The sequence below is a fragment of the Streptomyces sp. NBC_00076 genome (assembly GCF_045041235.1).
GTDB lineage: Bacteria > Actinomycetota > Actinomycetes > Streptomycetales > Streptomycetaceae > Streptomyces.
In genome coordinates, this window is record NZ_CP108242.1 from 4,690,812 (window position 1) to 4,806,154 (window position 115,343).

The window sequence follows — 115,343 nt, forward strand, 5'->3', positions numbered from 1 at the left end:
CACCGGCTACGTCCGGGCCCTGGAGGACATCGTCGGCCACCTCGACGTCCTCGGCGCGGACGGCAACCCGGTCGTCAACGGCGCCCACACCCCGCGGAACGCGCCCGGCCTCTACTTCACCGGCTTCGTCACCCCCATCAGCGGCACGTTCCGCGAGCTGGCCATCGACGCCGAGAAGATCGCGAAGAGCATCGCCAAGGACACCGCGCGACAGGTCTCCCGACTGCCCGCCTGAGGCGCGTCCGACGTAGACACCTCTCAACTCTCCTACGTACACCTCTTGTTACTTGTGGGTCAGATGTGACGGAAGAGCTGTACGTCGCCACCGCACGGGGCCAGAATGTGAGCACTGTTCACCTTTCCGGCTCCACCCCCACCTCTCGCTACGACGGAGGACGCACGTGGCACGCGAAAGTCAGCACCCCCCGCGCCCCCAACTCACCCCGCGCCCCCAGCTCTCCCGACGCCTCCTGCTCGGCGGTGCCGCAGCGGCGGCGGGCGCCGCGACCCTCACCACCACCGCCGCCGGTACGGCCGCCGCGGCCACCCGCAGGGTGGACGTCGCCGTCGTCGGCGGCGGCCTCGCCGGGCTCACCGCGGCCCGGGACCTGGTCGCGGCCGGCAAGACCGTGGTCGTCCTGGAGGCCCGCGACCGGGTCGGCGGCCGGGTGGTGAACCTGCCGCTGGGCAACGGCCAGGTCACCGAGGGCGGCGGCGAGTTCATCGGCCCCACCCAGGACCGCATCAAGGCGCTCGCCGACTCCCTGGGCGTGGCGACCTTCCCCACCTACAACACCGGCAAGAACCTCCTCAACAAGGACGGCAAGAAGACCGCCTACGCCACCGACGGACTGCTCGGCTCGGTCCCGCCGATCGACGCGGCCGGCCTCGCGAACGCGGCGATCGTGCAGGCCTCGCTCGACGACATGGCCAAGCAGGTCCCGGTGGACGCGCCCTGGACCGCCGCGAAGGCCGAGGAGTGGGACCGCCAGACCTTCGAGAGCTGGCTGCGCGCCAACGCCGTCATCCCGTCCGCCAAGTTCCTTCTGGACGTGGCCTGTACGTCGATCTTCTCGGCCGAACCCCGGGAGCTCTCGCTCCTGTTCGTCCTCTTCTACATCGCCGCCGCCGGCAACGAGTCGAACGTCGGCACCCTGGAACGCCTCACCGAGACCGCGAACGGCGCCCAGGAACTGCGCTTCGTCGGCGGCTCCCAACTGGTGCCGATCAAGCTCGCCGCCACGCTCGGCGAGCGGGTGGTGCTGAACGCCCCGGTGCGCACGATCGCCCGGTCCGGCGGCGACCACGTCGTGACGGCAGACGGCATCACCGTCACCGCCAAGAAGGTCGTCGTCGCCCTGCCCCCGCCCCTCGCGGCGCGCATCTCGTACAGCCCCCTCCTTCCTGCCGCCCGGGACCAGCTCACCCAGCGCCTGCCGATGGCCTCGGTCGGCAAGGCGATCGCGATCTACGACACCCCCTTCTGGCGTGCCGACGGGCTCAACGGCCAGGTCGTCAGCGACACCGGCGTGGTCAGCTCCACCTTCGACAACTCCCCGCCCGACGCCTCGTACGGCGCGTTGATGGGCTTCATCGAGGCCGACGAGGCCCGAAAGCTGGACGCGGCGAGCGAGGCGGAGGTCCGGGCGGCCGTGCTGAAGGACTACGTGACGTACTTCGGCGAGAAAGCGGCCTCCCCCAAGTCCTTCGTCCTGCAACGCTGGAACAACGAGGCCTACACCCGCGGCGGCCCCGTCTCCATCGCCGCGCCGGGCGTCCTGACCCAGTACGGTCCCGCCCTGCGCGCGCCCGTGGGCGGTATCCACTGGGCCGGGACGGAGACCTCCACCCACTGGATGGGCTTCATGGACGGTGCGGTGCGGTCGGGCGAGCGGGTGGCGAAGGAGGTGGTGGCGGCGCTGTAGGCGCCGCGGGAGTCCTTCGCCGGTCCGCCGGGCGTCCCGCGCCGAGGAGTCCTCGGCGGGCAAGCCGGTCATCCTTTGCGTGCAGGCCCATTCCTGACAACCCGTCAGGTCTGTAATCTGACAGTGCGTCAGTTACTTGCCAGTCACTCAGGAGCGGGCGGAGACCGATGCTTGGATCAACCCACGGCACCTTCACCACCGACTCCCGTCGTGCCCGGGTCATCGCTTGCGGCGAGCAACCCGGGCCCGCCGTACACGGCCGGCCCGCGGAGGTGGACGACCTCGACGTCAGCGGGCGGCCGTTGTACGCCGCCGTCCCCGATCTGGACCGCTTCTTCCGACCGGAGTCCGTCGCCGTGATCGGCGCCTCGGACACCGAGGGCAGGCCGAACACCGGGGTCACCCGGCAACTGCTCACCTGGGCCGAGCGGGTCGGGGCGCGACTGCACCCGGTGCACCCCACCCGTCCGTCCGTCTTCGGCATCCCCTGTTGCCCCTCCGTCGCCGACCTGCCCGAACAGGTCGATCTCGCCGTACTGCTGGTCTCCGACCCCCTTCCCGTGATCGATGAACTGGCCGAGACCAAGGTGAAGTTCGCGGTCGTCTTCGCGTCCGGGTTCGCCGAGACGGGCGAGGCGGGAGCGGCCGCCCAGGCCCGACTCGCCACCGCCGTCGAACGGTCCGGGATACGACTGCTCGGCCCCAACACCAACCTCAACGCCTTCGAGGAGTTCCGGGACGACCTGGACGGGCCGGCCATCGCCCTGATCACCCAGTCCGGCCACCAGGGCCGCCCGGTCTTCGCCCTCCAGGAACTCGGCATCCGTCTCTCCCACTGGGCGCCCACCGGCAACGAGGCCGACCTGGAGACCGCGGACTTCCTCTCCTACTTCGCCGAACGGCCCGAGGTCGGCGCCATCGCCTGCTACGTCGAGGGGCTCAAGGACGGCCGTTCCTTCCTGCTCGCCGCCGACCGGGCCGCCCGGCGCGGGGTGCCCGTGGTGGCGGTGAAGGTGGGCCGCACCGAGACGGGCGCCCGCACGGCCGCCTCGCACACCGGCAAACTGACCGGCGCCGACGCGGTGGTGGACGCGGCGATGCGGCAGTACGGGGTGATCCGTGTCGACGGCCTGGACGAACTCCAGGACACCGCGGCCCTGTTGGCCCGCGCCCGGCCGCCGGTCGCCGACGGGGTCGTCGTCTATTCGATCTCGGGCGGCACCGGCGCGCACTTCGCCGACCTGGCCACCGAGGCGGGCCTCAGGCTGCCGGAGCTGTCGCAGGGCAAGCAGGCCGAGCTGCACCAGTGGATACCCGAGTACCTCAGCGTGGCCAACCCGGTCGACAACGGCGGCCACCCGGTCGGGGACTGGCGCGGCCGGAAGATCATCGACGCGATCCTCGACGACCCGGAGGTGGGCGTCCTGATCTGCCCGGTCACCGGACCCTTCCCGCCGCTCAGCGACCGGCTGGTGCGGGACCTGGTGGACGCGGCCGAGCGGACGGACAAGCTGGTGTGCGTGGTGTGGGGCTCCCCGGTCGGCACCGAGCCGGCGTACCGGGAGGTCCTGCTCGGCTCCTCCCGGGTGGCCACCTTCCGCACGGTCGCCAACTGCATCACGGCCGTCCGCGCCCATCTCGACCACCACCGCTTCGCCACCCGCTACCGCTCCCCGTTCGACTCCGCGGCCCGCACCCTCTCGCCCTCCTTCCGCAAGGCGCGGGCGCTGATGCGGCCGGGACAGCAGCTGAGCGAACACGCGGCGAAGCAGCTGCTGCGGGCGTACGGCATTCGCGTACCGCGCGAGCAGCTGGTGACCAGCGCGGCGGCGGCCGTGCGCGCGGCGGGGCTGGTGGGCTACCCGGTGGTGATGAAGGCGTCCGGTGCGCGGATCGCCCACAAGACCGAGCTCGGGCTGGTGAAGATCGGGCTGACCTCGGCCAGCCAGGTCCGGGACGCCTACCGGGAGTTGACCGACATCGCGCGCTACGAGGACGTGCCGCTGGACGGTGTCCTCGTGTGCCAGATGGTCGAACGGGGCGTCGAGATGGTCGTCGGCGTCACGCACGACGAGCTGTTCGGCCCGACCGTGACCGTGGGGCTCGGCGGAGTGCTGGTGGAGGTGCTGCGGGACACCGCCGTACGCGTGCCGCCGTTCGGCGAGGAGCAGGCCCGGGACATGTGCGCCGAACTGCGCGGGCGGGCCCTCCTCGACGGGGTCCGCGGGCGCCCGCCGGCGGATGTCGACGCGTTGGTCGAGGTCGTGCTGCGGGTGGAGCGCATGGCCCTGGAGCTCGGGGACGACCTCGCGGAGCTCGACATCAATCCGCTGATGGTGCTGCCCAGGGGGCAGGGAGCGGTGGCACTGGACGCGCTGGCGGTGTGCCGGTGACGGGGGAGAGGGAGGAGACGGGGAAGGCGGAGGAAACGGGGCTGCGGCATGAGACCGAGGGCCAGGTCTCGTACCTCACGCTCGACCGGCCCGAAGCCCTCAACGCCCTTACGCCGCAGCTGCGGGACCGTGTCATCGGACTGCTGTCGGACGCCTCGGCCGATCCTGATGTACGGGCTGTGGTGATCACCGGCGCGGGCCGCGGGTTCTGCGCGGGCGCGGACCTTCGTAAGGCCCCCTCGGCCGGGGAACCGGTCGCCGGGGACGTCGCCCGCACGATCCGGCTCGGCGCGCAGCGTCTGATCGCGGCCGTCCTCGACTGCGAGAAGCCGGTGATCGCGGCGGTGAACGGCACGGCGGCGGGCCTCGGCGCGCATCTCGCGTTCGCCTGCGACCTCGTACTCGCCGCCGAATCGGCCAGGTTCATCGAGGTGTTCGTACGACGGGGCCTCGTCCCCGACGGCGGCGGTGCGTACCTCCTCCCCCGCCTCATCGGCCCGCAGCGCGCCAAGGAGCTGATGTTCTTCGGCGACGCGCTCTCCGCGAGCGGCGCCGAACGTCTGGGTCTGGTCAACCGTGTCGTACCGGATGCGGAGTTGGACAAGACGGCACGCGAGTGGGCGGCCCGTCTCGCCACCGGCCCGACCCGCGCCCTCGCCCTCACCAAGCAGCTGGTCAACGCCTCCCTCGACACCGACCGCGCCACCGCGTTCGCCGCGGAGGCCGCCGCGCAGGAGATCAACATGACGACGGCGGACGCGCGGGAGGGCGTGCGGAGCTTCGTGGAGCGCAGGAGCCCGGAGTACGGGGGGCGTTAGACCCTCCTGGCCCTTCCTGGCCCTTCCTGGCCCTTCCTATCTGACACTCCGTCAGCTTCAATGAGGGACATGATGGGACAAGCAGGGATGGCCGAAGCCGCCGTCCGCTACCTCAGGTCGGCCGGGACCGCGCCGCTCGCGCGACCCGTCGAGGCGCTCCCGCGACCGGAGTTGCGGTGCGTCCGGGAGAACGAACGAGCGCCCGTCGACCAGACCGAGTTCCGTCGCGTACTGGGCACCTTCGCCACGGGAGTCACCGTCGTCACAGCACCCCCCGCCGGCCCCGGCACCTCCCCTGACGCCTCTCCCGCCGGCTTCGCCTGCCAGTCCTTCTCCTCCCTCTCCCTCGACCCGCCCCTGATCGCCTTCATGGTCGGCCGCACATCGACGACGTGGCCGCGCATCGCCCGTGCCGGGGCCTTCTGCGTGAACGTCCTCAGTGCCGGACAGGCCGAGCTGTGCCGCGCGTTCGCGGTGCGCGGCGCGGACAAGTTCGCGGGCGTCGAGCACACCCCGGCCCCCGTCTCCGGATCCCCCCGGCTCACCGACGCCCTCGCGTGGATCGACTGCACGATCCACGCGGTGCACACCGGGGGCGACCACCTCATCGTGGTGGGCCGGGTCGACGCGCTGGGCACGGGCGACGACGAGGACGCGGCCCCTCTGCTGTTCCACAAGGGGCGATTTCTCTGACGGGGACATCGATGAAGCCGGACGGATGGGTCCTCACCTGCCTCAAGCGGCCGCATTGCCGACGCACACCCGCTTGAGGGTTCATCGCCCAGACCGGACTAAACACGACGTCGCCACGACGCCGACCCGAACCGAATCTTCAGCAGTGAGTCTCTCCTGGCTTCCGAACCAATGTTACCGAAGAGTAATGCTCACGGCCCTCAGGCCTCGCGGGTTCACCTGCAGACACAAATGCGCAGGTCGGCCACCCTGCCTGAGTCAATACCCGGGAGTCAACGACGCAAATACTCCTACGGGAGATCACCCAAACGCATGAATGCCCAAATCTCGACGTGTAGTATCGCCCGCGACTGGTTACAGTTTTAGTTACAGGTCCGGGTTGGATGCCCACGAGGCGAGCATGGGTCGGGAGCTGCCATCACGCTTCCCGGTGCCGTTTGGGGGTTCGCCGACCGAGGGACGATCACACGGAGGAGCGAGTGCATGTACCCAAGACGCGAGGTGTTCCCACGCTCCCCGCTGGTCTACGTCACTGCAGAGGTCGCCCTCGCCTACGAGCCATTCATCAACAAGGTTGAGACCAGGGATCGCTTCGCGGATGCGATCCGGGACCGGCTGCCAATCCTGTCCCAGGAAATGTCCGTGTCGCTTCCTCTGCTTCAAACCAGCGACGACATGCCCGCTCAAACCCTGCCGGCCCTGAGAGCCTTCAATCAGGACCGGACCTCATCAGCTCTCCTCAAGGCTACGTCCTTGACCTTCGACACGGTCGCGTACACGGACTTCCCTGCATTCCTGGACTGTGCGTCGGCGGCGCTGACAGCCCTCGCCGAATGCGCGCCGCAGGCTCTGGTGCAGCGTGCGGGAATCCGGTTCGTCAACGAGCTGCGCCAGCCTCACGCGCAAGCCGATGATGGCTTCAACTGGGAAAAATGGGTGGCTCCTGAGCTGCTGGCCAGTGCCGGCTTGCTTTCGGTCGGCCATCCTGCGGGATCCATGGGGCACACGCTCTACCACTTGGATTCAGACGAATGGATCGGGTTCCGCTGGGGCGACGTGGTCGGCACCTCAATCATTGACCGAGATGTTCCTTTGCAACGTAAAGAATCGATCAGCGGTCCGTTCTTCGCACTGGACATCGACAGCTTTTGGGAACCTGCAACGCCAGGGCCCCTGGATCCGGATGCGCTACTGACGCACTTCCGACGACTACGGCCCCTTGCTGGGGAGTTGTTCCAGTCCGCGATCACAGATGACGCAAGAGAGTATTTCCGGGGGGAAAAGACATGAGGCCTATCGGTAGACATGAGCTCGATGAGTTGTTACGCGAGACGATCAAGCCACGAGCTGAGTGGGCAGTTGAACTGAAACCGTCCACCAACTATCGAGCCATGGACGCCCAGTGGCGTGAAGACGCCGCTCTGGCTCGCGGGCGTCACCGCCAGGTGGAACGCAGCAGGCATCGCAATCGCCACGACTGGCTGACGGACAAGCACCAGGAGTTGCTTCGCACCAAGACGGTGAAAGAGCTGCTTCACGATCTCTCCGATGATCAGGGGATGACGTGGGTCGACATGTCGCGCATGCTAGGGGTGAGTGTCCCTGCACTGCGTAAATGGCGTAAGGCCGGCGGCGTCTCCCCGGAGAACCGAAGCCGTCTTGCTCAGCTCGCCGCCTTCCTGCAGGTGCTTGCCGACGCGGGTGTCAGTGATCCGGCGCAATGGATCACTCAGCCGATGGTTGACGGTTTCACGGTGACCGTCATGGATCTTTACTCGCCTGAAATCGCTGCAGAGTTCATCGACTTGGGTGCCGGTGACGTCACGTCAGTTATGCTGTTGGATCGGATCGTGCCCCAGTGGCGTGAGACGTACAAGAGTGAGTATGAGGTCGTCATCGCGGAGGATGGTTTGCCCTCCCTGCGGCCTCGCGGCTGACGCTGACGGAGGGCCCGTATGGGTGCGCAGCTCGACCCCGTACCTGATATCGCAAGGCTATACGCCTACAGGGGCGCCCTCGGGAGCGAGGACGCCCCTCCGCGCTATCACCCGTATCACCAGGGAGACGTCTTTTCGAACGTAGAGTTACCTGGCCTCTCTGAACACTATGACCACGCCATGCTCTTTCTGCACCCGTGCACGATGAGGCAGGGGGCCGGGCTCGCACCCGAAGTCACAGTGATCGGCGTAAAGGTCAAGTCAGCCAAGAAGGTGATGACCGGCCCCGAGGCATGGGAAAGACATTGGTCAAATTCGTTCAGCGTCATGCCCCTTCCCGACATGTACAACCAAGGGAAGGGTACGCATGTGGCGGAGTTCATGAAGATGGCCACCGTATCGTCTTCGGCACTGGTCCGCGACAACCGGATATCGACCCTCAGCCCGGAAGGCAGACTCCACCTTCTGCAGCGCGCTTTCCATCATTTCTCACGCACCATTGTGCCCCTGCGTGACATTCGCCCCAGCATGCGCCCGGTCGAGCGCGAGATCGAACTGCAGACGGACTGGGTGGAGGCGTGCTGCGAACAGCAGGCCAGCGAGTCGGATGAAGTCATAGCCGAGGCCGAACGCGCGTTCAACGACTTCGTGAGCGCCGATGGACGCAGGGAGCAACTGCGGGACGGCATAAGCGAGTTCGAGGTGTCACGTGCGGTGAAAAAGGAGATCGAGATGCGCTATGGCGGTCGCGACTGAGGGAGTGCCGTAGCCGGCGTGGTGGTTGGTGGGTTCGCCGGCTACGAACGGGCGGGGTTCGGTCAGTGACCCGAAGCGGATCGAGCCGTTCTCCGGATTGACCGAGGTGCAACTCGTCAGCGGGCGGCGTGGGCGTGCTGCCCTGGAGGTGACGTTCAAACGAGGCCGGTCGTGGCGGCCACCCCTGCACGACCCGGGGGTGACGGAAGGAACCGGGCGCCGAGTTCCCGCCTCACGCCACCGCCACTGTCTCCACGCCACTAGTCGTCGGCCTCCGCCGGATCACCAGCGCCATCAGCGCCGCCACCGCGCACAGCGCGCCCGACGCGTACCAGACCATGTCGTACTCCCCGAAGACGTCCCGCACGACGCCGCCGAGGAAGGCCACCAGAGCGGCGCCGACCTGGTGGGAGGCCAGTACCCAGCCGAAGACGATCGCACTGTCGTCGCCGTACTGCTCCCGGCACAGCGCCACGGTGGGCGGGACGGTGGCGACCCAGTCGAGGCCGTAGAAGACGATGAAGAAGATCATCGGCGGGTGGACGCCCGGCGCGAGCGCGAGCAGCATGGGGAGGAACAGCAGGGAGACGCCGCGCAGCGCGTAGTACACCGCCAGCAGTCGGCGCGGGTCGAAACGGTCCGTGAACCAGCCGGACGCCACCGTGCCGACCACGTCGAACACGCCGATGACCGCGAGCAGTGAGGCCGCCGCCTGGACGGGCATGCCGTCGTCGTGGGCCGCGGGCACGAAGTGGGTCTGGATCAGGCCGTTGGTGGAGGCACCGCAGATCGCGAAGGTACCGGCGAGCAGCCAGAAGGGGCCGATGGGGGTCCCCCCGCTCGAGCGAAGCCGAGAGTGGGGGAGGGCGGCCGAGAAGAGGACCCTCAGGGTGCGGCGCGCGGCGCCCTGCACCGGCGGCGGCTTCGGTACGAACTCCCTTGCCCCGTAAGGCTTCAGGCCCACGTCGGCCGGGTGGTCGCGCAGCAGCAGCCAGACGAAGGGGACGACCGCGAGGGCGGCCAGCGCCACCGTCACGGCCGCCGGGCGCCACTCGTGGGTCTCCACGATCCAGGACAGCACCGGCAGGAAGATCAGCTGGCCGGAGGCGGAGGCTGCGGTGAGGATGCCGGTGACCAGTCCGCGTCGCTCGGTGAACCAGCGGTTGGTGACCGTCGCGGCGAAGGCCAGCGCCATCGAGCCGGAGCCCAGGCCGACCAACAGGCCCCAGCACAACATCAGTTGCCAGGCCGCCGTCATCCACACCGTCAGGCCCGAGCCGATCGCGATCACGGTCAGCGCGACCGCGACCACCCGCCGGATACCGAAGCGGTCCATGAGCGCGGCGGCGAAGGGGGCGGTCAGCCCGTACAGCGCGAGGTTCACCGAGACCGCGGCGCCGATCGTGCCGCGCGACCAGCCGTACTCCGCGTTCAGCGGGTCGATGAGCAGACCGGGGAGCGAACGGAAGGCCGCCGCGCCGATGATCGTCACGAAGGTGACGGCGGCGACGAACCACGCGCGGTGGATGCGGGGCTTCTTGACCGGCGGGGTTCTCTCTGCGGCGGCTGCGGCCTCGGTTGTCTGGGTCACGAGATAGAGCTTCCGTTCCCGAGCGGCCACGAACGAGTGGCCCGAAGGACAGCATTCGTTACGATCGGGCCATGCCCCCACGTCGTGAGCCGGAGTTCCGCCCCCACCGCGTCGTCGTCCTCGCCCTCGACGGCCTGCTCCCCTTCGAACTGGGCATCCCGCACCGCATCTTCGGCCGCACCAAGAACGCCGAGCGCCGACGCCTCTACGAGATCGTCACCTGCTCGATCCGACCGCCGGGCCCCGTCGAGACCGACGCCGACTTCGCCATCCAGGTCGCCCACGGCCCGGAGATCCTCGCCACCGCCGACACGGTCGTCATCCCGGCGTCGTACGAACTCGGCCCGGTCTTCGACGAGGGCGTACTGACCGACGAACTGGCCGCCGCCCTCGACCACATCCGGCCCGGCACCCGGCTCGCCGCCATCTGCACCGGCGGATACGTCCTGGCCGCCGCCGGGCACCTGGACGGCCGCCGGGCCGCCACGCACTGGTCCACCGCGGACCACTTCCAGCGGTTGTTCCCGCGGATCGAGGTCGACGCGGACGTCCTGTTCGTCGACGACGGCGACGTCCTGACGTCGGCGGGCGTCGCGGCCGGGATCGACCTGTGCCTGCACATGGTGCGCCGCGACCACGGCACGGCGGTCGCCAACGAGGTGGCCCGCCGTACGGTCGTACCGCCGCACCGCGACGGCGGACAGGCACAGTACATCCATCGGCCCGTGCCCGATCCGCAGCTGGCGTCCACGACCGCCGCCCGCGCCTGGGCGCTGGGCCGCCTCCACGAGCCGATCCAGCTGCGGGACATGGCCGAGCAGGAGGCCATGTCCGTACGCACGTTCACGCGCCGTTTCCGCGAGGAGGTCGGCGTCAGTCCCGGCCAGTGGCTCACCCAGCAGCGGGTGGAACGGGCCCGGCACCTGCTGGAGTCCACCGACCTGTCCGTCGACCTGGTGGCCCGCGACGCCGGCTTCGGCACGGCCCAGTCGATGCGGCAGCACCTACAGACGGCTCTCGGGGTCACGCCGACCGCTTACCGCCGCACCTTCCGGGCCGGCGTCGACGGGCCCTGCGCCGACGGGTCCCGCGGTGGCCTGGCCGACGTCGACGGATCCGACGGCGGCGTGGCCGACGCCCTGCGCTGAACGGCTCTCGTACCGCGCCTCGCCCCACCACCCGACCGCCGTCAGCACCAGCGTCAGGCCCACGCCCGCCAGGATGGCCGTGGACGGCGCCGTCACCCGCAGCAGGGCGCCCGCGAACGAACCCGCCGCCGCGTACCCCGCGCCTGCCGCCGCGTACATCACCGAGTAGCCCGCGGCCAGGACGTTCGCCGGAAGCGCCGCACGCAGGGACAGGTTGCGGGTGATCAGCGCGCCCGACTGGAGCAGACCGCCCACCGCAAGACCGGCGGCGATCGCGGCCCGGCCCGGTATCAGCGCGACGAGGGTCACGCAGACGGACATCCCGCACATCAGCAGCACACTGCGGGTGCGCAGCCGCCCGGGCCAGGCCCTCAGGCCGTACAGGAAGGCGCCCAGTCCCGCGGCCACCGCCATCGCGGCCAGCAGCGGGCCGGACCAGCCGACCCCGATGCCGCGCTGTTCGAGGAGGGCGGGCAGGAGGAGTTCGGCCAGCCCGAGCAGGGTGAGGCTCGCCGCGCCCGTGACATACACCGGCCAGGCACCCGCCAGGACGCGCAGCCGCGCGCCGCCCGTCCGCTCCGTGCCCTGCGTGTCGTCCGTCTTCCAGCCGGCCGGGAGCAGCCACAGACCCGCGACCGAGGACGCCATCAGGGCGGCCGCGAGGAGCAGCGGAGCCCGCGGGGCGACGCCGAGGGCGAGGGAGGCGACGGCGACCGGGGAGACGGCCCAGACACCCGACATCAGTATGGACTCGACGGACAACGCCTGTGCCGCGGCCCGCTCCGGGACCAGGTCCGTGAGCAGCGCGCGCAACCCGCCGGTGGCCGCGCCCGGGGCCGCGCCGGCGAGGAACGCGAACACCGCGAGCAGCGGCACGGGGGCATCCGGGAGTACCCCGAGACCCACGAATCCGGCCGCCCCGGCGGCGAGGCCGACGGCCAGGTGCGGACGGGCCCGCTCGGGACGCAGCCGCATGCCGAGGACCGGGGCGCCGACGATCTCACCGATCACATAGGCCGCCGCGAGAACCGCGCCCAGGGCATAGCCACCGGGGCGCTCCCGCACCAGGAAGACCAGGGCCAACGGCGCCATGGCCACCGGCATGCGGGCGCCCACAGCGGTGCAGGCCCAGATCAGGACCTGCTTCGAGGCGACGTCGCGGTAACTCATGGAACGACGCTAACGGCCCGCACTGACAAGGCCCCAGGAGATTTCCAGCACCTGTGGAAAACCTCGCGGTCAGAACGTCAGCACCCCGCGTGCCACCCGCCCCGCCTCCGCGTCCGCCACCGCCTTCTCGAAGTCCTCGACCGGATACGTCCTGGTCACCAGCTCGTCGAGGAGCAGCCGGCCCTCCCGGTACAGCTCGGCGTACAGGGCGATGTCCCGCTGCGGACGGGAGGATCCGTAGCGGCAGCCCAGGATCGACTTGTCCAGGAACATCGACGAGACGAGGAAGGACGCCTGAGCCGTGGCCGGCGGGACGCCGAGCAGGATCGCCTGCCCGTGCCGGTCCAGCGAGTCGATCGCCGCCCGGATCAACTCGACCCGGCCGACGCACTCGAAGGCGTGGTCCGCGCCCGTCGGCAGCACGTCCCCCACGCTGTCCATGGAGGTCAGGAAGTGTGTCGCGCCGAACCGCCGGGCCACCTCCTCCTTCGCCGGGTTCGCGTCCACGGCGACGATCCGCAGCGCGCCCGCGATCCGCGCCCCCTGCAGGACGTTCAGCCCGATCCCGCCCGTGCCGATCACCAGCACACTGTCCCCGCGGTCCACCTTCGCCCGGTTGAGCACGGCGCCGACGCCGGTCAGCACCCCGCACCCGATGAGCGCGGCGGACGGCAACGGAATCTCCTCGGGGATCCGGACCGCCTGCACGGCCTTCACGACGGTCCGTTCCGCGAAGGCCGAGTTGGCCGCGAACTGGAACACCGGCCGCCCGTCCCGCGCGAACGGCTGCCCCGGCCGCCCGATCGACTGCCGGCACATCGTCGGCCGTCCCCGGTCGCACTGCGCGCACGTACCGCAGTTGGCGAGCGTGGACAGGGCCACGTGATCGCCGGGGCGCACATGCGTGACACCGGCGCCCACCGCCGCCACCACGCCCGCCCCCTCATGGCCGAGCACCACAGGAACGGGGAACGGTATGGTCCCGTCCACCACGGACAGGTCGCTGTGACACAGCCCCGCCGCCGAGACGGCCACCTGCACCTCGCCCGGCCCCGGCTCCCGTACGACGAGATCGTCGACGACCTCGATCCGCTTGCCGTCGAACACCACGCCTCGCATCACTTGGCCCCCTGTCGGCCCTTGGGTTCCCTCGGCAGGCCGAGCACCCGCTCGGCGATGATCGTGCGCTGGATCTGGTCCGAGCCGCCGTAGATCGTGTCGGCCCGGGAGAAGAGGAACAGGTGCTGCGCCACGTCGAGTTCGTACGGCGCCGCGGCCGACCACTCCACCGGGCCCACGGCCGCCGCCGCGCCCCGCACCCGCATCGCCAGCTCCCCCAGCCGCTGATGCCAGCCGGCCCACAGCAGTTTGGCCACGCTCGACGCACCCGCGTCGGCCGAACCCCCCAGGGTGCGCAGGGCGTTCCAGCGCATCACGCGCAACTCGGCCCACTGACGCACCAACCGGTCCCGTACGACGGGATCGTGCACCGCGCCGGTGGCCACCGCCGTCTCCACAACCTTGCCCAACTCCTGGGCGAAACCGATCTGTTGGGCGAGCGTGGACACTCCGCGTTCGAAGCCGAGCAGACCCATCGCGACCCGCCAGCCGCCGCCCTCCGCGCCGACGACATGCTCCACGCGCGCGCGTGCCCCGTCGAAGAAAACCTCGTTGAACTCGCTCGTGCCGGTCAGCTGACGGATCGGGCGGACCTCGACGCGGCCCGGCTGGTCCATGGGTACGAGCAGGAACGTCAGCCCGTGGTGGCGCCGGGAGCCGGGCTCGGTACGGGCGAGCACGAAGCACCAGTCCGCCTCGTGGGCGAGCGAGGTCCAGATCTTCTGGCCGGTGATCCGGTAGTGCGTCCCGTCCGGTTCGCGTACGGCCGCGGTGCGCACGCCGGCCAGGTCCGAGCCGGCGCCGGGTTCGCTGTATCCCTGGCACCAGAGTTCCTCGCCGGCGGCGATCGGGGGCAGGAAGCGGGCCTTCTGTTCCTCGGTGCCGTGGGCGAGGAGGGTGGGGGCGAGGAGGTTCTCGCCGATGTGTCCGGAGCGTGGCGGCGCGGGCGACCGGGCGTACTCCTCGGCCCAGGCGACCTGTTGGGTGAGGGTGGCGGCGCGGTTGCCGTACCCCTCCTGGGACCAGCCGAGGCCGATCCAGCCGGCTTTGCCGAGGGTGCGTTCCCAGGTTCGGCGGTCCTGCGTGCCGTCGGCGTGGGCGGCGAGCCATCCCCTCGCCTCGGCGCGGAAGGCATCGTCCTGCGAGGTGAATGCGAAGTCCATGGGTGCGCCTTCCTGGAGGGTGGCCGGAGCCGGTGGGGTGCCGGGTGCGGTGGGGTGGCGGTGGGGTGCCGGGTGGCGGTGGGTTCGGGTCACCCCGCGGCACAGGGCGGCCAACCGCAATGGCTGTAGCCCTACGCGTTCGGCCGGCCCCCCTCCCGCGCCGCCCGTTCCATCCCCGCCACCCGCTCCAGCAGCGGCATCGGGTCCATGCCCACCGTCCCCGGCAGGAAGTCCGCGATCTTCTCCGGTGTCCAGGAGCCGTCCGCGTACGCCGCCCGCAGCTCTCTCGGCTGGGCCCAGACCGCGATCTTGGGGCCGGCGATCGTGTACACCTGGCCCGTGATCCCCTGCTCCCACGCCTTCGCCGACAGCAGGTAGACCACCATCGCGGCCACGTCCTCCGGCTCGCCGATCTCGGTGAGTTCCATCGGGACGTTCGCCGACATCCGGGTTCGGGCCACCGGGGCCACCGCGTTGGCGGTCACCCCGTACTTGTGCAGCCCGAGGGCCGCGCTGCGGACGAGCGAGATGATCCCGCCCTTCGCCGCGCTGTAGTTGGCCTGGGACACCGAGCCCTGGTGGTTTCCGCTGGTGAAGCCGATCAGTGTGCCGGACCTCTGCTGCCGCATCACCGCCGATGCCGCCCGGAACACGGTGAACGTGCCCTTGAGGTGGGTCGCCAGGACGGGGTCCCACTCCTCCTCGGCCATGTTGAACAGCATCCGCTCGCGCAGGATCCCGGCGACACACACGACCCCGTCGAGCCGTCCGTACGAGGCCAGCGCCACGTCGACCACCCGCTGACCGCCGGCCATCGTGGAGATGTCGTCGGCCACGGCGACCGCTTCGCCGCCCGCCGCCTCGATCTCCTTGACCACGGACTGGGCGACCTCGCTCGTCGGCGAGGCGCCGTCCATGGCGACGCCGTGATCGTTGACGACGACCCGGGCGCCCTCGGCCGCCGCGGCCAGCGCCACCGCCCGCCCGATCCCCCGTCCGGCGCCTGTCACGGCGACCACCTTGCCTGCCAAGAAGTTCCCCACGCCGGCCCCTTCCCGCGGTTTCTGACGGTCCGTTAGATTTTTCCCCCGTAGGACAGCCGGAGACAAGCCCCGGGGAGGACGGATGTCACAGCCCGCGCTCCATCCCGCGTTCCACGACATCGCCAAGCGCGTGAACAACTGGGGCCGTTGGGGGGCGGACGACGAGATCGGCACCCTCAACCTGATCACCGACGAGGTGGTACGCCAGGCGGCGACCGAGGTCCGCACGGGCCGCCGCGTCCCTCTCGCGCTCCCCCTGCGACAGGACGGGGTACAGACCGGACTGATCCCCGGGCGGGTCAATCCCCTGCACGCCATGGTGCAGATCAACCAGGAGATCTTCGGCCCGGGCACGGTGGCGTGCAGCGACGACGCCGTGACCATGGGACTCCAGGCGGCCACCCACTGGGACGCGCTCACCCATGTCTCACACTCGGGCCGGCTCTACAACGGCCGCCCGGCCGACACCATCACCCCGCACGGCGGCGCCGAGTTCAGCGGCATCGACAAGGCACGGCACATCGTCTCGCGCGGGGTGCTGCTCGACGTGGCCCGGGCGCACGGCAGGGACCGTCTCGACGGCTCGTACGCCGTCACCCCCGAGGACCTCGACGCCGCCGAGGAACTCGCCGGTACGCGAGTGCGGGCCGGTGACATCGTGCTCGTACGGACCGGGCAGGTGCAGGTGTACCTGGCGGGCGACAGGGAGGCGTACGGCTATCCGTCACCGGGCCTGTCGATCCGTACACCGGAGTGGTTCCACGCACGTGATGTCGCCGCGGTCGCGAACGACACCCTCACCTTCGAGGTGTTTCCGCCCGAGATCGAGGATCTGTGGCTGCCCGTACACGCGCTCGACCTGGTGGAGATGGGGATGCTTCAGGGGCAGAACTGGAATCTCGAAGAGTTGTCCACAGCCTGTGGACAAGCGGGCCGGTACGCATTCCTGCTGTCGGCGATGCCCGAACCCTTCGTCGGCGCGACGGGAACGCCGGTCGCGCCGGTCGCCATCCTCTGAGGACCGTCGGATGGCGGTGCGCCATACCCGCCCCGAGCACGGCATCGCGCACCGCCATCCGCCTCCGGCGTACCCGCCCCGGTTCTCCCGGCCCTGAGGGAACCGACGCCGAATCGCGACCCACACTCGTCGAGGGCCCCCGTCACCGGAGCCCTCGGCGTCCCCTCGCGGCGAATCGCTGACCACAATCGTGATCAAACGGTCACGTGGCGTCAACACCCGTTCGGGGATTTATTACGTATGTACTGTTTGCCGTGGGCGCGCACAGAAGCACGTCCCGGCGCACGGATGCAGCGCCGATCAAGGGCGACAGCGCTTTCTGCGACCGTGCACCGCCGCACTCCCCGATCGCGTACCCGCACATTCCGCGACCGCGCGCCTCACACCGCCTCGTACGCCAGCCCCTCGTACGCCGACACATCGCTGCCGCAGGCCGTCACGGCGGACCGGGACTTGGCGCACCGGTCCAGTTCGCACCAGATGCGCTTGCCGGCCCCCTCAGGGATCCAGCCCCAGCGGTCGGCGAGCCCGTCCACGAGGGCGAGACCCCGGCCACCCGTCTCGTCGCCGTCCGCACAGCGCGGCGCCGGGGCGCGGTCGCTGCGGTCGGCCACCTCCAGGCGGACCGTGGCCCTCTCGGCCGCCGCGGGCGGCAGGGAGAGCCGCAGCACCGCCGGGCAGCCGGTGTGCACCACGGCGTTGGTCACCAGCTCGGAAACGAGCAGGATCAGGGTCTCGGCGAGCGACTCGTCGGCCGCTATCCCGGACCCGGCCAGGCGCGAGCGGGCCCAGCTGCGGGCACGCCCCACCTCTGCGGGGTCGGGCCGAATCTCCAGCTGCACTTGAAGCACCTGCACCGCTCACACCATCCGAACCGGCGGACACATCACCGCGCGCCTCACAAGGGCCACGATCGTAGCCATTTTTTGCATGACCAGAACAACGGCAAGAGTCAGAGTCACCGAACGTGACTCCCTTGTGAGACAGCATGGTTGACCTACAGTCACGCCAACAAGCGCTTCGGGCATATTCCAGTGGGAAGGAGTACCCATGCGGCATACTGTGCGACGCTCGTCTCCAAGGGTCGAACAAACAGGGGTAACACCGGCATGGTTCGTGCTCGGGGCCACTCGCATTTCACCCAAGGTACCGGAGTGGGTGATCGACTCCGGGACCCACGAGTCACACGTAGGACACAACCCGATATCAACGCTCCGTGATTCCGGTATGCCACGATCCGTGACATCCGCCCCGGGCGCTCCGGTGATGTCCCAGCCCAGCGGCGTTCACGGCCTCTGGTCCACGAGTTCCGCGGCGAGGATTTCCTCACTCTCCGTGACGCCTCCGCCACGTTGTGCCCGCACCCAGGCCCGCTTGAGATGCAGGTGCACCTCGCTCTCCCAGGTGAACCCCATGCCGCCGTGCACCTGAAGACAGTCCCGCGTGCTACGCAGCGCGGCCTCGTCGGCCAGCAGCCGGGCCGCCGCGATGTCGAGGGCGTCGGCGGTGACGGCGGCGGCGTACACGGCCGCGCGGGCCGTCTCCGCCCGCACCAGCATGTCGGCGCAGAGATGCTTGATCGCCTGGAAGGCGCCGATCGGCTGCCCGAACTGCTCACGGGTCCGCGCGTGTTGTACGGCCAGCTCGCACGCGCGGGTGGCCGTACCGAGCTGCTCGGCGGCCGTGAGGAGGACGCCGACGGGGTCACAGGGCCAGGTCTCCGCGCCGGTCCAGCGGTGCAGCGGCGTCAACGGGTCCACCGACCGCAGCGGCACGGCCTCTTCCGGTCGCGGCAGCGGGGTCCCTCCCCCGCGTACGACGTCCGCCTCCGCCAGCCACTCCACCAGGCCGCCGTCGACGTCCGCCACGACCGCCTCGCCGGCCGCCGCCCCCGGCACGGTGCCCGCCGCGAGGTGCGTGGCGATCAGCGGCCCGGGCAGCAGGACGCGCCCCGCCTCCTCGAACACCAACACCGCCTCGGGAAGCCCGAGTCCCACCCCGCCGTCCGCCTCCGGCAGCCGCAGCGCGAAGAACCCGGCCTCCCCCAACTCCCGCCACAGCGCACGGTCGAGCCCCGGACGCTCCACGGCGGCGCGCAGGGCCTCGGCGTCGAAGCGCCGCGCCAGCAGCTCCCGTACGCCGGCCCGTAAGGCGCGCTGGTCCTCGGACAGGTGAAAACGCACGTCAGCGCCCCTTCGGCAGGCCCAGGATCCGCTCGGCCACGATGTTGTGCTGGATCTGCGAGGTACCGGCCGCGATGGTGTACGACAGCGAGGAGAGGCGGTCGAGCACCCAGGGCCGGTCGAGATCGAGTGCCGCGTCGCCCAGGACGTCGGCGGCGGCGTCGTACAGCTCCTGACGCGCGTGTGAGTACCTCAGCTTGAAAACCGAACCCCCAACGCCGGGCACCCGGCCCGACGCCTGAGCCTCGCTCACGTTCCACTGGGTCAGCCGCCACAGCGCGCGGAACTCGGCGTTCAGCCGCCCGAGGCGCCGCCGCAGCACCGGATCGTCCCAGCGACCGTTCCGCCGCGCCTCCCGGGCGAGTTCGCCGAGGACGCGCCGGCAGGCCACCACCTCGCCGACGAACGCCGTGCCGCGCTCGAAGGCCAGGGTCACCATGGTCACGCGCCAGCCGTCGTTCTCGTCGCCGACCCGGTTGGCGACCGGGACGCGCACCTCGTCGAGGAACACCTCGGCGAACTCGGCCGACCCGGCGAGGGTCCGCAGGGGCCGTACGGTGACTCCTGGCGCGTCCATGGGCAGGGCGAGCCAGGTGATGCCCCGGTGTTTCGCGGCGGCCGGATCGGTCCGCACCAACAGCTCGCACCAGTCGGCCACTTCGGCGTGCGAGGTCCAGATCTTGGACCCGTTCACCACGTAGTCGTCGCCGTCCCGCCGTGCGCGCGTGCGCAGTGCCGCGAGGTCGGACCCGGCGTCCGGTTCGCTGAAGCCCTGGCACCACACCTCCTCGCCGCGCAGGATCGGCGGCAGCCAGCGCGCCCGCTGCCCGGCCGTCCCCTCGGCGGCGATGGTGGGCCCCGCGTGCAGCAGTCCGACGAAGCCCGCCCCCACGTAGGGCGCGCCCGCCCTCTCCGTCTCCTCCAGGAAGATCAGGTGCTGGGTGGGGGTGGCGCCCCGCCCGCCCGCGTCGGCGGGCCAGTGCAGCCCCGCGTACCCGGCGTCGTACAGCATCCGCTGCCAGCCGAGGTCATGAGCGCGGCGGCCCGGCCAGTCGTCCGGGGACGGCTTCGGCGGCAGCGTGGGCAGCACTTTCGCCAGCCACTCCCGCAGGCGCGCCCGGAACTCCTGCTCCTCGGGTGTGTCGGTGAGGTCCACTAGCGGTCCAGGTCGAGGCCCAGCATGCGGATGGCGTTGCCCCGCATCAGCTTGTACACCGTCTCGTCGTCGAGGCCCTTCACATGGTCGAGAGCGACCTCCTTGGTGTGCGGGAAGGTCGAGTCGACGTGCGGGTAGTCGGTCTCGAAGGTCGCGTTGTCCCGGCCGACGACGTCCAGGGACGCGACCCCGTGCTTGTCGCGGAAGAAGCAGCAGAACATCTGCCGGTAGTAGTACGTCGACGGCGGCTCCGGGATCGTGCCGCGGACGCCGCCCCACGCGCGGTGCTCCTCCCAGACGTCGTCGGCGCGTTCCAGGGCGTACGGGATCCAGCCCATCTGCCCCTCGGAGTAGGCGAGTTTGAGCCGGGGGAACCGCACCAGGACGCCGCTGAAGAGGAAGTCCATCATCGAGGCCATGGCGTTGTTGAAGCTGAGCGCGGCCTGCACGGCGGGCGGCGCGTCGGGGGAGGCGGCCGGCATCTGGGAGCTGCTGCCGATGTGCATGTTGACGACCGTCCCGGTGTCCTGGCAGACCGCGAAGAACGGGTCCCAGTAGCCGGAGTGGATGGACGGCAGGCCCAGGTGGGTGGGGATCTCGGAGAAGGTCACCGCCCGTACCCCGCGGGCCGCGTTGCGCCGGATCTCCTCGACCGCGAGCTCGATGTCCCACAGCGGGATCAGGCACAGCGGGATCAGCCGGCCCCCGCTGTCCCCGCACCACTCCTCGACCATCCAGTCGTTGTAGGCGCGCACACAGGCCAGCGCGACCTCCTTGTCGTGCGCCTCGGCGAAGGTCTGCCCGCAGAAGCGGGGGAAGGAGGGGAAGCAGAGGGACGCCTCGACATGGTTGAGGTCCATGTCCGCGAGCCGCGCGACGGGATCCCAGCAGCCCCGCCGCATCTCCTGGCGGGTGATCCCCTCCAGGGTCATCTCGTCCCGGTCGAAGCCGACGGCGGCGATGTTGCGCTTGTACGGGAACTTCAGGTCCTCGTAGATCCACCAGTCGGTCGGCTGACCGCCCGGGTCCATCGTGATCTGGTACTTGCCGCCGACGTAGGCGAGTTCCCCGATGCCGGCGGTGAGGGCCTTGGGGCCGCGGTCCCGGTACTTCTGCGGCAGCCAGGTCTCGAAGAGGTGCGCGGGCTCGATGACATGGTCGTCGACGCTGATGATGCGGGGCAGTTCGGTCATGGGGGTCCCCTCCGCCTGACACACACAGGTACCTGACACACAGTTAACTGACGGATCGTCAGATTCGTGATGTGCCCAGCAGGCTAGTCGCGCACCCCTGGACCGACAAGGCGCCGAGCCCTACGCTCTGCCCACCATCTGACTATCCGTCAGCTACACAGGGGGCCGCCGTGACCGACACCGCCCACGCGCTCAGCACCTCCCGCACCCTCTGGGACCTTCTCGCGCGCCGCGCCGAACTCACCCCCGACCGCCCGGTTCTCCTCCAGGACGACCGTTCCCTGAGCTTCGGGGAGCTGCGCGACCGGGCCGAGCGGGTCGCGGCGGGGCTGTACGACATGGGCGTACGGCCCGGCACGGTCGTCGCCTGGCAGCTGCCCACCCGGCTCGAGACGGCCCTGCTGTCCTTCGCACTGGTCCGCCTGGGCGCCGTACAGAGCCCGGTGATCCCGTTCTACCGGGACCGCGAGGTCGGGTTCGCGCTGCGCGAGTCGAAGGCGGAGTACTTCGCGGTGCCGGGCGAGTGGCGCGGCTTCGACCACACGGCGATGGCCCGGCGGCTGGGCGCGAAGGGCGTCTTCGAGGCGTACGACGTGCTGCCCGACGGCGACCCGTCGGTCCTGCCCTCCCCGCCCTCGGAGGGCACCTCGGTGCGCTGGATCTACTGGACCTCCGGGACCACCTCGGCCCCCAAGGGCGTGCTGCACACGGACCGTTCACTGATCGCGGGCGGGTCGTGTCTCGCCCACGCGCTGTGTCTGTCGGCGGACGACGTGGGCTCGATGGCCTTCCCGTACGCGCACATCGCCGGCCCCGACTACACGGTGATGCTGCTGCTGTACGGCTTTCCCGCGGTGATGTTCGAGCAGTTCGCGCTGCCGGACGCGCTGGAGGGGTACCGCCGGCACGGGGTGACGGTGGCGGGCGGGTCCACGGCGTTCTACTCGATGTTCCTCGCCGAGCAGCGCAAGCAGCCGGGGGTACCGGTCATTCCCTCGCTACGGCTGCTCGCGGGCGGCGGGGCGCCCAAGCCGCCGGAGGTCTACCACGCCGTCGTACGGGAGATGGGCGTGCAGTTGACGCACGGGTACGGCATGACCGAGGTGCCGATGATCACGATGGGGGCGCCCGACGACACCCCGGAGAACCTGGCCACGACGGAGGGGCGTCCGCCACAGGGCATGGAGATACGGATCGTGGACGGGGAGGTGCGGCTGCGGGGCGAGGCCGTCTGCCGGGGATATCTGGATCCGGCGCAGACGGCGGAGGCTTTCGACGCGGACGGGTTCCTGCGCACCGGGGACCTCGGGCACGTCACCGACAGCGGGCATCTGGTGCTGACCGGCCGGCTGAAGGACGTGATCATCCGCAAGGGCGAGAACATCTCGGCGAAGGAGATCGAGGACCTGCTGCACGCGCACCCGGCCGTCGGGGACGTGGCCGTGATCGGGCTGCCGGACGCGGAACGCGGGGAGCGGGTGTGCGCGGTGGTGGAGCGGACGCCGGGAGGTGAGGGGCCGACCCTGGAGGCGGTGACGTCGTACCTCCGCGCGGAAGGGCTGTCGACGCACAAGCTGCCGGAGCAGGTGGAGGTGGTGGACGCCCTTCCGCGGGGCGAGACGCTGCGGAAGGTGCTCAAGTACAAGCTGCGGGAGCGGTACTCGGGGGCGTAGGGGTGGTTCTGGTGCGGGGGCGGGTTCAGTCGGGGACGGTGAAGTAGCGGGCGAAGGCCGTCACGATCTCCGTCTCGCCGACCTTGCCGTCCGCGTCCGTGTCGAGGACGGCGGCGGCCGTGCGGGCGGCCTCCTCGCTCGCGCCGAGGGCCGTCAGTACCCGTACGGTGTCCTCGACCGTGGCCCGGCCGTCCCCGTCGGCGTCCGCAACGGCGAGGGCCGCGTGCAGGAAGGGGCGGGCGATCTCGGCGAACCGCTCCGGGTTGTCGCGCAGGCGCTTGACCGCGCCGTTCACGAACTCCTCCCGGGTGATCCGCTGGTCGCCGTCCCGGTCCGCGATGCCGGCCATGCCCTGCCAGAACGCCTCGGCGCCGATGTACAGGTCCTGCCCCTTGTCGGAACGGGCGGCGGTGCCGAACTCCGCGAGCAGCGCCTTGGCCGCCACGCTGAAGTCCGCACGGTCGATATAGCCGTTGCCGTCCTGGTCGAAGGTGGCGAACCGGGCGGCGATCCTGCGCTCGTACTCGCTGCTGACCATGTCTGTTCGGACCGCCTCACGTCACGTCGGGTGCATCTGCCAGGGAGCGTACGACGGGAAGGCCTCTCCGGGCGGGCGAAAGCGACGCTTGTGCCAAGACCGAGGGAGTTTCGGGACAACGGTGTGGCACTCACCTCGCCCGGAACCGAGCGGACCGGGTGCCACTCACGCTCCCGTACCGCTCACGCCGACAGCGGGTCCGCGTCCTCCCGCACCGCCGACGCCACATCCGGGTGGACGTCGAACAGCCGGCGAACCCCCAGCGCGCCCAGTACCCGGTTGACGTGGGAGCCGTCCTCGGCGCCCTGGGCCGGGAGGATCAGGCGCAGTCGGCCCTGGCAGGAACTCATGAGGCGGCGGGAGGCGATGAGCACACCGACGCCGCTGGAATCACAGAAGAACACATCGGAGAGGTCGAGTACGAGACTGTGGCGACCCTCGGCCACCTCGTCGTGCACCCGCTGACGCAGGACCGGCGACGTCACCAGGTCCAGCTCGCCCGACACCTCGAGCACGGCCCAATCGCCCTGCCCGTTGCCGGTCACATTGAACGCCACCACCATTCCCTTCGTTCGCCGGAAAGCAAGCGGAAGCCTTCCCTACGCTTCCTTGCAGCGCGGCTGCCCAGCGGCCGTTCCCTGAAACACGAGCCGAAAAACGGATAGCTATCAGAGAAGGCTTGTTTTAGTCGCATTCGATCCTGTTCGATCGTGTCTGGCGGGCAAGTGGACGGGTAGGCGACGTCCACTACCACCCTCGGCTCCGCGGGGGGCGCACATTGCGACAAAGGGGCGTGCGCTGCCGGAGGTGCCGACTACATTCGAGGAGCAGGTGGGCGAAGGCTTGACAAAGACACTGGCCGGGACAAGGGCAGGCTGAGAGGGCCGCATGGCGAAGAAGGACGCACCGCCCCGCTGGGACCGCAAGATGCAGCAGCGACTCGCACGCGGTGAGGCGGCCGCCCTTGGTGAGTTCTACGACCGTTTCGCTTCACTCGTGCACGGTCTCGCCCACCGCGTGCTCGGCGACGAAGGCGCCGCCGACCGCCTCACCCGCGAGGTCTTCGCCCATGTCTGGGAGCACCCGGACGCCTACGACCCCAAGCAGGGCCCGCTGCGTTCCTGGGTCGCCACCCTGACCCACCGCCTCGCCGTGCAGCGGCTGCGCGTCACCGAGACCGCCGCGCTCGCCGAGGAGGGCCACGGCACCACCGAGGAACTGGAGAGCAGGGTCCGCCACGCCTCGGTCGCCGCCCGCGCCGACTACATCGTCCAGTCCATGCCGGCACCGCTGCGTGCGGCCCTGGAGCTGGCCTACTTCCAGCGCCGCGACTACCGCCAGACCGCCGTCGACCTCGGCGTCACCGAGGACGAGGCCCGCCGCCGTCTCCGTCTGGGTCTGCAACTGCTGTCCACGGCCCACGACGCCGCCGCACCCGGGACGCCGCCCGGATACGGGGGTGCGGCGTGAACGACGCCGGCCGCTTCGAGGCACACGACGACGGAGACGACGGGGACGACGGGCACGACGGGCACGAGACGTACGGCGACACGGGTGGCGCGAGCCCCGGCTCGGACGGCGGCCCGGACGGCGGCCCGGACAGAGACTCGACCGGCGACCGCCGCCCCAGCGGCAATGGCGAACCCGCCACGCCCCGCATCCCCCTGCCCCGCGCCTCCATCGAGGACAGCGGGCGCCCCCTGCCCACGTTGGAGGAGCTGGGTGACCTGATATCCGCGCCCGCACCACTGGTCCTGGAGCACCACGTCCTGAAGTCGATGCTCGGGGCGTGGGCGCTGGCCGCCTGCTCGCCGGCGGAGACGGCGGCCGTCGAGGAACACCTGGGCGACTGCGGAGACTGCGCGGACGAGGCACTGCGCCTGCGCGGGGCGGTCGGCCTGCTGCACCGCCCGGAGAGCCTCGACCTGGATCCCGGTCTGCGTACCCGCGTCCTGGAGAGCTGCCTCGACCGGCGGCCGCCGCGCATCCCGGTGCCCAGGTGGGCGACGCCGTACGACGCTGAGACCGCCCGGCTCGACGCCCTGCTCCAGGACATAGGCGACGCCGAGTGGCACGCGCCCGTGCGGCTGCGCTGGTTCGACGGCGAGGGCGCGACAAGTCGTCGTACGACGGTCGCCGGGGTCATCGCGCACCTGCTCACGGTCGACGGCCTGGTCGCGGTCGCGCTCGGCCTCGACGACCCGCTGGGCGAGGTGAACACCAAGGCGCCGACGCCGGCCGCGCGCACCGAGGCGTACTGGCGGGGCTCGCACTTCCCGCCCACCCGCGGGGTGCGCACCCCCTGGCGGGAGCAGAGCCACGACCTGGTGCGCACGGTCTCCTTCACCGGCGGGGGTACCGGCGGGCCGGCGGTGCCCTACGGCGACTTCGAGCTGCCGCTGCACGACGCGATGCTGGACCGCGCCTTCGAGTGCTGGGTACACGCGGAGGACATCGCCGAGGCGGTGGACTACCCGTACGACCCGCCCTCGCCGCGCCACCTCAACCGCATGATCGACCTCGCGGCCCGGATGCTGCCCGGTGTGCTGGCGGTACGCCGGCGGTCGGGGCTGGCGTCACCGGCCCCGGGCCGTCACCTGGTGCCGGCCGGTGAGCCCGGCCGCAGCCTGCGGCTGGAGATCGAGGGGCTGGGCGGCGGCGACTGGCTGATCCCCCTGGACTCCCCCGGCTCGGTGGGCTCCGCCGAGCACGAGGTGGCCCATGTCGCCCTGGACGGCGTGGAGTTCTGCCGGCTGGCGGCGGGTCATGTGTCCCCGGAGGAGGCGGCCGCCGGTCAGGTGGGCGACCGGGAGGCGATCAGGGACGTGCTGTTCGCGGCCGCGTCGATGAGCCGGATGTAGGCGCGGGTCGCGGGTTCGCGGGCGGGTGCGGGTTCGTGGGGGCCGTTCGCGTACGCCCGCGAACCCGAACCCCCGAGCTCCTAGGCGAACACGACCGTCCGCCGCCCGTTCAGCAGAATCCGCCGCTCCGCATGCCACTTCACGGCGCGGGCCAACGCCTGGCACTCCACGTCACGCCCGATCGCGACCAGCTGGTTCGGCGTGACATCGTGCCCCACCCGCTCGACCTCCTGCTCGATGATCGGCCCCTCGTCGAGGTCGGCGGTGACGTAGTGCGCGGTGGCCCCGATCAGCTTCACGCCCCGCGCGTGCGCCTGGTGGTACGGCTTCGCGCCCTTGAAGCTCGGCAGGAAGGAGTGGTGGATGTTGATGATCCGCCCGCTGAGCTGCTTGCACAGGTCGTCCGAGATGACCTGCATGTAGCGGGCGAGCACGACCAGCTCGACGTCCAGCTCCCGCACCAGCTCCAGCAGCCGCGCCTCGGCCTCCGGCTTGGTGTCCCTCGTCACGGGGATGTGGTGGAAGGGAATGTCGTACGACCCCACGAGCTCGGCGAACTCCGTGTGGTTGGACACTACGGCCGCGATCTCCACCGGCAGCGCGCCGATCCGCGACCGGAACAGCAGGTCGTTCAGGCAGTGGCCGAACTTGCTGACCATCAGGACGATGCGCATCTTCTCGTCGGCCCGGTGGATCTGCCAGTCCATGTGGAAGGCGTCACCGATCGCCGTGAAGCTGGCCCGCAGCTTGTCCACGGACACCGGCGCCTCCGCCGAGAAGTGGACGCGCATGAAGAACAGTCCCGTGTCGTGGTCGCCGAACTGCTGACTGTCCTCGATGTTGCAGCCCGTCATGAACAGGTAGCTCGACACGGCGTGCACGATGCCCTGCTTGTCGGGGCAGGAGAGGGTGAGGACGTACTGGTCAGCGGGGGCGGTGGCGCCGGTGGACTGCTCGTTCATGCCGGACAGGGTCCCATATCAGGGACCGGGGCCGTCCGGCCGTCTCGCTACGCAGACCGCGTCAGGATCCGCAGCACCTCCAGCGTGCGCGGCGGCGCGTCCGGGTCCTCCCCGTCGGCCACCGCCAGCCGTACGTGCGCGTCGCGCGCCGCCCGTACCGCGTCCGGCCACCCCTGGTGGTCGACGTACGCGGAGACCGGGGCGTCCGGCCCGACCTGGTGCATGATCCGCAGCACCCGCAGGACGGCGGTGTCGACGAGCGCGGCCTCCTGGGAGTCCCGGAAGATCGTGCCGACGTACTTCTCGGCGGACCAGTTGTCGAGCCAGGTGTCCTCGACGAGGCGGTACACGGCGTCGGTGACGTCTCCGTACCCCTCCACACCCGCCAGCCAGACATCCCTCTGGAACACCGGGTCGGAGAGCATGTGCAGCGCGGAGCGCACGTTGCTGCGCCAGCGCCACCACGGCATGTCGTTCTGTGGCATGTCACCCATGGTGGATGAGCGACGGCCGCGACGGGAAGAGTTCTCCGAACCTTGCACGGTCATCGATCGTACGTTCCCTTCCTCGGGCGCCCCACCGGCCCCCCGCTGTTCACCCTCACGTCACCCTCCGCTCACCGCGGGTCACACCCCGGTTAGCGGTGTGGCGGAAGCGTGTCCGTACATGACCGGCAGGCGACGCTTCCGCAGCACCCTCCTCCCCACGTGCACCCGGCCCGTCAGAGCGGCCGCCGTTTCGGCGGCGGCCCTGGTGGCGTGTGTGTCGCTCACCGCCGGCTGCGGGGTCGTCCCCGGGGTCACGGGGGGCTCCGGGGACGACCCGATCAAGGTCATGACCTGGGCCCCGGAGAACACCAACGCCACCAACAAACCGGGCATGCCCGCCTTCGCGAAGGCCTACGCCCGCTGGATCAACGCCCACGGCGGCCTCAACGGTCGCAAGGTCACCGTCCTGACCTGCAACGACCGTAACGACAGCGTGGCCGCGGCGAGGTGCGCCCAGCGCGCGGTCAGCGAGGGCGTCGTCGCGGTCGTCGGCTCCTACAGCCAGTACTCCGGCTCCTTCCTCCCACCGCTGGAGGGCGCCGGCATCCCCTACATCGGCGGCTACGGCGTCACCTCCGACGAGTTCACCAGCCCGCTCTCCTACCCCGTCAACGGCGGGCAGCCCACCCTCCTGGCCGGCCTCGGCAGGGCGCTCTCCGACTGCGGGCCCGTCGCACTGGTCCGACCCGACACCGTCGCGGGCGACGAACTCTCCAGCCTGCTCGACTCCGGCCTGACCGCCGGCGGACACGCGGCCACCAAGGACCTGCTGGCACCGGAGGACGCGACCGAGTACTCCGAGCCCTCCGATCGGGCGCTCCGGCAGACGACCACCGAAGCGGCCAGGAAGGGCTGCGTGGTGCCCGCGCTCGGAGACCGCACCGGCACCTTCATGGACTCCTTCCGGCGCGACCGCGAGAAGTACCCCGCGGTCCGCACCGCCATGGTGCTCGGCAACGTCGACCAGACGGAGATCAACGCCTCCGGCGGGCAGTCCGGGCCCTACGAGGGGTCGTACATCACCGGCTGGTACCCGGTGGAGACCGACTCGCGCTGGGACCCGATGAAGAAGGTCATCAGCGAGCAGGCCTTCGGCGACAACCGCATCGACGCCGCGGACACCGGGGTGCAGACCACCTGGATCGCGTACACCGCCTTCAAGGAGATCGCCGAGTCACTGACCGGCGAGGTGACCTCCGCCGCCGTACGCAAAGCCCTGGACGACGGGATCAAGGTCGGCACGGGCGGGCTGACCCCGACGCTCCAGTGGAAGTTCCAGGGCCCGCTCGCGGCCGTCGGCTTCCCGCGCCTGGCCAACACCGACGTGTCCCTCCAGGTCGTCAGGCAGGGCCGGCTGGTGCTGGGCAGGAAGGGCTTCACCGACGTCACCGACGCGCTGAAGAACGCCGACCTGGACTGAGGGACCCGGCCGGGCCGGGTCCCGGACCTGGTTACAGCTGGGTCGGCTGGCGCTGGGTCAGGCCGTACGACTTCGCGATCGCGTTCCACAGCTTGGCCGCCCTGACCTTCTCGGTGCTGGCGGTGCCGCTCGCGCGGTTGGCGGCCTGGGTCTGGCCGGTGACGCGTGCCTGGCCCTTCTTGCAGCCCTTCTTGCCGGCCGTCTGGTCCGCCCAGGCCGCGTAGTGGTTGTCGGCCGACGCGGACGCCTGCCACGCCTTGGTGAGGGCGTCGGTCAGCGCGGCGTGGTCGGGCAGCTTGTCGACCGCGAGCTTGGACAACTGGGTCACCAGACCGGTGCGCTGCTGGGCGGCGCCCCGCAGGTCCTTGGCCGCCTGGCCCAGGTTGTCGCAGGACTTCACGTCCTCCACGGCGTTGATCACCGTCGTCCGGCTGCCGCCGCTGTCCGCGAGCAGCTTGTCCAGGGCGACGGCCTGCTGCTCGGCCGGATCGGCGGACGGCGAGGCGGAACCGTCGGACGCGGGCGCCGTCGCGGAGACGGTCTGGTTCTTGTCGGCCCCCTTCTTGCTGTCGTCCCCGCCACCGGCGAGCAGCGCGCCCGCCCCGATACCGAGGACGGCGATACCGACACCGACGGCGGCGATCACCGGCACCCGCGATCCGCGCCGGCCGCCGCGGCCACCACGACCGTCGTCCCCGTCGTCGTACGTGCCGCTGCGTCCACCGCCGCCGGGCGGGGCGTGCGACGGCTGCGCGGACTGTCCGTACGGCGGCTGGGCGCCGGAGGTGGCCCCGGGCTGCTGGAAGCGGGGCATCTGCTGGGTCGCGCCGGCCGTCTCGTCGGCCGGGCCGCCGCGGAACAGGTTGTCGAACTCGGCGGGCGGCTGCCGGTCCCCGCCCTGTGGTCCGCCGTAGGGCGCACCTTGGGGCTGCTGTCCGGGCACGGGAGCGATGTACTGCGTCGCCTCGGCGTCGGGTCCGCCGGCGGGCGGCAGCGGTCCGGCTCCGGCGGCGGGCGGCAGCGGTCCGGCGCCCGGCCGGGAGGTGCCGCCCTGGGGTGCGCGTCCGAGGAACTGGGTCGCCTCGGCGGGCGACTCGGATCCCGCCTCGGGCGGCAGCGCGCCGGGCCCGACCGACGGCATGTACTGGGTCGCACCCTCACTCGCGGCCGCGGGGTTCTGGCCGGGATACCCCGTTCCGACCTCTCCGGCCCCGGTGGGGACCGGCGGGATGTACTGGGTGGCGCCCTCGTCGGCCGGCGGAAGGGGAGCGGCGCCGGGGGCGGAGTGGCGGACGGCCGGCTGGGCGGAGCGGGGGGTGTCCTGTGCCGCGGACGGCAGGGGCGCGCCGGCGGCGGCTGATCCGTAGGCGTCGGCGGGGGGCGGTGGGGTGCCCTGGCCGACGGGGGGCAGGTAGTAGGAGGTGGGCGGGTCCTGGGCGGATCCCGCTGCGGGGGAGCCGTAGGCCGAGGACGGCCCGCCCTCCGGAGGAAGGGCCTGGGACGCCGCCCCTGCGGGCGATTCCGGCGCTCCCCAGCCGGCGGACGGTGCCTGGTGGCCGGAGTCGGAGGTATTCCAGGACTGGGCGGGCGGAGCCGACCAGCCCTGTTCCGGCTGCGCGGCCGGGGCCTGAGCCTGCTGCTGGTCCGGGCCCCACGGCGTGCCCCAGGCCTGACCACCGGCCGGCGTCGAGACCGGGCCGGAACCCTGACCCGGCGTCTGGCCCGACGTCTGCCCCGGTATCTGACCGTGCGCCTGGTCGTGCGGCTGACCGTACGTCTGGCCGTAGGTCTCGCCGTACGTCTGATCGTTCGGCTGCCCGTACGCCGACCCGGGCCTCATGCCGTACGTCGATCCCGGCTCCTGCCCATAGGCCTGTCCAGATGCCTGCCCATAGGCCTGTCCAGATGCCTGCCCGTACGCCGCCCCGGGCGCCTGGCCCGGCGCCGAGCCCGATGCCTGGTCGTACGGTTCACCGGACTGGCGGCCGTACGCCGCGTCGGGTGCCGGAGCGGCGGGGTTCGGCCGCCCGCCGCCGTATCCGCCTGTCGTGCCCGGCAGCAGGGGTTCCCCACCGTCGGAGGGCAGCACGATGCCTTCGCGCGCTTCGCGCGCCGAGGGCTCCTCGCCCTGTCCACTCTGCGTCACCGGGACTCCTACGAATGGGGGACTTGCGGAATCGTCGGCTCACGCTACCGGGTCCCCAGAGCACGGTGCTACGCAGCTCAGGCCGTGACCTGGGTCCCTGTGACCGCCGTAACAGATCCACGCACACGACCCGATGTCCGTGGTGCCGTAAACCTGCCCCCATCCGCTGTATTCAGCCCCCTTTCCCCACCCGCGCCTTCGTTTCCCGTTCGTTCACACTCTCGTACCGCCGTGTTTCACGCCGCCACCTGCAGATCCAGGCGCTCCCCGAACTCCATCACCACCGGCTCGTCCCGGAACGGCTCCAGGCGCTGCTGGAAGTCGTCCAGGTACTCGGCGCCCCGGTTGGAGCGGAGGGTCTCCAGCAACTCAACCGCCTTCAGGCCGGTATTGCACGCCTGTTCCACCTCCCGCTGCTGCACCTGCGCGGTGGCGAGCAGCACATAGCCGATCGCCCTGCGGCGGGCCCGCGACTCGGGGTGCCCGTCCAGGGACTCCTGCGCACACCGCGCCGCCGCCTCGGCCTGCCCCAGGTCCCGGTGGCAGTGCGCCAACTCGTCGGCCAGATAGGCCTCGTCGAAGTGCGCGATCCACACCGGGTCGTCCCCGGCGGACGGGTCCGCCTGCTCCAGCGCGTCCACCGCGCGCCCGGACGCCGACTGGGCCGACCGCGCGTCACCCAGTAACGCGTGCCCGCGCGCCTCGGCCGCGTGGAACATCGCCTCCGCACGCGGGGTCACGCGTCCACGCGCCCCCTCCTGCGCCGCCCGCGCCAACTGCGCGATCTCCCGCGGGTTTCCGAGCTGCGCGGCGAGGTGACTCATCGACGCGGCAAGGATGTACCCGCCGTAGCCACGGTCGCCGGCCGCCTGCGCGAGGCGCAGCGCCTGGATGTAGTACCGCTGCGCGAGGCCCGGTTGACCGGTGTCGACGGCCATGTAGCCGGCGAGTTCGGTGAGTCGGGCCACCGCGGCGAACAGGTCCCGGCCGACCGCCTCACGGTACGAGCCCGCCAGCAGCCCGGAGACCACGCTGTTGAGGTAGTGCACCACCACCGGGCGCACATGCCCGCTGCCGTACTGGTGGTCCAGGTCGACCAGCGCCTGGGTCATCGCCCGCACCGCCGCGACGTCGGACGGCCCCACCCGGGGCCCGGCCGCGCGCGAGACCTGCGAGTCCGGCGCGGAGATCAGCCAGTCACGGCTGGGCTCGACGAGCGCCGACGCGGCGACGGACGAGCCGGACAGGAAGTCCCGGCGGCCCACGTCGCTGCGCCACAGCTCACACACCTGCTCGATGGCCCCCAGCACCGTCGGCGAGAACTGCAGGCCGACGCCCGAGGCGAGGTTCTTGCCGTTGGCCATGCCGATCTCGTCGATCGTGACCGTACGGCCGAGTTTGCGGCCGAGTGCCTCCGCGATGATCGCCGGAGCGCGTCCGCGCGGCTGCTGTCCACGCAGCCAGCGCGCCACGGACGTCTTGTCGTAACGCAGGTCGAGACCGTGCTCCGCACCGCACATGTTGACCCGGCGGGCGAGCCCGGCGTTCGAGCAGCCCGCTTCCTGGATGAGCGCCTGCAACCGCTCGTTCGGTTGCCGCGCGACGAGAGGCCTTGCGGCCATGGCGTACCCCCTGTGGCTGCGGTGCCTGCCCACGCACCGAGTTGACGTGTCTTCCACGGACGGACTTCTGAACTCGCTGCCTCGTCAGGAACGAAAAGATCCGGCCGTGAAGATCAATGCCCCACAAACGCTGCTAAAATGCGAGGCATGTGAGGATTGCCGGGGTAAAGGCAGTTGCCGCCCCCGTACCTGGCTACCCACGTCACGCCTCGGTTCCTCCTGCGCGCCCCCGCACATGCCCCCATGCGCCCCGGCTGCGGAATCGATGCTCCTCCCCCGCGCACGGTCCCTGGCTTCGAACCGGCCGTAACTCCAGGTGGGCGCGGGAGTTGAGTGGAACGTGGAAGAGACGATCGTGAGTACCGAAGCCGCTCAGATTCCGAAGCAGCGCGGGGAATCGCTGCTGGAGACAGCCGTCCGCTACGCCGAGGAGCGCCACTGGGACGTCTTTCCCGGGACCTGGCTGGAAGCCGTCGAGGGGGAGCAGCGCTGCTCGTGCGAGGACACCGCGTGCGCCGCCCCCGGCGCGCATCCGGCGCGTGCGGACTGGTCGTCGCAGGCCACGGGCAGTGCGACCGTCGCGCGCCGGATGTGGCAGAAGCAGCCGACGGCGTCGATCCTGCTGCCGACGGGGCGGACGTTCGACGCCATCTCCGTGCCGGAGACGGCGGGGTTCCTCGCGCTGGCCCGGATGGAGCGGATGCAGCTGACGCTGGGGCCGGTGACGCTGACGCCGGACCGGCGGATGCAGTTCTTCGTGCTGCCGGGGGCGTCGGTGAAGGTGCCGGAACTAGTACGCAAGCTGGGCTGGGCTCCGTCCTCACTCGACCTCGTCACGCTGGGCGAGGGGGCGTACGTCGCCGGGCCGCCCACGCGGTTCGGGTCCTCGGGTGCCGTGCAGTGGGCCTGCCGGCCCACGGCCGCGAACCGGTGGCTGCCGGACGCCGAGGAGTTGATCTCACCGCTGGCGTACGCGTGCGGGCGGGATCGGTAGGACTCGAGCGGTAGGGCGGGAGGTAGGACCGAACCGGTAGGACCGAACCGGTAGGGCCGAACTGCCAGGACGGGAACGGTAGGACGGGAACGGTAGGACGGGAACGGTAGAGCTGCCTCGCCGTCCGGGCCCCGCCGTCAGGCCAGGCTTTCCCCGCGCTCCGCAGGCGCAGTGCCGGACCGTAGGGTTCAGGCATGACGTCGGGAGCAGTGGTGGGATCAGCCGCCGTACGTGTGCAGGGGCTCTGGAAGCGGTTCGGGCAGCAGGTCGCCGTCGCCGGGATCGATCTGGCGTTGCCCGCCGGGAAGTTCATCGGGCTCGTCGGGCCGAACGGCGCCGGCAAGACCACCACCCTGTCGATGGTGACCGGGCTGCTCAGGCCCGATCAGGGCTCCGTGGAGGTGGTCGGGCACGACGTGTGGCGGGACCCGGTGGAGGTCAAGGCCCGGATCGGGGTGCTGCCCGAGGGACTGAGGCTGTTCGAGCGGCTGTCGGGGCGGGAACTGCTGAGCTACAACGGGCGGTTGCGCGGCCTGCCCGCAGCCGAGGTCGACAAGCGGGCGACGCAGCTCCTCGACGTCCTCGATCTCGCCGGGGCCCAGCACAAGCTCGTCGTCGACTACTCGACCGGCATGCGCAAGAAGATCGGACTCGCGACCGCCCTCCTCCACAATCCCGAGGTGCTCTTCCTCGACGAACCGTTCGAGGGCGTCGATCCGGTGTCGGCGCAGACCATCCGAGGCGTGCTGGAGCGGTACACCGCGTCCGGCGCCACCGTCGTCTTCTCCTCCCATGTGATGGAGCTCGTCGAGTCGCTGTGCGACTGGGTGGCCGTCATGGCCGCCGGTCGCATCCGCGCCCAGGGAACCCTCGCCGAGGTACGGGGCGACGCGCCCTCCTTGCAGCGGGCGTTCCTCGAACTCGTCGGTGCGGGCGCCCGGGACACCGGTTCCGATCTCGACTGGCTGGGCGGCGGGGCGGCCCGGTGAGCGCCGGCCGCACCCCCGTCACGGACGTCACCGCCGTCGTCGTACGACTGAAACTGTCGCTGCTGAGGAACGGGCTGAAGCAGTCCGCCGGGCGGCGGGCCGCGTACATCGGTTCGGCCGTCGCCGTGCTGCTGTTCTCCGTGCTGCAGCTGATCGGCCTGGTGGCGCTGCGCGGGCACGCGCACGCCGGGTCGCTGGTGGTGCTGCTGGTGGCGGTCCTCACGGGCGGCTGGGCGGTGATGCCCCTGTTCTTCCCCAGCGGCGACGAGACCCTCGACCCGACCCGGCTGGTGATGCTGCCGCTGCGGCCCCGCCCGCTGGTCAGGGCGCTGCTCGTGGCCTCACTGGTCGGGATCGGGCCGCTGTTCACGGTGTGCATGCTCGCCGGTTCCGTCGTGTCGGTCGCGCACGGCGGTGTGGCGTACGTCGTCGGCGTCGTCGGCGTGGTTCTCGCGCTGCTGGTGTGCGTGGCTCTCGCGCGGACCGTGGCCGTCGCCAACATCCGGCTGCTGACCAGCCGCAAGGGCCGCGATCTGGCGGTGCTGAGCGGACTGGTCATCGCGGTCGGGGCGCAGGTCGTGAACTTCGGCGCGCAGCGGCTGGGCTCGGGCGGGCTGGCCCAGCTCGACGGTCCGGCCGACGTGCTGAAGTGGGTGCCGCCCGCTTCGGCGATCGGCGCGGCGAACTCCGCGAGCGAGGGGTCGTACGGTGTCGCCGTCCTCCAGCTCGCGCTGACCGCCGCGGCCCTGGTGGCGCTGCTCGTCGTGTGGTCCCGGCATCTGACCCGGCTGATGACCGCGCCGGACGGCTCCACCCTCCAGGCCGCCGACTCCAAGGCCCGCGGGCGGAACTCGGCCGGACTGTCCCGGCTGCTGCCCGGCGGACGGACCGGCACGGTCATGGAGCGCAGCCTGCGCTATGTCTGGCGCGACCCCAAGACCAAGGCGGCCTGGGTGACCTCCCTCGCCATCGGTCTGATCGTGCCGGTGTTCAACGCGATGCAGGGCACCGGCTCGATCTACTTCGCGTGCTTCGCCGCCGGGATGCTCGGCGTGCAGATGTACAACCAGTTCGGCCAGGACACGTCCGCGTTCTGGATGGTCGCGATGACGATCTCGTCGACCCGGGACGCGTACGTCGAGCTGCGCGCGCGGGCGCTCGCGCTGCTGGCGATCACCCTGCCGTACGCGACCGTCGTGACCGTCCTGACGACCGCGCTGCTCGGTGACTGGCCGAAGCTGCCCGAGGTGCTCGGACTGTCGTTCGCGCTGCTCGGCGCGATGCTGGCGACCGGCGCGTGGACGTCGGCGCGTTTCCCGTACTCCATCCCTCAGGAGGGCTACAAGAACGTGGCCCCCGGGCAGTCCGGGCTGGCCTTCATGGCCGTGCTCGGCGGCATGGTGTCGGCCGCCCTGCTGTGCGCCCCCGTCATCGCCGGGACGATCTGGCTGAACGTCAGCGAAGGCGGCGACGAGTGGAGTTGGCTGCTCCTGCCGGTGGGGGCGGTCTACGGGACGGTGGTCACGCTGGGAGGCCTGCGACTGGCGGCGCCGCGGACGGCTCGGCAGCTGCCGGAGATCCTGGTGGCGGTCAGCAAGGGGTGAGCTGAGGGGGCGGGCGGGTCAGCCCTTGAGGTCGGTGGGGACGCCGTCCAGGAACGGTTCGATGGCGCCCCGTAGGGCCTCCCACTGGTCGTAGTGGAGCAGGTGGCCGGCGTTCGTGACCTCCGCGTACTGGCCCTGGGGCAGGACCCGGACCATCTCCTGGGCCTCGGCGCGGCCAAGCTCGCCGTCCAGTCCGCGGACCACCAGGGCGGGGCACCGCACCTGGGTGAGCTCCTCCCAGTGCGCGTCGTACACCCAGGTCTCGCGGGACTTCAGCATCTGCTCCGGTTCGAAGACCGGGCGCCAGCCGTCGGGTGACTCCTGCATGGCCTCGGCGTAGAACTCGCCGCGGGACGGGGTCGGGCGCTCCACCCAGGGGTCGTCCTCGCCGAACCACTTGCGGACGTCGGCGAGGGTGGTGAAGGGGACCGGCCAGGCCTTGAACCAGTTCTCCCATTCGCGCTGCGAGGCGGAGCCGAGCGCGGAGGCCCGCATGTCGCAGATGACCAGCCCGCGGACCAGGTCGGGACGTTTGGCGGCGAGCTGCCAGGCGGTCAGGGCGCCCATGGCATGCCCGACGAGGACGGCCGGGCCGAGGCCGAGCTGTTCGAGGGCGGCCTCGGCGTCCTCGACATAGGCCTCGCGGGTGAAGGCCGCCCGCGGGGGCTTTTCACTCTGGCCGTGGCCGCGTTGGTCGAGGGCGACGGCTCGGTGCCGCTCGGAGAGCCAGCGGGCGGTGGACGCCCAGTGAGAGGCCCGTCCCATCAGCCCGTGCAATAACAGCACCCCCGGGCCCCGCTCGATCTCCCCCAGACCGTCCGTCGCCGGATCGGTCTTGGGAGGGTCGCCGAACTCCCAGGCCGCAAGGCGTACGCCGCCCGCCCCGGTCACGTCGATGCGTCGCGCCATAGGTCTGGCACCCCCCTAGCTCCGCTCGGACCGCCCGCTCCCACTCGGGGCGGACGGTCCTGTGAACCGCGTCCTGCCTACCGTGCCTGTCGTGCCTGCCCACACCCCTGAAGCGCAGATTCCGCGTGATGCGTCACCCGAAGACTATCGAATGCCTATTCGAGAAACGCCATATCACCGGCAACACCCCTCGTTCGAGTGACCCCGCTCAAGGAATGATCGCCGCCACCGCGGGGAGATCTTCAGCGGGAGGCGGACCGCTCGGGGAAATCGGTCCGCAGGGGATGACCCTGAGAGCTCGGGGCTCCGGGTCAGCACAGGGGAGGACAGGCCCCGGCGCCACACGGCGCCGGGGCCCTCTCCATGTTCACGGCACATCATCCCCGCCCCCTCCCCGGCCGGACGGCACCACCGCCGCCCCGCGCCAAGAGCCCCTCAGGTCATATGCCTCACGCGACAGCCTCGCACGCGAAGCGTCCCAACGCTGCGATTCGGCGCACTGAATCTCGGATTCGACGAGATCGCCGGAGCGCCACAACTACCTCCCTGTCACCAGGAGTTGACGAACACTGAGTGGAATGAACCACTCCGCTCGGCCGAGGCGCGGGGCTCCGGCGTCCGGCGTCGACCGTCGGGCGTTCCGGCGTCGGGCGTTCCGGCGTCGGGCGTTCCGGCGTCGGGCGTTCCGGCGTCGGGCGTTCCGGCGTCCGACGCCAGGTGTCCGGCACCCCGAATCCCGCGTCCCGCGTCCCGCGTCCGGCATCCCGCGTCCGGCAGTAGGCGTCCGGCTCAGCGCTTCGCGACGAACACGTGCGAGGCGACGTCCGACACCAGCTCGGCCGCCTCGCCTCCGCTGCCCACGAGCACCCCGCCCGCCGACTCCGTCACGCTCACCACCGAACCGGGCTGCACGCCCGCCCGACGCAGCGTGTACATCAGCTGCGCGTCCGTCTGGATCGGCTCGCCGATCCGGCGCACCACGACCGTCTTGCCCTCCAGGCCGGGATCGAGGTCGGCGAGCGACACCATGCCCTCGTCGAGGAAGGGATCGGCGCCGTCCTTCTCGCCGAGCTCCTCCAGACCCGGGATCGGGTTGCCGTACGGCGACTCGGTGGGGTGCCGCAGCAGCTCCAGCACGCGCCGCTCGACGGCCTCGCTCATCACGTGCTCCCAGCGACACGCCTCGGCGTGCACCTGCTCCCACTCCAGACCGATCACATCGACCAGCAGGCACTCGGCGAGCCGGTGCTTGCGCATCACACGGGTGGCCAGCCTGCGCCCCTCGTCGGTGAGCTCCAGATGGCGGTCGGTGGCGACGCCCACCAGGCCGTCACGCTCCATCCGCGCCACCGTCTGGCTGACCGTCGGCCCGCTCTGGTCGAGCCGCTCGGCGATCCGGGCACGCATGGGGACCACACCTTCCTCCTCCAGCTCGAGGATGGTGCGGAGATACATCTCCGTGGTGTCGATCAGTCCGGACATACGTGCCCCTTGATGAGATCTGCCCGAAGCACGACAGCTTCGCGGCTCGTGCGCTGGCCCTGGACCCAATTCTGCCGGATACCACCGACAACCGTGCCGCGCCGTTGGAACCAAGGCGTTACGAAGCGGCCCCGCGCGGCCGTATTGACATCCCACTGGTCCAGACCGCACGGTGATCCGCGGCACAGACGCCCCGACACGCGCCTCGCCGGCCACGTCTCCCCCGCCTCGACACGCACGTCCCCACGCACCTCGACACGCACCTCGACATCCACCTGAGCTCCGAAGGGGCCCGCATGAGCGACGGCACGCTGTCCGGTCAGTTCTTCGACGCCGCGATCGACCTGCTGCGGCGGGTCCGGGACGAGGAGGCCTCGTCCGTCGAAGCGGCCGGGAACCTCCTCGCGGACACCGTGACCTCCGGCGGACGCCTGTTCGCCTTCGGCGCCGGTCACTCCTCGCTCGCCGCCCAGGACGTCGTCTACCGCGCCGGCGGCCTCGCCCTGATGAACCTGCTGGCCGTCCCCGGTGTCGTCGGCGTGGACGTCATGCCGGCCACCCTCGGCTCCGCCCTGGAACGCGTCGACGGCCTCGCGAGCGCCGTCCTGGACTGCTCACCGCTCCGCGCGGGCGACGCCCTCGTGATCATCTCGCTCTCCGGCCGCAACGCGCTCCCGGTGGAGATGGCCATGGGCGCACGTGCCCTGGGCGTGAAGGTCATCGGCGTGACATCGGTGGCGTACGCCTCGGAGACACGGTCCCGGCACTCCTCAGGCACGTACCTGAAGGACCACTGCGACGTCGTCCTCGACTCCAAGATCGCGATCGGCGACGCGGAACTCACCCTCGACACCGTCCCGGCCCCCTTCGCCCCGGCCTCCACCGTCGTCACCGCGGCCATCCTCCAGGCAGTCATGGCCACGGCCGCCGGCGCCCTGGCCGACCGGGGCGTCGAGCCGCCGCTGCTGCGCTCGGGGAACGTGGACGGGGGCCACGAATGGAACAGGCGCGTGTTCGACAAGTACGGCGAGCGCATCTTCTACCGCCGCTGACACCCCCAGCCCGCTGCCGCTACCGGCGGCCCTCTCCACCCTCCACCGCTACCCCCGGCCCTCTCCACCGAGCACTTCGCCCAAATCCAACGCCCCGGCGATCCGCACGGCCACATCCTCCGCGTACACCGCGTCGCCCCGCTCGAACTGGCTCCGCCCGGCACCCCGCAGAAACGTCACGGCACCCAGCGTCCGACCCCGACTGCGCAGCACCGCGCACAACGCGTGCACCGCGTCCCCCGGCCACTGCCGAGCCAGCGCCCACTCCCGCGCCTCCTCGGCCCGCACCGCCCCCACGCTCGCCCGCACCGCCCCGGCCCGCTCCACACACTGCAACGCCGGATGCCCCTCCCCGTACCGCACCGGCAACCCCGCCTGCCCGGTCAACGGGCTCGGCCCCGGCGCGCCCGAGGGCGTCGCGGCGACCCGCACCAGACGCACCGGCCCCGTGTCCTCACCGTCAGCCACCGCACCGCCCGCCACCCGGTCGATCAACGCGTGATCGGCAAAGCCCGCGAGCGCGAAGTCGAGATGGACAGTCGCCGCCTCCCGGGGGTCCTCACACTCGGCGGCCGCCCGCGCCGCCCGGTGCAACTGATTCGTACGGAACCGCAGCAGCGAAGCCTCCTGCTCACTCTGCTTGGCCTCCGTGACGTCGTTGAACAGCCAGCCCACCCCCAGCGGCACCGGCTCCTCCGCGAGCGGCGAAGCCAACCGCACGAACCCACAGCGCCAGCAACGCCGCTTCTCGCCCTCCGGGGTACGCACACCCACCCAGATCTCGGCCGGCGCCGGCGGCGCGCCCTCAGCCAGCACATGCGCCAGCGCGCTCTCCAGCTCCTCCACACCCTGCACGAGCAGATCACCGAGCGGCCGCCCCAACGCGGACGTACGCCCCACACCCAACGACCGAGCCGCGTGCGCGTTGACCACCGCGGGCCGCAGATCGACATCGACGAGCACCACACCCCAGGAAGCGTCCTCGAACAGCGCCTCACTCAGAGCGATGGACCGCTCCAGATCGATCTGCGTGTGCACCTCACTGAACGCGCAGTACACCCCGGCCGGCTTCCCGTCGGGCCCGCGCACAGCCGCCGACTGCGTCCGCACGAGCACCCGTCCACCGTCCTTGGTCAGCAGAGCGAACTCGTGCACCTGACGACCCGGGGCCTCCATGGCCGACAGCAGCCGCCCCTCGACCTCCTCGGCGTCCGCGCTGCGCACCGCCCACCCGGCGAAACCGTGCCGCCCCACGGCCTCCTCCGCACTCCAGCCGAGGATCCGCTCCGCCTCCCGGTTCCAGTGGGTCACCACCCCGTCCGCGTCGAACGCGCACAGAGCAGCGTCCATCCCATCGAGAAGCGCGGCCAGCAGATCCGAGCCGTCCGAACCCTCCGGACCGTCCCGCTCGGGCTCGTCCGGCCCGATCTCGTCGGTGGTCCCACTACGCCGGGAAGCACTCACCTGGACCCCCTGCAGGCTGCCGCGTCCGCGTGCACCGCACGCCGGTTCGCTCACTAACAATCATTCAACTCGAACGTGACGCAGCACACACCAAGTTCCCACAAGATTGAAGGAATCGTTGTACGCCGGGCACGCGCCCACGTCCGCGCCGACGCCGACCCCAGCAGTCCAACACCTACGGAAGTCGCAGGTCAACCCAGAGATCACCGCCGTCCTCCACCACATACCGCTCAACCTCGACGAAACCACGAGCCGAGGCAAACCGCAGCCCCTCCTCATTCACGGCCAACACACACGTCTCGATCACCCGGGCACCCAGCCCACGCGCATGCGCGAGACCCCGTTCGTACAGCGCCGTCCCGAAACCCCGCCCCCGGAATCCGGGCAGCACCCGCGCGATCACCGTCGCCACGGCCTCCTCACCCACAGGCGGCCGGACCGTCGCGCACCCCACGAGCACGTCCCCCAGATACGCGTTCTCCAGCCGGTAGCGCCCACTCCGCTCCCGCACCTCCCCCAGCCCCAGCGCGGCGGGCGGCACGATCACGTTGTGCACATGCCGCCACTCCTCCAACATGACGTCGCCGACGACGGCCTCGACACGCACCTCAGACATCGGCCCCTCTTCTCGCGTCCACCTCGATCTCGATCCGCATACGAGGATCCGCGAGCCCGCACATCATCATCGTCGCCGCCGGCCGCACCTCCCCGAACACCCGCCGCAACACCGGCCAGCACGGCTCGAAATCCTCCCGGTCAGGCAACAGATACCGAACCCGCACCACATCCGCGAACGAACACCCCGCCTCCGCGAGCGCCGCCCCGACATTGCGCAGACACTGCTCGGCCTGCTCCACCACATCGTCGGAGATCGTCATCGCCGCGTAGTCGAACCCGGTCGTCCCCGACACATGCACCCAGTCCCCGTCGACCACGGCCCGCGCGTACCCGATCTGCTCCTCGAAGGTCGACCCGCTGAGAATCGCCCGCCGCACCCCACCCGTCTGCGTCATGCCGGGAACGCTAGGCGATCAGTCGGCGGTCTCGCGACCCTCGTAAGACGACGTCTAGCAGCAATGTCGGCTACCTGTTCGACGAATCAGAGTTTTTCGCACAGACGTGGGCTATCCATGGATCAGACCTCCTTACCGCTGCTCCATCCATAGCTTTGTATGCACACCGAGGAAAGGAGGTCACTCGCTCCACAGATAGGTACTCATGAGGGTGCTTCTCCCTTTTGCCGGTGTGCCTGAGAGATGTGGTCCGGAAAGGACTGCTCCCTCACGCAATCTTGACGACGACCTCGCCGGCCTTCGCGTGCCCCTTCTCGGCCTGCTCCAGCGCATCTCGGGTCGACTCGAACGGGAAGGCGGTGTCGACGACGGGGTGGATCGTGCCGACGTCGATGAGCGGGGTGAGCTCGCGCAACTGGTCCCCGCTGGCCTTCATGAACAGGAACGAGTACGTCACCTGACGGCGTCGGGAAGGCCCGTGGCGCGCTGCGTGCGGTGCCCGATCGCGCGCAGGCCATCGAGAAGGCGCGCCGTCATCGTCTCGTCATCGGCGTGGGTGAGCTGCGCGTTGATGCGTCGGTGTTCGGAAGTGTGCAGGTTAATGCGGTGGTGTCGACGCAGTCGGCGGCGTCGTCACCGTTTGAATGTGACCCCGCTCAGGTCGCTGAAGATCGGGAGGGGTCCATGTCGAAGGCGCGTGCCTCGCCGCAGAAGTCATTGCGGTCGTTGACGTGCAGGCTCTCGACGTACTCGATGCCCGCTCATCACGGCGGGCCCTGGAAAGCGCCTCATCCATGAGCTCACGGCCATGGTCCGCCATCTGGCGACGCCACCTGTCGTGGGCGTGCGTCGGTCGGCTGCGATCAGGCTCCCGGGCCCCGTGCCTCCGGCTGGTCGCTGTTGCCGTGTGCCAGTGACGCGAGAATTTCCTTGCGGCAGACATCGAGGATCTCGTCCGCCAACGGAGAACCGTCCGGGCATGCCCGCGACAACACGATCGCGCCGATCGAATGGGCGAGCATGTCGATCACCGTGGTGCGGGCCGCGCGCTGGTCCGCATCCCCCGGCGTAGCGCTTTGGGACTGAAGGGCCGTCAGCAGGTTCTCGATCCCGGCTGCGAACTCTGTTCTGAGGTTCGCCGGCTGACGTGCGGCGTCGCCGCTGAGGGCCGCGATGGTGCAGCCGTCATCGCGCCTGTCGCGATGCTCCCGGGAGACGTAGTTCTTGACGAACTCGGCGGGGTTCAGACCTTCTGTCCGTGCCGCGGTCTGTGAGAGCCCGGTTGCGGACGCTTCGGTCATGAGGTCGGCCTTGGAGCGGAAGTGCTTGTAGAACCCGCCATGGGTGAACCCGGCGGCTGCCATCAGTTCTGCCACGCCGACACCGTCGTAGCCGCGCTCGCGGAACAGCCTGGCGGCTGTCGCGACGATGTGCGCACGGTTGCGCTCTGCCTGTGCCTTGGTGACCCGCATGTCCAGCCACCCCCTTCTCCGGTCGACGCGCGGCAGTCCACCATACATAGATGTCGATCGACATCAAAGTGGTTGACTTTTTAGATTATGACCGTGATCGTATTGCTCACCCGCCACAGAAAGGGCCAGGCCATGAGTGACACACACCTGACTGCACCGACTCAGTACATCGAGGTCGACGGCGACCGATTCGCCTACCGACGCTGGGGCAAGCCCTCCGGCGTCCCGATCTTCCTGGTCCAGCACTTCCGCGGAGGGATGGACCACTGGGACCCCCTGCTCACCGACGGCCTGGCCGAAGGCCGCGAGGTCATCCTGTTCAACGGGCGCGGCATCGCCTCGTCATCCGGCACGCCGCGTAACCGGATCGAGGACATGGCCGACGACATCGCCGCGGTCATCCGGGCGCTGGGGCTGGAGCAGGTCGATCTGCTCGGCTTCTCGATCGGCGGTTTCCAGGTACAGGAGGTCACGCTGCGCCACCCTCAGCTGGTGCGCAAGCTCCTCCTGCTCGGCACCGGCCTCCGAGGCGGGGACCCGACGAGTGACCCCCAGGTGCCTGACCACGCGCTGAATCCGGTCCACGTCCTGGAGAACTTCCTCTTCCTGTTCTTCGGCCGCTCGGAAGCCGCGATCGAAGCCGGCCGGGCCTTCTGGGAGCGGCGTCACCAGCGGGCCGACCAGGACACGCCGGCCTCGCCCGCAGTCGCGCAGGCGCAGGTCGAAGCGGTGATCGCCTATGCGGAACCGCTGCCGGGCGAGAATCCCTACACCCACCTGAATGCGATCACCCAGCCGACGCTGGTCCTCAACGGCGAGAACGACGTGATGATCGCCTCGATCAACTCCTGGCACCTCGCCCAGAACATCCCCAACGCTCAACTGCTGATCTACCCCGATGCCGGGCATGGAGCGCAGTTCCAGTACCCCGAGCGGTTCCTGAAGCACGCCCTTCAGTTCCTCGACGAGTAACACCTGCAGGGTTTCGGTGCGGCGGAAGACACTCCTGCCGACGGATCGTCGCCGATTTCGCCTGCTTGATCAGCCGCGCGAGAATCCGCCGGTCGGACCCGGGCCTGCCGGAGCGGCCGACCGAGATGGACGCATCCTGTGTGTCCAGGCGGGGTGCGCTGTCGCCCGGCGGTCGTGCCCGCACTCACGGCCTCACTCGGCCACACCGAAGCCAAGCGGCGTCGGCCATCTCGCCGTCCAGATCGCCAAGTCCCGCGGTGCGTACGTCATCGGCAGCTCCGCACCGAGCGCGTACTTCCAGTCGATCGCCCGCACCGCCATCGCCGCGGCCTGCCGATCCGTCAGGCCCTCCGCGAACTGCAACACCATCACCAGCGACAACACCCCCGGCTACAGTCCCGGCGCCCCGCGCACCCCGAACGCCTCCGTGAACGGCTCATCGACGAAGACCTCCGCGAGGCGATCCCGCGCCCGTATCGCCAGGCTCCCCTTCGGGAACGCCGCCCGGGCCACCACCACCGTCTGTTCCGGGATCTCCGGCAACCCCACCGGCCGCATCGACATCCGTACCGCCTCCAGGACCACACGACAGGAAGGCGACCCCGCCAACGATCATCGCCGACCCGGCCTTACCTCCGCAGCGAATTGCGCAGCAGAGTCCTCCACCAGCCCAAAGCTGGTCCTGTCTCTCGCCGAGAGCCAGGCCGAGTGACCAGCCCAAGTCATCGCGATCCGCAAGATCAGGGAGGTGCCCCGATGACTACGTTCCCCGCAGGTGAGCAGACCCACCAGGCTGTGCTTCCTCAGCAGCCTGCTCTGGAATCCGTGGGAGCAGACACCCCTGGGAGCAGGGACGAAACGGCTCACGGACACCTCGCCACCGCGCGAGGCACCGGCCGGGAACATGGGCGAGGGGAGACCGACGGGCACAGCACCGAAACCCGTCGGCGTCACGCCAAGAACACTGCCACGGCAGCGAGGGCGGCAGAGAATGGGAGCGGTGACGCTCCCCCACACAAACCGGCCTACACAGGCGGCATCGGCGCGAACAGGGTCTTCGTACTGTCCAAGGACGGAAAGCCCCTCATGCCCTGCCACCCCGCCCGTGCCCGCGAACTCCTGGGCAATGGACGAGCCGTGGTCGCGCGGCAGATGCCATTCACCATCCGGCTCAAAGACCGCACCCACGCCGAATCCGAAGTCGCCGGCGTGCAATTACGCGTCGACCCCGGCTCCCAAGGCGCCGGCCTCTCCCTCACCGACGAGAAGAAGGAAATCGATCAGCAAGGAGCCGTCGTCACCGTGAGACGCGGACTCGTGGCCATCGAACTCCAGCACCGCGGCGACCAGATCCACAGGTCCATGCAACAACGCGCCGGATACCGACACCGACGCCGGTCCGTCAACCTCCGCCACCGCGCACCCCGCCCCCACAACCGCCCCCGCCGCGCAGGATGGCTGCCGCCGTCCCTCCGCCACCGGGTCGACACGACCTTCTCCCAGACAGCGCGAATCTGCCGCTACGCACCCGTCACCGAGATCCACGTCGAACACGTCGCCTTCGACACCCACGCCATGAGCGCCGGCAGGCCCCTGACCGCAATCGAGTACCAGCAAGGCACACTCGCCGGAACCGAGGCCCGCGCCTACCTCCACGCCAAGTGGGACAGAGCCTGCGCCTACTGCGACGCCACCGGCGTCCCCTTGAACATCGACCACGTCAGGCCCCGCAGTCGAGGAGGCACGAACCGCATCTCCAACCTCGTCCTCGCCTGCGTCCCCTGCAATCAGGCCAAGGGCAACACATCCGTCGAGGCCTTCCTCGCCCACCGGCCCGAGCGTCTCGCGAAGATCCTCCAGAAGCTCTCCATGCCACTCCGTGACGCCGCCGCCAACGCGACCCGGTGGCAGCTGGTGGAGGCGCTGAGCGATCTCGGCAGACCCGTAGACACCTGGTCGGGCGGCCGTACCAAGTGGAACCGCGACGCCATGGGACTGGAGAAGACACACACCCTGGACGCGCTGTCCGTCGGACAACTGGATCACGAGAGCGGCGATGCCATTGTGCGGCTCCCCGGCCAGGTGCTCGTCGTCAAAGCCACCGGACGCGGGTCCTATGCCCGCACCACTCCGGACCGATTCGGGTTCCCTCGGCTTCGGCGGGCTCGCGGCAAGCAGCACTTCGGGTACGTCACGGGGGATCTCGTACGGGCCACCGTGCCTACCGGCAAGTGGGCAGGCACGTGGAGCGGGCGCATCTCTGTCCGCGCCAGAGGACAGCACAGCCTGAGCACCTCGGCAGGCCGGATCAACGTCTCCCACGCGAATCTGCGGCTCCTGCAACGGGGCGATGGATACGGGTACAGCAGCCGGCCAGAACCAGCGCGGTCAACATCCCGGAAAATCTGTTGATTCGCGTTGGACCGCTTTCTAGGCTGTGGCCTACGCAGGAAAGGAGGTGATCGGGTACATGTATGAAACCCGGACAAGCGAGGTGGCTGCGGGCTAGCGCCCGTCACCACACCGAGTGCGGTGCCGGACCAGCGCGTGTGAGACGCGTGCAGCCGGCCCAATCCCAAGCAGTCACCCGACCCGCGAGCTCGCCGGTACGTCCGGCCGGCTTCTTCGCCGCAAGGCGGAGGGACCCGAGCTCGCGGGTCGTCTGCGTGTAGAGCCAGTCGTGCCGTCAGCGGGCGATGCCGTCGTAGCCCTCGATCTGCTGGGGGTCGCGGGTGCCCGGGCCGGTGTAGCGGGCCGAGGGGCGGACCAGGCGGCCGGTGCGTTTTTGTTCCAGGATGTGGGCGGACCAGCCTGCCGTGCGGGCGCAGGTGAACATCGAGGTGAACATGTGGGCCGGGACCTCGGCGAAGTCGAGGACGATGGCGGCCCAGAACTCGACGTTGGTGGCGAGGACGCGGTCGGGGCGGCGGGCGTGGAGTTCGGCGAGGGCGGCCTTCTCCAGGGCCTCCGCGATCTCGAAGCGGGGCGCGCCGAGTTCGCGGGCGGTGCGGCGCAGGACGCGGGCGCGGGGGTCTTCGGCGCGGTAGACGCGGTGGCCGAAGCCCATGAGGCGTTCGCCGTTGTCGAGGGCTTGTTTGACGTAGGCCTCGGCGTCGCCGGTGCGTTCGATCTCCTCGATCATGCCGAGGACCCGGGAGGGGGCTCCGCCGTGCAGGGGGCCGGACATGGCTCCGACGGCGCCCGAGAGTGCGGCGGCGACGTCGGCGCCCGTGGAGGCGATGACGCGGGCGGTGAAGGTGGAGGCGTTCATGCCGTGTTCGGCGGCTGACGTCCAGTAGGCGTCGACCGCGGCCACGTGTTTCGGGTCGGGCTCGCCGCGCCAGCGGATCATGAAGCGTTCGACGACGGACTGGGCCTTGTCGATCTCGCGTTGCGGGACCATGGGCCGGCTTTGGCCGCGGGCGGACTGGGCGACGTAGGAGAGGGCCATGACGGCGGCGCGGGCGAGGTCCGCGCGGGCCTGGGCGGCGTCGATGTCCAGGAGGGGCTTGAGGCCCCAGACGGGGGCGAGCATGGCGAGGGCGGACTGGACGTCGACGCGGATGTCGCCGGAGTGGACGGGGATGGGGAAGGGTTCGGCGGGTGGCAGGCCGGGGTTGAAGGCGCCGTCGACGAGCAGGCCCCAGACGTTGCCGAAGGAGACGTGGCCGACCAGGTCCTCGATGTCGACGCCGCGGTATCGCAGGGCGCCGCCTTCCTTGTCGGGTTCGGCGATCTCCGTTTCGAACGCGATGACTCCTTCGAGTCCGGGTACGAAGTCGGACATCAGGCGGCTCCTCGTGATGTGTACGACAGGTGGCGCCGGTGGATCCACGGTCCTGTGCGGGGACTCGCGGTCCTGGGCGGTCACTCCGGTTGTGCCCGTCCGGGCCGACGGTCACCCCACCGGAATGGCACCTGCACCATATCGCCGAGTGCCACCTTTGGGGAGGGTTCGCGGCACTCAGTGCCACCTCCGGTGCGGTGGTCCGGTGTACGGCAGGATGACCACGTGACCGATGCAGACGCCGTCTCCCCCGGCCCCGACCGCTTCCATCCCGCCTCGATGCGCCAGCAGTACCGGGCGGAGGGGTTCGCGGAGTCCGATCTGGCCGCCACCCCTGTGGAACAGTTCGCGCGTTGGTTCCGGCAGGCGGCGACGGAGGGCCGGTTGTTCGAGCCGAACGCCATGATCGTGTCCACGGCGGACGCGGAGGGCCGGCCCAGTTCCCGGACGGTGTTGTTGAAGGCCTTCGACGAGCAGGGTTTCGTCTTCTACACCAACTACGAGTCCCGCAAGGCCCGCGATCTGGCGGTGAACCCGTATGTCGCGCTGCTGTTTCCCTGGCATCCGATGGCCCGGCAGGTCATCGTGACGGGCGTCGCGCGGCGTACCGGTCGGGATGAGACGGCCGCGTACTTCCGTTCCCGTCCGCACGGGTCCCAGCTGGGTGCGTGGGCGAGCGCGCAGTCCTCGGTGGTCGCGGACCGGGCCGAGCTGGATGCGACGTACGCGGAGCTGGGTGCCCGTTATCCGGAGGGCGAGCAGGTGCCGGTGCCGCCGCACTGGGGCGGTTTCCGGGTGGCGCCGCAGGCGGTGGAGTTCTGGCAGGGCCGCGAGAACCGGCTGCACGACCGGTTGCGGTATGTGGCGGAGGCGGACGGGAGCTGGCGGGTGGAGCGGCTGAGTCCGTGAGGGCGGGGGCCTGGCCGTAGCCGGGACCGGGACCAACAGCAACACCGGCACCGAGACCGGCACCCGTACTGCCCGGGCCCGGTGGAATCTTCAGCCCAGTGACTCCTTCAGCAGTCCCGCCCACTGCGCGACGACGCGCTCCCGGCGGCCGGTGTCGTCGGTGAGGAGGTTCGCGAGTCCGAGGCCGCGGGCCATGTCGAGCAGGCCCTGCACGGTCTCGCGGACGCCGGGGCGGGACTCGTCGGCGTCGAGGAGTTCGACGGCTATCCGGTGTGTCTCGCGGCCGACGTGGGCTTCCAACTCCGTTACCCGGGGCCGTAGTTGTTCCTCGTTGGAGGCGGCGACCCACAGGTGGAGGGCGGCCCGGAAGAGCGGGCCGGTGTAGAGGTCGACCAGGGCGGAGACGACCGCTCGGTGGTCGCCCGCCGCGCCTTGGGGGAAGAGGGCGCGCAGGGCGGTGGAGCGTTCCTCGGCGACGTACTCGACCGCTGCCGTGAAGAGGTCCTCGCGGGTGGGGAAGTGGTGTTGCGCGGCGCCGCGGGAGACACCGGCGCGTTCGGCGACGACGGCGACCGTGGAGCCCGCCCAGCCGTGTTCGGCGAGACAGGCAACGGCGGCTTCCAGGAGGCGCTGCCGGGTGGCGCGGCTGCGGTCCTGCTTGGGGACGCGCTCGCCCGGTGCGTGGTCGGCCGTGCTCACAGAACCCGTGCTCGCAGAACGCGTACTGGCCGCACCCGTACTCGCCGCACCCGTGCTCACAGCGCCCGTGTTCAAAGCACCCATGGTGGATCCCGTCGTTCGAGGAAGGCCGTCATGCCCTCGCGGGCGTCGGCGGAGGCGAAGAGGCGGGAGGAGAGCTGGGCCAGCCGGCCCGCGTCCTCGTCGTAGGCCTCCAGCACCTTGGCTGTGAGCAGCCGTTTCGTTTCGGCGAGGGCGTGTGGTGCGGCACGGCGCAGTCCGTCGAGGACGGGGGCGAGGGTCTCGTCGATGTCCTTGGGCCCGCTGGTCGCCGTGAGGAGGCCGACGCGGGCCGCCTCGGCGGCGTCGAAGGTCTCGCCGGTGAGGAAGTAGCGGGCGGCGGCGCGGGGCTCGACGCGGTGCAGGAGGGGGAGGCTGATGAGGGCGGGGGCGACGCCGATGCGGACTTCGGTGAGGGCGAAGGTGGCCGTGTCGGAGGCGATCGCGATGTCGCAGGCGCCGATCAGTCCCAGGCCGCCGGCGCGTGCGTGGCCGGTGATGCGGGCCACGACGGGTTTGGGCAGTGCGGCGATTCGCCGCAGGAGGGCGGCGAGGGTCTCGGGCTCGGGTGGGTCGCGCAGGTCGGCGCCCGCGCTGAAGGTGGTGCCGGTGTGGGTGAGGACGATCGCGCGTACGTCGTCGTCTTCGCCGCCCTGCTCGAGGGCGGCGGCGAGTTCGCCCAGGAGGGCGGCGGAGAGGGCGTTGCGGCGTTGGGGTGCGTCCAGGGTGAGGGTGGTGATGCCGCGTTCGTGGGTCGTGTGGACGAGGGTCGTCACGTGCTCTCCCTGAGTCGGCGGCGGAGGATCTTGCCGGAGGCGGCCCTGGGTACGTCGTCGATGAAGGTGACGTGGCGGACGCGTTTGTACGGGGCGACGCGTTCGGCGACGTACATCATGATCTCTCCTTCGGAGAGGTCGGTGGCGGTGGGCTGGCGGACCACGTATGCGTGCGGGATCTCGTTGCCGTCCTCGTTGTAGACGCCGATGACGGCGGCGTCGGCGATGCCGGGGTGGGTGAGCAGGAGGGCCTCGAGTTCGGCGGGGGCCACCTGGAAGCCCTTGTACTTGATGAGTTCCTTGACCCGGTCGACGACGAAGAGCCAGCCGTCGGCGTCGAGGTGGCCGACGTCGCCGGTGTGCAGCCAGCCGTCGGGGTCGATCATGGCGGCGGTGGCGTCGGGGTGACCGAGGTAGCCCTTCATGATCTGGGGGCCGCGGATGAGGATCTCGCCGGACTCGTCGATGCCGAGGTCCTTGTCGGGGTCGTCGAGGGAGACGATCCGCATCTCGGTGCCGGCGATGAGCTTGCCGACGGTTCCGGGGGGTGCCTCGCGCATGGCGTTCAGGGGGACGACGTGGGTGCCCGGGGAGAGTTCCGTCATGCCGTATGCCTGGCCGACCGGGGGCAGGCCGAGGCGCTGCGAGCAGGCGGCTGCGAGGCGGGCGTCCAGGGGTGCGGCGGCGCTGAGGATGTACTTCAGGGACGACAGGTCGTACTGGGCGACCAGGGGGTGCTTGGCGAGGGCGAGGACGATCGGCGGGGCGACGTAGAGGCCGGTGATGCGGTGGTTCTGGATGGCCGCGAGGAAGGTTTCCAGGTCGAAGCGGGGCAGGACGACGACGGTGGCGCCCTGGCGCAGGGGCGCGTTCATGAGGGCTGTGAGGCCGTAGATGTGGAAGAACGGCAGTACGGCGAGGATGCGGTCGCCGGGGGCCGCCGGCATGACCGGTTCGAGCTGGGCGAGGTTGGTGGCGATCTGGCGGTGCGTGAGCATGACGCCTTTGGGGATGCCGGTGGTGCCCGAGGAGTACGGGAGGGCGGCGACGTCCTGGGTGGGGTCGATGTCGATGTGTGGCTCGGGGGCGGCCGAGGCGAGCATGTCGATGAGGGAGCGGTGTCCGGGGGCGCTGTCGCAGACGAAGATCTCCTGGACGCCGCCGGCGAGTTCGGCCGCCCTGCGTGCCGCTTCCAGGAGCGGCGACACGGTGATGATCCAGCGGGTGGCGGAGTCGGCGAGTTGCTTGGCGAACTCCTCCGGGGTGGCGAGCGGGTGCACGGTCGTGACGGAGGCACCGGCTCGCGTGGCGGCGTAGAACGCGGTCGGGAAGGCGATCGTGTTGGGGCTGTGCAGGGCGAGGACGTCGCCCTTGCGGACGCCCGCCTCGGTGAGGGCGGCGGCGACGCGGCGGTGGAAGCGGTCCAGTTGCTCGTACGTGAGGGTGGTGCCGTCGGTGCCGTCGATCAGGGCGGGGGCGTCTCCGAACTCGGCCGCGCGGCCCAGCACCGCGTCGTGGATGGGCAGTTCTACGGGCGGGACGTCTGCGTACTCGCTGCGGAACATGGTTCCTCCTCGCGCGGCACGGCGCCTGGTCAGTACGACTTGGGCAGGCCGAGGGTCTGGTGGGAGACGTAGTTGAGAATCATCTCCCGGCTCACTGGGGCTATACGAGCCACGCGGGAGGCGGTTATCAACTGGGCGAGGCCGAACTCGCGGGTGAGGCCGTTGCCGCCGAGGGTGTGCACGGCCTGGTCGACCGCCTTCACGCAGGCTTCGCCGGCCGCGTACTTCGCCATGTTGGCGGCCTCGCCCGCGCCGATGTCGTCGCCGGCGTCGTAGAGGTGGGCGGCTTTCTGCATCATCAGGCGGGCGAGTTCCAGGTCGATGTGTGCCTGGGCCAGGGGGTGGGCGATGGCCTGGTGGGCGCCGATCGGGGTGTCCCAGACGGTGCGGTCGCGGGCGTAGGTGATCGCTTGGGTGAGGGCGTGGCGGCCCATGCCGATCGCGAAGGCGGCGGTCATGATGCGTTCGGGGTTGAGGCCGGCGAAGAGTTGGAGCAGGCCGGCTTCCTCGTCGCCGACGAGGGCGTCGGCGGGGAGCCGTACGTCGTCGAGAGTGAGCTCGAACTGCTTCTCGACGGCCGTCAGCTCCATGTCGATCTGGCGGCGTTCGAAGCCGGGAGTGTCGCGGGGGACGATGAACAGGCAGGGCTTGAGGCGGCCGGTGCGGCCCTCTTTGTCGGACGCGGTTTCGGTGCGGGCGACTATGAGGGTGGCGTCGGCTATGTCGACGCCGGAGATGAAGACCTTGCGGCCGGTGAGGAGCCAGTCGCCGGTGTCGGGGTCGCGGCGGGCGGTGGTGGTGATGCGGTGGCTGTTGGAGCCGGCATCGGGTTCGGTGATGCCGAAGGCCATGGTGCGCGTGCCGTCGGCGAGGCCGGGGAGCCACTGCTGTTTCTGGTCGTCCGTGCCGAAGCGGGCGATCACCGTGCCGCAGATCGCCGGGGACACGATCATCATGAGCAGGGGGCAGCCGGCTGCGCCCAGTTCTTCGAGGACGATGGAGAGTTCGGCTATTCCGCCTCCGCCTCCTCCGTACGCCTCGGGGAGGTTGACGCCCAGGTAGCCGAGTTTGCCTGCCTCGGACCAGAGGGCTTGTCGGTCGAGGGTGCGGCCGTGGCGGGTGCCCAGGGCGGCGACGGCGGCTCGTAGGGCTTTGTGTTCCTCGGAATCCGTGATGGGGGGCATAGGGGCTCCTTCCCGGGTGCGGGTCGTGGACGGCTGGTCGCGCTCACGCGGCGGAGCCGCATGTTCAATGCAGCCCCGCGCCCCTACGTTGGCTGCACTACTGCCAGCAGAGAGCCGAGCGATACCTGTTGGCCAGGTAGGACGTGCAGGGCGCTGAGTGTCCCCGTGACCGGTGCGGCGATCTTGTGCTCCATCTTCATCGCCTCCAGCCAGAGCAGAGGTTCTCCGGCCTCTACGGCGGCCCCCTCCATCAGTCCCTCCGCCACTCGCACCACCGTCCCCGGCATCGGGGCCACCAGCGAGCCGGGCGCCAGTTGGGCCGCCGGGTCCGGGAAGCGGGGCAGGGACCTCAGCGCGGTGTTGTTGACGTACACCTCGTCGCCGTAGCGCGCCACCTCGAACTTCCTGCGCACGCCGTCCACTTCCAGTACGACGAGACGCGCGTCGGCGTGGACGACCAGGACCCCGTCCGCCGCGAGGCCGGCGCGGGTGTGCCGGTAGTGGACCTCGGCCTCCTCACCCGCCGTCTCGTAGCGCTTGACCTGCGGCTGGGACGGGACGTTGCGCCAGCCGCCGAAGCGGGAGGGGCCGTGGGCGTCGGACAGGGCGGCGGCCAGGGGAGCGTGCGGGTCGGGGGCCGGTTCGGTGAGTTCGGCGAGGTGACGGTCGTAGAAGCCCGTGTTCATGCGGGCGGAGGTGAACTCCGGGTGCCGTAGCGACCGTACGAGGAGGTCCCGGTTGGTGAGGGGGCCGTGGAGTGTTGCTCCGTCCAGGGCTGATGCCAGTTTGCGGACCGCCTCGGCGCGTGTGGGCGCGTGGGCGACGACCTTGGCGAGCATGGGGTCGTAGTGGACGCCGATCGTGTCGCCGTCGCCGTAGCCCGTGTCCAGGCGGATGCCGTCGGGGACGGCGAGGCGGTGCAGGGTGCCGGTCTGGGGGGTCCAGTCGGTCGATGGGTCCTCGGCGTAGAGGCGGGCCTCGACGGCGTGGCCGGACGGGAGCGGCGGGTCGGTGTCCAGTGCGGCGCCCTCGGCGACGCGGATCTGCTGGGCGACCAGGTCGAGGCCGAAGACGGCTTCCGTGACCGGGTGTTCGACCTGGAGGCGGGTGTTCATCTCCAGGAAGTGGGCCTTGCCGTCGGCGACCAGGAACTCGACCGTGCCGGCGCCGACGTAGTCCACCGCGCGGGCGGCGCGTACGGCCAGGGCGTGCAGTTCCCGGGTGAGCTCCTCGGGGAGTCCCGGTGCCGGGGCCTCCTCGATCACCTTCTGGTGGCGGCGCTGGAGGGAGCAGTCCCGGGTGCCCAGGGGCCAGACCGTGCCGTGCGTGTCGGCGAGGATCTGCACCTCGACGTGCCGGCCGCCCTCCACATACGGCTCGATGAACACCTCGCCGTCACCGAAGGCGCTCGCGGCTTCGGCGCGCGCGCCCTCCAGGGCGGCGTCCAGCTCGTCGAGTCGGCGCACGACACGCATGCCGCGCCCACCGCCGCCCGCGGCCGCCTTCACGAGTACGGGCAGGTCGGCCTCGGTGACCCGGGACAGGGACGCGAGCCCCATCAGCTCCTTGGCGCGCGTCTTGGACGCCATCGCCTCGATCGCCTCCGGGGGCGGGCCGATCCAGAGCAGGCCCGCGTCGAGGACGGCGCGGGCGAAGTCGGCGTTCTCGGAGAGGAAGCCGTAGCCGGGGTGCACGGCGTCCGCGCCCGCGGCGACGGCGGCCTTCACGATCAGGTCGCCGCGCAGGTAGGTGTCGGCGGGCGCCGCGCCCGGCAGTCGTACCGTCGCGTCGGCCACGCGTGTGTGGAGCGCGTGGTCGTCGGCGTCGGAGTGCACGGCGACCGTGCGGATGCCGAGGTCGTGGCAGGTGCGGAAGACGCGGCAGGCGATCTCGCCGCGGTTGGCGACGAGGAGTGTCGTGATCATGGGCCTCACATCCGGAAGACGCCGAAGCCGCCGCGCGCGCCCTCGTACGCAGCGGTGTGGATCGCGGACAGGCACAGGCCGAGGACGGTGCGGGTGTCGCGGGGGTCGATGACGCCGTCGTCGTAGAGCCGCCCGGACAGGAACATCGGCAGCGACTCGGACTCGATCTGCTGCTCCACCATGGCGCGCAGGGCGGCGTCCGCGTCCTCGTCGTACGGATTGCCCTTCGCGGCCGCCGACTGGCGGGCCACGATCGACAGGACGCCCGCGAGCTGCTGGGGGCCCATGACGGCGGACTTGGCGCTGGGCCAGGCGAACAGGAAGCGGGGGTCGAAGGCGCGGCCGCACATGCCGTAGTGGCCGGCGCCGTAGGACGCGCCCATGAGCACGGACAGATGCGGCACCCGGGAGTTGCTCACGGCGTTGATCATCATCGCGCCGTGCTTGATGATGCCGCCCTGCTCGTACTCCTTGCCGACCATGTAGCCGGTGGTGTTGTGCAGGAAGAGCAGCGGGATGTCGCGCTGGTTGGCGAGCTGGATGAACTGGGCGGCCTTCTGGGACTCCTCGCTGAAGAGGACGCCCTGGGCGTTGGCCAGGATGCCGACGGGATAGCCGTGCAGGGTGGCCCAGCCGGTGGTGAGGCTCGTCCCGTACAGCGGCTTGAACTCGTCGAAGTCGGAGGCGTCGACGATCCGGGCGACGACCTCGCGCGGGTCGAAGGGGGTGCGCAGGTCGCCGGGGACGATGCCGAGCAGTTCGTCCTCGTCGTACTTGGGAGGCGCGGCGGGGCCCGGATCGCCGTACGCCTTGCGGTGGTTGAGGCGGGCGACGACGCGCCGTGCCTGTCGCAGGGCGTCCTGTTCGTCCACGGCGAGGTGGTCGGCGAGGCCCGACACGCGCGCGTGCATCTCCGCGCCGCCCAGTGACTCGTCGTCGCTCTCCTCACCGGTGGCCATCTTCACCAGCGGCGGCCCGCCGAGGAACACCTTCGCGCGTTCCCTGACCATGATCACGTGGTCGGACATGCCGGGGATGTACGCGCCCCCGGCCGTCGAGTTCCCGAAGACGACCGCGACGGTGGGGATGCCGGCGGCGGAGAGCCGGGTGAGGTCGCGGAAGATCGCGCCCCCGGGGATGAAGATCTCCTTCTGGGACGGCAGGTCGGCCCCGCCGGACTCCACCATGCTGATGCAGGGCAGCCGGTTGGCGAGGGCGATGTCGTTCGCGCGCAGGGCCTTCTTCAGGCTCCACGGGTTGCTCGCGCCGCCGCGCACGGTCGGGTCGTTGGCCGTGATCAGGCACTCCACGCCCTCGACGACTCCGATGCCGGTGACGAGGGAGGCGCCGACGGTGTGGTCGCTGCCCCAGGCCGCCAGCGGGGACAGCTCCAGGAAGGGCGTGTCCGGGTCGAGGAGCAGCTCGATGCGCTCGCGGGCGAGCAGCTTGCCGCGCCCTCGGTGCCGCTCCACGTACTTCGGTCCGCCTCCGCCGATGGCCTTCGCGTGTTCGGCGTCGAGGTCGGCGAGCCCCGCGAGCATGGCGTCGCGGTGGGCGCGGTAGTCGGGGCCGGTGGTGTCGAGGGTGGTCTGGATGACCGTCATAGGAGGGCCTCCGGGATGTCCAGGTGGCGGGAGCGCAGCCATTCGCCGAGGGCCTTGGCCTGCGGGTCGAATCGGTGCTGGGCGGCGACGCCCTCGCCGAGGATGCCCTCGACGACGAAGTTGAGGGCGCGGAGGTTGGGGAGCGGGTGGCGGGTGACGCGCAGACCTGCCGTCTCCGGCAGGAGGTCGCGCAGGAGGTCGACGGTGAGCGTGCGGTCGAGCCACCGCCAGGCGTCGTCCGTGCGGGCCCACACCCCCACGTTGGCGTTCCCGCCCTTGTCGCCGCTGCGGGCTCCGGCGACGAGGCCGAGGGGGGCGCGACGGGTGGGCCCGGGCGGAAGGGGAGCGGGTGGTGTTGGCTCCGGTACGTCGTCGAGTACGAGGGTCTCCTGGGCCGGCGCCACAGGGACTCGGCGCCCGTCGTGGAGGGCGGCCACATGGTCGACGGCACCATGGGGGACGTACACATCCTCGAAGACTCCATAGGGCGCGCCCTTCCCCGGTGGTGCCAGCACATGGAAACCGGGGTAACTGGCGAGCGCCAGCTCTACGGCCGCACCGCTCAGTGCCCGTCCGACGACCTCCTGCTCCGGGTCCCGTACGACGAGCCGCAGCAGGGCGCTCGCGGTCTCCTCGGTCGGGGCGTCGGCCCGGTCGGTGCGGACGAGGTCCCAGCGGACGTCGGCGGGGGGCGCCTTGGCCAGCGCGTCCGTCATCTGCTGCCGGACCAGCTCGGCCTTGGCCTCGATGTCGAGGCCGGTCAGCACGAAGGCGACCTCGTTGCGGAAGCCGCCGAGGCGGTTGCGGCCGACCTTGAGGGTGGGAGGCGGGGCCTCCCCTCGTACGCCCTCGATCCGCACCCGGTCGGGGCCGTCCTCGGTCAGCCGTACGGTGTCGAGGCGCGCGGTGACGTCGGGGCCCGCGTACCGGGCACCCGTGGTCTCGTAGAGGAGCTGCGCGGTGACCGTGCCGATGTCGACGAAGCCGCCGGTGCCGGGGTGTTTGGTGATGACGGCGGTGCCGTCCTGGTGGATCTCGGCGAGCGGGAAGCCGGGGCGGGCCGACCGTCGTGGGTCGTGGTCGGTGAAGAACGCGTAGTTGCCGCCGGTGGCCTGCGTCCCGCACTCCAGGACGTGCCCGGCGACGACGGCCCCCGCGAGCCGGTCGTGGTCCGCCGGTGTCCAGCCGAAGTGGGCGGCGGCGGGCCCGGTGACGAGCGCCGCGTCCGTGACCCGGCCCGTGACCACGACGTCCGCGCCTTCCCGCAGACAGGCCGCGATGCCGAAGCCGCCGAGGTAGGCGTGGGCGGCGAGGGCGCCGGGGTGGGCGGCGGTGAGATCGTCGCCCTCGACGTGGGCGACGCTGACGGGGAGGCCGAGCCGTTCCGCCAACTCCCGTACTTTCTGGGCGAGTCCGGCGGGATTGAGGCCGCCCGCGTTGGTGACGATCCTGACGCCTCGCTCATGGGCGAGGCCGAGGCACTCCTCCAACTGCCGCAGGAACGTGCGGGCGTATCCGGCGCCGGGGTCCTTCAGACGGTCACGGCCCAGGATCAGCATGGTGAGTTCGGCGAGGTAGTCGCCGGTGAGGACGTCCAGTTCGCCGCCGGTGAGCATCTCGCGCATCGCGTCGAAGCGGTCGCCGTAGAACCCGGAGGCGTTGCCTATCCGCAGGGTCACCGGGTGGTGTCCCCCTTCGGCGGGCGCCCGGCGCCGGGCGGACCGGCGAAGGCCTGGGCGATGTCCAGCCAGCGGTCGGCGTCCGGGCCGTCGGTGTGGAGGGCGAGGTCGGCGCGGTGGGCACGCTGGGTGACCAGGAGACAGAAGTCGAGCGCGGGGCCGGTGACACGCTGAGGGGCCTCGTCGGGGCCGTACGTCCACAAGTCGCCGGACGGGCCCACGAGTTCGACGCGGAACTCGTCGGCGGGCACGGACAGCCCGTGCGCACCGAAGGCGAAGTCCCGGGCCCGTACGCCGATGCGGACGACGTGGCGGAGGCGGTCGGTGACGGCGCGGGTCGCCCCGAGCGCGTCCGCCACGTCCTGACCGTGCGCCCAGGTCTCCATCAGGCGACCGGTGGCCATGGAGGCCGCGGACATGGGCGGGCCGTACCAGGGGAAACGGGCGCCGGGCGGCGACCCGCGCAGCGCCACGTCGAGTGCGGTACGTCCCTCACGCCAACGGGCGAGCAGCTCTTCGGCCGGAAGTCGAGCCCCGTCCTCCGCACCCTCGTCGACGAACGAATCAGGGGCGGCGAGCGCCTTCTCGACCAGCACACGGAACGCGTCCTCGTCGGTGACCGCCAGCAGGGCCGACCGGTCGGTCCACGCGAGGTGGGCGATCTGGTGGGCGATGGTCCAGCGGGGGGCGGGCGTGGCGAGGGCCCACTGCTCCGGACTCAACTCGGCTACCAGCCGGTCGAGTTCGTCGCTTTCGGCACGTAGGTCGTCGAACACGGGGGTCGGGTCGGCCATGGGGGGAGCATGGCAGCGGGGTCAGAAACAATCAAGCGTGCTTGCATTATTATTCGGCCGATCCCGGCCAGGCCGTGTCTCGAAGTCAGCTTCCCTGCTGGATCACCATCCGCTCGAGAATCCGGGGCGCGGGACCTTCCGAGTGCGGTCGCGGCGTCACGCTCCCGCCGGGTGCTCCCGCAGCCAGCGCCGCGCGCCGACCTCGCTCGGGTATTCGCGCACCGTGCCCCAGGCGGTCAGCCAGCCGACGAGGTACGCGGCGAACGCCGGCATGACGGGTGCCGCGAGGGCCAGGAGGACGCGTCCGCCGGCGGCTCCCCAACCGGCCGACCTGCCCGCGCGTCGGTTGTGGTCACGCTTGGCGACCCAGGTCTGCTGGGGGCTGGGCGGGTCCAGAAGGGCCTCCCGGTGGCTGCGGCGCTGCTTGACCCAGCCCCAGACCAGAGCCGCACAGGACGCGACCACCTGCGCGCCGTCGCACACGGCACGCACCGTGGGCGGCATTTCGCTGCGGAATCCCCTGTAGAGGCTCAGCGACACGAAACAGAGCATCGCCATCACGAGGAGCAGGAAGACGGTCGTACGGGCGCGGGACAGCCAGTAGAGCGCGCCCCGCTTGTACCAGGTCCTGCCCAGTTTGGGCAGAGCCGGGATATTGACCGGCGCCGCGAGGGCGGGGACCTCAGAAGATGCTCGTGACGCCATGCCAGATGTCCTTCGCCATTCGTACGTCGTCTTCCCCGGTCTCCGTCAGGACGTGGCCCGTCCCGGTCAGCACGCCGCCGACCACGCCGTGGTCGTGGATGTCCTCGCTCCAGTGCTCGTGGACGGCGTGGTCGAGCACCTCGGTCGCGGTGACCGCCGCCACCACCCCGACCCCGGCCACCGCCACCGCGCCCTCGACGGGCAGCGCCGCCACGACCCCCGCGCCGACGGCCACCCCGCCAAGGGCGACGCCGCCGTCCACGAGGACGGACTTCTGCCAGGACCAGCCCTTGTCGTGGTCGTCCTTGGCCTCCACCAGACCGCAGGCGGCGGCCGCCGCGACGTCCAGGACCGGGATCTCCCTGAGGAACTCGGGCAGTTCGGCCACGCCCTTGCCCAGGCGCAGCGCGTCCGCCGCGTCCGCCAGCTTCACGTTCAGGGCGCGGTCGTAGGGCAGCGCGGTACTGCCGTGGTCGGCGCGGGCGATGGCCTCCTCCAACGAGTCGACCTTGGTGGCGGCGTCGGCGTAGGCGCCCTTGGCCGGAAGGTCCTTGGGCAGGGCGCGGCCCGCCTTCTGGTACGCCTTGCGTTCCGCACGCAGTTCCTTCTTGGCGGCCTGCTCCTCGGCCTTGGCGTCGTCGAGCGCGGCACGCGCCTGCCGGCCGCCCGCTCTGGCGTCCTCGGCGTCGTAGGCGTACAGGCCGCGCAGCGCGTCCGCGATGGTGACCTTGTCGCCGGTCGACACCGGTGCCGTCACCTGCGCGTACAGGCCCCGCAGTTTGTCCGCCGCCACCAGTCGCGCGTGCTGGGCGGTGTGCAGGATCTGGCGGCGCACCGTGTCGTAGTCGTTCAGCGCCGAGATCGTCTTCTGGTCGTCGGCGCTCGGTGGGCTCGCTGTCGCGATCGGCAGTGGCACACCCTTGGCGCCCGTGGCCACCCCGCCGCGGGTGGCCGTGTGCTCCGCGTTCTGCAGGGCCGTCTCGCACGTGGAAAGGGCGTCGACGAGGTCGGAGAGGATGTCGCCCGCGCTGTGCACGAGGCTCGCGAACGCGCCCGCCGCCAGGGCGTCCTCGCTCCAGGTGGCACGGAAGCTCTCGGCGGCCTCACCCTTCCAGGTCGCGTCGCCCGCCAGTGCGTCGACGGCGCGGCCGAGCGGCCGTACGACGTCGTCCAGTTTCTGCTGGGCGTTGCGGTACGTCTCGGCCATCGTGCGCAGCCCGCCGATGTCGCCGCCGACCCAGCTGTCGCCCATCAGCCGTCTCCCGTCATCAGGTCCTCGAACAGCCCGTGTACGTCGATGTCGTGTCGCCGGAAGGAGTCGCGGGCGTAGGCCACCTTGTCGCCGTGGTCGTCCAGCCGGTCGGCGAAGCCGGTGTGCAGGGCGACGAGAAGGTCGGCGACCTCCTTGACGGCGTGGTCGAGTCCTGCGTCGCCTCCTTCGGCGACGGGCGGGGCCACGTCGGCGTGCAGCTTGCGGTAGTTGACGGCCTCGTCGTGGAAGGTCTTCGCCATCGACGTGAGGTCGCTCAGGACCGCCTTGAAGTCGGCCGGCATCAGCGCACCTGCCGCGCGTAGGACGCGAGGTCGGCGTGGTGCCAGTTGGGGGGTCCGGGCGTGAGCCGCGGGTCGAGCCGGACGGTGACCGCCTGCGCGCCCAGCCCCTCGGCCAGCGGGCCGATCGAGGTGGCCACCCACGGCTGGGCCTCCCCGAGCGCGGCGACGAGCCTGTCCAGGGTGGTGAAGGCGAGAGCCACGGTGCCGTCGACCGGATGCGCGAAGAGTTCGTACGCGATGAACGGGACTCGGGTGGTGGCGCCGGACGGGTCCGTCGAGTCGACATAGCGGGGATGGGCCGGCACGAAGACGGGGGTGTGGTACGGCGGTACGACCGGCTTCTGGCCCGGCGGCGTGTGCCCCGCCGCCTGTCCCGCACCCACCTGGTCGCCGTGATCGACGTAGTCGAGAAGGCGTGACCTGGGGGCTTCCTGCGTCGGTAGTCCCGCCGGGGCCCCTTCTGGCGACGGCTCTGCCTCGACGTAGTCGAGAAGGCGTGAACGGATCGGTATGCCCACCGCCGTCTCCTCTCCCCCGTGTGTACCCAGTGGCCGAGTGGCGGGACCACCGTAGCCAGCGGGCAAACCGGCAAAAGCCGCTATGCCGGGTGAAGGGGGCGGAGCATGCGGAACCCATACGACCGTTTAGCCACGGGCAGATGCGCGCTTGACCACCCGATGACCAGGGGGCGAGATCCGGCCACCGGTCGGCCTTCCGCCACGGCCCTCCACGGCCCTCCACGGCCGCCGCCGGGCCGTGGAAGGGGACGTCGCATTCATGGGCGCGGACCCGTTCGCGGATGACGTCGCTGATCCGTGGTCCTTGCCGCGGGGTCGCCGGTCCGGGCTGCTTCCGTTCAGCCCAACTCCTTTTACAGTGCGGCCTATGCGCGCAGGGCGTACACGTGGCCATCAGCGCTGCCGATGTAGACCACACGGCCCACCACGACGGGCCGCGTCACCACGTAGCTCCCCGTGTGGTACTTCCAGCGCAGGTGGCCGTTGGCGGCGTCCACGGCGTACACGTTGAAGTCGAGGTCTTCGGTGCCGAGGTACACGACTCCGCGCGCCACCGTGGGTGTGGCCAAGATGGTGCCCTTGGTGACGGACGTCTTCCATCGCTCCTTGCCGTCGGCTGCCTGGAGCGCATGCAGGTGGGCATGCTCGCTGGAGAGGTAGAGGTAGCCGGCGGAGAGTGCCGGACTCCACGGCGACGTCCCGCCCGTGGCGAGCGTCCACCGTGGACGGCCGCTCTCCGCAGCCAGGGCGAACAGCTTGCGGTCGTTGGATGCGAACACCGTCCCGCCCGACACGGCCGGAGAGGCGATCGGCATTGTGCCTGCGTCGAACTTCCACCGCTGATGGCCGTTCCGGATGTTCAACGCGTACAGGTGGCCCGCGTCGGTCCCTATGTACACGGTGTCGCCCGAGACGGCCGGGGTCAGAGTGCTGATCTTTTCGTCGTAGTCGGCGACGAACTCCCAGCGCTTCTCGCCGTTGGAGGCGTGCCACGCGGAGAAGACGGGCGAGTCGTCGCCGTGGGCGAACACCATGTCGCCGGAGACGACCGGTGACGCGGCCCGCCCGACGGGACCGCCGGTCCATCGCCGCTTGCCACTGTCCGCGTCGATCGCGTAGAGCATCTGGTCGGTGGATCCGACATAGACGAGTCCGCCTGCGACGGCCGGTGTCGCCTCCGCGGGGCCCACGTTCGTTTCCGAGTCCCCGGAGATTCCGATGCGGCACGCCCACAGCTTCTTGCCGGTGGCGGTGTCCCATGCCGTCAGGTAGCCGTCGAAATCGTTGACGTAGACCACGCCCCCCGTCACCGCCAGCCCCAACGGCACCGCTCCGTTGGTGCCGGCCGCCCAGATCTTCCGGTCGGGGGCGGCGGGCCCGCCGCGGTTGTGCGAGCCACTGCTGAGCAGCGCCCATCCACCGCCGCCGAGTCCCGCGGCGGCGCCGACACCGGCCAGGACCGAAAGGACCTGCCTGCGGGCGGGATCAGACCGTGCCCCGCCGAGGAGCACGGTCTGGGTCTCAAGCCCGGCTGCCGGTTCGGCCGGGGCCGGAGTCACCGCCTGCCCGGGTGCCACCCGGCGCGGCGCCGTCTGCGTGACCGCCTCGTCCACCGGCAGAGACGGCGCCTGCTGCGGCGTCACGACCGTCGGCACGGGCCGGGGCGTGCCGCTCCCGCTCACCCCCGCCACGAACGCCCGCCAGTCCGCGATCCCGCCCGCGCGCTCGGCCATCGCGGCGAGTTCGTCCAGCAACGCACCCACGGTGGGCCGCTGTTCCGGATCCTTCGCCAGGCACCGGGTGACGACGTCCCGCAGCCTGGACGGCACCGACGACACGTCCGGTTCCTCATAGACCGAGCGGAACATCACCTCCGGCGCGGAGCCGGTCCCGAACGGCGCGTTCCCACCGGCGGCGAGGGTCACCACCGCGCCCAGCGAGAACACGTCGCTCGCGGTCCCGACCGGCCTTCCGGTCAGTTGCTCGGGGGACATGAACCCGACCGTCCCCACCACCACACCGGCGGTGGTCAGCGCGGTCGCCCCGCCGACCAGGGAGATACCGAAGTCGATCACCAGGGGGCCGTCCGGGCCCAGCAGCACGTTCGACGGCTTGAGGTCCCGGTGGACCACGCCCGTCCGATGGATGGACTCCAGCGCCTCGGCCAGCCCGGCGGCCAGCACCAGCAGGGGTCCCTCAGGCCATCCGCCGTGCGCGGCGACGGCGTCCGCCAGTGACTGCCCGCGGACGTACGACGTGGCCAGCCACGCCGGTGAGCCCTCCACGTCGGCGTCGACCACGGGCGCGGTGAAAGCGCCGCTCACCGCGCGGGCCGCGGCCACCTCCCGGGCGAACCGCTGCCGGAACGACGGATCCTCCGACAGTTCCGGTCGCACCACCTTGACCGCGAACTTCCGTCCGCTGCGCGAGAGTCCGAGATAGACGCGGCCCATCCCGCCCTCGCCCAGGCGCCCCACGATCCGGTACGGCCCGACCCGCTCGGGATCTCCCGCTTCGAACGGCTTCGACAACTCCACGCCGCACCTGCCCCATTCCGCTGACGTCGCCTCAGCGTAGTCACCTGCGCAGCAGGGCCCCCTGGCCGCCGGGCGGAAGCAGGCTGCCGGGCGCCAGGTGCCTGACGGGCGGTGGCGTCACGCTCCGGCCGGATGCTCCTGGAGCCGGCGCCTGGCCCCCACCTCACTCGGGTACTCGCGCACCGTGAACGCGGCGGCGGTCCAGCCGGCACACCATGCGGCGCAGGCCGGCATGACGGGCGCCGCGATCACGAAGAGGAACCTGGCGGCGAGGGCCAGGCCCACCGAGCGGCGGGTCTCGTCGCGTTTGTCGCGGCGGGCCTGGTCGGGGGCCGGCGGATCCTGGAGCTTCCTTCGGTGGTCCCGGCGCTGCACCTGCCACCCCCACACCGTCGCCCCGCAGGAGGCCACCGCCTGCGCCCAGTCCCACACGGTGCGCACGGTCGGCGACAGGTCGCCGCGGAAGCTGCCGTAGAGGACCAGCGCGATGTAGCAGAAGAAGGCCAGTACGGCGAACCAGAGGGCCGCACCGAGGGCGCGGCGCAGCCAATAGCGCGGGCCGCGTTCGTACCAGGTGGTGCCGAGGCCCGGCAGGGCGGGGATCGGGGGCGGGATGCGGGGGGCGAGGGCCGGAACTTCAGAAGGTGCTCTTGATGCCATGACCGACGTCATCCTTCAGCCGTACGAAGTCGCGCACCGCCGTCTCCTCTTCCTCGTGGTCCCGGGTCCCGTGGGTCCCATGGATCTGTGGTTCCCAGGGGCCGAGTGCGAAGTGGCCGGGTATGGATCTGTGGTTCCCAGGGGCCGAGTGCGAAGTGGCCGGGTGGCGGGACCACCGTAGCCAGCGGGCAAACGGGCAAACATCGCCATGCCAGGGCGAAGAGGGTGGAGCATGCGCAACCCATACGACCGTTTGGCCACGGGCTGATGCGCGCTTGACCACCCGATGACCGGCGTCGCCGTTCTCAGCCCTCCGGAACCGCGGCCCGCCCCCGGCCGCGCCCCACCTGCGTCCGCACCGCGCCCATGCTCGCCACGATGACCAGGGCGATCGCGGCGGCCTCGGTGACCGCCAGGGTCTGGTTCAGGATCAGGAAGCCGGCGGTGGCGGCGAGGGCCGGTTCCAGGCTCATGAGGATCGCGAAGGTGGAGGCGGGCAGTCGGCGCAGGGCGAGGAGTTCGAGGGTGTACGGAAGGACGGACGAGAGGACGGCGACCGCCGAGCCCAGGGCGACCGTCGTCGGGTCGAGAAGCTTCGCGCCCGCCCCGACGACGCCGAACGGGAGGAACGCCAGCGCCGCGACCCCCATGGCGAGGGCGAGCCCGTCGGCCTGCGGGAAGCGACGACCCGTGCGCGCACTGAAGACGATGTACGCCGCCCACATGGCGCCCGCGCCCAGGGCGAAGGCCATGCCCACCGGGTCGAGGCTGCCGAAGCCTCCGCCGCCGAGGAGGAAGACGCCGGCCAGGGCGAGCGAGGCCCACAGCACGTTGATCGCGCGCCGGGAGGCGAGGACGGAGAGCGTGAGAGGGCCGAGCACCTCGAGGGTGACGGCGGGGCCCAGGGGGATGCGGTCGACGGCCTGGTAGAAGAGGCCGTTCATCGCGGCCATGGTGAGCCCGAAGACGACGACCGTGCCCCAGTCCGTACGGGAGTGGCCACGCAGCCGGGGGCGGCAGACCACCAGGAGCACGAGAGCCGCCGCGAGCAGCCGCAGGGTGACCACGCCGAACGCGCCGGCCCTCGGCATCAGGGTCACCGCGAGGGCGGCACCGAACTGCACCGAGACCCCGCCGGCGAGCACCAGGCCCACCGGACCGAGGGAGCCGCGGCGGCCCGGGCCGCCGCCCGGAGCACCGGCCGGGGTGACCGCGTGGGCGGTGCCGACCGGGGTCGGCGTGGCAGGGGTGGCGGCGCTGGGGGTGCTCACGGGGCCTTCCAGGGGACTGAGCGGGGGGATGACCTGGCGGGATGTACTGGAGATCGTTCATCTCACTGTACGACGCAGTCCAGGGTAGTGGACTTCGTCAGGTGTGTGAACCGTTTATGCTGCTGTCCCAGAATGTGGTCAGGCCCCCGCCCGGCGCACCTGCAAGGGTGGCCTCAACTCCCCGTGGTTCGGCCGTCCCTGGGTCCGAACGCCGTCAGCGCGTCGGCGTCCGTGGCGCGGGCGTTGAGGTAGTAGTCGGCCCATGCGGTGATGTCCGGGTAGTCGCAGTCCGCCACCAGCCGGGCTCGGGCGGCCGGGATGTCGTACGGCGTCACACGCAGGTCGGTGCCCGGTCCGAGCAGGCACCAGTGGGCGCCGGGGCGGCCGTACGGCATGCCGACGCTGCCGGGGTTGACCACGAGGCGGCCGTGGGCGAGGCGGACGTAGGGCATGTGGGTGTGACCGCAGACCACCGTGCGGATGTTGTCGGGCAGGCCCGTGAACACCTCCGCCCAGCGGTCGAGACGGGAGTCGACGAGGACGACCTCCTCGTCGTCACGGGGTGTGGCGTGGCAGAACAGGACCTTGCCGTGGGCGTGGACGTCCAGCACCAGCGACTCGGGCAGCCCGGCGAGGAAGTCGACCTGTTCCTCCCGGAGCCGGTCGGCGGCGAACGGGCCGATCGGGTCGGGGATCTCCTCCCGTTCTCCCCTGCGGTACTCGACCAGTTCACGATCCGCGTTGCCCGAGACCCACAGCACGCGCTCGCCCTGCGCCCGCAGCAGGTCGATCACCTCGGACGACTGCGGGCCCGCCGTGATGTCCCCGGTGAGCACGATCCGCTCGGCGCCGGCCACCTCGGGCTCGGCGAGCACCGCCTCCAGGGCGGGCAGCACGCCGTGAATGTCGGACAGAACTGCGACGCGGTTCACTTTCATTGCCTCGCCTCACTCGGTTTCATGACCTCGCCTCACTCGCTGGACCGTCGGCCGGCCCATCCGTCAAGCCTTCCGCCAGCACCTCCGCCAGATGCCGCCCCCGCACCCCCGCCAGCTGCTCCAGCTGGGTGCGGCAGGAGAAGCCGTCGGCCAGGATCGCCGTCCCGTCCTCGGCCGCTCTCACCGCGGGCAGGAGCTGGTCCTCCGCGCAGGCCTTCGACACCTCGAAGTGGCCTTTCTCGAAGCCGAAGTTACCGGCGAGGCCGCAGCAACCGCCGCTCAGTTCGCCGGAGAGCAGAGCGGCTTGACGCAGCCCGCGGTCGGCCGTGTCGCCCAGGACCGCGTGTTGGTGACAGTGGGTCTGGCCGGCCACCGGGCGGTCGACGCGGGGCGGGGTCCAGTCGGGGGCCAGGCGTTCCAAGGCCTCCGCGAAGGTGAGGACACTCCCGGCCAGACGGGCCGCGCGCGGATCGTCGTGCAGCAGCTCCGGCAGGTCCGTGCGGAGCGCGGCCGCGCAGCTGGGCTCCAGGACGACGACCGGGACGTCCGTCTCCAGCACCGGGGCCATCAGGTCGAGCGTGCGGCGCAACACCGTGCGGGCGCGGTCGAGTTGGCCGGTGGAGACGTAGGTCAGACCGCAGCAGACCCGGCCGCGCGACCGGAGCGCCGACAGCGGGTTCAGGACGGCCGACCTGCCGTCACCCACCGGCCGTCCCCGCAGCCGTAGCGTCGGCGGCAGCGTCACCCGCAACCCCGCCGCCTCCAGCACGCGTACGGCCGCCCGGCCCACCGACGGCGCCAGATGCTCGGTGAACGTGTCCGGCCAGAGGACGACGAGCGGGCCGCCGGGCGCGGTACGCGGACCCCCGTCGCCCTCTCCAGGCCTCCGCCCCCGCCCGCGCCACCACCCGCTGAACGTCTCCCCCGCGACCCGGGGGATCCGCCGCTCCCCCGCGATCCCACCCACCCGTTTCACGACCGCCGCCAACGGGCCCACCGTCCCCACCACGTTGACCACCGCAGCCGCACGCAACCGCTCCACCCACCGCAGCCACACCGGCAGCCACCCCATGCTGTAGTGGGCGGCCGGGCGTCGGCGCCCTGCGTAGTGGTGGTGCAGGAACTCCGCCTTGTACGTGGCCATGTCGACCTCGACCGGGCAGTCGGAGCGGCAGCCCTTGCAGGACAGGCACAGGTCCAGCGCGTCCCTGACCTCCGGCGAGCGCCAGCCGTCGGTGACCAGTTCACCCGCGAGCATCTCGTGCAGCAGCCGGGCCCGCCCGCGCGTGGAGTGCGCCTCCTCGCCGGTCACGCGGAAGGACGGGCACATGACGCCGGTCCCGGACCCCGCCGCCGTCGGACCCGGCCCCGGCCCCGGCCCCGGCCCCGTCGTTGTACGGCATTTCGCGACCCCCACGCACCGCCGCACCGCCGCCGAGAAGTCGCCGCCGTCGGACGGGTAGCCGAAGGCGACGTCCACCGGCCGGCTCGGGAGGACGGAGAAGCGGAGGTTCGCATCCAGCGGGGCCGGGCGGACCAGCATGCCGGGGTTGAGCAGGTCGTCCGGGTCCCAGATGCCCTTCGCGCGCTCGAACAGCGCGACCGTCTCCTCGCCGTACATCCGAGGCAGCAGCTCCGCCCGCGCCTGCCCGTCGCCGTGTTCGCCGGACAACGAACCGCCGTGCGCGACGACCAGCTCGGCCAGGTCCTCCGAGAAGCTCCGGAAGCGGGCCACTCCCGCCTTCGTGAGCAGGTCGAAGTCGATGCGGACGTGGATGCAGCCGTCCCCGAAGTGGCCGTACGGGGTGCCGCGCAGCCCGTGGGTCCGCAGCAGTCCCCGGAAGTCCCGCAGATAGGCGCCCAGTCGGGCGGGCGGGACCGCGCAGTCCTCCCAGCCGGGCCAGGCCTCGGAGCCGTCCTGCATCCTGGTCGCCGTACCGCTCGCGTCCTCCCGGATGCGCCACAGCGCCCGCTGCCCGGCCGGGTCCGTCACCACCAGGGCGTCCACGACGTCGGCCGCGCGGACGATCGCGTCCGCACGCGCGCGTGCCTCCGCCTCCGTGTCGCCGCCGGTCTCCACGAACAGCCAGGCCCCGCCCCGCGGCAGTTCGGCCGCGGAAGGGACGAGGTCCGCCGACATGCCCTCGACCGTCAGGGGCCCGTGCGGGAGCAGGCCCGCCGCCGCCTCGGCCGCCGCGCTCTCGTCGGCGTACGCCAGCACGGCCAGCGCACGCGCGCGGGGCGCCCGCACCAGCCCTACGACCGCCTCCGTCAGGACACCGAGCGTGCCCTCCGAGCCGCAGAAGGCGCGGGCGACGTCGGCGCCGTTCTCGGGCAGCAGGGCGTCCAGCGCGTACCCGGAGATACGGCGGGGCAGGTCGGGGAAGCCGGTGCGCAGCCTCGCCAGGTCGCCCTCCACCAGACCCCGCAGGCCCTCCGGCGCGCCCGCCCATCGCGGGCCGGGCCGCAGCCGCTCACCGCGCGCGGTGAGCACCGACAGTTCGCGCACGCTGTCCGCGGTCGTGCCCCAGGCGACCGAGTGCGATCCGCACGAGTTGTTGCCGATCATCCCGCCGAGCGTGCAGCGGCTGTGCGTGGACGGGTCGGGGCCGAAGCGCAGTCCGTGCGGGGCGGCGGCCTCCTGGAGACGGTCCAGGACCAGGCCGGGCTGCACCACCGCGGTGCCGGCCTCCGGGTCGAGGGACAGCAGGCGGTTCATGTGCCGGGTGAAGTCCAGCACCACGCCCGTGCCCGTCGCCTGTCCGGCGATCGACGTGCCCCCGCCGCGCGGCACCACCGGCACGCCCTGGTCCCGGCACACCGCGAGGACCGCCGCCACGTCGTCGGCGTCCCGAGGGGCGACCACGCCCAGCGGGACCCGCCGGTAGTTGGACGCGTCCATGGTGACCAACGCCCGGGAGGTGACGTCGAAGCCGACCTCGCCCCGGACGGCCTTCCGCAGCTCTGCCTCTAGATCCGTCAGCTCCGTCATGCATCCAGAGTGCATCCGCCCGCCGACGACGAGGCCCGTTGTCCACAGGGGGATGCCGTACCGCGCCCGGCGGAAGGTCACATTGTAGAAAAACGGAACAGGACCTTCCCAATTCAGTCGGAAAGTCTCCTATAGTTACCGCCAGTTGAGCCACGGTGAACACACAGTGGCGCTACTCGCCTGCCCAGGACCACCACTCACGCACATGCCAAGGACCCGACCGAGGGCCGCCCGCGGTACGACGGCGACCGCCCGGGACCCGACCGAGGATCTCCTTCATGACCGCGCCCACCCTCCCCGGCGACCGCCCCGCCTTGCGCGCCGTCGCGCCGGCCCCGCTGCTCGCCGCCGTCCTGTCCGCGCTCGCCGTCGCCGGCGCGGTCACCGCGGCACCCTCTTCGATACGCACCCCGCTCGCCTGGAGTGCGAGCGCCACCGCCCTGCTGCTGTGCGCGGCCGTCGCCCTGGCCGCCCACAGCGTCCAGACGGCCCGGCTCACGCGCCGCCGGCTGGAGGCCGTCACCCTGGACGCCGGACGGCTGCTCCAGGAACGGGCCCGGCTGGCCGAGGAGTCCCGCCGGGAGCAGGACCGCCTGACCGGCGAACTTGCCCGGGAATGCACCCGGCTGACGGCCGAGTTCGACTGGGAACGCACCCGGATCACCGACTCCTTCGGCAACGAACGCATCCAGCTCACCGAGTCCTTCGCCGAGGAACGCATCCAGCTCACGGAGTCCTTCGCCGACGAACGCGACCGCCTCACCGAGTCCTTCGCCGAGGAGCGCACCCAGCTCGTCGAGGAGCGCGACCGCCTCGTCGGCGAGAACTCCCGGCTCACCGCCCAGTTCCGCCGTGCCACCAGCGAGCGCGCCGCGGCGATCTCCGCCACCGCCAACGCGGCCGGCCGAATGCAGGCCCTCTCCACCGGCATGCTCGCCGACCTGCGGGCGATGGAGGAACGCCACGGCGACGAGGAGGTCCTCGCCGATCTCCTCCACCTCGACCACCGCACCGCGCAGGCGGGCCGGCTCGCCGACTCCGTCGCGGTCCTCACCGGCGCCCGCTCCGGCCGCCGCTGGGCACGCCCCATCGTCATGGAATCGATCATGCGGGGCGCGATGGGCCGCATCAGCAGCTACCAGCGGGTACGCGTCCACTCGGCCAGCGAGGCAGCCGTCGCCGGCCACGCCGCCGAGGGCGTGATGCACGCGCTCGCCGAACTCCTCGACAACGCCGCCAACTTCTCGCCGCCGACCGCCGAGGTCCACGTGTACGTGGAGGAGGTGCCGGCCGGTGTGATCGTGTCCGTCGAGGACAGCGGACTCGTCATGGGCGAGGTGCAGCTGCGCCGCGCCGAGGAGGCGGTCTCCGGCGAGTCCACCGGGATCGGCGGTCTCACCGGCACCCGGCTCGGTCTCGCGGTGGTCGGACGGCTGGCCCGCAAGTACGGCCTCAGGGTCTCCTTCCGGCCGTCCGCGCGCGGCGGGACGGGCGTCCTGATGCTCATCCCGCAGGACATCCTCACCAACCCGGCCGCGGCCGAGCCGCCCGCCGAGCGTCCGAGTGCGCCCGCCGAGCCGCCCGCCGAGCGGCCGAATCCGCCCGCCGGGCCGCCCGCAGAAAAGTCACGCTCCCGTCCGGACCCCGCCCCGGCCGACTCCACCACCGGCCCGGGCCCCGATCCCGATCCCGTACGACTGCACGACGCCACGGACCCCGACCGCGATCCCCTACGGCTGCACGACGCCACCGACCCGTGCCCCCTACCGCCGCACGACTCCCCGGACCGCGACCCCCTGCCCGTCCACGAGTCCGCTGACCGCGCGGCGGACGGGCGGTCCGCGGGACTGCCCAAGCGCCGCCGTGGCCTGACCCTCGCGGAGGCCGAGCGTCGGCTCGGCGCGGCCCGTACCACCGAGCCGCGACCCGCGCCCGCCGCCGACGACGCCAGGACCCGGGCCACCCGCTTCAACAGCTTCCGTCAGGCCGTACGTGCCGCCGCCCCGGACCAGGACGATCTCCAGGACCCGGCCGCCCCGGACCCGGCCGGCACGCTCCCGGACCCGGCCGCCCCGGACCGGGACGGCGGCCCGCGTGACTCCGACGCCGGCGCCGGAGTACCCGAACCGGCCGAGGCGAGCACCGACATCCCCTCCCACCAGCACGCGCACCCGGAAGGCGACCCCACCTCATGACCGGCACGACCACCGCCGACGAGAAGCTCACCTGGCTCATCGAAGGCCTCCTGGAGCGGACTCCGGGCGCACGGCACGCCCTCGTGCTGTCCCGCGACGGCCTCAAGCTGTGCCGTACGCCGGAACTCACCGTCGACCAGGCCGACCAGCTCGCCGCGATAGCCGCCGGCATCCAGTCGCTGTCCCACGGGGCGTCCGTCGAGTTCGGCGACGGCAGCGGGGGTGTGCGGTCGGCGATGACGGAGTTCTACGGCGGCGTCCTGTTCATCGTCGAGGCCGGCCAGGGCGCACACCTCGCCGTGGTCACCACCGAGGACGCGGACGTCGGTCTCGTCGGCCACAACATGAGCGAGCTCGTGGAGCAGCTCGGCGAGCATCTGACCGCGCAGCCGCGTACGTCATGAGCCGACCCGGCAGGGACGACGCCCCGGACCGCCTCTACACCCTCACCCAAGGGCGCACCCGGCCCGGGCTCGACAGCCCGTTCGACCTGGTGACCCTGGTCGTCGCCGAGAGCGACCCCAGGCCCGGCATGCAGTCGGAGCACGTGGCGATCCTCAGGATGGCCGAACGCCCCACGGCGGTCGTCGAGGTCGCCGCCGAACTGCGGCTGCCGGTGAGCATCACCAAGGTCCTGCTCTCCGACCTCCTCGCGGCTGGCCGCGTCAGCGCCCGCCACCCGCACACGGCAGCCGTACCCGAACCCGACCTCCTGGAGCAGGTGCTCGTTGGACTCCGCAATCTCTGACGCCCGCACCCCGTTGGGTGCCTCCGCCGACAACGGCCTGAAGATCGTGGTCGTCGGTGGCTTCGGCGTCGGCAAGACGACCCTGGTTCGCTCGGTGAGCGAGATACGTCCGCTCAACACCGAGGAGACGATGACCCGGGCGGGCGAAGCGGTCGACGACATCAGCGAGGTGAGCGGCAAGACCGCGACCACCGTCGCCTTCGACTTCGGCCGCATCACGCTCGACGCGCGCAACGTGCTGTACCTGTTCGGCGCGCCCGGCCAGGAACGGTTCTGGTTCCTGTGGGACCGCCTGTTCTCCGGCACGCTCGGCGCGGTCGTCCTCGTCGACACCCGCCGTATCGACGACTCCTGGTACGCCATCGACCGCCTCGAACACCACGGCACGCCGTTCATCGTGGCCTGCAACGACTTCGGCGGCCCCGCCTTCGCCCACGCGGACGTCCGCGAGGCCCTCGACCTCGACCCGCATGTGCCGCTGCTCGACTGCGACGCCCGCTCCCGCGCGTCCTGCAAGCAGGTCCTCATCACGCTGGTCCAACACGTCAAGGACCAGTACGCGGGCCAGGCCCCGCACTCCGGCAAGGACCAGTCCGCCGGCCAGGCCGCCCAAGCCGCCCTGCCCCGACAGGAGTTCGAGTGACCACAGATGCCGTCCCGCTCGGCGGGCCCCGGTTCCAGTCCGAACCCGCCCGCCTGTACCGGGAGATGCGACGCGAGCACGGCCCCGTGACGCCGGTGCTGCTCGACGGCGACGTGCCCGCCTGGCTGGTCCTCGGCTACCGGGAGCTGCACCAGGTCACCGGCGACCCGGTCCTGTTCAGCCGGGACTCGGACCTGTGGAACCAGTGGGACACCATCCCCGACGACTGGCCGATGCTGCCGATGATCAACCGCAAGCAGCCGTCGATCCTCTACACCGTCGGCGAACGTCACCGTGAACGCGCCGCCATGATCAGCGACGCGCTGGAGGCGGTCGACGCCCCCGAACTGCGCGGCCACGCCGAGCGGTTCGCCGATGAACTGATCGACGCGGTGTGCGCCAAGGGCGAGGCGGACCTCATCGCGGACTACGCGATGCTGCTGCCGGTGCGGGTCCTCGCCCACCTCTTCGGCTTCTCCGACGAGCAGGGTCCGGGCCTGGTCACCGCCCTCAACGACATGATCGACGGCCGGGAGCGGGCGATCGCGGGCCAGAACCATGTGATCAGCTCCATGGCCGAGTTGCTGGCCGACCGGAGGGCGAACCCCGCCGAGGACGTCGTGTCCCGGATGCTCGCCGACACCTCCGGCTTCACCGACGAGGAGATCGTCCAGGACCTCGTGGTGATGATGGCGGCGGGCCACCAGCCCACCGCCGACTGGATCGGCAACTCGCTGCGGCTGATGCTCACCGACGACCGTTTCGCCGCCTCCCTCTTCGGCGGCCGCAACAGCGTCGCCGAGGCCATGAACGAGGTGCTGTGGGAGGACACTCCCTCGCAGAACATCGCCGGCCGCTGGGCATCCCGCGACACCCACCTCGGCGGGCGCCGCATCCGCGCCGGCGACCTGCTGCTGCTCGGCCTCCAGGGCGCCAACTCCGACCCGCAGGTCCGCACCGACGGGTCCGCGCTCACCGGCGGCAACAACGCGCACTTCTCCTTCGGGCACGGTGAGCACCGCTGCCCGTTCCCGGCTCAGGAGATCGCCGAGGTCATCGCGCGGACGGGCATCGAGGTCGTACTGGACCGGCTGCCGGACATCGACCTGGCGGTGCCCGCCGAGTCCCTCACACGCCGGCCCTCACCGTGGCTGAGAGGACTGACCGAGCTACCGGTCCGCTTCACGCCGGTGCCCGCCCTCTGACATCGCCCGTGCCCGCCGCGTTCGGACACCGTCCCGTGCCCGCCGCTCTCGGACACCGGCCCGTACGTGCTGCCCTGCACGCCCCCGTCCCACCCCGACCGCCCCCACCCTGGAGGCACCGCCGCATGACCACCGGCATCGAACAGACCCGTATCGCCCTCGACCCCTTCGTGACCGACCTCGACGGCGAGAGCGCCAGGCTGCGCGCGGCGGGCCCGCTGGCCGCCGTCGAACTGCCGGGCGGTGTCCCCGTCTGGGCCGTCACCCACCACGCCGAGGCCAAGGCGCTGCTCACCGACCCCAGACTGGTCAAGGACATCAACGTCTGGGGAGCCTGGCAGCGCGGCGAGATACCCGCCGACTGGCCGCTGATCGGCCTCGCCAACCCCGGCCGTTCCATGCTCACCGTGGACGGTGCCGACCACCGGCGGATGCGCACGCTCGTCGCGCAGGCGCTCACCACGCGCCGGGTGGAGCGGATGCGGGAGCGGATCACCGAGCTCACCGAGGGACTGCTCGACGACCTCTCGGGCGACGACGGCCCCTCGGGTGACGTCGTCGACCTGAAGGCGGCCTTCGCTTACCCGCTCCCCATGTACGTCATCGCCGACCTGATGGGCATCGACGAGTCGAAGCTGCCCCGGCTCAAGGAACTGTTCGAGAAGTTCTTCTCCACGCAGACCCCGCCCGCGGAGGTCATCGCCACGCTCACGGAACTGGCGGGCATCATGGCGCAGACGGTCGCGGCGAAGCGCGCGCGGCCCGGTGACGATCTGACGTCCGCCCTGCTCCTGGCCTCCGAGGACGGCGACCACCTCACCGACGAGGAGATCGTCTCCACCCTCCAGCTGATGGTCGCGGCGGGCCACGAGACGACGATCTCGCTGATCGTCAACGCGGTGGTCAACCTCTCCACCCACCCCGACCAGCGTGCCCTCGTCCTGTCGGGCGAAGTGGACTGGTCGGCGGTGGTCGAGGAGACCCTGCGCCACTCCACCCCCACCTCCCACGTCCTGATCCGCTTCGCCACCGAGGACGTACCGGTCGGCGACAAGGTGATCAGCGCGGGTGACGCGCTGATCGTCTCGTACGGCGCCTTAGGCCGTGACGAGCAGGCGCACGGCCCGTCCGCGGGCGACTTCGACATCACCCGTCGGACGGAGAACCGCCACATCTCCTTCGGGCACGGTCCGCACGTCTGCCCCGGTGCGGCGCTGTCCCGTCTGGAGGCCGGGGTGGCGCTGCCCGCCCTGTACGAGCGCTTCCCGCAGCTCGACCTGGCGGTCCCGGCGGGCGAACTGCGCAACAAGCCGGTGGTCACTCAGAACGACCTCTTCGAGCTGCCGGTACGGCTGAGTCCGTAGATCCATCCCCGTAGATCCGCCCCGGGATCCGCCTTCAGCCGCGCGCGGGCTGGTGGACCCGCACAGGACCACGGGCCGGCGGACTCGTCTCATCGAACGGACGCGTTTCCGTCCGGTTTCACGAAGAGATACCCTCCGGCTCGTGGCTGACATCGAGATTCCCGCTGACATCAAGCCCGCCGACGGACGCTTCGGTGCGGGTCCCTCCAAGGTGCGCACAGAGGCGCTGGACGCACTCGCCTCCACCGGTACGTCCCTCCTGGGCACCTCTCACCGCCAGGCCCCGGTCAAGAACCTGGTCGGCAAGGTGCGCGAGGGCATCAGCGAGCTGTTCCAGCTCCCTGAGGGCTATGAGGTCGTCCTCGGCAACGGCGGCTCCACCGCCTTCTGGGACGTCGCGACGCACGGCCTGATCGAGAACAAGTCGCAGCACCTGAGCTTCGGCGAGTTCAGCTCCAAGTTCGCCAAGGCCTCCAAGCTCGCCCCCTGGCTCGCCGAGCCCACGGTCATCTCCTCCGACCCCGGCACCCACCCCGAGCCGCAGGCCGAGGCGGGCGTCGACGTGTACGCGTACACGCACAACGAGACGTCCACCGGTGTCGCCGCCCCCATCAAGCGGGTGCCGGGCGCCGACGCGGGCTCCCTCGTCCTGGTGGACGCCACCTCCGGCGCCGGCGGCCTCCCCGTCGACATCGCCGAGACGGACGTCTACTACTTCGCCCCGCAGAAGTCCTTCGCCTCCGACGGCGGCCTGTGGATCGGCGTGTTCTCCCCGGCCGCGATCGAGCGCGCCGAGCGGATCCACGCCTCCGGCCGCCACGTCCCGGAGTTCTTCTCGCTCCCGACGGCGATCGACAACTCCCGCAAGAACCAGACGTACAACACCCCGGCCCTCGCGACCCTCTTCCTGCTGAACGACCAGCTGGAGTGGATCAACGGCCAGGGCGGCCTCGCCTGGTCCACGGCCCGCACGAAGGACTCCTCGACCCGCCTGTACGGCTGGGCGGACGACTCCAAGTACGCCACCCCGTTCGTCACCGACCCGGCCCAGCGCTCCCAGGTCATCGGCACGATCGACTTCTCCGACGAGATCGACGCCTCCGCCGTGGCCAAGGTCCTGCGCGCCAACGGGATCGTCGACACCGAGCCCTACCGCAAGCTCGGCCGCAACCAGCTCCGCGTCGCGATGTTCCCGGCGATCGCCCCGGCGGACGTCGAGGCGCTCACGAAGTGCGTCGACTACGTGATCGAGAAGCTCTGATCATTTCGTCGACACGACGATGAAGGGCGCCCGGTGAGCCACCGGGCGCCCTTCTCATGTCCCGCTTGTTCAGCCGCGGAAGCCGAGCAGCCCGTGCAGGGTGTCACCGGTCGGCGCGGTGGCGGACTCACCCGCTGCCGCCATGGCGGACTTCGCCGTGGCGGTCGGCACCGGATCGGCGGTCTTCTTGCAGACGGCGTCGGCCACGCCGCTGCCGCGCGGCACCGTGCCGTCGGTCAGGTACGTCGCCAGGTACTTGTCCAGGCAGGCGTTCCCGCTCAGCGTGATGCCGTGATTGCCGCCGCCCTGCTCGACGACGAGGCTGGAGCGCTTGAGCAGACCGTGGACGGTGACGCCGCCCGGGTAGGGGGTGGCCGCGTCGTCCGTCGCCTGGAACAGCAGCGTCGGCGGCAGCTTGCTATTGGCGACGTTCACCGGCTTCAGAGACTTCGTCGGCCAGAACGCGCACGGCGCGTTGTACCAGGCGTTGCTCCACGCCATGAACGGCGCCTTCTTGTACACCGCCCAGTTGTCCTTCTGCCACTGGCTCCAGTCACGCGGCCAGGAGGCGTCACGGCACTGCACGGACGTGTAGACGCTGTAGCCGTTGTCCCCGGACGCGTCGATGGCGGCGAAGTTCTCGTACGCCTCGACCAGCGGGTCGGCGTTCTTGTCGTTCACGTACGCCGCGAACGCCTTGGCCAGGTCCGGCCAGTAGCCGTTGTTGTAGCCGCCCGGGATGAAGGTGTCCTCCAGCTCCGCGGCGCCCACCTTCCCTCCCGCCGGCTTCTTGGCGAGCGCGGCCTGCATGGCGTACCACTTGGCCTCGATTTTGGCAGGGTCGGTGCCGAGCTTGTACGTCGAGTCGTACTTGGCGATCCATGCCATGAACGCCTTGTGACGGGCGTCGAAGGCGTAGTCCTGGCCGAGGTTGTCGTCGTACCAGACGCCGGTCGGGTCGACGATCGAGTCCAGGACCAGGCGCCGCACCCGCTCCGGGAAGAGCTTGGCGTAGACCGCGCCCAGGTAGGTGCCGTACGAGTAGCCGAAGTAGTTGATCTTCTTCGCGCCCAGTGCCGCGCGGATCGAGTCCATGTCCCGCACGGTCTGGACCGTGTTGATGTACGGCAGGACGTCCGCGTACTTCTTGCCGCAGGCGGCGGCGAAGGACTTGGCGCGCTTGAGGTTGGCCTTCTCGATCGCGGGGGTGCTGGGAACGCTGGCGGGGCGCACCGGGTTGAACTGGCCCGGCTTGCAGTCGAGGGCGGGCTTGCTCTCACCGACCCCGCGCGGGTCGAAGCCGATGACGTCGTACTGGGCCGCGACCGCCTTGGGCAGCGAGGACGCGACGAAGCCGGCGAGCGTCAGACCGCTGCCTCCGGGGCCGCCGGGGTTGACCAGCAGCGGGCCCTGGTACTTCGTCGCGGTGTGCGGGACGCGAGACAGGGCCAGGGTTATCTTCCGCCCCTGCGGCTTGGCGTGGTCGAGCGGTACCTTCACCGACGCGCACTGGAGGGTCGGGTAGTTGTCCGTGCCGCACTTCTTCCAGGTGACCTTCGCCGCCTGGACGGTGTTCGCGGACGGCGCCGTGCTCGCCTCGGCGCTCGCCTCGGCCGGAACGGCCGTGAGTGTGCCGGCCAGTACGACTGTCGCGCCGCACAGCACGGCTGCGCTCTTTCTCATGAAGTTCCTTCAGAAGGTGGGGGGTTACAGGGCCGAATGTGAACGACCTTGGCCGAATCCTTACCGAAGAAGCGCGACCATGAGAACCGCTTCGAGTGAAGATTTGAAACTCCTTTGTTCCGGGGGCACTTGGTGACCACCGGGCATGCCCCTCCCTCATGCTGGTCAGACGGTTTACGCGGAAGGCAAGTTCAAGGCAAAGCCTTCCGCGGGCCGTTGATTCACCGCCGCCGCAAGCCCGACGCTGTGAGCCCCATGCGCCCACATCGGGCCATGCGACGGAAGGAACCGCGGGGACATGAACAGACCGATACCGGGCACCGTGGAAGTCGCGGTGCGCCACATCCTCAGCGACAGGACGACCGGCATCTTCATGCGGACCCGCAAGGTCGCCTGGCGCGACACCGACTACCGCGTGCGCCGGCCCGCGACGGGCAAGCAGAGCGTCGAGCTGATCTGCTCCGTCTGCGAGGCTTCCCTGCTGGCCGTGGTGACCGACGAGGCCCGCGCCCGCCGACGCTCCGCCGCACACCTCGTCCTCGCCGTCCTGTGCGCGGTCGTCTTCGTCGCCTCGCTCGTCTACGCCATCCACGTGGGCGGCCAGGTCCGGCCGGAGGGCGAATCCGGCCCGGCGCTGTTCCCCGTCAGCATCATCGCGATCTTCGTGACGTTCGTGGCCGGTCCCCTCTTCTACCTCCGCAGGAGCGGATCCAACGGCGTCACGATGCTCGACGCCCCCAAGCCGCGCAGAGCCCACGCGATCGTGCCGGTACGCAGGACCGTCATCCCCACCGGCCGCCCCTGACTTCTTGCCCGCCCCCGAACTGGCGTGCCGCGAGAGGCCGGTGCCCGCTTGACGTGCGCTTTGCCGGGATGGGGATCCCTTTGCGCGGGCTTTGCCCGGCGGGGCCCATCGTTCGTCTGTTCTTCCCCCGCGACGCGCGGCCGGGTCCCCGGTCGCGCACCTAGGGTTACGGCGCTGCCACCCCCCGTACGTCCGTCACCGCTGTCCGGAGGACAGGTATGACCGCCGTCAAGGCCGCCAAGCCCAGCAGACGTCCCCTCGCCTCACTCGCCGGAGCCGTTGCCCTCACCGCCGGTTCGATCGGCCTGTGGGCCGTCACCGGCACCACCGCTCAGGCCGCCGCTCTCCCCACCCCCGACCACGTCGTGGTCGTGGTGATGGAGAACCACGCCTACTCGCAGGTGATCGGCAGCTCCAGCGCCCCGTACCTCAACAACACCCTGAAGGCGGGTGGCGCCAACCTCACGCAGTCCTACGGCCTCACCCACCCCAGCGAGCCGAACTACTACATGCTGTTCTCGGGCTCCAACCAGGGCCGCACCGACGACAGTTGCGTCGGCGTCGGGTCCCTCTCCGCGCCCAACCTCGCCTCCGAACTGATCGCCGCCGGGAAGACCTGGGCGAGCTACAACGAGTCGCTGCCCAGCCAGGGTTCGACGACGTGCAGCAGCGGCGACTACGCGCAGAAGCACAACCCCTGGTTCGGCTTCTCCAACGTGCCGACGAGCACCGCGAAGACCTTCGCGCAGTTCCCGACCGACTACACGACCCTGCCTAAGGTGTCCTTCGTCGTCCCGAACCTGTGCAGTGACATGCACGACTGCTCGGTCTCCACGGGCGACACCTGGATCAAGAACAACCTGGGCGCCTACGCCACCTGGGCCAAGACCCACAACAGCGTCCTCGCCGTCACCTTCGACGAGGACAACAAGCTGTCCGGCAACCGCATCCCCACCGTCCTGTACGGGCAGCACGTCGCCGCCGGCAGCTCCAGCGCCACCACCTACAACCACTACAACGTGCTGCGCACCGTGGAGGACCTGGCCGGTCTGACCGCGCACGCGGGCAACGCCGCCTCGGCGTCCGACATCACCGGCATCTGGAACTGACGCCGGTGTACCTCGCGGACTCCCGCGGTACGAAGGCCGCCGTCGTCCCGGACTCAAGTCCGGGGCGGCGGTCGGCCGCCGTGCCCCCCGCCGTGCTGGCCCTGGGTGCGGTCAGCCTCATCACGGACGTCTCCTCGGAGATGGTCACGGCCGTCCTGCCGCTCTACGTGGTCACGGCGCTCGGCCTGTCCCCCCTCGGTTTCGGCCTCCTCGACGGCATCAACAACGGCGTCGGGGCCCTGGTACGGCTGGCCGGCGGCCACCTCGCCGACCGGGGAGGACGCCGCCACAAGGTGGTGGCGGGCCTCGGCTACGGCCTGTCGGCGGTGTGCAAACCGCTGCTGCTGCTCGCCCACACCCTCCCCGTGATCAGCGCCGTCCTCGCGGTCGACCGCACCGGCAAGGGGCTGCGCACCGCTCCCCGGGACGCGATGATCTCGCTGTCCACCGAACCCGCGCACCGGGGACGGGCGTTCGGGGTGCACCGCGCCATGGACACCACCGGCGCGCTGCTCGGCCCGCTCGTCGCGTTCGCCGTACTGCGGGCCACCGTCGACGGCTACGACGCGGTCTTCGCGGTCAGCGGCTGCGTGGCCGCCCTCGGCGTCCTGGTCCTGCTGCTCTTCGTACCCCGCCGCATCGCCCCCGCCGACGCCGTACGCCTTCCCGAACCGCCACCGGCGCTGCGCGACTCGCTCGCCCTGCTGCGCCGACCCGAACTGCGCCGCCTCACCCTGTGCACCGCGCTCCTCGGTCTCACCACCGTCAGCGACTCCTTCCTCTACCTCCTCCTGCAACGCGAGGGGAACCTGTCCGCCCATCTGTTCCCGCTGCTGCCGCTGGGCACGGCAGCCGTCTTCCTGCTGCTGGCCGTCCCCCTCGGCACCCTCGCCGACCGCGTCGACCGCCGCCGGCTCTTCCTGGCCGGCCACGGAGTCCTGCTGCTCGGCTACGGCCTGGTGCTCTCCCCCTGGCACGGCGTCCCGGCCGTGATCGCCGTCCTCGTCCTGCACGGCAGCTTCTACGCGGCCACCGACGGCGTACTCGCGGCCGCCACGGCGGGTGCCGTCCCGGCACGGCACCAGGGTGCCGGACAGGCGTTGGTGGGCACCGGCCAGGCGCTGGCCCGGTTCGGCTGCTCGCTCGCCTTCGGCGCGGCGTGGAGCCTGTGGGGCGGGCGGACCGCCCTCGCCGTCACCGCCGCCGCACTGGCCGTCAGCGCCGTCATGGCCTCGTTCCTTCTCCGTACCGCCCCTGAGACCGATGAGGCCGATGAGGTGTCCGCATGACCAGAACCGCCCGTCTGACGATCCTGCTCGCCGCCGTTCTGCTCCTCGGGGCGGTCGGTACCGGGGCCGTGCTGCACGCCGCCCACCGATCGGGCCTGCGTGACCAGCAGCAGGCGGACGGTCCGACCGTACGGGCCGGTACCGTCTCGCTCCGGCCGACGACCGGCCGTCGGCTGCTGGTACGCAACCTGGCCTGGGGCCCGCACCGCGACGAGATAGCCGCCGTGCCCGCCGACGATCCGCAGGGGCCGCGCACCGTGTCCGGCGTCAAGTGCCTGCGCTTCCACGCGGCTGCGGGAACCGCCGTCTGTCTGCGGGCCGTTCACGGCACGCTGGAGGACAGCTACCGCGCGGTGGTACTCGACTCGCACCTGCGCGAACTGCACCACTTCCCGGCGGCGGGCATCCCCACCCGGGCCCGGGTCTCGCCCTCCGGTCATCTGGTCGCCTGGACGGTCTTCGTCAGCGGGGACTCGTACGCCGGCACCGACTTCTCCACCCGCACCGCCATCGTCGACACCCGCACCTGGGCGATCGACGACAACCTGGAGACCTTCCACATCACCAAGGACGGCCATCCGTACCGCGCCGCGGACACCAACATCTGGGGTGTCACCTTCGCCGACGACACGCACTTCTACGCCACGCTGGCGACGGGCGGCCACACCTACCTCGTCCGCGGCGACGTTTCGGCACGCACCCTCACCACCGTGCACCGCAACGTGGAATGTCCCTCGCTCTCGCCCGACGGCACGCGGATCGCCTACAAGAAGCGCGTCGCGGGGGCCTCTCCGGACGCTCCCTGGCGCCTCTACGTCCTGGACCTGCGCACCATGAAGGAAACCGCGACCGCCGAGCAGCGCAACATCGACGACCAGGCGCTGTGGTCCGGCAACGGCACGCTGGTCTACGCCCTCCCCGGCGACTACGGCTCGGACCTGTGGACCGTCCCCGCCGACGGCACCGGCGCGGCCCGCCGGCTGATGACCTCCGCCGTCGCCCCCGCCTATCTGGGGTGACGGACAGGCCGGGGCCCAACAGGCTTCCGCAGCGGCCGAGTCGGTCACACGAGGGGCGCCCGGCGGACACCGGGTGCCTTCTCGTTGGGACGGGATTCCACTCCCCTCACCGCGAAGGTAGGGTGCCGGGACATCAAACTGAAGGGCGTGACATACAAGTGCAGCGCCATCGGGGACTGTTCGGCCGCCGCGAACTGAGCCATGGAGAGCGATTCCTTTTCTCCGTGGCGCTGGTCGTGGTGAGCCTGCTGTGGATCACCCAGGACATGGCCCCCTGGGCGGCGGCACTGTGTGGCGTCGGCGCGGTCGGAGGAGCACTGGGAGTGCTCTACTTCGGGTCGCGCTTTCTTCGCGCACGCGGGAACTCGCGATGAGGTTTCGCCCATGAGGGAAACCCGGTGAAGCACACCACGTGAGACAGAGGGGCGCCCGGCAGCACCGGGCGCCCCTCCTCGGTACGGAGTCTCACGTCGCCGTGCAGCTCACACTCGGCACACCCCCGCCCCCGGGCGCACCCCCGAACCCGAAGCTCGCCGAACCGCCCACCGGGACCGCCCCGTTGTGATCGGCGTTGGCGGCGGTCACGCTCGCCCCGGACTGTGTGTACGACGCGTTCCACATGCTGGTGACCTTCTGCGCGCCGGGCCAGGTCCACGTCACCTTCCACGACTTCAGCGCGGTCGTACCCGAGTTGGTCACCTTCACCTCCGCGTTGAAGCCGCCGCCCCAGTCGCTGCTGACGGTGTAGGCGGCGGTGCAGGCGGCGGTGCCGCCTGCCGGACCGCCCGGGTCACCGGGATCGCCGGGACCACCGCCGCCCGCCGGGAAGCCCGGCGCCTTGATGCTCGCCAAATAGCCGTCCTTCACCGTGTCCACGGTCTGCCAGTCGTCCTTGAGGATCCCGCCGGTGTCACCGGAGTTGGGATTCCAGGACCAGAACGTCCAGTGGAAGGAGTCGGCCCCGTTCGTCGACGTCGGCCGGAGGTAACTCACCAGTGCGGCCAGCCACTTCTGGTCCACCGTCGACTGGAGGGTGGTACCGAACTCGCCCACCCACACGGGCGCGATGTTCTGCTTGAAGATGTACCCCCAGTACTTGTCCCAGATCCCCGGCATGTTGTTCGGGAACGTCGGGTCGCTGAACCAGCTCTGCTGGGCGACGCTGGTGGCGTAGTCGTGGGCGGAGTACACGACCCGGTTGGCCACGTCGAGCTGTACCGGGTACTGGGCGACGCCCATCAGGTTGCCGCCCCACCAGCCGGAGACACCGTTGAAGGTCTGCACGCCCTCGACGAAGATCAGCAGCTCGGGGTTGACGGACAGCACCGCGTTCCCGGCGCGCTGGGCCGCCAGCCGCCAGTCCCTCGTCGTGTCGCCGCAGCCCCAGCAGGCGGGGTCGTGGGGCTCGTTGTGCAGGTCGATGCCGACGACGGTGGTGTTGCCCTTGTAACGGGTCGCCAGCGACTTGAGGTTGGTGATCCAGGTCGACTCGGGGACCGCGGCCGTGTACCAGAGCGCCGACTGGCCGGCGGAGTCCGGGCGGTGCCGGTCCAGGATGACCTTCAGGCCGTCCTGACCGGCGTACGAGACGATCCTGTCCAGGACCTGGAGGGAGTTGAGGCCCTGGAGGTCGGCGTTCTTGCCGCCGGAGAAGTCGATGCTGACGGGCGCGGTGGAGCTCTTGAAGATGTCGTCGCTGAACGGGATGCGCAGGGTGTTGTAGCCCAGCGACCTCATCTGGTCGATCATGCTCTTGTAGTCGCGGGACCACAGGCCGTGGACCACGTAGTTGGCGGTCTCGAAGCCGAACCAGTTGATCCCGGCGACCCGGACCGGCTGCCCGGCCGCGTCCAGGATCTGACGGCCGCTGGTGTGCCAGTAGCCGGCGCCGGCCTCGGCCGCCCGCACGGTGCCGGGCTCCGCCGCGTGGGCCGTCTGCGCTCCGGCCCCCAGTGGTAACAGGAGCGCGGCCGCCACCGCGCACAGCGCTCTTCGCAAGCTGCGGAACATGTCGCTGCTTCCTCTCGGGAGGCGCGGGCCCGGAACGGATGGGAGCGCTCCCATCCCCGCACCTTCCATGGAAGACAGGTCACATGGACACGTCAAGAGAGTCGACGTCACCTTGTGTCCGGAGCGGTCCGCGCGTGCGCGCCACCGAACGGGCCGCGGGCTCAGGAGCGACGGAATAGCCTCCGGAACCCGAACAGCGCCGCGACCGCGACCACCGCGATCGCGCCGACCTTGACGTTGCCGCTCGTGCCGCCGTCGCCGCCACCGTCGGATTCGCCCGAACTCCCGCTCCCCGACGGCGACTTGGCACCGGAGCCACCGGGCGCGTCCCTGGCCTCCACCGGACTGTCGGTGCCCTCGCTGCCGTACATCAGCCTCGTGCCGTCGGCGGAGTAGCTGACGGACTCGCCCTGGCCTTGAAGGGGCACGCTGAGCCGCCCCTTCCGCTTGATCTTCCCGCCGTTCCAGTCGTACCAGATGCCTCCGAGGTACCCGCGTACGGCGAGCTGCTTGCCGTCCGGGGAGAGGGCGGCGTCGGTGGCCCACAGGTCGACGGCGGCGATCGGTTTGAAGATGTTGGTGCCGGAGGCGGAGAGCTTCGCGGGCCCCTCGTAGAGATGCCCGCCGTCCTCCTTCTTGTCGATGATGTACGGCCGCCCGGTCCGGGGATCCACGACGAGCGACTCGGCGTCCCGGGCCCCGTCGGAGTACTTCACGACGTACTGCGTGGCGCGGATGGTCTGGTTCTTGAGCTGTTTGGGCTCGGACAGCTGGTAGATCCACACGTACGACCAGCCGCCGCCCAGGTTGTCCCCGATGTCACCGACGTAGATCTGGTTGTCGGGCCCGATGGAGATCGCCTCGACGTCACGCGGGGTGCCGACGCCGGTGAGGGTGATCGTGGCGACGGTCTTGCCGGTGGAGCTGTCGACGGCGTAGAGGTACGGGCCGTCGTCGCTGTCGTTGTGCGTCCAGTAGACGCCGGGGTGCTGACGGGAGGCGGCGAGTCCGCTGGACTCGGTGATACGGGGGTCCGACATGGTGAACCCCTCGTCTCCGTCCGCGGCGGAGGCCGGCACGGCGAGCACACCGACGAGGAAGCCCGCGGCAAGGAACGCAAGGGAGCGACGCATGCCCCAAGACTGCCATCCCGGCCCCGATGTGACGGCGCGTGGCGGGCCTCACACGCTCGCGCCCCCCACCCGTTCCGGAGATCGTCCATCATGAGCGGATGCTTAGGATCATGCCGGTCGGCGACTCCATGACGATCGGGAGCGCGGGCGAACACACCTGGCGCTACTGGATGTGGCGCCACCTGTGCACGACGCACGGCGGCCCGTTCGCCCTGGTCGGCCCGCGTGAGACGCTCCACGACAAGGTGACGGACGCCCCCACCTCGTACGCGTACGCCGACCCGGACTTCCCGCGCGCCCACCTGGCCGGCTGGGGCGAGGGCTGGCTGCACATGGCCCCGCTGATCGGCGAGGCGGTACGGGGGACCGGGGCGGACGTCCTCCTCGTCTCGCTCGGCCTGATCGACCTGGGCTTCTACACGAACGCCGAGCAGACGACGGAGAACGTCCGGGCCTTTGTGGCGGGGGCCCGGGAGGCCAACCCTCGGATACGCGTCGTCCTGCTGCCGGTGATCCCGAACGTACGGGCCCTGACGGACGCGGGCTTCGGGACCCAGGTGGCGCTCTTCAACGACCTGCTGGCGAAGACCGCGGCCGACCTGGACGAGCCGCGCTCACCCCTGCTGCTGGCGTCGCTCCCGCCGTCGTACGACATCCACACCGACACCTACGACGGGACGCACCCGAACGAGAGCGGCGAGCGCAAGATCGCGGCGGCGTTCGCGGACGCGATGCACCAGGCGTGGGACCTGGCGGAGCCGGACCGGGCCGAAAGCGCCTGACGGAATCCGGGCGTGCCCTGGTCACGCTGCGTATCGTTGTACTGCGCGGCTGCACTCGTCCGAGCTGCAGCCGGGGAGGAGCGCCACGATGACCGTCCTTGAAGACAGGATCGAGATGGCCGAGAGCAGCGAGAACAGCGCGAGTGGCGACGAACCCACGCTCGACGCGCTGTTCAAGTGGCTTGAAGAGAGTCCCATCCCCGAGGGCTACAAGACCGAGATCGTCGGGGGGAACATCTTCATGTCACCTCAGCGGGACACCCATTGGGACATCACCCTGGACATCGTCGAGCAACTGCGCGCCAAGTACCCGCGGAAGCGCCTGAAGTCCGACGTCCGTATCGACTACCCGGGCCACCTCAACGGTTTCGCCTCCGACGTGACGCTCGTGGCCGACGGCGCCGACAAGGACGACAAGGGCCTCTGGCGCCACCAGGACGTCGTGTTCGTCGCCGAGGTGATCTCGAAGAGTACGGGCGCCAACGACTACGGCCCCAAGAAGACCGCGTACGCCGAGGCCGAGGTCCCCGTCTACCTCGTCGTCGACCCATACCAGGGCAGGTGCCTCCTATACACGCATCCCAAGGGCGGCGACTACGCGACCGAGACGAAGGTGCCGTTCGGGGACGACGTCGACCTCACCGGCACCGTCGTGGACCTCGTCCTCAAGACGGCCGAGTTCCCCCGGGACTGAGGCAGGCGCCGGCTCCGAGCCGCCGGCAGGAGATGCTTGCATAGAGCGCACTCCAAGTCGTTGGCTTGGGGACCATGAAGTACACGCAGCTCGGACGCACGGGACTCAAGGTCAGCCGACTCGTCCTCGGCACCATGAACTTCGGTCCGCAGACCGACGAAGCGGACAGCCACGCGATCATGGACGCGGCGCTGGACGCGGGGATCAACTACTTCGACACGGCCAACGTCTATGGCTGGGGCGAGAACAAGGGCCGTACCGAGGAGATCATCGGTAGCTGGTTCGCCAAGGGTGAGGGCCGCCGCGACAAGGTCGTACTCGCCACCAAGGTCTACGGCAACATGGCCGGGGACGGCCCCTCCTGGCCGAACCACGACAAGCTGTCCGCCGTCAACATCCGGCGAGCGGTCGACGCGTCGCTGAAGCGGCTCCAGACCGACTACATCGACGTCTACCAGTTCCACCACATCGACCGCTCGACTCCCTTCGAGGAGATCTGGCAGGCGATCGACGTCCTCGTCCAGCAGGGGAAGATCCTCTACGCCGGGTCGTCCAACTTCCCCGGCTACAAGATCGCCCAGGCCAACGAGATCGCCGCCCGGCGCGGCGGCACCATCGGTCTCGTCAGCGAGCAGTGCCTGTACAACCTGGCCGAGCGCCGCGCCGAGATGGAGGTCATCCCGGCCGCGCAGGAGTACGGCCTCGGGGTCATCCCCTGGTCGCCGTTGCAGGGCGGGCTGCTGGGCGGCGTCATCAAGAAGGAGGTCGCGGGCGGTCGGCGCGCGAGCGGGCGGGCCGCGGACACCCTCGCCAACCCCGCCGCACGCGCCCAGATCCAGGCCTACGAGGACCTGCTCGAGAAGCACGGGATCGAGCCGGGTGAGGCCGCTCTGGCCTGGCTGCTCACCCGCCCGGGCGTGACCGGCCCGATCGTCGGTCCGCGCACCGCCGAGCAGCTCGACTCCGCGCTGCGCGCGGTCGAGCTGGAGCTGGGCGAGGAACTGCTGACCGGCCTGGAGGAGATCTTCCCCGGCCCGGGGCCGTCTCCGGAGGCCTTCGCCTGGTAGGCGGCGGCCCTCAGGGCTGTCGGCCGGCGGGGGTCGGGAACTACCTCCCGACCGCCGCCGCCACCGCGACCACGACGAACATCAGCACGAGCGCACCGGCCATGATCCGGTTCCGGGTTTTCGGGTCCACGCCTTCGAGCCTAACCGGCCGCCTCCAGGGGCCAGCGGCCGACCGTCTCGTAGCGGGGCTGTTCTCCTGGCACCCCCGACGTCGGCAGGTTGCTGCGGACCAGTGTCAGCTCGTCCACCGTCCAGGTACGGCTCGTGAACCCCTTCAGGACCTCCAGGAAGGGGTGGACGTCCACTTCCTCGCGGCTGCGGGCCACCGTGAGATGGGCCTTGTACCGGCGGTGCTCCCCCATGAGTACGCCCGCCTTGCGCGCCGCCGACTCGGCTCGGTCCGCCAGCAGCCGCAGTGCGGGCACATCACCCTCCGCGCCCGCCCACAGCGCCCGCCCGTGCCCGAACTGCCCGCCGCCGCGCACCGCCAGCGGGAAGGGCGCGGTGCGGTGCGCGGCTCGCTCCAGCCGCGCCGACAGTTCCGGTACGAGGTCGTCGTCCACCTCGCCGTAGAAGGCGAGGGTGTAGTGCCAGCCGGGGCGGCCGGTCCAGCGCAGGCCGTCCGCACCGGGGAGCTTCCGCAACTCGGCCACCTCGGCGGCGAGTTCGCTGGTCACGTCCTCGGGGGGCAGCACGGCGGCGAAGAGTCTCATGGGGTCAGTGTGCCCGCCGGGCCCGCACGCCCGGGCGTGTCCCGGTCACCGTACGTATCGTTGTACTGCGCGGCTGCACTCGTCCACAGGGCAGCCGGGGAGGAGCGCCACGATGACCGTCGTAGACGACAGGATCGCCATGGCCGACGCCAACACCAAGCGCTTGGACGAGTGGTTCGAGCGGCTTGAGCGGATGCCCGTCCCCGAAGGCTTCAGGGTCGAGATCGTCGAGGGCAACGTTCACATGACGCCGCAGCGCGACACCGACTGGCAGATCATTCGCCGGATCGTACGGGCGGTCGAGGACAGGTTCGGGATGGACGCCAAGATCTTTTCGGACGTACGCATCGACTTCCCCGGCCACGAGAACGGCTTCTGCCCGGACGTGGCCCTGCTCAGCGCCTCGGCGGTGAAGGACGACGAGGGACGCTGGCGCCATGAGGACGTCGAGTTCGTCGCCGAGGTCATCTCCCGGGGTACGGCAGCCAACGACTACGGCCCCAAGAAGACCGCGTACGCGCTGGCCGAGGTTCCCGTGTACCTCATCGCCGACCCGTATCAGGGCAAGTGCCGTCTCTACCTCAGCCCCAAGGGCGACGACTACGGGATCGAAACGAAGGTCGCCTTCGGAGACGACGTGGATCTCACCGACACCGTCGTCGGCCTCACCCTCGAGACCGACGACTTCCCCCGCGACTGACGCCCCACAGGACTACGCCGCCGCGGCCAGCTCCTCCCGCTCCCGCGGCACGAAAGCGACCCGCGGATGCCCGCCGTTCCAGCCCACGGACAGGCGCAGGTTGCCCACCCGGGCGAGGACCAGGCCGATCGTGACGGCCGCGGCCGCCGCGATGGCACCGCCCACCGCCAGGCCCACCCGGACGCCGTACGCGTCCGTGACCCAGCCGGCGATCGGGGCGCCCACGGGCGAGCCGCCCAGGAAGACCATCATGTAGAGGGCCATCACGCGGCCGCGCATGGCCGGGTCGGTGGTCATCTGGATGCTGGTGTTCGCGGTGACGTTGACGGTCATCCCGAACATCCCGATCGGGGCCATGAGCAGGGCGAACAGCCACAGGGACGGGGCCGCCGCGGCCACCAGCTCCATCGCGCCGAAGGCCACCGCCGCCGCGATCAGCACCCGCATCCGGGTGGTGCCGCGCCGGGCCGCCAGCAGGGCGCCCGCGAGGGAGCCGATCGCCATCAGCGTGTTGAAGAGGCTGTAGGAGCCGGCGCCCGCGTCGAAGACGTCGTCGGCGAAGGCCGAGAGGTAGACGGGGAAGTTGAAGCCGAAGGTGCCGATGAACCCGACCAGGACGATGGTCCAGATCAGGTCGGGGCGGCCGGCGACGTAGTGCAGGCCCTCCCTCAGCTGGCCCTTGGCGCGCGGGGCACGCTCGACGACGTGCAGGTCACGTGCGCGCATCAGCAGCAGGCCGGCGATGGGCGCGACGAAGGACAGACCGTTGGCGAGGAACGCGTAGCCGGTGCCCACGCCGGTGATCATCAGGCCGGCGACGGCGGGACCGACCAGGCGGGCCGACTGGAAGTTCGCGGAGTTCAGGCTGACCGCGTTCTGCAGCTGGCCCGGGCCGACCAGCTCGGAGACGAAGGACTGGCGGGCCGGGTTGTCGACGACCGTGGCGAGGCCGACAGCGAAGGCGGCGAGGTAGACATGCCAGATCTGGACGTGTCCGGAGAGGGTGAGGACGGCGAGCGCGATCGCGGTGAGGGCCATCGCCGCCTGGGTGACGAGCAGGGTGGGCCGCTTGCGCAGCCGGTCGACCAGGACACCGCCGTAGAGGCCGAACAGCAGCATCGGCAGGAACTGCAGGGCTGTCGTGACGCCGACGGCGGTCGAGGAGCCGGTGAGGCTGAGGACCAGCCAGTCCTGGGCGATGCGCTGCATCCAGGTGCCGATGTTGGAGACGACCTGGCCGAGGAAGAAGAGCCGGTAGTTACGGACCTTGAGCGAGCTGAACATCGAGGACTTGCGGGCGGCGCCCTCGACGGGCGCCTTGGGCGAGAGCTCGGGGGTGGGCGAGAGCTCGGGGGTGGTCGGTTGCTCGGGACTGGTCGAGGAGTCACGTGCGGCCGGGGCGTCGTGTGCGGTCGGGGTGTCGTGTGCGGTTGGGGTGTCGTGGGTGGTCGGTGCGGGGGCGGAGTCTGCTCCGGGTCCCGAACTCAAAAGGGCTCGCCTCCTCGTGAACGCTGCTTACCGGTGTGCGAGCTTCTCCAGCACGGGGGCGGCGGCGCGTAGTTTCGCCCACTCGTCCTCGTCGAGACCGTCGACCAGGGTGGCCAGGAAGGCGTTCCGCTTGCGGCGGCTCTCCTCGAGCATGGCCTCGGCCTGCTCGGTCTTCGTGACGACCTTCTGGCGGCGGTCCTCGGGATGCGGCTCCAGGCGGACCAGCCCCTTGGCTTCGAGCAGCGCCACGATCCGGGTCATCGACGGCGGCTGGACATGCTCCTTGCGGGCGAGTTCGCCCGGGGTGGCCTTGCCGCAGAGGGACAGGGTGCCGAGCACCGACATCTCGGTGGGGCTCAGCGACTCGTCGACCCGCTGGTGCTTGAGTCGACGCGACAGTCGCATCACGGCGGAGCGAAGGGAGTTCACGGCGGCAGCGTCGTCGCCATGGGTAAGGTCCGGCATCTCTTTAGGGTAACTCATTACTCTGGCTAAACAAGCGGGGGTACACAGCGATTCCCGTGACGCGGGCCACTGAAACGCGACCATCACCCGAACGAGTGACGCGGCGGCGGAAAGTGAACGTCAGTGGCAACCTGCCGCGACCCTCATGTCATGGGGACCAGTGTGCTCAGCCTGCGGATAGACGGGGAGCTGCTCGAACGGCTCCGACACCACGCGGCGAAGAGGGGAATGAGCGTCCAGGACTACGTCGTCCGGACGCTCGTTCGCGACGACTTCGACGAGCGGTTCCAGGCAGCCGTCGACGAGACGGAGAAGTTCTACGGCGTCACGTGAGCCCTCCGGCCCACGCGAGGCGTCCACGTGATCAGGTGAGGCCGAGGGCCGGCATCACGTGAGGCCGAGGGCCGGCATCAGGTAGTAGAAGGCGAACACGGCCGACACGGCGTACATCGCGGCCGGGATCTCCTTGCCCCGGCCGGCCGCCAGTCGCAGCACCACGAAGGTGATGAAGCCCATGCCGATGCCGTTGGTGATCGAGTAGGTGAACGGCATCATCACCATGGTCACGAAGGCCGGCACCGCGATGGTGTGGTCGGCCCAGTCGATCTCCTTGACCGAGCCGGCCAGGATCAGGTAGCCGACCGCGAGCAGGGCCGGGGTGGCGGCCTGGGACGGGACCATCGTGGCGACCGGGGTCAGGAAGAGCGCCACGGCGAACAGGCCGCCGGTGACGACGTTCGCGAAGCCGGTGCGGGCGCCCTCGCCGACGCCGGCGGTGGACTCGACGAAACAGGTGGTGGCCGACGAGCTGCTGGCACCGCCCGCGGCGACCGCGATGCCGTCGACGAAGAGGACCTTGTTGATGCCGGGCATCTGGCCCTGGGCGTCGGTCAGCTGGGCCTCGTCGCTGACGCCCATGATCGTGCCCATCGCGTCGAAGAAGCACGACAGCAGCACGGTGAAGACGAAGAGGACGCCGGTCAGCACGCCGACCTTGTCGAAGCCGCCGAAGAGGCTGACCTTGCCGAGCAGACCGAAGTCGGGGGTGGCGACGGGGTTGCCGGGCCACTTGGGGGTGGTGAGGCCCCAGGACGGCACCGTCGCGACCGCGTTGATGCTCACGGCCAGGACCGTCATCGTGACGATCGATATGAGGATCGCGCCGGTGACCTTGCGGACGATGAGGGCGAGGGTGAGCAGGGCACCCAGGACGAAGACGAGGACCGGCCAGCCGTTCAGGTGACCGTCGGCGCCGAGCTGGAGCGGGACGGTGGTGTGGGCGACGTCCGGGATCCGGGAGATGAAGCCGGAGTCGACGAGGCCGATCAGCATGATGAACAGGCCGATGCCGATGGAGATGGCCTTGCGCAGGCCGTAGGGCACGGCGTTCATGACGCGCTCGCGCAGGCCCGTGGCGACCAGCAGCATCACGACGAGGCCGGCCAGGACGACCATGCCCATCGCGTCCGGCCAGGACATCCTGGGTGCGAGCTGGAGGGCGACGACCGAGTTCACGCCGAGACCGGCGGCGAGCGCGATCGGCACGTTGCCGACGACGCCCATCAGGAGGGTGGTGAACGCCGCCGTCACGGCCGTCGCCGTCACCAGCTGGCCGTTGTCGAGCTGGTGACCGTACATGTCCTTCGCGCTGCCGAGGATGATCGGGTTCAGCACGATGATGTAGGCCATCGCGAAGAAGGTGGCGAATCCGCCCCGGACCTCACGGGACAGGGTGCTGCCCCGCTCCGTGATCCGGAAGTAGCGGTCGAGTGCGCCGTGCGCGGGCGTGCCGCCCGGTTGACCGGACGCGGGAACCTTGGCGGGGGCCGAGGTGGGCATGCGAGACCTCATCACCAGCGGCTTTCCCCCAGGCGCCCTTGGTGTTTCGTACGAAGAGAAGTGGCCGGACACAAACGGGTTCAGTATGAACGTATGCCTGCCGGGAAGCCATCTCCGCGCGTAGACAACGTCCGGGCAGCGCGGACGGGGGACGGTCGTAAGCTGTGCCCATGGCCGTGTTCTCTTCGGGATCCCTCAAGCACGAGGCGCCGGAGCCCCTTGAGGGCCCCATCGTCCCCACCGTCGTCGGCGGCACGATCCTCTGGTTCGTCCTCTTGCTGGTGCAGCTCCCCTTCTACGGCTGGTTCGACGACCACGGCCACACATGGTGGTTGTGGACCTGCCTGGCCGGGGGCGGGCTCGGGTTCATCGGCATCTGGTACGTCCGCCGGCGGGACGCCGCGATCAAGAGGTCGGCCGCCGAGGACGGGCCTGTCACCGCCGCGGAGTGACCGGCGGTCCGTAGGCCCGTGGGCTCGTAGTACCAGGGCATCACTCGCCGCCGCGCCTCTCCTCCGCAAGTCGGATCTTCCGCGCACTCGGCGGGTGAAGGCGTAAATCCGCACGTACCGTCGGATGCATGACCCACATGGACGCGGGCGCCGAAGTCGATCCTGCGCGCACCACGACGGCCCCGGCCGTGAGCGGTCTCAGCACCGCCGAGGTCGCGGAGCGGGTCGCCCGCGGGCAGGTCAACGACGTGCCGGTGCGCAGCAGCCGGTCCATGACCGAGATCGTCCGCGCGAACGTCTTCACCCGGTTCAACGCGATCATCGGTGTGCTCTGGCTGGTCATGCTGGTCGTCGCGCCGATCCAGGACAGCCTGTTCGGCTTCGTGATCCTCGCCAACACCGGGATCGGGATCGTCCAGGAGTGGCGGGCCAAGAAGACCCTTGACTCGCTCGCCGTGATCGGGGAGGCCCGGCCGACCGTACGGCGGGACGGGATCGCCTCCGAGGTCGCCACCAGCGAGATCGTGCTGGACGATCTCATCGAGATCGGGCCCGGCGACAAGGCCGTCGTGGACGGGGTGTGCCTCGAGGCCGACGGGCTGGAGATCGACGAGTCGCTGCTGACCGGCGAGGCCGATCCCGTGGTGAAGCGGCCGGGCGACCAGGTCATGTCGGGCAGCTTCGTGGTAGCCGGCGGCGGTGCCTTCACGGCGACCAAGGTCGGGCGCGAGGCATACGCCGCCCAGCTCGCCGAGGATGCCTCCCGGTTCACGCTCGTCCACTCCGAGCTGCGCTCCGGTATCTCCACGATCCTCAAGTACGTGACGTGGATGATGGTCCCGACCGCGATAGGCCTGGTCATCAGCCAGTTGTTCGTCAAGGACAACGACCTCGGGGACTCGGTCGCGCGGACGGTCGGCGGGATCGTGCCGATGGTCCCGGAGGGGCTGGTCCTGCTCACCTCCGTCGCCTTCGCCATCGGCGTCATCCGACTCGGCCGAAAACAGTGCCTGGTGCAGGAACTCCCGGCCATCGAGGGCCTCGCCCGCGTCGACACGGTCTGCCTCGACAAGACGGGCACGCTGACCGAGGGCGGCATGGACGTCACCGAGGTGCGGGCGCTGGGCGGCGGTGACGAGACGTACGTACGCAAGGTCCTGGGCGCCCTCGGGAAGGCCGACCCCCGGCCGAACGCCTCGCTCCAGGCGATCATCGACGCCTACCCGGACGTCGAGGGCTGGCGCCGCACCGAGTCGCTGCCGTTCTCCTCCGCCCGCAAGTACAGCGGCGCCTCCTTCACCGAGGGGAACGGGGAGACCAGCACCTGGCTGCTCGGCGCCCCCGACGTGCTGCTGCCCGCCGACGACCCCGACCTCGCCGAGACCGAGCGGCTCAACGAGAAGGGCCTCAGGGTGCTGCTGCTGACCCGGGCCGTCCGCGACCTCGGCGATCCCGAGGTGGCCGCCGGTGCCCGGCCCGCCGCGCTCGTCGTACTGGAACAGCGGCTGCGTCCGGACGCGGCCGACACGCTCGGCTACTTCGCCGAGCAGGACGTCCGCGCCAAGGTCATATCCGGGGACAACGCGGTCTCGGTGGGCGCGGTGGCCGCCAAGCTGGGGCTGAGCGGTTCCACGGTGGACGCGCGCCGGCTGCCCGCCGACCGGGACGGCATGGCCGAGGCGCTCGACGAGGGCACGGTGTTCGGGCGGGTCACCCCGCAGCAGAAGCGGGACATGGTGGGCGCGTTGCAGTCGCGCGGGCACACGGTCGCGATGACCGGTGACGGCGTGAACGACGTGCTCGCGCTGAAGGACGCCGACATCGGGGTGGCCATGGGGTCGGGGTCGGAGGCCACCCGGGCGGTCGCGCAGATCGTGCTGCTCAACAACAGCTTCGCGACGCTGCCCTCGGTGGTCGCGGAGGGCCGGCGGGTCATCGGCAACATCACTCGGGTGGCGACCCTGTTCCTGGTGAAGACGGTCTACTCGGTGCTGCTGGCGGTCCTCGTGGTCTGCTGGCAGGTCGAGTACCCCTTCCTGCCCCGTCATCTGACGCTGCTGTCCACCCTGACCATCGGCATCCCGGCCTTCTTCCTGGCCCTCGCGCCCAACAAGGAACGCGCGAAGCCGCACTTCGTCCGGCGGGTCATGCGGTACTCGATCCCCGGCGGGATCGTGGCGGCGGTCGCGACCTTCGTGACGTATCTGATCGCCCGTCACCACTACACCGGCGGCGGCGCGTTGGAAGCGGAGACCAGCGTCGCCACGCTGACGCTCTTCCTGATCTCCATGTGGGTACTGGCGATCATCGCCCGCCCCTACACCTGGTGGCGGATCGCCCTGGTCGCGGCGATGGGCGCCGGGTTCCTGGTGGTCCTGGTGGTGCCGGGGCTCCAGGACTTCTTCGCGCTGAAGCTGGTCGGGGTGGCGATGCCGTGGCTGGCGGTCGGCCTCTCGGTGGTGGCGGCGGCCGTCCTCGAACTCGCGTGGAGATGGGTCGACCGCCGCGTTGCCGCTTAGCGCTGGGCCAGGGCCGTTCTGTTTGACGAGGCTCCCGTTGAGTGTCGTCCGCGGGAGCCTCGTGGCTGGTCGCGCGCACGCGGCGGAGCCGCATGTCTATACAGCCCCGCGCCCCTTATAGGGACGCGTTTTACTTGACGTCTACGTAGTCGCCGGTGGCGTTGACGGCCGGAGTGGTCGAGGTGCCCGCGAAGCTGAAGCGCCAGTAGCCGTCGTAGGTGGCGGTGGCGGTGGCCTTCAGGTTGCCGGTCGAGTCCGAGGTCACCGTCTTGATCGTGGTGTACGTGGCGCTGCCGGCCTTGCGGAACTGGAGTTTGACGGGCTGGCCGGTGTAGCCGTGGTACTGGCCGTCCTCCCAGTTGGCGCGGGACAGCTTGCCCGTGGAGGTCACGGTCTTGCCCTTGTAGACCGGCTCGGGACCGGCGTTCACGGTGAGCTTGGAGTAGCGCTGCACCAGGGTGCTGGCGAGGCCGCCCTGGTCCTTGTAGCCGACCTTGCTGTAGTCGATGCTGCTGGAGGACGGGTCCTGGCCATTGAAGGCGGTCGCCTCCGCGGCGGCGTGCCAGGTACCTGCGTCCGCGTTGGTGAGGTCGCCCTCGGCGGGGCCGATGTCGACCGAGCCGGTGCAGGTGGCCGTGGTCGACGAGGTCGTCGTGCAGGTGGAGAAGTCGTGGTCGTAGATCTCGTTCGTCGAGTCGTCGTACGAGCCGCGGTATATGAAGGCGTCGGTGAAGAAGTCGTCCGCCGTGATGTCGACGCCCGAGCCGTGGGTCAGCGTGTAGGAGACCTTGGCGGAGACCTCGTTGGTGGTGCCGACCTTGATCGCCGAGGCGATCTTGAAGTTCGAGAAGCTGACGTCCAGCGTGTACGGAGTGCCGGAGTCGACCGCCTGGGCCGCCGGAGCGGCGAGGGCGGTGAGGGCCAGGGCGCCGGTCAGGGCGGAGACGGCGGCCAGCTTGGCTCTTGTGCGCATTGCGTTCCCCTGGGGGAGAAGTGATCTAGGAGTCTGTTGACCCAGGCGATCAGATCCACGAAGGGCCGGTGGGGTTGTAGCCACTCGGCTTGTTTTGGCCGCTGCATGGGCAACGCTTGGCTTCCGCATGACGAAAGCGGAACACCGGCCTCAGAAGAAGGTCAGGAGGCCGGCGTTCTGTCGCTGCCATCGCTTTCGTCGCTGGTTACGACGTCACGTCGACATAGTCCCCCGCGGCGTTGACCGCCGGGGTCGTCGAGGTGCCCGCGAAGCTGTAGCGGAAGTAGCCGTCGACCGACGCCTTCACGGTGGTGCTCAGGTTGCCCGTGGAGTTCGTCTTGATGGTCTTGACGGTGGTGTACGTGCTGGAGCCCGCCTTGCGGAACTGCAGCTTCACCGACTGGCCGGTGTAGCCGTGGTACTTGCCGTCCTCCCAGTTCGCGCGGGACAGCTTGCCCGTGGCGGTGATGGTCTTGCCCTTCTTCACCGGCTCCGGCGAGGCGTTGACCGTCAGCTTGGAGGTGCGCTGGAGCAGGGTCTTGCCGAGGTCGCCCTGCACCTTCTCGCCGCGGGTGCTGTACGTGAGGGCCAGCCCGCCTCCCGACCAGGTGCCGGCGTCGGAGTTGGCCAGCCAGTCCTCGCTCCGGTCGATCTCGATGACGCCCTTGCAGTCGGCTGTCGTCGCCGAGGTGGCGGTGCAGGTGGCCGGGTACTCACCGAAGAGCATGTTCCTCGCCTCGTCGACCGACGAACCCTTGTACAGGATGGGGCCGTTGGCGAAGTCCTCGGAGGTGATGTCGATGTCGGCGCCATGGGTCAGCGTGTAGGTGGCCGCCACGGAAACACTGCCGCTGGTCCCGACCTTGATCGCCTTGGCGATCTTGAAGTTCGAGAAGCTGACGTCGGGGGCGGGTGGAGCGGCAACGGCCCGGAACGCGGTTCTGCCCGAGCCGGACGAGTTGATGTGCGACAACGCCTGCTCGGCGCGCGCACGGTAGGAAGGGCTGGACGAAGCGTCGTCGGCCTGCGCGGCCGGGACGACGAACGCGGAAAGAGCGAGGGCGCCGGAGACGGCGGCCACGGTGGCGCGTATACGCATGCTGATCCCCCACGTGGAAAAGGGCTCCGCAGGTGGTCGTTCCCGTGGAGCCTGTTCAGTCACGTAGTCAGATGCGTGGCAGATGCGAAAGGTTCACCCCGGCGAGCAGGAAGGGCGCCGACGGAAGCTCCGCCGACGCCCTCTCCCTACGTCACATCGTCTGACGCACGGCGCCTATCGCTCGGCGCCGATCACCATCGCCTATCGCACGTCGACGTAGTCACCCGTGGCGTTGACCGCCGGGGTCGTCGAGGTGCCCGCGAAGCTGTAGCGGAAGTAGCCGTCGACCGTCGCCTTCACGGTGGTGCTCAGGTTGCCCGTGGAGTTCGACTTGATGGTCTTGACGGTGGTGTAGGTGCTGGCGTTCTTCTTGCGGAACTGCAGCTTCACTGACTGGCCGGTGTAGCCGTGGTACTTGCCGTCCTCCCAGTTGGCCCGGGACAGCTTGCCCGCGACGGTGATGGTCTTGCCCTTCTTCACCGGCTCGGGGGAGGCGTTGACCGTCTGCTTCGACAGGCGCTGGAGCTTGAAGGAGTTGGTCGGGTCCTTCACGGCGACACCGACATTGTCCAGGTTCCCGTTCTCCGGGTCCTCACCGTTGTAGGCGACCGCGAAGGCGGCGGCCTTCCATGAACCGGCGTCCGCGTTCATGAGCACCAGCGGGTCGACCTCGACGGTGGCGGTGCACTTGGCCACGGTGGCCGAGGAGTTGGTGCACTTCGCGTCGTTGCTGTCGAACCACCACTCCGAGTCGTAGAACGACGCGCCCCGGTACAGCTCGACCCCCGCGAAGAAGTCGGCGGCCTGGATATTGACGTCCGCACCGTGGGTCAGCGTGAACGAGACAGGCACCTTCACGACCTTGGTGGTGCCGACAACGATGTTCTTGGCGTTGTTCACCTTGACGGCGGAAAAGGTGGCATTGAGGTCGTACGGCGTGCCGACGGCCGCGGCGGCAAACGTCGACCTGCCGACGGTCGAGTGTGCGGCCTCGGAGGCCGCGGCGATGTTCGCGGGAGCCTTCGGCTCTGCGGCCTGCGCGGCCGGCACGGCGAGGGCGGAGAGGGCCAGGGCGCCGGAGACGGCACCCACGGTGGCACGAATACGCATGTGTTCCTTAGTGGAGACGGGGCTCCGGCAGTGGTCGTTCGCTACGACTCGTCGAAGCGCGGAGCCCAAGTGATCGTGGAGCCTGTTGGCTCATGTGATCAGATACTCGATGGATGCGAATGGTTGTACGGACAGATGTGGATTGCGTGAGAAGTGCGGGCACTTTGCGAAGTGCCCGGTCGCGACCGAGACGGACGGATCGGAAGGGACGGGCCCGGGAAACCCGGAACCGGCCCTTGCCCGATGCGTGAAGCCATTCAGACCTTCGGCCACATGCTCTTGCCGACGGCCAGTCCTCCCTTGCCGTCACCTGCGAACCAGCGCAGGTCGCCGTTGGCCTGCACGGCGGCGAGGTCGGCCTTGCCGTCTCCGTTGAAGTCACCGCCCATGACGGGGCGAGTGGTTGTCCAAGACTTGTCGGGCCACATCGAGCGCGCCTTGTCGAAGGTGCCGTCGGTCTTGCCGGGGTAGAGGTGCAGTGCTCCGTCAGCGGCGACTGCGGCGATGTCGTCCCGGCCATCCCCGTTGAAGTCGCCCGTGGCGATGTGCTTCTTCTTCCACGTCTTGTCCGGCCACTTCGACTGCTTCTGGTTGACCAACTTGCCGTTGGCGTCCCTCTTGTACGTGTAGAGGGATCCGTCGGGCCATTGGAACAGCAGTGTGTCGCGTCCGGCTGTTCCGGTCCCGAGGGCGGCGACAGGGAGACCGTCTTTCCATGTGGCGTCCCTCCAGAGCGCCTCGTACGTCCATATCTCCCGGTTCATTGGCAAGGCGCGCCGCTTCCCCAGGAGGAGATCCCCGTCGGCACCGTCGACACCGATCACTTCTGGGCCCGATGCGGCATCAAAGTCGCCAGCGATGATCTTTTTGTGCGTGCTCCAGCCGAGAACACTCAGCGGTCGCCCAAATTCGAGCGTGCCGTCTGGACTGCCGTAGAAGACCTGCAGGCTGCCGTTCGCCATGAGGGACGCTACATCCGTCCGCCCGTCATCATTGAAGTCTGCCGACGTCATGACGTCGGTGATGTGGTCCTTACGAGAGGTTAGCCGGACCCGCTGCACCCACTCCGCGATGTCGTCGACGCGAGTTGCCACGGCCCCCATGCGTGTCTCAGCGGAATTGAAACAGCCTGCGTCCCAGGCGGCGGTGACCACTCCGGCCACGCGTCCGGCGGCGTTGAGCACGGGGGCACCAGCGTCCCCCTTACAAAGGGCCGCACCAGCCTCACTTGGGGAAATCTCCAGGGTCGCGGCGTTCACCGTGTCCACGCCGAAAGAACCTGCGTGGGCTCGACTTGGCACCCATTCGTCCTTGGTGCGTCCGAACCCGACAGCCATGAGTTGGTCACCCTGAGCCGACGGGGTGGTGGCCGCCGTCGCCACGGAAATGTTGGGGAACGGACCGTCAAGGGGGTCCTGAAACGTCGTCTGGTCATCGAGACGCGCCATCACCAGATCGCGGCTCGCGTGCGGTACCAACTCCTGGACCTGCTGCTTCTTGAGCGCCGACAGAGGGGCCCTGTTGCCGTCAATGGTCACCAAGGTCGTGCTTGGGGGCTCTCCCGCAGCAATCTTGAAGCCCTGCTGAGGATCAGCCGCGAAACAACTGGCGGCAGTGAGCACCCACTGCTGATCGACCAGCGTGCCCGAGCAGCTTCGTTCGCTGTCGGAGCCCCAGCCGATGTGCAGCTTTACCGCGAACTCGTGGGTGTTGTCCGCGACTTGGTCACCGACAACGGATTGGGCCGGGGGCGCGGCCACCAGGCCGGCCGTGAGGCCGGTCACCGCGAAGCCGACGGCCCATGCCATGCGCGCCCCGTGCGGACGAGCGTTAGTCACGTTTCCTCGCATCAAAGTATCTTGCTCTCCGCGTATGCGAAGAACGGTGAGAATCCGCGCGTCGCATGGCGCACGGGACATGGGTCATGGATGGCTGAGCAGATCAACCGGTCACAAGAAGTTCGACGAGCACAGACTTGGCGCCCCCGACGGTTCCTTCACCGACGGACTCCCACCCGCCTTTGGCGACAGAGACCTTGGTGGTCTCGCCGTTGGCCGTGAGGTCGGCCTGTATCGGGTGGTCCGCGGCCTCCACGGCGAAGACCCTGGGGAGTTCCAGCGTGAGGCGGCCGGTGTCGCCAAGGGCCTTGAAGCAGTAGGTCCCTGCGCGGCCCGCGGCGGCGTCCTCGACGGTCAGCACCCGGATCTGCTGAGCGGTCTGGTCGCACTCGGCCAGCAGGATGCGCCCGTCTCCCTTCTTCAGCTTGATTCCCTTTTCGGCCAGGATTTTGTCGGCTCCCGGATAACCGTAATCTTCGACTGCGATTGGCGGTGCCGCGGATGCGGGCGCCTGGGCCGGATCGTCGGCGAAGGCGGCGGATACGCCTACCGCAGCGATCATGGACGCCAAAATTCCGGACATGGCGAAGCTTCGGGCACGAAACGGCACCGAAAAAGTCCCTTCAAGCGAGGTTTTAGGGCCTCTAAATGCTCGTGAATGCGCTTGGAAATGCGAGGCCACAGGCAAAGCGAACACAAAGGCGGGACACACCGTAGACACGGGCCCACCTGATCGTCAACACGCTTTCTTCACGCCATGACCGAAACCTTCCCTGACCAACTGGCCACAAAGAAAGATCAATCGGGCATTTCGCCCAGCCGCTCACCCTGCCGCCCGCTTCTCCCGATGGGCCGAATACCTGATTCTCAGGTGGAGATCTCAGCGGTTATGCTCACCCCTCCTTATTCGGCGACACACTTTGGATACGTCGCCGATTACTGAGACAGGTGCCCTGTGAATCGAAGAACTGACCAGCTCGATACCGCTGGGAAAGCGACACGCTTGTTACGCAGAACAGCGCTGAGTTTGCTGCCTCTGGCCCTCGCGGTCGGCCTGCTGGGCTCGCCACCGGCCTCGGCTGCCGGGGCTACGGGGGATCGCGCCCAGGTCACGGCCCAGGCGAATGTCACCACCGCCGAGCGTGGCCTGGTCGTGGACTACTGGAAAGAGGGCGGCCCCGGCGTCAAAGCGGCCGCCGAGGCGGCACTGACCGGCAACGACTCCGACGTGCAGACGTTCCTGGCGGCCGTGGACAGCCTGGCCTTCCAGGATGAACGGGTGAGCGCCGCTCAGCTTGCCTCCGTCGGCGGCCCGGAGCTTCTGACTGCCGCTCGCACAGCACTGGCGGGAACCCCAGAGGCTCTACACGACTTCCTGGACGACGGCTGGGAAGACCCGATGGAACAGGACAACCGGCTCCGGGTGGCGCAAGTCGTCGACGCTGGCGGGCCCAACGTCCAGGACGCCGGACGGGCCGCGCTGAACGGCACATCCGACGACCTCCGGAAGTTCCTCACCGAGGGCCAGTACGTCCAGCGCGAGCAGGACGAGCGGGTGCAGCTCGTCCAAATCGTCAGCGTGGGTGGCCCCAATGTGCGCGCGGCCGGCCGCATCGCGCTGAACGGCAACGCGGCGGACATCCGGGAGTTCTTGGAGACCGGCCAGTTCGTCGCCCGCGCGAAGGACCAGGAACACGCAACCGTCGCCGAGCTCGCCGAGCAGGCCAAGGAAGCCGGACGGCAGGCCGCCAAGGAGACCAAGGCCGCCGAGACCGAGTCCGCCAAGGCGGTGAAGGCCTCGCAGCTCGCCAAGGAGGCGGCGCTGGAGGCCGAGGCGGAGGCAAAGGCAGCCAAGAACGACACCGACAAGGCCGCCCGGGCCGCCAAGCGGGCTGCCACCGCGGCTTCCCAGGCCGCCGCCTCGGCCCAACGGGCAATCGACGCGGCGAGCGCCGCCAACAACTCGGCGCGCGTAGCCGCCAACGCGGCTTCCCAGGCTGCCGCGGCCGCAGCAGGCGCCTCCCAGGCCGCCTCCCGTGCCCGCGGTGCCGCCGCCGACGCCGCGGTGGATGCCAAGAACGCGAACGCCGCGCGAACCGCGGCCGAGGAGGCGCAAAAGGCTGCAAAGGGTGCCAACCTGGCGGCCGACGCCGCCGACCAGGCGTCGAAGGCAGCCGACGCGGCGGGCGATGCAGCCCACTCGGCAGCGAGTGCCGGCGTCAATGCCAACGCCGCCGCCAACGCCGCAGTCGAGGCTGGCAACTACGCTGGTCAGTCGAGCGCGGCGGCCGCCGAGGCACGCGCTGCCGCCGAGGCCACCAAACGCCACGCCGCCGAGGCCAACCGCGCCGCGGCCTCAGCCGAAGCACTTGCCCGCAAGGCCGCGACGGCTGCCCGCGAAGCCAGGGACGCCGCGAGGTCGGCGGCCACGCATGCGAAGAACGCCGGCGACGCGGCCCTGGACGCCGCTGAGCACGCCGGGGAGGCTGGCCAGGCCGCGACCAAGTCGACGGAACACGCCAATGCGGCCACTGCGGCAGCGAACGTGGCCACCACCGCCGTAACCACAGCACAGGACATCTACACGCTCGCCCGTGAAGTCGAGAGCGCGGAACTGGTCAGCCGTACGAACCAGGCCATCGAGCTGGCCAGGGACGACAAGGCATCGGATGCCGCCCGCACCGCCACGCTGGCAGAGCAGGAGAAAGGCACCAAGGACCAGGACACCGAACGTGACCGGTTGGTGGCCGAAGCCGCGAAGCCCGCCGCCGACCTCACGGCCGTCGCCGACCAAGGCCGCGACCTGGCCGTCCGGGTGATGAAGAACGGCACGGCGTGGGGCCGTGCCGCAGCCGAGTCGGCACTCGGCGGACCTGATGAAGTCGTCGTCGATTACCTGCGCAACGGCTGGACGACCGCAAAGCAGCAGGACGAGCGCTCCTACGTCGAGCGGCTCGCCGAGGAGAGCGACAGCAAGGCCGTGCGCGACGCGGCCGAGTCCGCCCTCGACGGTGACGCAGCCACCATCACCGCGTTCGTCGACAATGGGCAGTACCAGGCAGCCTCCGAAGGCATGCGCATCGCCATAGCGCGGGTTCTCTCCGACGCCGGACCCGTCCTCACCGAAGCCGGCCGAACTGCCCTCGCCACGGGCAACCCGAAGAAATTCAGCGAGTTCCTGGTCAGGACGCAGCACAGCGCACGGACCCAGGACGAGCGGGTCAGGGCCGCTCAGGTGGTCGACAGCGGCAGCCCCGAGGTGAAGGCGGCTGCTCGGATCGCCCTGGAAGGTTCGCCTCAGGCTCTGCACGCCTTCATCGTCTCCGGCCAGTACAAGGCCCAGCGAAAGGACCATCTGGCCGCCACCCACGTGGCCCAGGTCCGGAAGCTGATCTCGGACGCGGCGAAGATCGCGGCTACCGCCCAGCAGAACGCCGCGACAGCCCAGAAGGTGGCCGCCACCGCTCGCAAGGCTGCCGCCGAGGCCAAGGAGTGGGCGAAGAAGGCCGACGAGTCCGCGACAAAGGCGCAGAACTACGCCAAGCAGGCTGACCAGTACGCCAAGGACGCCGAGGCGTCCGCGGCGGAGGCAGCGACATCCGCAAGGACGGCACGCGAGGCCGCGAACCGCGCGGACGCCTCCGCGTCACGTGCAGCAAAGTCCGCAGCCGATGCCACTCTCTCCTCGGAGGCGGCCCAGGCCTCCGCGTCCAACGCTGCTTACTACGCCGACGAAGCACGGAAGTCGGCGGTAGCGGCCGGCAAGGACGCCGAAGCCGCGCTCAAAGCAGCCACCGAGACGTTCGCGATCGCAGTCACCAAGTACCGGGAGGAGGAAGAGGCGCGGCGCAAGGCCGCCGTCGCGGCCAAGGAGAAGGCCAAGAACGACGGGGCTCCAGACGCCGCGGAGCTGTACCGCTGCCAGCAGGCGCTCGTCCCGTGCGACGCGGTGGGTTTCGCCCGCTGGTGCCAACAGTCCGACATCTACTGCGCACTCCTCCGCCACGGCAAGGAATTCGGCGATGCCATGGAGGGCCTCTGGAAAACGGAGAAGGACTTCCTGGGGCTGGGCGAGTTCGAGAAGTGCCTGCAGCACAAGGACCTCGAGCACTGCAGGGGCGTCGCGGTGGACGCCCTGTTCAGCGGCAAGCTGAAGGCTCTGGACCGGGTGTACGACGAGCTGAAGCTGCTGAAGCGCGGCTGCCGCATCGTGTCCGGCAGGAAAAACCTGACGATCAAGAAGGTGTCAGCGAAGGGATCCGGGAAGGGTTGCCTCGAAGGGGAAGAAGAATACAAGGTCTATGATCCCGAGACCGGAAATCTGATCACCGACATCGACCAATTCGACGACGACGTACTCTGGGAACTGAAAGAAACATTCTACGCCGACGACGACTGGATCCTCAAAAACATCGACGGAAAGTTCAAAAAGTACCTGCTGGCTCGTGCGCAGTTGCCCCAGTGCTGCTACGCGAACGCGCCAATCGGGTTCCGCTACACGCATGCGAACATCGATCCACGGTTCAGGGCGGCGGTGGAGGCCCGGGTCCAGTATTTGAGAGAGAAGTACCCGCACGAGGACATCAGGGTGAGGTGGGATCACTGAGCTACGAATTCGAGACGGCCGACCGGACCAGGACCCTCTGGGATGCGGGCTACCACAGTGGACGCCTGTACCTGTCACTCGCGCACGGCGCTGGTGAGCTACTCGGGCTGCCCACGGGACTGACACCCAACGAGCGCGGAGGCGCCGACGTCGACTTGCAGGTATTTCGTGCTTTCACCCAGGGCATGTACGACGCCTACTGCTCCACAAGCAGCTTCATCATGCACGACCTGATGCGAGGCCTGCTGGTCTCCTCGATCGTGATGCTGGAGAAGGGGGGAGGCTCGATCGCCCGCGTTCCCGAGCGCGAAGCGGGTCTTCTGAACGAGCACGACACCTACGCGCGCGGCATGTGGTCGGAGGACTGACCGGAGGGGCCGTGCAAGAAGGCCGCCTCACCGGAACCTTCCGGCGGGGCGGCCGTCCCCCTCATCCGGCCAGGCTCAGTCGAACCACCGGTCCCGCGCCAACTCCCCCGTCCGCGACGGGTCCTCCAGCAACGCCGCCACCTCGAACCGTCGGGGCCACTGCCCCGCAGCCCAGGCGAGCCCGGCTGCCACGCCCTCCACGGTCGCCGCGTGCAGGGTGCCGTCCGTCGTCAGGCGCCAGTCCAACTCGACCCCGTTGACGAAGAGTTCCTCGTGTTCGACGTAGGTCGAGGGGGTGCGCGCGCCCAGCAGGACCCGTACCGGCTCCGGGACGTCGTGCTCGGTGCCCTCGGAGTCGACCTCGCCCGTGACGGACTCGCTCAGGCGTCGCACCTGCAGGAGTTCCGCCAACTCGGCGGCCCGCGCCGGGCGTACGGGCAGGAGTGGAACGCCGCCTGTGAAGGGCAGCAGGTCGGGTGAGTCGACGACCACGGCGTCGGCGGCGTCCACGACCTGGACCCGTCCGTCGACCACGGCACGCAACTCGTCCGGGAGGGTCACCTGCTCGGGGTCCAGGTCGGCCAGGGCGCTGTAGAGGGCGTGCAGTTGGGCGCCGGTGACCTCGCGGTCCGGGTCGGCGAGGCGGTGCAGCAGTTCGGCGGCACCGCCGGGCTCGTCGAGCAGGGCGGAGACCGACGTGCGAACGCCCAGCGCCCGCAGTACCTGTTCGTCGTCAAAGCCCGTCGCGTCGGCCTCGTCGTAGAGGCCGCGCAGGAGGGGGTCGCCGCCGGCGGCCAGGAGGCCGGCGGGGCGGCGCCCGTCAAGGACGGGGTTTCCGCGCAACCACCAAGCCGTGTACGGCCGTACGACCTCGTGCGTGCCGTCGGGGAGCAGGATCCGCACGGGTTGGACGAGAGCGTCACGCAGCGGGGGTTGCGACAGCAGAGCCAGGGCCCGGGGCCATTTGTCCTCGTCCACCAGGTCCAGGTCCCGTACGGCGACCAGCTCCGTGGCGACCGGCGGTACGGGCGTGTCCGGGAACCGGTCGAGGATGTCCTCGCACCACACGTCCACGGCGTCCAGCAGGCCGGGGTCGTCGGGTTGGGCGAAGTCCCCTTCGCGGGGCTCCAGTTCGTCGGGGTCCAGGACGACGTCGGTGGCGCGGACGAGGGCGAAGGTGGCGAGCACCCCGCAGGCGGCCAGCGGCTGGTGACCCCACTTGTCGGCCAACTCAGCCTCCACGGTCGCGAGTTCGTCCTCACGCATGACCTGGTGGAAGGGGCTGCCGGGCAGTACGAGCTCGCCCGCGGGAGCCAGTTCACCGTCCTCGTCGGGCAGCGCGAGGGCGCCGAGCCAGGGTTCGTCGCCGGGCTCCAGACCCGCGTCCCGTACCAGCGCGAGGACCGTGTCGGCCAGCTCCTCGGCGCCGGGCGCGTCCTGCTCCCAGTCCAGCCCGCCCTCGTCGTCGAGGGAAGCGGCGACGGCGGCCCGCACCTGCGGGGTGGTGAGCACCGCGCGCGGGGTCGCGGGCAGGGCGCCGAGCTTCTCCAGGAGGGGGTGGGCGGCGTCCGGGTGGGCGACCTTGAGGCCGAGACGGGCGAGGATCTCCGGGTCGACGGGGGCGCCGTCGGAGGTGGGCAGCAGGACCTGCCGGGGCCCGATCGTCGTCCGCCCGTCGGCGAGCGGCACGGGCAGCCCGGACAGCCGGTCCGGGTCGACCCCGGCGAGGCTGTCGTAGAGCCGCCGCCACCAGTCCGGGTCCTTCTCCAGCCCGGCCAGCCGATCCACGGCGTCCGTCAGCGGGACCCGGGCGACACCCAAGGTCCGCAGCTCGACGCGTCGTTCGAGCCCGGCGGGGAGGATGGTGGGCAGCACCTCGGCGAGGACGCGCACGGTGTCGGCGCCCGCGCCCTCCACCACCTCGGCGTCGCGGGGCCTCAGTGCCTCGGGCAGGGCGTCGTCGTCGGAGTCCTGTTCCGAGGGCTCCGCGGCGGGCGGCAGGAAGGCGGTACGCGGGAGCCGCTCCAGGATCGCCTGCCGCAGGGTCCCGTCCAGTTCGCCCTTGCCCAGCGGGCCGGGCACGAGGTCGATGATGCCGGCGGTCACCGGCCGCCAGCCGGCGAGGAGTTCGGCGTACGCGTCCGCCGCGCGCTGCACCAGGAAGTCGGTCAGCGGGCCGGGGGCCGCGTGCCGCCGGGTGGTGTCCAGCGGGAAGGACGCGATGAGCAGGGCGGGCACACCGAGGGGCTCGTCGCTGGGGGTGGGAGCGTGCACGACGGGGCTGGTGCGGGGGCGGCCCGGGGTGCCGTCGTCGTCGACGGGCACGGCCCAGGTGACCGACCAGTGCGGCCGCAGTCGCTCCTCCACGGGGCGGTCGGCGAGCAGGTCAGGGGTGAGCGGGCCGTGCGCGGCGGCCGTGTGCCACCGGGTCGTACCGTCCCGCGAGTCCGCTACGACGGTGAAGGCGCCGTCGGTGTGGCGGCTCAGGGTGCGCGGGGCGTGGTCGCCGCTCTCGATCACGACCTCCGCCAGCCCCGGCAGGGCCAGCAGCAGGGCGTCGTCCACGCTGTTCAGCAGGCGTTCGGCGAGGTCGGCGGCGGCCGGGTCGCGCAGCGGCAGGATGACGGCGGTGTCGTACGGGTCAGGGGCGGTGCCCTCGGCGGCGAACGGGAGCCGCAGCAGGGGCACGTGTCCGTCCCGCCGGCGGACCTCGTCCCCCAGTCCCGGGCTGTGCCGGGCGACGTCGGCGGCCCGCTCCCGGGCCTCGGCGAGGGACCAGCGGACACCGCCGTGCCGGCCGACGACCGCGGGCTCGTCGGTGACGGACAGAACGGCGGCGAAGCCCACGCCGAACCGGCCGATGGTGTTCTCGTCGGTGCCGCGTTTGGCGGAGGCACGGAGCGTGGCCAGGGACTCGACACCGGCCGCGTCCAAGGCGGCGCCGGTGTTGGCGGCGACCAGGACACCGTCGCGGAGGGTGAGCCGGAGCCGGCCCGGGACACCCGCCCGGGCCGCGGCGTCGGCGGCGTTCTGCGCGAGCTCCACGACGAGCCGGTCCCGGTAGCCACCGAGGGCGAGATCCTCCTCGGCGTTGGCGTCCTCACGGAACCGGGCGGGGCTGGTGGCCCAGGCGTCGAGTACTCCGCGCCGAAGACGGGCGGTCCCGAACGGATCGGCACCCTCGGCTGCGGGCCGCACGAACTTGCTCACGGTCACACTCTCCTCATCGGCGTGATGATGAAGGTACCGCCCGCCGACCGAGGAGAAGGAAGCGGACCAGCCGGTGTCAGCCCCCGCAGGCGTACGCCACGAAGCCCGACCAGGCCTGTGGCGCGAGAGCGAGCCGGGGGCCGTCGGTGTGCTTGGAGTCGCGGACGTGGATGGTGTGGGGGGTGGCGGCGATCTCGACGCAGGAGTCACCGTCCGGGCCGTCGCTGTAGCTGCTCTTGAACCACGTCAGTTCGGGGGCGTCACCGGCGGTGGGCTCGTGGATCATGTCTCTCCCAGCAGTTGCTCAATGAGAGCCAGCGACTCCCCTGGTGGAAGAGCCTGGGCCCGGATGGTGCCATAGCGCAGCTCAAGGACGCGGAGCTGCCTCGGATCGGACGTCGGACGGCCGTTGAACGCGCCATCGGAACGCGCCACCGCTGTCCCGTCCTCGAACTTCAGCACTTCAATCCTGCCGCTCATGCCCGGGTGGGGCGCACTGTCCATCGGCATCACCTGAAGCGTGGCGCTGTTGAACCGCCCCACCTCCAGCAGGCGTTCGAACTGCTGTCGCCGCACCATTGTGCCTCCAACCTTGCGACGCAGCGTGGCTTCTTCCAGGACGCACCCGAGGGCGGGTGCGGGCGACCGCTCGAAGACGGAGCGGCGAGCCATGCGGGCGGCTACCAGACGTTCCAAGTCCTCCGGTGAATAGGCAGGCTGCCAGCACTCCAACAGCGCCCGCGCGTGCTCGGGCGTCTGCAACAGTCCGGGGATGCTGCTGCACACGTACACCCCGATCTCCACCGCCCGTGCCTCCATCTGCGCAAGGTCCCGCACCTTCTTCGGATACCGAACCCTCTGCACGTCCTCCTTCATCGCCGCGAGCAGCCCACCCGCGTTCAACACCTCGTCCGCCCTGTCCAGATACTCGGGCCGGGGGATCCGTTTCCCGCACTCGATCTTGTAAACCATGTCCTCGCCGTACCCGACGGCCTCCCCGAAGTCGGCGGCCCGCATCTCCACCGCCTCTCGCCGCAGCCGCAACTGCCGCCCCACGGTGGCCACGACCGCCACACCCCAGTCGTCGTCCGGATCCACCTCCCACCCGGCTCGTCCGCCTCGCTCCTGAGCCGTTCCGTCTCGGCGTCCACCGACATCCCGCACCCCTCCGTCGTACGACCGTGCAGCGACGCCCTACGTACGTACGGACCGTCCCGACAGCCCGGACACGACCGGACAAGCTCCGGACAGTCACCCTACGTACTCGCGTCGTCACTGTTCACGGTAGGCACGCTCGCCACGCTGAGTGACGTGAATCAAGAAACCGCCGCCCCCGGGGCCCGATTCGTCACCCCTATCCGCAACTTCAGCGTGCTGCTGTCACCCACACCACGCGGCGCTCGCCTCGCCCCTCTCCTCGCCACTGAGCAACTCCGTGCCTGGGAACTCCCCTTGGACCCGGCGGTGCACATCGTGGCCGAGCTGGCCGCCAACGCGGCGACCCACGGCCGCGTCCCGGGTCGCGACTTCAGGCTCACGCTCTACGTCGTCGCCGACGTCCTACGAATCGAGGTCAGCGACACGTACGGCGACCGCCTCCCGCACGTCCAACGCCCCGCGCCCGACGCGGAGTCGGGCCGAGGGCTCGTGCTCGTCGACGCCCTTGCCGACCGCTGGGGCGTCGCCCCCGGGCCGCGCCCACGCAAGACGGTGTGGGCCGAAATCACCCTCCCACCGTGCTCCAGGAATCCGTCCTCCGGTGCGAGGGGCGGCCTTTTGAAAGGACCACCACGGTGAAAAAAACCGACCAAACCCCGCCCCTCCCGCCCGCCGCCGTGCCGACTCACTCGCCCGGGTGAACATCGCCAACTCGACTGGATTCGGGACGGGTTGCCTGCCTTACGCTCGGCGCAACGCAGCACCACAACCACAGACATGCGACGGCCCCCGCCGGGACGGCAATCCCAGTGCGAGGGCCTGACCACCGAGGAAGTAGGAGCTTCCCGATGGATACGCAAAACCCTAGCGCGCCCTCGCGCGCCCAGTCCCGTATCGCGGGCAAAAAACACCACTCCGGTGTGGTTCACGACAACACCCGTCACACCACACGCTTCACGGTGATCGGCAACCACCTCGCCCAACACCCGGAACTGTCGGGCCTCGCCATCGGACTGGCCGTGTACATCCAGTCCCTGCCCACCGGCGCCCGCGCCGACATCAAGACCCTCACCGCCCGCTTCCCCGAAGGCGCAATCCGGATCGCCGCCGCCCTGCGCGAACTGGAAACCCACGGCTACCTGCGCCGCGAACGCCACCGCGTCCCCGACGGCCGCATCGTCACCCGCACGGTCTCCTGCAACCAGCCCGGACGGCACCGCGAGGACGAGCCTCACTGTCCCGCACCCGCTCCCGCGCCCATCCAGAAGAAGCGCACCTCCAGCAAGCCCCTCCCCGCCGTACCGCGCCCCGCCTTCCCCGCCGCCGCCCTCCTCCAGGCAGCCACCGACCTCCTCGCCGGCCTCCACCGCGACGACCCCGGCCTCCTCCTCTCCACCTGCGACACCGCCCACCTCGCCCCCGGCGTCGCCGCCTGGCTGGAGCGTGACGTCACTCCCACCGCCGTACGCCACGCCCTGACCACGGACCTGCCCCCCGAGGGCCTGCGCCGCCCAGCCGCCCTCCTGGCCCACCGTCTCAGCGCTCAGCTGCCGCCCCCGCCGCCGTTCCGAGCCCCCACGCCCCCGCCTGCCGTCCGGCACCCCCTCCAGACCTGCGACGGCTGCGACCGGGCCTTCCGCTCCCCCGCCCCCGGCCGCTGCCGTGACTGCCGGGTTCTCTCGCCCTCACACCTCTGACCGCTCTCCCAGAACAAGGAACCGCATGGTCAACTCGCCGCACGAGGCGATGCACCGCATCTTCCAGGAGTACCCGGGGCTGTTCACCGGGGTTTCCCGGGCCCTCGGGCTCACCTTCGCCCCGCCCACCGCGGTCACGGTCCTGCCGACCGACCTCACCGAGGCCCGGCCTGTTGAACGCCGCGTGGATACGCTGCTGCGTTTCGACTGCGACGGCGCGGACTCGTTCTTGCTGGCCGTCGAGTCCCAGGGAAAGAAAGATCCCGACAAGCCCGCCAGCTGGGCCTACTACCTCTCCTACCTGCACACCAAGTACAAGATCCCGCCCCTGCTGCTGGTCGTGTGCCAGGACCGGGCCACGGCCGAGTGGGCCGTCCGGCCCGTGCCCATCGGGCCCGCCCAGTGGCCCGCGCTCGTCCTCCGGCCGCTCGTGGCGGGCCCGCACAACCTGCCCGTGATCACCGATCCGGACGAGGCCCGTGCCGATTTGGCGCTGACCGCACTGTCCGCCATCGCCCACGCGAAAGAACCGGCCGTCGATGGAATACTCAAAGCGCTGACCGCCGCGCTACGAGACGCACCCCAAGCCGTAGCCGACCCCATCGTCGAATTCACCGCTCAAGGCATCGGCAACAATCGCCGGGCCGCAGAACTCTGGAGGAATCTGGTGGCCGTGGACCTCTCCTTCTACAAGTCCTGGCTCTCCGAGGAAATCCGGGACGAAGGCCGCGCCCAAGGCCGCGCCGAGGACATCCTGCGGATCCTGGACCGCCGTGGCCTGGACGTCTCGGACGCCGACCGCGAGCGCATCACGTCCTGCGGCGATCTGGACACGCTGGGACGATGGCTCGACCGAGCCATCACCACACCGTCCACAGAAGAGATCTTCGACGAGATCTCCACGGACGAGCAGCCGTAGGCGGGGGCCCGGGGCGGCG

General features: G+C 70.5%; 97 protein-coding genes and 3 pseudogenes (1 of these 100 only partly in view). 44 read left to right on the forward strand and 56 right to left on the reverse strand.

Annotated elements, in window-relative coordinates; genetic code table 11:
• The 8 genes from OHA64_RS21155 to OHA64_RS21190 form a co-directional block, all read left to right on the forward strand.
• Positions 1-235, forward strand: partial view of a flavin-containing monooxygenase gene (locus OHA64_RS21155; protein ID WP_405615320.1) — the 3' portion only. 962 nt of this gene lie to the left of the window's left edge; the window shows 235 of its 1,197 coding nt (coding positions 963-1,197); its start codon lies beyond the left edge, outside the window; the stop codon is at positions 233-235.
• A 166-nt stretch (positions 236-401) separates the two neighbouring features.
• A complete protein-coding gene (locus OHA64_RS21160; RefSeq protein ID WP_405615322.1) occupies positions 402-1,925 on the forward strand; it encodes a flavin monoamine oxidase family protein in 1,524 nt (507 codons plus the stop codon).
• Between the two features lie 167 nt (positions 1,926-2,092).
• Positions 2,093-4,318 (forward strand): acetate--CoA ligase family protein, encoded by a 2,226-nt coding sequence (locus OHA64_RS21165; RefSeq protein WP_405615324.1) that lies wholly within the window; start codon positions 2,093-2,095, stop codon positions 4,316-4,318.
• A gap of 41 nt (positions 4,319-4,359) precedes the next feature.
• Complete coding sequence (locus tag OHA64_RS21170; RefSeq protein WP_405624041.1) at positions 4,360-5,136, forward strand: enoyl-CoA hydratase/isomerase family protein; 777 nt, start codon at positions 4,360-4,362, stop codon at positions 5,134-5,136.
• 72 nt (positions 5,137-5,208) lie between these two features.
• Entirely contained in the window at positions 5,209-5,829 is a 621-nt protein-coding gene (locus tag OHA64_RS21175) for a flavin reductase family protein (RefSeq protein ID WP_405624042.1), read from the forward strand.
• A gap of 483 nt (positions 5,830-6,312) precedes the next feature.
• A complete protein-coding gene (locus OHA64_RS21180) occupies positions 6,313-7,119 on the forward strand; it encodes a TIGR04255 family protein (RefSeq protein WP_405615325.1) in 807 nt (268 codons plus the stop codon).
• A gap of 101 nt (positions 7,120-7,220) precedes the next feature.
• Positions 7,221-7,766: a hypothetical protein gene (locus OHA64_RS21185; protein WP_405615327.1), complete on the forward strand. Its 546-nt coding sequence runs from the start codon at positions 7,221-7,223 to the stop codon at positions 7,764-7,766.
• Between the two features lie 180 nt (positions 7,767-7,946).
• On the forward strand, positions 7,947-8,522 hold the full coding sequence (locus tag OHA64_RS21190; protein WP_405615329.1) for a hypothetical protein: 576 nt from the start codon (positions 7,947-7,949) through the stop codon (positions 8,520-8,522).
• A gap of 232 nt (positions 8,523-8,754) precedes the next feature.
• Here OHA64_RS21190 and OHA64_RS21195 read toward each other — a convergent pair whose 3' ends face one another.
• Entirely contained in the window at positions 8,755-10,113 is a 1,359-nt protein-coding gene (locus OHA64_RS21195; RefSeq protein WP_405615331.1) for an MFS transporter, read from the reverse strand.
• 71 nt (positions 10,114-10,184) lie between these two features.
• Here OHA64_RS21195 and OHA64_RS21200 point away from each other — a divergent pair, with 71 nt between their 5' ends.
• Positions 10,185-11,261, forward strand: coding sequence for a GlxA family transcriptional regulator (locus OHA64_RS21200; RefSeq protein WP_405615333.1), 1,077 nt, complete (start codon positions 10,185-10,187; stop codon positions 11,259-11,261).
• Positions 11,262-11,564: 303 nt separating this feature from the next.
• Here the strand turns inward: OHA64_RS21200 and OHA64_RS21205 are convergent.
• The 4 genes and pseudogenes from OHA64_RS21205 to OHA64_RS21220 all read right to left on the reverse strand — a co-directional run.
• Positions 11,565-12,431 (reverse strand): annotated as a pseudogene (locus OHA64_RS21205) (MFS transporter); the annotation flags it as partial.
• Positions 12,432-12,500: 69 nt separating this feature from the next.
• Positions 12,501-13,550, reverse strand: a complete 1,050-nt coding sequence (locus OHA64_RS21210; RefSeq protein ID WP_405615335.1) for a Zn-dependent alcohol dehydrogenase — start codon at positions 13,548-13,550, stop codon at positions 12,501-12,503.
• Positions 13,550-14,713: an acyl-CoA dehydrogenase family protein gene (locus tag OHA64_RS21215; protein ID WP_405615338.1), complete on the reverse strand. Its 1,164-nt coding sequence runs from the start codon at positions 14,711-14,713 to the stop codon at positions 13,550-13,552. The genes OHA64_RS21210 and OHA64_RS21215 overlap by 1 nt, the downstream gene beginning before the upstream one ends.
• Before the next feature lie 131 nt (positions 14,714-14,844).
• Entirely contained in the window at positions 14,845-15,756 is a 912-nt protein-coding gene (locus OHA64_RS21220) for an SDR family NAD(P)-dependent oxidoreductase (protein ID WP_405615340.1), read from the reverse strand.
• Between the two features lie 82 nt (positions 15,757-15,838).
• Here OHA64_RS21220 and OHA64_RS21225 point away from each other — a divergent pair, with 82 nt between their 5' ends.
• Positions 15,839-16,774, forward strand: coding sequence for a cyclase family protein (locus tag OHA64_RS21225; RefSeq protein ID WP_405615342.1), 936 nt, complete (start codon positions 15,839-15,841; stop codon positions 16,772-16,774).
• Positions 16,775-17,154: 380 nt separating this feature from the next.
• Here OHA64_RS21225 and OHA64_RS21230 read toward each other — a convergent pair whose 3' ends face one another.
• The 4 genes from OHA64_RS21230 to OHA64_RS21245 all read right to left on the reverse strand — a co-directional run bounded on the left by OHA64_RS21230 (position 17,155) and on the right by OHA64_RS21245 (position 21,306).
• Entirely contained in the window at positions 17,155-17,616 is a 462-nt protein-coding gene (locus OHA64_RS21230; protein ID WP_405615344.1) for an ATP-binding protein, read from the reverse strand.
• A gap of 444 nt (positions 17,617-18,060) precedes the next feature.
• Positions 18,061-18,957, reverse strand: coding sequence for an acyl-CoA dehydrogenase family protein (locus tag OHA64_RS21235; RefSeq protein ID WP_405615346.1), 897 nt, complete (start codon positions 18,955-18,957; stop codon positions 18,061-18,063).
• Between the two features lies 1 nt (position 18,958).
• Positions 18,959-20,113, reverse strand: a complete 1,155-nt coding sequence (locus OHA64_RS21240) for an acyl-CoA dehydrogenase (RefSeq protein ID WP_405615348.1) — start codon at positions 20,111-20,113, stop codon at positions 18,959-18,961.
• Positions 20,113-21,306 carry an amidohydrolase family protein gene (locus OHA64_RS21245; protein ID WP_405615350.1) on the reverse strand — a complete coding sequence of 398 codons (1,194 nt, stop codon included), beginning with the start codon at positions 21,304-21,306 and terminating at the stop codon, positions 20,113-20,115. The genes OHA64_RS21240 and OHA64_RS21245 overlap by 1 nt, the downstream gene beginning before the upstream one ends.
• A 170-nt stretch (positions 21,307-21,476) precedes the next feature.
• Between OHA64_RS21245 and OHA64_RS21250 the strand changes: the two genes are divergently transcribed.
• On the forward strand, positions 21,477-22,979 hold the full coding sequence (locus OHA64_RS21250; RefSeq protein WP_405615352.1) for a class I adenylate-forming enzyme family protein: 1,503 nt from the start codon (positions 21,477-21,479) through the stop codon (positions 22,977-22,979).
• A 25-nt stretch (positions 22,980-23,004) separates the two neighbouring features.
• On the opposite strand, the gene OHA64_RS21255 is transcribed toward OHA64_RS21250, so the two are convergent.
• Together OHA64_RS21255 and OHA64_RS21260 are read right to left on the reverse strand one after the other, a co-directional pair.
• The gene (locus OHA64_RS21255; protein ID WP_405615355.1) at positions 23,005-23,517 is read right to left on the reverse strand and encodes an EF-hand domain-containing protein; all 513 of its coding nucleotides are present in this window, start codon (positions 23,515-23,517) and stop codon (positions 23,005-23,007) included.
• Between the two features lie 182 nt (positions 23,518-23,699).
• A complete protein-coding gene (locus OHA64_RS21260; RefSeq protein WP_356777153.1) occupies positions 23,700-24,080 on the reverse strand; it encodes an STAS domain-containing protein in 381 nt (126 codons plus the stop codon).
• Positions 24,081-24,405: 325 nt separating this feature from the next.
• On the opposite strand from OHA64_RS21260, the gene OHA64_RS21265 reads away from it, so the two are divergent.
• Both OHA64_RS21265 and OHA64_RS21270 read left to right on the forward strand, forming a co-directional pair.
• A complete protein-coding gene (locus OHA64_RS21265) occupies positions 24,406-24,987 on the forward strand; it encodes a sigma-70 family RNA polymerase sigma factor (protein WP_405615357.1) in 582 nt (193 codons plus the stop codon).
• On the forward strand, positions 24,984-26,378 hold the full coding sequence (locus tag OHA64_RS21270) for a zf-HC2 domain-containing protein (RefSeq protein ID WP_405615359.1): 1,395 nt from the start codon (positions 24,984-24,986) through the stop codon (positions 26,376-26,378). The genes OHA64_RS21265 and OHA64_RS21270 overlap by 4 nt, the downstream gene beginning before the upstream one ends.
• 80 nt (positions 26,379-26,458) lie before the next feature.
• Here the strand turns inward: OHA64_RS21270 and purU are convergent, their stop codons facing one another.
• Together purU and OHA64_RS21280 are read right to left on the reverse strand one after the other, a co-directional pair.
• Positions 26,459-27,340 (reverse strand): formyltetrahydrofolate deformylase, encoded by an 882-nt coding sequence (purU, locus tag OHA64_RS21275; protein WP_405615361.1) that lies wholly within the window; start codon positions 27,338-27,340, stop codon positions 26,459-26,461.
• Between the two features lie 47 nt (positions 27,341-27,387).
• The gene (locus tag OHA64_RS21280) at positions 27,388-27,888 is read right to left on the reverse strand and encodes an SCO4402 family protein (RefSeq protein WP_356777144.1); all 501 of its coding nucleotides are present in this window, start codon (positions 27,886-27,888) and stop codon (positions 27,388-27,390) included.
• Positions 27,889-28,006: 118 nt separating this feature from the next.
• Between OHA64_RS21280 and OHA64_RS21285 the strand changes: the two genes are divergently transcribed.
• Positions 28,007-29,308, forward strand: coding sequence for an ABC transporter substrate-binding protein (locus tag OHA64_RS21285; protein WP_405615363.1), 1,302 nt, complete (start codon positions 28,007-28,009; stop codon positions 29,306-29,308).
• A 31-nt stretch (positions 29,309-29,339) separates the two neighbouring features.
• On the opposite strand, the gene OHA64_RS21290 is transcribed toward OHA64_RS21285, so the two are convergent.
• Positions 29,340-31,454 carry a hypothetical protein gene (locus OHA64_RS21290; protein WP_405615365.1) on the reverse strand — a complete coding sequence of 705 codons (2,115 nt, stop codon included), beginning with the start codon at positions 31,452-31,454 and terminating at the stop codon, positions 29,340-29,342.
• Between the two features lie 236 nt (positions 31,455-31,690).
• A complete protein-coding gene (locus OHA64_RS21295) occupies positions 31,691-33,076 on the reverse strand; it encodes a transcriptional regulator (RefSeq protein ID WP_405615367.1) in 1,386 nt (461 codons plus the stop codon).
• 340 nt (positions 33,077-33,416) lie between these two features.
• Here OHA64_RS21295 and OHA64_RS21300 point away from each other — a divergent pair, with 340 nt between their 5' ends.
• The 3 genes from OHA64_RS21300 (at position 33,417) to OHA64_RS21310 (ending at position 36,663) form a co-directional block, all read left to right on the forward strand.
• Positions 33,417-34,070, forward strand: coding sequence for a bifunctional DNA primase/polymerase (locus tag OHA64_RS21300; protein ID WP_405615370.1), 654 nt, complete (start codon positions 33,417-33,419; stop codon positions 34,068-34,070).
• A gap of 194 nt (positions 34,071-34,264) precedes the next feature.
• Complete coding sequence (locus tag OHA64_RS21305; RefSeq protein ID WP_405615372.1) at positions 34,265-35,059, forward strand: ABC transporter ATP-binding protein; 795 nt, start codon at positions 34,265-34,267, stop codon at positions 35,057-35,059.
• Positions 35,056-36,663 carry a transporter gene (locus OHA64_RS21310; protein ID WP_405615374.1) on the forward strand — a complete coding sequence of 536 codons (1,608 nt, stop codon included), beginning with the start codon at positions 35,056-35,058 and terminating at the stop codon, positions 36,661-36,663. The genes OHA64_RS21305 and OHA64_RS21310 overlap by 4 nt, the downstream gene beginning before the upstream one ends.
• An 18-nt stretch (positions 36,664-36,681) precedes the next feature.
• Here OHA64_RS21310 and OHA64_RS21315 read toward each other — a convergent pair whose 3' ends face one another.
• Together OHA64_RS21315 and OHA64_RS21320 are read right to left on the reverse strand one after the other, a co-directional pair.
• A complete protein-coding gene (locus OHA64_RS21315) occupies positions 36,682-37,572 on the reverse strand; it encodes an alpha/beta fold hydrolase (protein WP_405615376.1) in 891 nt (296 codons plus the stop codon).
• A gap of 789 nt (positions 37,573-38,361) precedes the next feature.
• Positions 38,362-39,054: a metal-dependent transcriptional regulator gene (locus tag OHA64_RS21320; RefSeq protein WP_362449456.1), complete on the reverse strand. Its 693-nt coding sequence runs from the start codon at positions 39,052-39,054 to the stop codon at positions 38,362-38,364.
• Positions 39,055-39,350: 296 nt separating this feature from the next.
• Between OHA64_RS21320 and OHA64_RS21325 the strand changes: the two genes are divergently transcribed.
• A complete protein-coding gene (locus tag OHA64_RS21325) occupies positions 39,351-40,106 on the forward strand; it encodes an SIS domain-containing protein (RefSeq protein ID WP_405615378.1) in 756 nt (251 codons plus the stop codon).
• A 48-nt stretch (positions 40,107-40,154) separates the two neighbouring features.
• On the opposite strand, the gene OHA64_RS21330 is transcribed toward OHA64_RS21325, so the two are convergent.
• From OHA64_RS21330 to OHA64_RS21350, 5 genes are all read right to left on the reverse strand, one after another.
• Positions 40,155-41,570, reverse strand: a complete 1,416-nt coding sequence (locus tag OHA64_RS21330; protein WP_405615380.1) for a PAS domain-containing protein — start codon at positions 41,568-41,570, stop codon at positions 40,155-40,157.
• A 175-nt stretch (positions 41,571-41,745) separates the two neighbouring features.
• Positions 41,746-42,186 carry a GNAT family N-acetyltransferase gene (locus tag OHA64_RS21335; protein ID WP_405615382.1) on the reverse strand — a complete coding sequence of 147 codons (441 nt, stop codon included), beginning with the start codon at positions 42,184-42,186 and terminating at the stop codon, positions 41,746-41,748.
• Entirely contained in the window at positions 42,179-42,583 is a 405-nt protein-coding gene (locus tag OHA64_RS21340) for a RidA family protein (protein WP_405615384.1), read from the reverse strand. Before OHA64_RS21340 ends, OHA64_RS21335 begins: the two co-directional genes overlap by 8 nt.
• A 268-nt stretch (positions 42,584-42,851) precedes the next feature.
• Positions 42,852-43,040, reverse strand: a complete 189-nt coding sequence (locus OHA64_RS21345; RefSeq protein WP_405615386.1) for a zinc-binding dehydrogenase — start codon at positions 43,038-43,040, stop codon at positions 42,852-42,854.
• 406 nt (positions 43,041-43,446) lie between these two features.
• On the reverse strand, positions 43,447-44,055 hold the full coding sequence (locus OHA64_RS21350; protein ID WP_060902861.1) for a TetR/AcrR family transcriptional regulator: 609 nt from the start codon (positions 44,053-44,055) through the stop codon (positions 43,447-43,449).
• A gap of 132 nt (positions 44,056-44,187) precedes the next feature.
• On the opposite strand from OHA64_RS21350, the gene OHA64_RS21355 reads away from it, so the two are divergent.
• The gene (locus tag OHA64_RS21355; RefSeq protein WP_046706109.1) at positions 44,188-45,027 is read left to right on the forward strand and encodes an alpha/beta fold hydrolase; all 840 of its coding nucleotides are present in this window, start codon (positions 44,188-44,190) and stop codon (positions 45,025-45,027) included.
• A gap of 273 nt (positions 45,028-45,300) precedes the next feature.
• On the opposite strand, the pseudogene OHA64_RS21360 reads toward OHA64_RS21355, so the two are convergent.
• Positions 45,301-45,591: pseudogene (locus OHA64_RS21360) on the reverse strand (transposase); the annotation flags it as partial.
• Between the two features lie 498 nt (positions 45,592-46,089).
• On the opposite strand from OHA64_RS21360, the gene iscB reads away from it, so the two are divergent.
• A complete protein-coding gene (gene iscB, locus OHA64_RS21365) occupies positions 46,090-47,439 on the forward strand; it encodes an RNA-guided endonuclease IscB (protein ID WP_405624043.1) in 1,350 nt (449 codons plus the stop codon).
• 274 nt (positions 47,440-47,713) lie between these two features.
• Here the strand turns inward: iscB and OHA64_RS21370 are convergent, their stop codons facing one another.
• Positions 47,714-48,814 carry a citrate synthase 2 gene (locus OHA64_RS21370; RefSeq protein WP_405615388.1) on the reverse strand — a complete coding sequence of 367 codons (1,101 nt, stop codon included), beginning with the start codon at positions 48,812-48,814 and terminating at the stop codon, positions 47,714-47,716.
• 225 nt (positions 48,815-49,039) lie between these two features.
• Between OHA64_RS21370 and pdxH the strand changes: the two genes are divergently transcribed.
• Entirely contained in the window at positions 49,040-49,723 is a 684-nt protein-coding gene (pdxH, locus tag OHA64_RS21375; RefSeq protein WP_405615390.1) for a pyridoxamine 5'-phosphate oxidase, read from the forward strand.
• A gap of 90 nt (positions 49,724-49,813) precedes the next feature.
• Here the strand turns inward: pdxH and OHA64_RS21380 are convergent, their stop codons facing one another.
• The 17 genes from OHA64_RS21380 to OHA64_RS21460 form a co-directional block, all read right to left on the reverse strand.
• Positions 49,814-50,422, reverse strand: a complete 609-nt coding sequence (locus OHA64_RS21380) for a TetR/AcrR family transcriptional regulator (RefSeq protein WP_405615392.1) — start codon at positions 50,420-50,422, stop codon at positions 49,814-49,816.
• Between the two features lie 71 nt (positions 50,423-50,493).
• On the reverse strand, positions 50,494-51,237 hold the full coding sequence (locus tag OHA64_RS21385; protein ID WP_405615394.1) for an enoyl-CoA hydratase family protein: 744 nt from the start codon (positions 51,235-51,237) through the stop codon (positions 50,494-50,496).
• The gene (locus tag OHA64_RS21390; RefSeq protein ID WP_405615396.1) at positions 51,234-52,802 is read right to left on the reverse strand and encodes a 4-coumarate--CoA ligase family protein; all 1,569 of its coding nucleotides are present in this window, start codon (positions 52,800-52,802) and stop codon (positions 51,234-51,236) included. Before OHA64_RS21390 ends, OHA64_RS21385 begins: the two co-directional genes overlap by 4 nt.
• 29 nt (positions 52,803-52,831) lie before the next feature.
• Entirely contained in the window at positions 52,832-53,986 is a 1,155-nt protein-coding gene (locus OHA64_RS21395; protein WP_405615398.1) for an acyl-CoA dehydrogenase family protein, read from the reverse strand.
• 83 nt (positions 53,987-54,069) lie between these two features.
• Positions 54,070-55,911: an acetyl/propionyl/methylcrotonyl-CoA carboxylase subunit alpha gene (locus OHA64_RS21400; RefSeq protein ID WP_405615400.1), complete on the reverse strand. Its 1,842-nt coding sequence runs from the start codon at positions 55,909-55,911 to the stop codon at positions 54,070-54,072.
• 5 nt (positions 55,912-55,916) lie between these two features.
• The gene (locus tag OHA64_RS21405) at positions 55,917-57,515 is read right to left on the reverse strand and encodes an acyl-CoA carboxylase subunit beta (RefSeq protein ID WP_405615403.1); all 1,599 of its coding nucleotides are present in this window, start codon (positions 57,513-57,515) and stop codon (positions 55,917-55,919) included.
• On the reverse strand, positions 57,512-59,194 hold the full coding sequence (locus tag OHA64_RS21410) for an acyclic terpene utilization AtuA family protein (RefSeq protein WP_405615405.1): 1,683 nt from the start codon (positions 59,192-59,194) through the stop codon (positions 57,512-57,514). Before OHA64_RS21410 ends, OHA64_RS21405 begins: the two co-directional genes overlap by 4 nt.
• Positions 59,191-59,988, reverse strand: coding sequence for a TIGR03084 family metal-binding protein (locus tag OHA64_RS21415; protein ID WP_405615407.1), 798 nt, complete (start codon positions 59,986-59,988; stop codon positions 59,191-59,193). The genes OHA64_RS21410 and OHA64_RS21415 overlap by 4 nt, the downstream gene beginning before the upstream one ends.
• Positions 59,989-60,144: 156 nt before the next feature.
• On the reverse strand, positions 60,145-60,693 hold the full coding sequence (locus OHA64_RS21420; protein ID WP_405615409.1) for a hypothetical protein: 549 nt from the start codon (positions 60,691-60,693) through the stop codon (positions 60,145-60,147).
• Positions 60,671-61,945, reverse strand: a complete 1,275-nt coding sequence (locus tag OHA64_RS21425) for a WXG100 family type VII secretion target (protein ID WP_405615411.1) — start codon at positions 61,943-61,945, stop codon at positions 60,671-60,673. The genes OHA64_RS21420 and OHA64_RS21425 overlap by 23 nt, the downstream gene beginning before the upstream one ends.
• Entirely contained in the window at positions 61,945-62,247 is a 303-nt protein-coding gene (locus tag OHA64_RS21430; protein ID WP_405615413.1) for a DUF6317 family protein, read from the reverse strand. Before OHA64_RS21430 ends, OHA64_RS21425 begins: the two co-directional genes overlap by 1 nt.
• Positions 62,247-62,765, reverse strand: a complete 519-nt coding sequence (locus OHA64_RS21435) for an SAV_915 family protein (RefSeq protein WP_405615415.1) — start codon at positions 62,763-62,765, stop codon at positions 62,247-62,249. The genes OHA64_RS21430 and OHA64_RS21435 overlap by 1 nt, the downstream gene beginning before the upstream one ends.
• Positions 62,766-63,130: 365 nt before the next feature.
• Complete coding sequence (locus tag OHA64_RS21440; protein WP_405615417.1) at positions 63,131-65,302, reverse strand: PQQ-binding-like beta-propeller repeat protein; 2,172 nt, start codon at positions 65,300-65,302, stop codon at positions 63,131-63,133.
• A 117-nt stretch (positions 65,303-65,419) separates the two neighbouring features.
• On the reverse strand, positions 65,420-65,962 hold the full coding sequence (locus OHA64_RS21445) for a hypothetical protein (RefSeq protein ID WP_405615419.1): 543 nt from the start codon (positions 65,960-65,962) through the stop codon (positions 65,420-65,422).
• Positions 65,963-66,267: 305 nt separating this feature from the next.
• On the reverse strand, positions 66,268-67,233 hold the full coding sequence (locus OHA64_RS21450) for an EamA family transporter (RefSeq protein WP_405615421.1): 966 nt from the start codon (positions 67,231-67,233) through the stop codon (positions 66,268-66,270).
• A gap of 173 nt (positions 67,234-67,406) precedes the next feature.
• On the reverse strand, positions 67,407-68,171 hold the full coding sequence (locus OHA64_RS21455) for a metallophosphoesterase family protein (protein WP_405615423.1): 765 nt from the start codon (positions 68,169-68,171) through the stop codon (positions 67,407-67,409).
• A gap of 19 nt (positions 68,172-68,190) precedes the next feature.
• Entirely contained in the window at positions 68,191-71,154 is a 2,964-nt protein-coding gene (locus OHA64_RS21460; protein ID WP_405624044.1) for an FAD-binding and (Fe-S)-binding domain-containing protein, read from the reverse strand.
• A 287-nt stretch (positions 71,155-71,441) separates the two neighbouring features.
• On the opposite strand from OHA64_RS21460, the gene OHA64_RS21465 reads away from it, so the two are divergent.
• The 7 genes from OHA64_RS21465 (at position 71,442) to serC (ending at position 78,579) form a co-directional block, all read left to right on the forward strand.
• Positions 71,442-73,358, forward strand: coding sequence for an ATP-binding protein (locus OHA64_RS21465; protein WP_405615425.1), 1,917 nt, complete (start codon positions 71,442-71,444; stop codon positions 73,356-73,358).
• On the forward strand, positions 73,355-73,762 hold the full coding sequence (locus OHA64_RS21470) for a roadblock/LC7 domain-containing protein (RefSeq protein ID WP_217236904.1): 408 nt from the start codon (positions 73,355-73,357) through the stop codon (positions 73,760-73,762). The genes OHA64_RS21465 and OHA64_RS21470 overlap by 4 nt, the downstream gene beginning before the upstream one ends.
• Positions 73,759-74,106, forward strand: coding sequence for a DUF742 domain-containing protein (locus OHA64_RS21475; protein WP_405615427.1), 348 nt, complete (start codon positions 73,759-73,761; stop codon positions 74,104-74,106). Before OHA64_RS21470 ends, OHA64_RS21475 begins: the two co-directional genes overlap by 4 nt.
• Positions 74,087-74,749, forward strand: a complete 663-nt coding sequence (locus OHA64_RS21480) for a GTP-binding protein (protein ID WP_405615429.1) — start codon at positions 74,087-74,089, stop codon at positions 74,747-74,749. Before OHA64_RS21475 ends, OHA64_RS21480 begins: the two co-directional genes overlap by 20 nt.
• Complete coding sequence (locus OHA64_RS21485) at positions 74,746-75,954, forward strand: cytochrome P450 (protein ID WP_405615431.1); 1,209 nt, start codon at positions 74,746-74,748, stop codon at positions 75,952-75,954. The genes OHA64_RS21480 and OHA64_RS21485 overlap by 4 nt, the downstream gene beginning before the upstream one ends.
• A 125-nt stretch (positions 75,955-76,079) precedes the next feature.
• Positions 76,080-77,318 (forward strand): cytochrome P450, encoded by a 1,239-nt coding sequence (locus OHA64_RS21490; protein WP_405615433.1) that lies wholly within the window; start codon positions 76,080-76,082, stop codon positions 77,316-77,318.
• Positions 77,319-77,460: 142 nt separating this feature from the next.
• Positions 77,461-78,579: a phosphoserine transaminase gene (serC, locus tag OHA64_RS21495; protein WP_405615435.1), complete on the forward strand. Its 1,119-nt coding sequence runs from the start codon at positions 77,461-77,463 to the stop codon at positions 78,577-78,579.
• 69 nt (positions 78,580-78,648) lie between these two features.
• On the opposite strand, the gene OHA64_RS21500 is transcribed toward serC, so the two are convergent.
• Positions 78,649-80,262, reverse strand: coding sequence for an alpha/beta hydrolase (locus tag OHA64_RS21500; RefSeq protein ID WP_405615437.1), 1,614 nt, complete (start codon positions 80,260-80,262; stop codon positions 78,649-78,651).
• 298 nt (positions 80,263-80,560) lie between these two features.
• On the opposite strand from OHA64_RS21500, the gene OHA64_RS21505 reads away from it, so the two are divergent.
• The 4 genes from OHA64_RS21505 (at position 80,561) to OHA64_RS21520 (ending at position 84,484) form a co-directional block, all read left to right on the forward strand.
• The gene (locus OHA64_RS21505) at positions 80,561-81,067 is read left to right on the forward strand and encodes a hypothetical protein (RefSeq protein WP_405615439.1); all 507 of its coding nucleotides are present in this window, start codon (positions 80,561-80,563) and stop codon (positions 81,065-81,067) included.
• Between the two features lie 218 nt (positions 81,068-81,285).
• The gene (locus tag OHA64_RS21510) at positions 81,286-82,176 is read left to right on the forward strand and encodes an alkaline phosphatase family protein (protein ID WP_405615441.1); all 891 of its coding nucleotides are present in this window, start codon (positions 81,286-81,288) and stop codon (positions 82,174-82,176) included.
• Between the two features lie 5 nt (positions 82,177-82,181).
• The gene (locus OHA64_RS21515; RefSeq protein ID WP_405615443.1) at positions 82,182-83,465 is read left to right on the forward strand and encodes an MFS transporter; all 1,284 of its coding nucleotides are present in this window, start codon (positions 82,182-82,184) and stop codon (positions 83,463-83,465) included.
• A complete protein-coding gene (locus tag OHA64_RS21520) occupies positions 83,462-84,484 on the forward strand; it encodes a TolB family protein (RefSeq protein ID WP_405615445.1) in 1,023 nt (340 codons plus the stop codon). The genes OHA64_RS21515 and OHA64_RS21520 overlap by 4 nt, the downstream gene beginning before the upstream one ends.
• A 465-nt stretch (positions 84,485-84,949) precedes the next feature.
• Here OHA64_RS21520 and OHA64_RS21525 read toward each other — a convergent pair whose 3' ends face one another.
• Positions 84,950-86,494, reverse strand: coding sequence for a cellulase family glycosylhydrolase (locus tag OHA64_RS21525; protein WP_405615448.1), 1,545 nt, complete (start codon positions 86,492-86,494; stop codon positions 84,950-84,952).
• Between the two features lie 161 nt (positions 86,495-86,655).
• Positions 86,656-87,627, reverse strand: a complete 972-nt coding sequence (locus OHA64_RS21530; protein WP_405615449.1) for a WD40 repeat domain-containing protein — start codon at positions 87,625-87,627, stop codon at positions 86,656-86,658.
• 98 nt (positions 87,628-87,725) lie between these two features.
• Here OHA64_RS21530 and OHA64_RS21535 point away from each other — a divergent pair, with 98 nt between their 5' ends.
• The 3 genes from OHA64_RS21535 to OHA64_RS21545 all read left to right on the forward strand — a co-directional run bounded on the left by OHA64_RS21535 (position 87,726) and on the right by OHA64_RS21545 (position 90,170).
• Positions 87,726-88,409 (forward strand): GDSL-type esterase/lipase family protein, encoded by a 684-nt coding sequence (locus OHA64_RS21535; protein WP_405615451.1) that lies wholly within the window; start codon positions 87,726-87,728, stop codon positions 88,407-88,409.
• Between the two features lie 88 nt (positions 88,410-88,497).
• Positions 88,498-89,103 carry a Uma2 family endonuclease gene (locus tag OHA64_RS21540; protein WP_405615453.1) on the forward strand — a complete coding sequence of 202 codons (606 nt, stop codon included), beginning with the start codon at positions 88,498-88,500 and terminating at the stop codon, positions 89,101-89,103.
• Positions 89,104-89,177: 74 nt separating this feature from the next.
• Positions 89,178-90,170: an aldo/keto reductase gene (locus OHA64_RS21545; RefSeq protein ID WP_405615456.1), complete on the forward strand. Its 993-nt coding sequence runs from the start codon at positions 89,178-89,180 to the stop codon at positions 90,168-90,170.
• Positions 90,171-90,310: 140 nt separating this feature from the next.
• On the opposite strand, the gene thpR is transcribed toward OHA64_RS21545, so the two are convergent.
• Entirely contained in the window at positions 90,311-90,883 is a 573-nt protein-coding gene (thpR, locus tag OHA64_RS21550; protein ID WP_405615458.1) for an RNA 2',3'-cyclic phosphodiesterase, read from the reverse strand.
• A 112-nt stretch (positions 90,884-90,995) separates the two neighbouring features.
• Between thpR and OHA64_RS21555 the strand changes: the two genes are divergently transcribed.
• On the forward strand, positions 90,996-91,583 hold the full coding sequence (locus OHA64_RS21555; protein WP_405615461.1) for a Uma2 family endonuclease: 588 nt from the start codon (positions 90,996-90,998) through the stop codon (positions 91,581-91,583).
• A gap of 12 nt (positions 91,584-91,595) precedes the next feature.
• Here OHA64_RS21555 and OHA64_RS21560 read toward each other — a convergent pair whose 3' ends face one another.
• Positions 91,596-92,867, reverse strand: coding sequence for an MFS transporter (locus tag OHA64_RS21560; RefSeq protein ID WP_405624045.1), 1,272 nt, complete (start codon positions 92,865-92,867; stop codon positions 91,596-91,598).
• 231 nt (positions 92,868-93,098) lie between these two features.
• Complete coding sequence (locus OHA64_RS21565; RefSeq protein WP_362449553.1) at positions 93,099-93,536, reverse strand: MarR family transcriptional regulator; 438 nt, start codon at positions 93,534-93,536, stop codon at positions 93,099-93,101.
• 150 nt (positions 93,537-93,686) lie between these two features.
• Here OHA64_RS21565 and OHA64_RS21570 point away from each other — a divergent pair, with 150 nt between their 5' ends.
• Positions 93,687-93,869, forward strand: coding sequence for a ribbon-helix-helix protein, CopG family (locus tag OHA64_RS21570; RefSeq protein ID WP_095752075.1), 183 nt, complete (start codon positions 93,687-93,689; stop codon positions 93,867-93,869).
• Between the two features lie 54 nt (positions 93,870-93,923).
• Here OHA64_RS21570 and OHA64_RS21575 read toward each other — a convergent pair whose 3' ends face one another.
• Complete coding sequence (locus OHA64_RS21575) at positions 93,924-95,375, reverse strand: NCS2 family permease (RefSeq protein ID WP_405615464.1); 1,452 nt, start codon at positions 95,373-95,375, stop codon at positions 93,924-93,926.
• Between the two features lie 170 nt (positions 95,376-95,545).
• Between OHA64_RS21575 and OHA64_RS21580 the strand changes: the two genes are divergently transcribed.
• Together OHA64_RS21580 and OHA64_RS21585 are read left to right on the forward strand one after the other, a co-directional pair.
• Positions 95,546-95,827, forward strand: coding sequence for a DUF2530 domain-containing protein (locus OHA64_RS21580; protein WP_405615466.1), 282 nt, complete (start codon positions 95,546-95,548; stop codon positions 95,825-95,827).
• A gap of 128 nt (positions 95,828-95,955) precedes the next feature.
• Complete coding sequence (locus OHA64_RS21585) at positions 95,956-98,346, forward strand: cation-translocating P-type ATPase (protein WP_405615468.1); 2,391 nt, start codon at positions 95,956-95,958, stop codon at positions 98,344-98,346.
• A gap of 130 nt (positions 98,347-98,476) precedes the next feature.
• Here the strand turns inward: OHA64_RS21585 and OHA64_RS21590 are convergent, their stop codons facing one another.
• From OHA64_RS21590 to OHA64_RS21610, 5 genes are all read right to left on the reverse strand, one after another.
• Entirely contained in the window at positions 98,477-99,319 is an 843-nt protein-coding gene (locus OHA64_RS21590; protein ID WP_405615470.1) for a hypothetical protein, read from the reverse strand.
• Between the two features lie 205 nt (positions 99,320-99,524).
• Positions 99,525-100,418, reverse strand: coding sequence for a hypothetical protein (locus OHA64_RS21595; RefSeq protein ID WP_405615472.1), 894 nt, complete (start codon positions 100,416-100,418; stop codon positions 99,525-99,527).
• Positions 100,419-100,619: 201 nt separating this feature from the next.
• Positions 100,620-101,528 carry a hypothetical protein gene (locus tag OHA64_RS21600; protein ID WP_405615474.1) on the reverse strand — a complete coding sequence of 303 codons (909 nt, stop codon included), beginning with the start codon at positions 101,526-101,528 and terminating at the stop codon, positions 100,620-100,622.
• Positions 101,529-101,785: 257 nt separating this feature from the next.
• On the reverse strand, positions 101,786-103,336 hold the full coding sequence (locus OHA64_RS21605; protein ID WP_405615476.1) for an FG-GAP-like repeat-containing protein: 1,551 nt from the start codon (positions 103,334-103,336) through the stop codon (positions 101,786-101,788).
• A gap of 133 nt (positions 103,337-103,469) precedes the next feature.
• A complete protein-coding gene (locus OHA64_RS21610) occupies positions 103,470-103,976 on the reverse strand; it encodes a hypothetical protein (RefSeq protein ID WP_405615478.1) in 507 nt (168 codons plus the stop codon).
• Between the two features lie 417 nt (positions 103,977-104,393).
• Between OHA64_RS21610 and OHA64_RS21615 the strand changes: the two genes are divergently transcribed.
• Together OHA64_RS21615 and OHA64_RS21620 are read left to right on the forward strand one after the other, a co-directional pair.
• Entirely contained in the window at positions 104,394-107,972 is a 3,579-nt protein-coding gene (locus OHA64_RS21615) for an ALF repeat-containing protein (RefSeq protein WP_405615480.1), read from the forward strand.
• The gene (locus tag OHA64_RS21620) at positions 107,960-108,340 is read left to right on the forward strand and encodes a DUF6086 family protein (RefSeq protein ID WP_405615482.1); all 381 of its coding nucleotides are present in this window, start codon (positions 107,960-107,962) and stop codon (positions 108,338-108,340) included. Before OHA64_RS21615 ends, OHA64_RS21620 begins: the two co-directional genes overlap by 13 nt.
• 75 nt (positions 108,341-108,415) lie before the next feature.
• Here OHA64_RS21620 and OHA64_RS21625 read toward each other — a convergent pair whose 3' ends face one another.
• From OHA64_RS21625 to OHA64_RS21635, 3 genes and pseudogenes are all read right to left on the reverse strand, one after another.
• Complete coding sequence (locus tag OHA64_RS21625; RefSeq protein WP_405615484.1) at positions 108,416-111,550, reverse strand: sacsin N-terminal ATP-binding-like domain-containing protein; 3,135 nt, start codon at positions 111,548-111,550, stop codon at positions 108,416-108,418.
• A 76-nt stretch (positions 111,551-111,626) separates the two neighbouring features.
• Complete coding sequence (locus OHA64_RS21630; protein ID WP_405615487.1) at positions 111,627-111,836, reverse strand: DUF397 domain-containing protein; 210 nt, start codon at positions 111,834-111,836, stop codon at positions 111,627-111,629.
• Positions 111,833-112,707, reverse strand: a pseudogene (locus OHA64_RS21635) (helix-turn-helix domain-containing protein). Before OHA64_RS21635 ends, OHA64_RS21630 begins: the two are co-directional and overlap by 4 nt.
• Positions 112,708-112,861: 154 nt before the next feature.
• Between OHA64_RS21635 and OHA64_RS21640 the strand changes: the two are divergent.
• From OHA64_RS21640 to OHA64_RS21650, 3 genes are all read left to right on the forward strand, one after another.
• Positions 112,862-113,347 carry an ATP-binding protein gene (locus OHA64_RS21640; RefSeq protein ID WP_405615489.1) on the forward strand — a complete coding sequence of 162 codons (486 nt, stop codon included), beginning with the start codon at positions 112,862-112,864 and terminating at the stop codon, positions 113,345-113,347.
• A gap of 209 nt (positions 113,348-113,556) precedes the next feature.
• A complete protein-coding gene (locus OHA64_RS21645) occupies positions 113,557-114,405 on the forward strand; it encodes a helix-turn-helix domain-containing protein (RefSeq protein ID WP_405615491.1) in 849 nt (282 codons plus the stop codon).
• A 25-nt stretch (positions 114,406-114,430) separates the two neighbouring features.
• Entirely contained in the window at positions 114,431-115,324 is an 894-nt protein-coding gene (locus OHA64_RS21650) for a hypothetical protein (protein ID WP_405615494.1), read from the forward strand.
• The last annotated feature ends 19 nt before the right edge of the window (positions 115,325-115,343 follow it).

Excerpts from the sequence above, each read along its gene's own strand:
- OHA64_RS21350 (WP_060902861.1), bottom strand. The coding sequence starts at position 44,055 with ATGCGGGTCACCAAGGCACAGGCAGAGCGCAACCGTGCGCACATCGTC.
- OHA64_RS21395 (WP_405615398.1), bottom strand. The coding sequence starts at position 53,986 with ATGCCCCCCATCACGGATTCCGAGGAACACAAAGCCCTACGAGCCGCC.
- OHA64_RS21565 (WP_362449553.1), bottom strand. The coding sequence starts at position 93,536 with ATGCCGGACCTTACCCATGGCGACGACGCTGCCGCCGTGAACTCCCTT.
- OHA64_RS21260 (WP_356777153.1), bottom strand. The coding sequence starts at position 24,080 with ATGGTGGTGGCGTTCAATGTGACCGGCAACGGGCAGGGCGATTGGGCC.
- OHA64_RS21335 (WP_405615382.1), bottom strand. The coding sequence starts at position 42,186 with ATGTCTGAGGTGCGTGTCGAGGCCGTCGTCGGCGACGTCATGTTGGAG.
- OHA64_RS21180 (WP_405615325.1), top strand. The coding sequence starts at position 6,313 with ATGTACCCAAGACGCGAGGTGTTCCCACGCTCCCCGCTGGTCTACGTC.
- OHA64_RS21510 (WP_405615441.1), top strand. The coding sequence starts at position 81,286 with ATGACCGCCGTCAAGGCCGCCAAGCCCAGCAGACGTCCCCTCGCCTCA.
- OHA64_RS21445 (WP_405615419.1), bottom strand. The coding sequence starts at position 65,962 with ATGGCATCAAGAGCACCTTCTGAAGTTCCGGCCCTCGCCCCCCGCATC.
- OHA64_RS21415 (WP_405615407.1), bottom strand. The coding sequence starts at position 59,988 with ATGGCCGACCCGACCCCCGTGTTCGACGACCTACGTGCCGAAAGCGAC.
- OHA64_RS21455 (WP_405615423.1), bottom strand. The coding sequence starts at position 68,171 with ATGAAAGTGAACCGCGTCGCAGTTCTGTCCGACATTCACGGCGTGCTG.
- OHA64_RS21165 (WP_405615324.1), top strand. The coding sequence starts at position 2,093 with ATGCTTGGATCAACCCACGGCACCTTCACCACCGACTCCCGTCGTGCC.
- OHA64_RS21425 (WP_405615411.1), bottom strand. The coding sequence starts at position 61,945 with ATGGGCGACAGCTGGGTCGGCGGCGACATCGGCGGGCTGCGCACGATG.
- OHA64_RS21245 (WP_405615350.1), bottom strand. The coding sequence starts at position 21,306 with ATGACCGAACTGCCCCGCATCATCAGCGTCGACGACCATGTCATCGAG.
- OHA64_RS21355 (WP_046706109.1), top strand. The coding sequence starts at position 44,188 with ATGAGTGACACACACCTGACTGCACCGACTCAGTACATCGAGGTCGAC.
- OHA64_RS21200 (WP_405615333.1), top strand. The coding sequence starts at position 10,185 with ATGCCCCCACGTCGTGAGCCGGAGTTCCGCCCCCACCGCGTCGTCGTC.
- OHA64_RS21265 (WP_405615357.1), top strand. The coding sequence starts at position 24,406 with ATGGCGAAGAAGGACGCACCGCCCCGCTGGGACCGCAAGATGCAGCAG.
- OHA64_RS21520 (WP_405615445.1), top strand. The coding sequence starts at position 83,462 with ATGACCAGAACCGCCCGTCTGACGATCCTGCTCGCCGCCGTTCTGCTC.
- OHA64_RS21535 (WP_405615451.1), top strand. The coding sequence starts at position 87,726 with ATGCTTAGGATCATGCCGGTCGGCGACTCCATGACGATCGGGAGCGCG.
- OHA64_RS21585 (WP_405615468.1), top strand. The coding sequence starts at position 95,956 with ATGACCCACATGGACGCGGGCGCCGAAGTCGATCCTGCGCGCACCACG.
- OHA64_RS21325 (WP_405615378.1), top strand. The coding sequence starts at position 39,351 with ATGAGCGACGGCACGCTGTCCGGTCAGTTCTTCGACGCCGCGATCGAC.
- OHA64_RS21315 (WP_405615376.1), bottom strand. The coding sequence starts at position 37,572 with ATGGCGCGACGCATCGACGTGACCGGGGCGGGCGGCGTACGCCTTGCG.
- OHA64_RS21650 (WP_405615494.1), top strand. The coding sequence starts at position 114,431 with ATGGTCAACTCGCCGCACGAGGCGATGCACCGCATCTTCCAGGAGTAC.
- OHA64_RS21340 (WP_405615384.1), bottom strand. The coding sequence starts at position 42,583 with ATGACGCAGACGGGTGGGGTGCGGCGGGCGATTCTCAGCGGGTCGACC.
- OHA64_RS21175 (WP_405624042.1), top strand. The coding sequence starts at position 5,209 with ATGGGACAAGCAGGGATGGCCGAAGCCGCCGTCCGCTACCTCAGGTCG.
- OHA64_RS21580 (WP_405615466.1), top strand. The coding sequence starts at position 95,546 with ATGGCCGTGTTCTCTTCGGGATCCCTCAAGCACGAGGCGCCGGAGCCC.
- OHA64_RS21560 (WP_405624045.1), bottom strand. The coding sequence starts at position 92,867 with ATGTTCAGCTCGCTCAAGGTCCGTAACTACCGGCTCTTCTTCCTCGGC.
- OHA64_RS21185 (WP_405615327.1), top strand. The coding sequence starts at position 7,221 with ATGGACGCCCAGTGGCGTGAAGACGCCGCTCTGGCTCGCGGGCGTCAC.
- OHA64_RS21370 (WP_405615388.1), bottom strand. The coding sequence starts at position 48,814 with ATGTCCGACTTCGTACCCGGACTCGAAGGAGTCATCGCGTTCGAAACG.
- OHA64_RS21645 (WP_405615491.1), top strand. The coding sequence starts at position 113,557 with ATGGATACGCAAAACCCTAGCGCGCCCTCGCGCGCCCAGTCCCGTATC.
- OHA64_RS21190 (WP_405615329.1), top strand. The coding sequence starts at position 7,947 with ATGCTCTTTCTGCACCCGTGCACGATGAGGCAGGGGGCCGGGCTCGCA.
- OHA64_RS21420 (WP_405615409.1), bottom strand. The coding sequence starts at position 60,693 with ATGGCGTCACGAGCATCTTCTGAGGTCCCCGCCCTCGCGGCGCCGGTC.
- OHA64_RS21215 (WP_405615338.1), bottom strand. The coding sequence starts at position 14,713 with ATGGACTTCGCATTCACCTCGCAGGACGATGCCTTCCGCGCCGAGGCG.
- OHA64_RS21630 (WP_405615487.1), bottom strand. The coding sequence starts at position 111,836 with ATGATCCACGAGCCCACCGCCGGTGACGCCCCCGAACTGACGTGGTTC.
- OHA64_RS21555 (WP_405615461.1), top strand. The coding sequence starts at position 90,996 with ATGACCGTCGTAGACGACAGGATCGCCATGGCCGACGCCAACACCAAG.
- thpR (WP_405615458.1), bottom strand. The coding sequence starts at position 90,883 with ATGAGACTCTTCGCCGCCGTGCTGCCCCCCGAGGACGTGACCAGCGAA.
- OHA64_RS21405 (WP_405615403.1), bottom strand. The coding sequence starts at position 57,515 with ATGACGGTCATCCAGACCACCCTCGACACCACCGGCCCCGACTACCGC.
- OHA64_RS21390 (WP_405615396.1), bottom strand. The coding sequence starts at position 52,802 with ATGTTCCGCAGCGAGTACGCAGACGTCCCGCCCGTAGAACTGCCCATC.
- OHA64_RS21595 (WP_405615472.1), bottom strand. The coding sequence starts at position 100,418 with ATGCGTATACGCGCCACCGTGGCCGCCGTCTCCGGCGCCCTCGCTCTT.
- OHA64_RS21280 (WP_356777144.1), bottom strand. The coding sequence starts at position 27,888 with ATGACCGTGCAAGGTTCGGAGAACTCTTCCCGTCGCGGCCGTCGCTCA.
- OHA64_RS21530 (WP_405615449.1), bottom strand. The coding sequence starts at position 87,627 with ATGCGTCGCTCCCTTGCGTTCCTTGCCGCGGGCTTCCTCGTCGGTGTG.
- OHA64_RS21305 (WP_405615372.1), top strand. The coding sequence starts at position 34,265 with ATGACGTCGGGAGCAGTGGTGGGATCAGCCGCCGTACGTGTGCAGGGG.
- OHA64_RS21255 (WP_405615355.1), bottom strand. The coding sequence starts at position 23,517 with ATGGTCAGCAGCGAGTACGAGCGCAGGATCGCCGCCCGGTTCGCCACC.
- OHA64_RS21295 (WP_405615367.1), bottom strand. The coding sequence starts at position 33,076 with ATGGCCGCAAGGCCTCTCGTCGCGCGGCAACCGAACGAGCGGTTGCAG.
- OHA64_RS21490 (WP_405615433.1), top strand. The coding sequence starts at position 76,080 with ATGACCACCGGCATCGAACAGACCCGTATCGCCCTCGACCCCTTCGTG.
- purU (WP_405615361.1), bottom strand. The coding sequence starts at position 27,340 with ATGAACGAGCAGTCCACCGGCGCCACCGCCCCCGCTGACCAGTACGTC.
- OHA64_RS21430 (WP_405615413.1), bottom strand. The coding sequence starts at position 62,247 with ATGCCGGCCGACTTCAAGGCGGTCCTGAGCGACCTCACGTCGATGGCG.
- OHA64_RS21570 (WP_095752075.1), top strand. The coding sequence starts at position 93,687 with ATGGGGACCAGTGTGCTCAGCCTGCGGATAGACGGGGAGCTGCTCGAA.
- OHA64_RS21540 (WP_405615453.1), top strand. The coding sequence starts at position 88,498 with ATGACCGTCCTTGAAGACAGGATCGAGATGGCCGAGAGCAGCGAGAAC.
- OHA64_RS21505 (WP_405615439.1), top strand. The coding sequence starts at position 80,561 with ATGAACAGACCGATACCGGGCACCGTGGAAGTCGCGGTGCGCCACATC.
- OHA64_RS21400 (WP_405615400.1), bottom strand. The coding sequence starts at position 55,911 with ATGATCACGACACTCCTCGTCGCCAACCGCGGCGAGATCGCCTGCCGC.
- OHA64_RS21225 (WP_405615342.1), top strand. The coding sequence starts at position 15,839 with ATGTCACAGCCCGCGCTCCATCCCGCGTTCCACGACATCGCCAAGCGC.
- OHA64_RS21545 (WP_405615456.1), top strand. The coding sequence starts at position 89,178 with ATGAAGTACACGCAGCTCGGACGCACGGGACTCAAGGTCAGCCGACTC.
- OHA64_RS21465 (WP_405615425.1), top strand. The coding sequence starts at position 71,442 with ATGACCGCGCCCACCCTCCCCGGCGACCGCCCCGCCTTGCGCGCCGTC.
- OHA64_RS21470 (WP_217236904.1), top strand. The coding sequence starts at position 73,355 with ATGACCGGCACGACCACCGCCGACGAGAAGCTCACCTGGCTCATCGAA.
- OHA64_RS21500 (WP_405615437.1), bottom strand. The coding sequence starts at position 80,262 with ATGAGAAAGAGCGCAGCCGTGCTGTGCGGCGCGACAGTCGTACTGGCC.
- OHA64_RS21600 (WP_405615474.1), bottom strand. The coding sequence starts at position 101,528 with ATGCGTATTCGTGCCACCGTGGGTGCCGTCTCCGGCGCCCTGGCCCTC.
- OHA64_RS21285 (WP_405615363.1), top strand. The coding sequence starts at position 28,007 with ATGACCGGCAGGCGACGCTTCCGCAGCACCCTCCTCCCCACGTGCACC.
- OHA64_RS21475 (WP_405615427.1), top strand. The coding sequence starts at position 73,759 with ATGAGCCGACCCGGCAGGGACGACGCCCCGGACCGCCTCTACACCCTC.
- OHA64_RS21320 (WP_362449456.1), bottom strand. The coding sequence starts at position 39,054 with ATGTCCGGACTGATCGACACCACGGAGATGTATCTCCGCACCATCCTC.
- OHA64_RS21605 (WP_405615476.1), bottom strand. The coding sequence starts at position 103,336 with ATGGCATGGGCCGTCGGCTTCGCGGTGACCGGCCTCACGGCCGGCCTG.
- OHA64_RS21590 (WP_405615470.1), bottom strand. The coding sequence starts at position 99,319 with ATGCGCACAAGAGCCAAGCTGGCCGCCGTCTCCGCCCTGACCGGCGCC.
- OHA64_RS21575 (WP_405615464.1), bottom strand. The coding sequence starts at position 95,375 with ATGCCCACCTCGGCCCCCGCCAAGGTTCCCGCGTCCGGTCAACCGGGC.
- OHA64_RS21210 (WP_405615335.1), bottom strand. The coding sequence starts at position 13,550 with ATGCGAGGCGTGGTGTTCGACGGCAAGCGGATCGAGGTCGTCGACGAT.
- OHA64_RS21525 (WP_405615448.1), bottom strand. The coding sequence starts at position 86,494 with ATGTTCCGCAGCTTGCGAAGAGCGCTGTGCGCGGTGGCGGCCGCGCTC.